Below are 114,121 nucleotides of genomic sequence, written 5' to 3' on the forward strand. Positions count from 1 at the left end.
GGGGGGACCCTGTGGGAGAGTAGGACACCGCCGGACACCCATTCACGGAATGGCCACCCACACGGGTGGCCATTCCGCGTTAACACGATGGATTGCCGACGCAGAACGGATCCAGGAGGATCGAAGAATGCCAGAGCAGGAGCCGCGCGACGATCGCCGCGCGCCGCGCGAACGATCCGCCGGGAAGTCTTCGTCGGCCGGTGCTGACCGCAAGCCTTATGCGAGCCGCGATGGAGATCGGAAGCCCTACGCCAAGCGCGACGGCGACCGGAAGCCATACGCGAGCCGCGACGGTGACCGCAAGCCGTACGCCAAGCGCGACGGCGACCGCAAGCCGTACGAGAAGCGCGACGGCGACCGTCCCTACGCGAAGCGCGACGGCGATCACAAGCCGTACGCGAAGCGCGACGGCGATCACAAGCCGTACGCGAAGCGCGACGGCGATCACAAGCCGTATGCCAAGCGCGACGGCGATCACAAGCCGTACGCCAAGCGCGACGGCGACCGTCCCTACGAGAAGCGCGACGGCGACCGTCCCTACGAGAAGCGCGACGGCGATCGTCCCTACGCGAAGCGCGACGGCGACCGTCCCTACGCGCAGCGTGACGGCGACCGCAAGCCGTACGCGAAGCGCGATGGCGACCGTCCCTACGTGAAGCGCGATGGCGACCGTCCCTACGCGAAGCGTGACGGCGACCGCAAGCCGTACGAGAAGCGTGACGGCGACCGTCCCTACGTGAAGCGTGACGGTGACCGTCCCTATGCGAAGCGTGACGGTGACCGCAAGCCGTACGAGAAGCGTGACGGCGACCGCAAGCCGTACGAGAAGCGTGACGGCGACCGTCCCTATGCGAAGCGTGACGGTGACCGTCCGTACGCGAAGCGCGACGGCGACCGCAAGCCCTACGAGAAGCGCGACGGCGACCGCAAGCCCTACGAGAAGCGCGACGGCGACCGCAAGCCTTACGAGAAGCGTGACGGCGACCGTCCCTACGTGAAGCGTGACGGCGACCACAAGCCGTACGAGCGCTCTGCGCGCCCGACGCGCGGGGGAGCGAACCGCCCCGACCGCGCCGTCCGCGAGGGCGAGATCCGTGCTGTACGCCCCCGACACGACGACCCGGTCATCCCCGAGGATGTCACCGGCCGCGACCTGCCGCCGGCTGCACGCAACGAGCTGAAGACCCTCAGCAAGGAGAACGCCGAGGAGGTCGCGCGTCATCTCGTGATGGCATCGGAGCTGATCGACGAGGACCCGGCGCTGGCACACCAGCACGCGCTGTCGGCATCCCGTCGCGCCGGCCGCATCGCCGTCGTCCGCGAGACGCTCGCCATCACCGCCTATGCGACCGGCGACTTCGCGCTCGCCCTGCGCGAACTGCGCACCTACCGGCGGATCTCGGGTCGCGACGACCAGATCGCCCTGATGGTCGACAGCGAGCGGGGCGTCGGACGCGCCGATCGCGCGCTCGAGGTCGGTCGCGCCGTCGACCGCTCCACGCTCGACACGCCGGTGCGCGTCGAACTGGCGATCGCGATGTCGGGTGCCCGTCTCGACCTCGGCGAGCCCGAGCGCGCGCTGCAGGAACTCGACATCCCCGAACTCGATCCCGATCGCGCGTTCGAGTGGAGCCCTGCGTTGTTCGCCGCCCGTGCCGCCGTGCTCGAGGAGCTCGGCCGCACGGACGAGGCCGCGCAGTGGCAGCGTCGCGCGGTGATCGCGGCAGACGCGATCGACGCGGCATCGGGTCTCGGCGACCTCGAGACCGTCTTCGTCGAGGAGGTCATCGAGGAGGACGTCGAGTCCGAGGCTGAGGACGAGGCTGAGACCGAGCAGGACACGTCCGAGGATCTCGGCGAGCCCGAGCCCGAGCCCGAGCCCGAGCCCGAGCCCGAGCCCGAGCCCGAGGCCGAGCCCGAGCCCGAGGCCGAGGCCGAGTCCGTCGACGAGCCCGAACCCGCTGCCGAGGAGCAGGAGGAGATCTCCGTCGCCGACGAGGTCGCCGAGATCCTCGTGGAGGCGGGGGTCGACGACGCGACCGGCGACGGCGAGGCCGACCGCTGATGGCGCTCTTCGGGCGGCGGGCAGCGACGCCCGCCCCGCTGGACGGCGTGGACGTCGTGCTGGCCGACCTGGATGGAGTCGTCTATGCGGGTGCCGGCGCCCTGCCGCACGCGGTGGACAGCCTCAACCGCGCCCGCGATGGCCGCTCTCTCGCGTACATCACGAACAACGCTGCGCGCACGGATGCCTCGGTCGCGGCGCATCTGAGCGAGCTCGGGCTCGCGACGACGCCGCGTGACGTCGTCACCAGCCCGCAGGCCGCGATGCGGCTGCTCGCGGAGAAGATCGCGCCCGGATCCACGGTCCTCGTCGTCGGAGGCGATGGCCTCGTCGTCGAGGTCGAGAAGGCCGGGTTCGTCGTGACCCGGAGCGCCGATGACGCGCCGTCGGCGGTCGTGCAGGGATTCGCTCCCGAGGTCGGCTGGACTCAGCTTGCTGAGGCGGCCTTCGCGCTCAAGACGCCCGAGGAAGACGGCGGCATTCCGTGGGTGGCCACCAACACGGACTGGACGATCCCGCAGTCTCGCGGCATCGCGCCCGGCAACGGCACGCTGGTCTCCGCCGTGCACACGGCAGTCGGCCGACTCGCGACCGTCGCCGGCAAGCCCGAAGTGCCGATCTTCGAGGAGGCCGTCGCGCGGTTCGAGGCGCAGCATCCGTTGTTCCTGGGCGACCGTCTCGATACCGACATCCTCGGCGCCAACCGTGCCGGCATCCCGTCTGCTCTGGTGCTCACGGGTGTGGATCGTCCGAAGCACGTCCTGGCGGCGCCCGAGAACTCGCGTCCGACCTACATCCTGGGGGACCTCCGCGAGCTCCACGAGCCCTACCCCGAGGTGCAGGTGAAAGACGGCGTCACGACCGTGCGAGACGCGCGCGTCGCGATCGACGGCGCCGACATCCGCATCCTGAGCGAGGGCGCCCCGGTCGACCTCGTGCGCGCGGGCGCGGCAGCGATCTGGTCGACCGGACGCGCGATCTTCGGCTTCCGCGTGCCCGAGCGCCTCTACGCGGATCCGTTCCACCGCCCCTGATCCTCGCCGCGGAAAGGCGGGGAGTGTCGGGCGACCCCCGTATTCTGGGGGACATGGATCGAGTCGATGCGCATGATGACGAGCACGGCGATCTGCTGTCGACCCTCGAGGTGATCGAGGCGCAGCCGCTGGCCACGCGTGCCGAGGCGTACGACGCGCTGCACGACGCGCTCGCCCGTCGCCTCGAGGCGACCCCCGGCACCTCGTCATGACGAGCCGCCTCGACGCCGCTCTCGCCGCCCGGGGCCTCGCGCGCTCCCGCACCCACGCCGCGACGCTCATCGCCGATGGGCTCGTGACGGTCGACGGCCGTCCCGTGGTGAAGTCCTCCACCCCCGTCGGCGACGAGAGCCTCATCGAGGTGGCGGTCTCCGACCATTACGTCAGCCGCGCGGCGCACAAGCTCATCGCCGGCCTCGACGCCTTCGAGGTCGACGTCCATGGCCGCGTCGCGCTCGACATGGGCGCATCCACCGGCGGCTTCACCCAGGTGTTGCGCGAGCGCGGCGCCGAGCCGGTGATCGCCGTCGATGTCGGTCACGGGCAGCTCGCAGCATCCGTCGCCGCCGATACCGGTGTGGTCGCGGTCGAAGGGTTCAACGTCCGCTACATGACCCCCGACTCGCTCGCCGAGGCGAGCGGCCTCTCCGAGGCACCCGCGGTGATCACGGGCGACCTGTCGTTCATCTCGCTCACCCATGTTCTTCCCGCGGCGCGGGCGGTCGCAGCATCCGATGCCGATCTCGTGCTCCTGATCAAGCCGCAGTTCGAGGTCGGGCGCACGGCGGTCAAGGGAGGCCTCGTGACCAACCCCGTGCTGCGCGCCGACGCGGTCGCGCGCGTGCTGTGGGCGGCGTGGGACGCGGGCCTCGGCACGTGCGGGTTCGTATCCTCCCCGATCGCGGGGACCCACGGCAATTCCGAGTTCATCGCACACCTCGCGCCGGGTCGGGGGAGCAATCCGACAGAATGGTTGAGCACTGTGAACCGACTGGCGGGGAGCCGATGAACGACGCCGACACCGAGGCCCAGCGCAGCATCCTCGTGGTGGCGCACGCCCACCGCGCCGACACCGTGGCTGCCGCGGAGCGGGTCGTCGCCGCGCTGCGCGCCGCCGGCGCCCGTCCCGTCCTCGCCCTCGACGACGGCGAAGACCTCGTGCAGGCGGGGCCTTCGCTGGCCGACGTCGCGGTGCTGGGCATCGATGTGCCGGTGACCGAGATCGAACTCGCGATCGTCCTCGGTGGCGACGGAACGATCCTGCGAGCTGCCGAACTCGTGCGCGACGGCAGTGCGCCGGTCCTCGGCATCAACATGGGCCACGTCGGCTTCCTCGCCGAGATCGAGCGCGACGACATGGATGAAGCCGTCCGCCGCGTCATCGCGCGCGAGTACGAGGTCGAGGACCGCATGGCGCTCCAGGTGCGGGTGAAAGACACCGCCGACTCCGTCATCTACGAGACGTGGGCGCTCAACGAAGCGACCGTCGAGAAGGCCAGCCGTGAGCGCCTGCTCGAGGTCGTCGTCGAGATCGACGGCCGTCCGCTGTCGACGTTCGGCTGTGACGGCATGGTCGTCTCGACGCCCACCGGGTCGACCGCCTACAACTTCTCCGCCGGCGGGCCGGTGATCTGGCCGACGGTCGAGGCGATCGCTGTGGTGCCGCTGTCGGCCCACGCTCTCTTCGCCAAGCCCCTGGTGGTCGGCCCTGAGCACTCCGTGGCCATCGAGGTGCTCGAGCGCACCAACGGCACCGGCATCCTGTGGTGTGACGGGCGCCGCTCGCACGACCTGCCGCCTGGCGCGCGCGTCGTGGTGCGGCGGTCCGATCGCCCGGTGCGCCTCGCGCGCCTGCACCCCGCCCAGTTCACCGATCGTCTGGTGCGCAAGTTCCGCCTCCCCGTCGAGGGCTGGCGCGGTCCGGCCGCGATCACGGGCGTCATGCCGACCCAGAGGCCGGCGAAGGATGCCGCGACCGCCGTCGACGTCGAGATCGACGTGGTCGGCAGCGAGGTGGCCCCGTGATCGAGGAGATGCGCCTGCGCGACCTCGGTGTGATCGCCGAGGCGACGCTGCCGATCGGTGCCGGCTTCACCGCGATCACCGGTGAGACCGGTGCCGGCAAGACGATGGTCGTGACGGGACTCGGGCTGTTGCTCGGCCAGCGCGCCGACTCCGGCGCCGTGCGCGCGGGAGCCGCACAGGCGACGGTGGACGGCGTGTGGATCGTCCCCGAGGACGGACCGGTGGCCGCGCGCGTACGCGAGGCCGGTGGCGATGTCGAGCCCATCGGCGGTGGTCGTGCCGAGCTGTACATCGGGCGGTCGATCTCGAGCGAGGGCCGTGGGCGGGCGTCCGTCGGCGGCCGCGCCGCACCGGCAGGAGTGCTCGCCGACCTCGCCGACGAGCTGGTGGTCGTGCACGGGCAGTCCGATCAGCTGCGACTGCGATCCGCGGCCGCACAGCGTGACGCGCTGGATCGGTTCGGCGGCGAGGCCGTCCACACCGCACGCGACGCGTACCGCCGCGCGTTCGAGCACTGGCGTGCGATCGACCGCGAGCTGTCGCAGCTCACCGACGACCGCGACGCGCGGGCCCGCGAGGCCGAAGCCCTGCGAAACCAGCTCGCCGAGATCGAGCAGGCGGCGCCCGAATCCGGCGAGGACGCCGAGCTGGCGACGCGCGCGGAGCGCCTGGCGAACGCCGAGGAGCTCCGGCTCGCCGCCGCGACCGCGCATGACGGGCTCTCGGGCGAGGGCGACGAACCCGATGCCGGGGCGCTGCTCGCCGAGGCGCGTCGCGCCCTCGAGCGCGTGCACGACCCCGTGCTGGCCGAGCTCGGCGGGCAGCTTGCCGACGTCGGCTACCGGGTCGCCGATATCGCCGCGGCCCTGGCGGGCTACCTCGCCGACCTCGACGAGTCGGGGCCGCATGAACTCGCCGCGGTCGAAGAGCGCCGCGCCGTGCTCGCCGGCCTCGTCCGCGCGCACGGCACGCTCGACGCCGCCATCGAGCTGCTCGACACCGGCTCTTCGCGCTTGGCTGAGCTCGACGACGATTCCGATCGCATCGACCGGCTGACGGCGGAACGGGATGCCGCGGCATCCGTCCTCGACGAGACCGCGGGTGTGCTCACTGAGGCGCGCACCGAGGCAGCCGCGCGGCTGGGCGCCGCCGTGAGCACCGAGCTGCGCGCGCTCGCGATGCCCGACGCGCGCCTCGAGGTCGCCGTCACGGCGGGCACCGAGTCCGCGTCGGGGCGCGACGACGTCGCCATCCTGCTGGCACCGCACCCGGGCGCCGAGCCGCGGGCCGTCTCGCGCGGCGCGAGCGGCGGTGAGCTCAGCCGCGTCATGCTCGCGATCGAGGTCGTCATCGCCACCGTCGACCCCGTCCCGACTTTCGTGTTCGACGAAGTCGATGCCGGCATCGGCGGAGCCGCCGCGATCGAGGTGGGCCGGCGCCTCGCGCGCCTGTCGGAGTCGTCGCAGGTGATCGCGGTCACCCACCTCGCGCAGGTCGCGGCGTTCGCCGCGAACCACCTCACGGTGGTGAAGGCGAACGACGGCTCGGTCACGGCATCCGATGTCCGTCGCCTGGACGGCGCCGACCGCGAGGCCGAGATGGCGCGTCTGCTGTCGGGCATGCCCGACTCGGACGCCGCCCTCACCCACGCACGCGAGCTGCTCAGCCTTCGCACCGAAGTCGACTGAGTCCGCGGCCTCCGCGTGTCCTCAGCTTCTGCGAAGCTCATCGAAACACTGCCTGATAGGATAAAAGCCCGTGATGCAGACTTCTGATTCTTTCCGCGGCGACACTTCGAACGACACCACCAAGCACATCTTCGTGACCGGTGGTGTCGTTTCCTCGTTGGGCAAGGGTCTCACCGCGGCCAGCCTCGGAAACCTCCTCACCGCGCGCGGTCTGCGTGTCGTGATGCAGAAGCTCGACCCGTATCTGAACGTCGACCCGGGCACGATGAACCCGTTCCAGCACGGCGAGGTCTTCGTGACCGACGACGGCGCCGAGACCGACCTCGACATCGGGCACTACGAGCGGTTCCTCGACATCGAGCTGAGCCAGGCGGCCAACGTGACCACCGGCCAGATCTACTCGCAGGTCATCGCGAAGGAGCGCCGGGGCGAGTACCTCGGCGACACCGTGCAGGTGATCCCGCACATCACCGACGAGATCAAGCGCCGCATGCGCCTCCAGGCCGACGAGACGCCCCAGCCCGACGTGATCATCACCGAGATCGGCGGCACGGTCGGCGACATCGAGTCGCAGCCGTTCATCGAGTCGGCGCGTCAGATCCGCCACGAGCTCGGCCGCAACAACGTCTTCTTCGTGCACGTGTCGCTCGTGCCCTTCATGGGCGCGTCGGGGGAGCAGAAGACCAAGCCCACCCAGCACTCCGTCGCGACGCTGCGCTCGATCGGCATCCAGCCCGATGCGCTGGTGCTGCGCAGCGACCGTCCCGTCACCGAGGCGAACAAGCGCAAGATCGCGCTCATGTGCGACGTCGACGAGGGCGCCGTCGTGAACGCGGTCGACGTGCCGAGCATCTACGACATCCCCTCGATGCTCAACGAGCAGGGCCTCGACGAGTACATCGTCCGCGCGCTCGGCCTGTCGAAGGCCGCCGACGTCGACTGGTCGCGCTGGCAGCGCGTGCTGAACGCCGTGCACAACCCCAAGCACGAGGTCACGATCGGCCTGGTGGGCAAGTACATCGACCTGCCGGACGCCTACCTCTCGGTCACCGAGGCGCTCAAGGCGGGCGGGTTCGCGCAGGAGACGCACGTCAACATCCGCTGGATCCCCTCCGACGAGTGCGAGACGCCCGAGGGCGCCGCCAAGGCGCTCGGTCCGCTCGACGGCATCGTGATCCCCGGCGGCTTCGGCATCCGCGGCATCGAGGGCAAGATCGGGGCGCTCAAGTTCGCGCGCGAGCAGGGCATCCCGACGCTCGGCATCTGCCTCGGTCTGCAGTGCATCGTCATCGAGTACGCCCGTCACGTCGCCGGGATCGAGGATGCCTCGTCGAGCGAGTTCGACCCCGACACGCAGCATCCCGTCATCGCGACGATGGAGGAGCAGGTCGACATCCTCGACCACGGCGACCTGGGCGGCACGATGCGTCTCGGCCTGTACCCGGCCGACCTCGCGGAGGGGTCGATCGCGGCCGAGGTGTACGGCGCGGAGCGTGCGTCGGAGCGCCACCGCCACCGCTACGAGGTGAACAACCGCTACCGTGACCAGATCGCCGAGGCCGGTCTCGTCTTCTCGGGCATCAATCCTGACCTGAACCTCGTCGAGTACGTCGAGCTGCCGCGCGATGTGCACCCGTACTACATCGCGACGCAGGCGCACCCCGAGCTGCGCTCGCGGCCGACGGACGCCAACCCGCTCTTCCGCGGTCTCGTCGGCGCGGCGCTCGAGCGGCACCGCTCGAGCGAGCTGTTCGAGGTCGAGAACGACTGACGTGGCGGAGGAACTCCTCGCCGACGAGCCGGTCGACGCCACCATCCTCGACAGCGATCTGGTCTACGAGGGCCGGGTGTGGGACGTGCGCAGCGACACCGTGGCGTATGGCGACGGGCAGATCGTGCGCCAGTACGTCGATCATCCCGGTGCGGCGGCGGTCGTGGCGGTGGACGACGAGGGGCGGGTGCTGCTGATCCAGCAGTACCGGCACCCGATCCGCCACCGCGACTGGGAGATCCCGGCCGGGCTGCTCGACATGGCCGGCGAGACGCCGCTCGAGACCGCCCGACGTGAGCTTGCCGAGGAGGTCGACCTCGTCGCATCGTCGTGGGAGCCGCTCGTGAGCATCTTCACCACGCCCGGCGGAAACGACGAGATCGTCCACCTGTTCCTCGCGCGCGGCCTCACCCCCGCGAGCGAGGTGCACGCGCGGGAGGACGAGGAGGCCGACATCCGCCTCGAGTGGCTGCCGCTCGCCGACGCCGTCGCAGGAGTCCTCGCGGGGCGGCTGCGCAACGGCATCCTCGCGGTGGGTCTGCTCGCCGCGGCCGAGCGTCTGCGCCAGGCCGACACCACGGGAGCCTGACGAACCCTCCGGAGTTCGCCGACGGGCCGGCCGGACGTGAGACCCTCGTGGCAGGAGGCGCCTGACATGCAGATCGATCGAGCGATGGACTCGTACCTGCGCCACGTCGCGATCGAGCGCGGCCTGTCGGAGAACACCGTTGCGGCGTACCGGCGCGACCTCGCCGGCTATGCCGACTGGCTGCGCGAACAGCACATCGACGACACCGCCGCGGTCACCTCGGTGACTCTGGCGAGCTTCATCGCCGACCGCGCCGCGACCCAGCCGCCGATGGCTGCATCGTCGCTGGCGCGGCTGCAGTCCTCGGTGCGCGGGCTCCACCGCTTCCTCGCCCGCGAGGGCATCGAGCCGGCCGACCCGTCCTCGAACCTGCGCCCGCCGAAGCAGCCACGACGGCTGCCCAAGGCGCTCACGATCGAGCAGGTGGAGAGCCTGCTGGATGCCTCGGGGCCCGCGCCGGCGACCGAGGCCGACGCGTCCGGGAGCGGGGGAGCAGCGGCGGGCGATCTGCTCGGCATGCGCGACCGTGCGCTGCTCGAGCTGCTGTACGCCACCGGTGCGCGCGTGTCGGAGATCGTGCAGCTCGACGTGGACGATGCGGCGCACGGCGACGTGCTGCGTGTGCGGGGCAAAGGATCGAAGGAGCGCATCGTGCCGGTCGGATCGTACGCGCGCGCCGCCGTCGACGCCTACCTCACGCGCGCGCGGCCCGAGCTCTCGCACCGTGGCCGGTCGACGCCGAAGCTCTTCCTCGGCGCGCGGGGGGCGCCGCTGTCGCGGCAGAGCGCCTGGCTGATCATCCAGTCGGCAGCCGAGCGCGCCCACCTCACCGCGCATGTGTCGCCCCACACCCTGCGGCACTCGTTCGCGACCCACCTCCTGCAGGGCGGCGCCGACGTGCGCGTCGTCCAGGAGCTGCTGGGCCACGCCTCCGTCGCGACCACCCAGATCTACACCTACGTGTCGGTCGACGCGCTGCGCGACGTGTACGCCACCTCGCATCCGCGCGCGCGGTGACGCCGCTGCGCCGCCTCAGCGAATCAGCGCGTGAACGGCGATTTTGCACGGCCGAAAGCCGTGCGGGCCTGACGCCCTGTGGCGGAGAATGGGCGCATGACCGACGTCGCCGCGCGTGCGGCATCCGGAGTACCTGAGGTCGAGGCATCAACGCACCCGACAGCGTGTCCGTCGACGGCGCTGGCGGTGTTCTGGATCGTCGCGGGGCTCGCCGGCTGGGTCGTCTCGTTCCTGCTCTACCTCGAGTACATCGGCCAGCTCGCGGGAACGGCGCCGCTCATCTCGTGCCAGGTGAGCCCGATCGTCACGTGCGGACCCAACCTGCTGTCGCCGGGTGGCAATCTGCTCGGCTTCAGCAACTCGATCATCGGGATCGTGCTGTTCCTCGGCCCCATCTACGCCGGGGTGAGTGCCCTGGCCGCGCCCGGCGGGCTGCGCCGGTGGTACTGGCGCGTCTACTCGCTGTTCCTGCTGGGCGCGGTGGCATTCGTCCACGTCCTCGCGTGGCGCAGCGTCTTCGAGTACGGCTCGCTGTGCCCGTGGTGCATGGTGGTGTGGGTCGTGACGATCCCGCTGTTCTGGTTCACGCTGGGGTGGACCCTCCGCGACGGCGTGTGGGGGCGGATGCCGCAGCTCGGCGCCGCACTCCTGACCTGGGCTCCGCTGATCACCGTGCTGGACTACGCGCTCATCGCGATCGCCGCGCAGGTGCGTCTCGACGTGCTCGGCTCGCTCTGACGGCGGTCGGAGCCGCGCCGTTGCTCGGCCCCGCCCGCCGCGCCGCAGGCGTTCCGGGGCGGGGCGTGACTAGAATCGGTGGACACGAAGCATGTAGGCGGGAGCATTGGTGGCGGGCAAGGCACAGGCGGCGACGAAGGCCGCCACGGGGGACACTCCGATCGGACCCACCGGTCGTCCCTATCAGGGCTTCCCCACCCCGCCGAAGCTCGACGGTCACGGCCCCGCCCGCATCATCGCGCTGTGCAACCAGAAGGGCGGCGTCGGCAAGACGACGACCACCATCAACCTCGCGGCCGCCCTCGCCGGCTACGGCCGCAAGGTGCTCGCGGTCGACTTCGACCCGCAGGGCGCGCTGTCGGCGGGTCTCGGCATCCAGACCCACGACATCCCGACGATCTACGACCTGCTGCTCGACGGAAAGCGCGACCCGCACGAGGTCATCGTGCACACGCGCGTCGACAACCTCGACGTGATCCCGGCGAACATCGACCTCTCGGCGGCCGAGGTGCACCTCGTCAACGAGGTCGCTCGCGAGCAGACCCTGTCGCGGGCGCTGCGCAAGCTCACGGGCGACTACGACGTGATCCTCATCGACTGCCAGCCGTCGCTGGGCCTCCTCACGGTCAACGCCCTCACAGCGAGCCACGGTGTCGTCATCCCGCTCGAGTGCGAGTTCTTCGCCCTCCGCGGCGTCGCGATGCTCATCGAGACGATCGACAAGGTGCGCGACCGCCTCAACCCCACCATCACGCTCGACGGCGTGCTCGCCACGATGTACGACGCGCGCACGCTCCACTCGCGCGAGGTGCTCGAGCGCGTGGTCGACGCCTTCGGCGACGACGTCCTCGAGACCGTGATCGGCCGCACCGTCAAGTTCCCGGATGCCTCCGTCTCGGGCATGCCGATCACCGAGTTCGCGCCGGAGCACGCCGCCGCGCAGGCCTACCTGCGGCTGGCGCGGGAGCTGGTCGCCCGTGGCGCCGTCGCCTGATCAGGATTCCGGGTTCCGGGTCGCGCTCACCAACTTCGACGGACCGTTCGACCTCCTGCTCACCCTGATCTCGAAGCACGAGCTCGACATCACCGAGGTGTCGCTGTCGCTCGTGACCAACGAGTTCATCGCGTACCTCCGCGAGCTGGGTCCGGGCGAAGAGCTGGACGAGGCATCCGAGTTCCTGGTCGTCGCCGCGACCCTGCTCGACATGAAGGTCGCGGGGCTGCTGCCGCAGGGCGAGCTCGTCGACGCCGAGTCGGTCGCGCTGCTCGAGGCGCGGGACCTGCTGTTCGCGCGACTGCTCCAGTACCGCGCGTTCAAAGAGGTGTCGTCCTGGTTCGAGCGGTGCCTGCGCCGTGAGGCGGTGCGCCACACGCGTTCCGTGCGCCTCGACGAGAAGTACCGCAACGCCGTTCCGGAACTCGTGTGGTCGCTCAGCGCCGACGACTTCGCCGCGCTCGCGCTGCTGGCGATGACGCCGAAGGAGATCCCGCGCATCGGGTTCGACCACCTGCACGCGCCGCTGGTGAGCATCCGCGAGCAGGCCGCCATCGTCGTGACCCTGCTGCGCGACACCGGATCCCTGACGTTCCGCGAGCTCATTGCCGGCGTCAGCCAACCGGGTGTGGTGGTCGCCCGATTCCTCTCGGTGCTGGAGCTGTATCGCCACGCCGCCCTGTCCTTCGAACAGCTCGAGCCGCTCGGCGAGCTGACCCTCCGTTGGAGCGCTCAGCGCTGGAGCGACGAGAACCTCGCCACCTTGGGAGCCGACTATGACCGATGATGCTTCGACCGAGGGACCGCCCGTCGTGACGGTGACCGATGTGGCGCGGCGGCTGGAGGCGATCCTGCTGATCGTCGAGGAACCGCAGAGTCTGGTGAGCCTCGCGGCCGCCGTCGGCGCACCGGTGCCCGCGGTGCGCCAGGCGATCGAGACCCTCGTCGACGACTACGACGGCAAGTCCGGTGGGCCGGTGCGCGGGTTCGAACTCCGCGAGGTCGGCGGCGGCTGGCGTCTCTATGTGCGCGAGGAGCTCGACGACCTCGTCAGCGAGTACGTCGGCGGGCAGGCGCCGTCGCGCCTCTCGCAGGCGGCGCTCGAGACCCTCGCGGTCATCGCCTACAAGCAGCCGGTGACCCGCAGCCAGGTCGCGTCCATCCGTGCCGTCAACGTCGACTCGGTCGTGCGCACGCTGCTGGCGCGCGGACTCATCACCGAGCTCTTCGCGGATGCCGAGACCGGCGCGATCAACTACGGCACGACGGATGCGCTGCTCGTGCACCTGGGTGTCAACTCGCTGGACGAACTGCCGCACATCTCGCCGCTGCTGGACGGTGCCGACGAGGTGTCGAGGGCGGACGAAGTCGGCGGCAACCTGGACGAAGGAGTGCGTCGATGACCGGCGGAGCGGAATCCACCGAAGGAGTGCGCCTGCAGAAGGCGCTCGCGAACGCGGGAGTCGCGTCGCGGCGCGTCGCCGAGCAGCTCATCGTCGAGGGGCGCGTGCGCGTGAACGGCGCCGTCGTGACAGAGCTGGGCTCACGCGTCGACCCCGAGAACGACCTGGTCGACGTCGACGGCACGGCTGTCCAGTTCGACCAGTCCAAGCGGTACGTGATGCTCAACAAGCCCACGGGCGTCGTGAGCTCGATGAAGGACGACCGCGGCCGCCCGGACCTCCGCAGCTTCACGAAGGACTGGGAGGAGCGCCTGTACAACGTGGGGCGATTGGATGCCGAGACCAGCGGCCTGCTCGTGCTCACCAACGACGGCGAGCTCGCGCACGTGCTGGCGCACCCGTCGTTCGGCGTCACCAAGGTCTACATCGCCAAGGTCGACGGGCGCGTGACCCCGCAGATCATCCAGCAGCTCCTGCGCGGCGTCGACCTGGAGGACGGCCCGATCGCCGCCGACAAGGCACGGCTGCTGTCGTCCTCGGCCGAGGGCGGTGGCTCGCTCGTCGAGCTCACGCTCCACTCGGGGCGCAACCGCATCGTGCGCCGCATGATGGCCGAGGTCGGGCATCCGGTCGTCGAGCTCGTGCGCCGGCAGTTCGGGCCGCTCCACCTGGGAACGCTGCCAGCCGGGCGCGCCCGGGAGTTGACTAAAGTGGAGCGGGGCGCTCTGCTGACTCTTTCGCGCCAAGCCGCAGGTCAACAGGAGGATTAAGTGACAGCGACCTCCCTTGCTCCGCGCGTGCAGGGCACGGTGCGCATCGTCGGCACCGGCCTCCTCGGCGCGAGCATCGGCCACGCGCTCAGCGCGCGCGGGATCGATGTCGCGCTGGACGACACGTCCCCCGCCCAGCTGCGCCTCGCGATCGACTACGGCGCCGGCCGCCGTGCGGCCGACGACGACGCGCCGTCGCTCGTCGTCGTCGCGGTGCCGCCCGATGTCACGGCCGACGTCATCCAGAGGGAACTCGAACGCCACCCGCACGCCGTCGTGACGGACGTCGCCAGCGTCAAGCTCGAGCCGCTGCGCACCCTGCGCGAGCGCGGTGTGGACCTCACGCACTACATCGGCTCGCACCCCCTGGCCGGACGCGAGCGCGGGGGAGCGATCTCCGCCCGCGCCGACATCTTCGTCGGTCGCCCGTGGGTGGTGTGCCGCGACGAGGAGACGCCGTCGGCCGATCTGGCCCTCGTCGAGGCCCTCGCGCTCGACCTCGGTGCGACGCCGATCGAGATGACGCCCGAGGACCACGACCGCGGCGTCGCGCTCGTCTCGCACGTGCCCCAGCTGGTCGCCAGTCTGCTGGCCGGGCGCTTCGTCGACGCGCCCGACGGCTCGTTGCGGCTCGCGGGTCAGGGCGTGCGCGACACGACCCGCATCGCGGCATCCGCTCCCGAGCTCTGGGTGCAGATCCTCGGCGCGAACGCGGCACCCGTCGTCGACGTGCTCGACCTGATCGCGGCCGACCTCACCGCCGTCGCCGACGCCCTGCGCGAGCCCGACGCCCCGGGTGCGCGCCGTGCCGTCGCGGACACGATCCGGCGCGGCAACGACGGTGTCGAGCGCCTGCCCGGCAAGCACGGCCAGAACCGCCGCTTCGAGCCGGTCGTCGTCATGGTCGACGACACCCCCGGACAGCTCGGACGCCTGTTCGGCGAACTGGGCGACCTCGACGTGAACGTGGAAGACCTGCGCCTGGAGCACTCGCCCGGCGCCCAGTTCGGCCTCGCCGAGATCAGCGTCGTCCCGAGCGCCGTGCGCCGGGCGATCGACGGTCTCGAGTCGCGCGGCTGGAAGATTGCGAGCACCACCAATGACTGACCCCGTGATGACCACGCCGGGGCCGGACCCCGTCGTCGTCGCGATCGACGGACCGGCCGGCAGCGGCAAATCCAGCGTCTCCAAGCAGGTCGCCCGACGTCTCGGCTACGGCTACCTCGACACCGGAGCGGCCTACCGTGCTCTGGCGTGGCACGCGCTCGAGCGCGGCGTCGACACGTCGGATGCGGCATCCGTCCTCGATGTCTCGGGTGACTTCGACTACGCGATCTCGCTCGATCCCGACGCCTACTGGGTGCGCGTGGGGCGGGCCGATGTGACCGACGCGATCCGCGAGCCTCGCGTGTCGGACGCCGTCAGCGGCGTCGCGCGCGTTCCCGCGGTGCGGCAGTCGGTGAACGCGCTGTTCCGTGCGCTCGTGGCCCGCTCCGGGCGCCCGGGTGTCGTCGTCGAAGGGCGCGACATCACGACGGTCGTCGCCCCCGACGCCCCCGTGCGCATCCTCCTCACGGCCGCACCGGAGATCCGCGCCGCCCGCCGCAGCGCGGAACTCGCGACGCAGGATGCCGCGACCGTCGCCGCCGCACTCCACCAGCGCGACGCGTCCGACTCGGCCGTCGTCGACTTCCTCACCGCCGCACCCGGCGTCGAGGTCGTCGACTCGACCCCCCTCGATTTCGACCAGACCGTGGACGCCGTGCTCGGCGTGATCCAGGCCGCGCTGAGCGCGCCGGCGGTCGACCCACTGCAGACAGGAGCCTGAGATGGCCGCTGATGACAATGCCGACTTCGACGAGTTCGAAGCCGGCGACGACAACCTCGCCGAGAACCTCGCGGACCTCGACGACGAGCTCGCCGAGCAACGGGCCGTCGCCCTGCGCGTCGGCCTCGACGACTACGACCTCGACGACGAGGACGCGGCGCTGCTCGCGGGCATCGTCCGGGGCGAGGACGGCATCGAGTTCCTGCCGGCGCTCCCGGTCGTCGCGATCGTGGGTCGCCCGAACGTCGGCAAGTCCGCGCTGGTGAACCGCATCCTCGGCCGGCGCGAGGCCGTCGTCGAGGACACCCCCGGTGTCACGCGCGACCGCGTCACGTACAAGGCCGAGTGGATGGACCGCCGCTTCACGCTCGTCGACACCGGCGGGTGGGAGCCCGACGCCCGTGGCATCGACCGCTCGGTCGCCGCGCAGGCCGAGGTCGCCATCGACCTGTCGGACATCGTGCTCTTCGTCGTCGACGCGATGGTCGGCGCCACCGCGACCGACGAGCACGTCGTGCGACTGCTCCGCAAGGCCAACAAACCCGTCTTCCTCGTCGCCAACAAGATCGACGACGCCCGCCAGGAGCCCGAGGCCGCGGCGCTCTGGAACCTCGGCCTCGACCAGCCGTGGCCGGTCTCTGCCATCCACGGCCGTGGCGTCGCGGACCTCCTCGACGAGGTCGTGAAGGTCATGCCCGACGTGTCGGCCGTGGCCAAGGCCGAGATCGGCGGCCCGCGCCGCGTCGCGATCCTCGGCCGCCCGAACGTCGGCAAGTCGTCGCTGCTCAACAAGGCCGCGGGCGAGGAGCGCGTCGTCGTCAACGAGCTCGCCGGCACCACGCGCGATCCGGTCGACGAGATCGTCGAGCTCGGCGGCAAGCTGTGGCGCTTCGTCGACACGGCCGGAATCCGCCGTCGTGTGCACCTGCAGCAGGGCGCCGACTTCTACGCCTCGCTGCGCACGTCGGCGGCGCTCGAGAAGGCCGAGGTCGCGATCGTCGTGATCGACGTGACCCAGCCGATCAGCGTGCAGGACCTCAACATCATCGACCTCGTCCTCGAGTCGGGCCGTGCGCTCGTGATCGCCTACAACAAGTGGGACCGTCTCAACGACGACGACATGGACGGCCAGGACCGCCGCCGCTACCTCGAGCGCGAGATCGAGCAGGACCTCGCGCACGTCCAGTGGGCGCCCCGCGTCAACATCTCGGCGCGCACCGGTCGCCACCTCGACAAGCTCGTTCCGGCGCTCGAGACGGCCCTCGAGTCGTGGGATCAGCGCATCCCGACGGGCAAGTTCAACGCGTTCCTCACCGAACTCATCGCCGAGCACCCGCACCCGCTGCGCGGGGGAAAGCAGCCGCGCATCCTGTTCGGCACGCAGGCCTCGACGCGCCCGCCGACTTTCGTGCTGTTCACGACAGGCTTCCTCGACCCGGGCTACCGCCGCTTCATCCAGCGGCGCCTGCGCGAGCTGTACGGCTTCGAGGGCTCGCCGATCGTGATCAACATGCGCGTGCGCGAGCGTCGCCAGCGCTGACGGACCTCGACATGGTGGATGCCTCGCCCCGAGGCATCCACCATTTCTTCATGCCTGCTCGCCGTGGCGGTAGAGTGCCGGGCGCACCATCGCGGTCGCATCGGGCTCGGCGAAGCCGAACTGGCGGTACAGGCCGTGCGCATCACCGGTGAACAGCGTCCAGCGCATGTCGGCGCCGGGACCGTCGTCGATCATGAGGCGGATCAGGCGCTTGCCGAGTCCGTGCCCGCGGTGCGCGTCGACGACGAAGACGTCGGCGAGGTAGGCGAAGCCGACGCCGTCCGAGACCGCGCGTGCGAAGCCCACCAGTTCGCCGGTCGGGCGGTGGTAGGCGGCGACCACCCGCCAGGCGTTGTCGAGCTGCGTCTCGACCTGCTCTCGCGTGCGCCAGCCTCCCCAGTACGCCTCGGTCGAAAGCCAGGCCCATACGGCGTCTCGCTGGACGCGGGTCGGGTCGTCGTCGAGTTCGTAATCCATGCACCTCATTGTGGCGAGTCTCCCGGTGACGGCGACGGGGCCGATTCGGCGTTCGCGGCCCGCTCGTGTGACAGGCTGGCTGGGTGACGATCGAGCCTCCCGCCCCCGGTGAGCCGCGCCGTCCGCACGGACCCCGCGACCCCGGGGACGCGTGGGTCGTGGCGCCGACGGGGGAGCGGTACTGGGGCCGGTTCGGGGCCGCAGGCCTCCTCGCGGTCGACGCGGAACGGGGCGTGCTGCTGCAGCACCGCGTCTCGTGGAGCCACTTCGGCGACACCTGGGCACTGCCCGGAGGCGCACAACACGAGGGCGAGTCGGCCTGCGACGGCGCGCTGCGCGAGGCCGCCGAGGAGGCCGGCGTGCCGGATGCCGCGGTGCAGCCCCGAGTACTCAGCGTCTTCGATCTCGGCTACTGGAGCTATACCACCGTCGTGGGCGACGTTGTGGTTCCCTTCGAGCCCACCATCAGCGACCCCGAGAGCCGCGAGCTCGCCTGGGTGCCCGTCGACGAGGTCATCGAGTATCCGCTGCACCCCGGCTTCGCGGCCTCGTGGGAGAAGCTGCGCGGCCTGCTCAGCGTTCGGCCGGCGGTCATCGTCGACATCGCGAACGTCATGGGCTCGGTGCCCGACGGCTGGTGGCGCGACCGCCCGGGCGCGGCTTCCCGCCTGATCGCGCGGATCGCCGACCTCGCCGCGCACGGCGTGCCGGCGTCCGCGCTGGAGCTGCCGGAGCAGACCTGGTACCCGGAGTGGACCGCGGTCGTCGAAGGTCAGGCGCGCGGGGTGGACGGCGCCACGGGCGTCGAGGTGGTGCGGGCCGAGGCATCCGGTGACGACGCCATCGTCGCGTCGGCGCAGCGAGCCGTCGCCGCGGGCCGTGTGGTGACGGTGGTCACGAGCGACCGTGGGCTCTCCGAGCGGGTGAGGGATGCCGGAGCCGCCGTCCGCGGCGTACGCTGGCTGCAGGACCTGCTCGACGCGTGACGCGAGCCACGCGCTCGCCGCGCCGCGGCACCTGCGGTATCGCGGCCGGTCGCGAGGATGCGGTATCTCCGCGGCTGCTCGGAGGCTCTCACATGACGTCAGGGCCGGGACGCCGGAGACGGAGCGCTTCGGACCCTGCGTGGATGCACCATCGGCCCGGCGCGGAGGGACGGGACGTGCCATGGGCGGTGCCGGTAGCAGGAAGCCGAAGCCGGGAGTCGTCGGCGAGTGCGCTCGCGCGGCACTCGCCGTGACCATGGTGCTCCTGCTGTCCGGATGTGCGGCGGACGGCGCCGACTCGGGACCGCAGCCGACCGCCGTGCCCTCCTCGCAGCCGACGACCGGTGGCGGCGATGAGGGAGACGGGGAGGGGGAGCCCGGCTCCGAACCCTCGGCGGAGCCCACGGAAGGCGGCGGCCAGGTCGAGCCCGGCCTGCCGACGGCGGGGCCGACGCCGGAGCCCGGAGCCCCGCCCGGACCCGACGAAGCGGTCGCGCGCTTCCAGGAACGATGCGAGGAGGGCGTCGAGGAGTGGCGCGAGGGGAAGGTGGACTACCCCAGCGAGCTCTCCGTGCCCGTGGAGGGCGCGGTGAACTACAACGCCGCCCTCGACGTCCGTTCCGAGCCGCTGCCGGCCGACGAGGTCGTCGACGTCGGCGACGGGGCCGCGGCCAGCGAGGAAGTTCTGGTGAAGTGCACGGTCGCGGCCAGACTGACCCCCGTCGGCGATGCGCTGAGCGTGGCGGAGGAGCCGACCGAGTCGGTCGGGGGATGGATCGTGCAGGAGTTCAGCCCGAAGGGAGTCGTCGAGTGGTCCTGGACGGTCACCGCTCTGGAGCCGGTCGACCAGCAGCTGCGCCTCGAGCTGCGACCCGCGATCGTCGTGGAAGACGCCGCGGGGGATCCGGGCTACGCCAGTCGCAACCTCGCGTCGTTCACAACCGATGTGACTGTCGAGGCCTCGCTGCTGCACCGCACCGCGTACTGGTTCGAGGTGAACTGGCCGCTCATCGTGATCATCGCGACCGCGATCGGCGCAGGGAGCCTCGCCGTCGTGACGTGGTGGCGCAAGATCCGGCCGCGACGCAAGGCCGGTGTGCGGACGACCGACGGGAGAGCGACATGATCTCCTCCAGCGACCTCGACGCCGGCCGCGCGGCCGTGGCAGACCGGCGCTGGGCGGATGCGCTCGAGTCGCTCGCGCGCGTCGACGCGCGCGACGGCCTCGCGGGATCCGATCTGCAGCTGCTCGCCATCGCCGCACTGCTGCGTGGTGAACCGCGCGCCTCCGACGACGCACTCGCCCGCGCCTACGCGGCGCATCTGAGCGACGAGGACACCGCTGGGGCCGCCCGCGCAGCGGGATGGCTCGCCCTCAACCTGATCGAACAGGGCGACTTCACGAACAGCGTGCTGTGGGCTGCTCGCGCGATGCGGATCGTCGGCGCGATGACCGCACCCGGTTCGCTCGCAGGCTTCGCACGTCTGGCGCCGGCCGTCGGTCAGCTCGGCAGCGGGAACGCGGCGGAGGCGGTACACGCGTTCGAGGAGATCCTCGAGCTCGCAGACCGTGAGGACGACCCCGAGCTCGCGGCCATCGCAGGGCTCGGCCTCGGCAAGTCGCTCATCGAGGCGGGGTCCACAGCGGAGGGCTTCGCGCACCTGGATCGCGCGATGGCCGCGGTCGCCGCAGGCGAGGTCGATCCGCTGCCGACGGGCGTGATCTCGTGCGCCGCAATCTCCGATGCTCTGCTGGCCTTCGACCTGGAACGCGCACGTGCCTGGATGGCGGTGCTCGACCGGTGGTGCAGCGAGCAGCCCCAGCTGGTCGCGTTCACTGGGCAATGCCGCGCGCTCGAAGCTGCGCTCCTCCTCGTGCGCGGGGCGTGGGCCGAGGCGGCCACCGCCGTGGAGCTCGCCCTGTCACGATTCCGCGCGGGCGACTACCGGGCGGTCTGGGGCGCGCCGTATCAGCTCGCCGAGCTGTCGCGCCTCCGCGGCGCATTCCATTCGGCCGAGGAGTCCTACCGGCGGGCGGGGGAATCAGGATGGGAACCGCAGCCCGGTGCGTCCTTGCTGAATCTCGCTCTCGGACGCACCGGGCGCGCTCAGGAGGAGATCCGCCGGAGCGCGGCGGGAGTGGACCCTGTCACCCGCCGGCATCTGCTGCCCGCGCTCATCGAGATCGAAGTCGCTGCCGGCGATTGCGGAGCCGCCCGACGCGCGCTCGAAGAGCTCCGCGATGCGCACCGCGTCATCCTCACGCCGATGCTCGACGCCACCGTGGCGACCGCCGACGCGCGGGTGCTGCTCAGCGAGGGGCGCGCCACGGACGCCGTGGACGCCGCGCGCAGAGCCGTGCGCGCGTGGGAGCAGGTGGGTGCGCCGTACGAAGCCGCGCGCAGCCGCGTGCTCTCGGGGCGCGCGCTCGAGACTCTGGGCCAGGCCACGGCCGCGCAGGCCGAGTTCGAGGCGGCCCGCGCGGCATTCCTGGCGCTCGGCGCAGAACCGGCCGTCGCCGAGCTCGCGCAGATGACGGGCGATCGCCGCACCGGTGTCCTCACACCGCGCGAGCTGGAGGTGCTGCGGCTGGTGTCGACCGGCCTGACGAATCGCGCCATCGGAACGAAGCTGTCCCTCAGCGAGAAGACCGTGGCACGTCACCTGGCCAACATCTTCGGCAAGCTGGACCTGTCGACGAGGGCCGCAGCGACGGCCTACGCCTACGAGAACGGCCTGGTGTGATCCCGTCGCAGCCGCCCGGGCCCGGTCGCCTGCACAGAATGACCCATGCGGGCGGTGGCCCGAAGATGGGCGGTTCGTCCGACGCGGCCTGCGGGGCGTGAGACCTACGGTGGGGCCATGGACGTCCCGCTCATCGCCGGCACGGTCGCGACCGTGGCATTCGCGGTCAGCAACCTGCCGATGCTCGGCAAGGCGCTGCGCACGCGCGATGTCTCGTCGTACAGCGTGTCGAGCCTCGGGATGATCAACGCGGCGAACGTCGTGTACTCGCTGTATGTGTTCAGCCTGCCGATCGGTCCGATCTGGGCGCTGCACACGTTCTACCTGGTCTCGTGCGCCATCATGCTGGTGCTGTGCGTCGGGCAGCGGCGTGCTGCCTCACGCCGGAACCGCCGCGAGGGTGCCGTCACTCCTCGCGGCCGCGGAGCCGGTCGATCTCGCGGCGCTCGCGCTTGGTCGGGCGTCCTGCGCCTCGGTCGCGCTGCGCCATGATCGGCGTGGGATCGCGCGGGGGAGTGCGGTCCTCCATCGCCGTCGCGACCAGCGGTGCGCCGACGCGCTTGGAGATCGGCTGACGCACGACGAGCATGCGGTCGAACCCGTCGATGCGAACCCGCACCTCGTCCCCGGGCTTCACCGCCTGCGCCGCCTTCGCCCGTTCTCCGCCCACGCGCACGTGCCCGGCCCGGCAGGCCGTCGTCGCGGCCGAGCGGGTCTTGTAGATCCGCACGGCCCAGAGCCAGGCGTCGACGCGCACCGACTTGCCGGCCCAGGCTGAGGCATCCGTCATCGTGTCGCCACCGGCGTCTCGACGGCGTTCCGTGCACGCACGCTCACCAGTACGCCCGCCGCGATGAGGCCCTGTCCGAGGCAGTAGGTGAGCATGACGAGCGGGCTCGTCCAGTCGGGCATGGCGTCGGGAGTGAACAGGCGGAACGCCAGCACCGAGTCCGACGTGAGGAAGAAGACTCCGCCCCACACGATGAGCGGATGGCAGCGCGACGCGGCGAAGGCGGTGCCGCCGAGCACCAGTCCGTAGATCGCCACCGCGATGGCGAGCCCGCCGAGGTGCGGCCACAGCACGGCGAGCAGCACCACCCACCACACGGCGTAGACGGCGGCCCAGAGCGGGGCGCGGCGCACGGCGAGCTTCCGCCAGAACAGCCAGATGTAGCAGAGGTGTGCGAGGCCGAAGAAGACCAGCATCATCGGCACCGTCGGCAGCCAGGGGACGAACGTGCCGGCGCCGTCGCCGAGCCACGAGAGCACGAGGGCGACGACGAGCAGCGTGTGGGTGGGCGTCCAGCGGGAGCCCCACGCACCCCACACGACCGCGAGGCCGAGAAGCGGCATCAGGGCGAGCTTGGTGGGCGCGGCGACGGCGTCGGAGCCGACTGCGAGCGCCGCGACGTGGGCGATCGACACCGCGATGTACGGCACGAACCCGATCCAGAGCCGACGCATGATCCTCCTCGAAACGCAGGGCAACCATAATCGTCGCATGACCGATGTGCTGGCTCGGATGGGCCTCGTCCGGATGTCCGCACGCGATACGGGTGCGGCGCACCGCGTGTCGACGCCGCTGGAGCTCTTGTTCGACCTCGTCTTCGTCGTCGCGGTGTCGCAGGCCTCGCAGAACCTGCACCATCTCATCAGCGAGGATCACGTGGGCCAGGGCGTGCTCGCCTACCTGATGGTGTTCTTCGCGATCTGGTGGGCGTGGATGAACTTCACATGGTTCGCCTCGGCGTTCGACACCGACGACTGGCTCTACCGCGTGCTCACGATCCTTCAGATGGGCGGCGTGCTCGTCCTCGCGGCCGGAGTGCACGACGCGATGGTGGAGTTCGATTTCCTCGTGGTGACGTGGGGCTACGTCATCATGCGGCTGGCCATGGTGGCGCAGTGGCTGCGGGCCGCAGCATCCGATCCCGAATCCCGCCGCACCGCGCTGCGCATGGCTCTCGGCGTGACGGTGGTGCAGGTGCTCTGGGTCGCGCGCATCTACCTGCTGGACGATGTCGCGCAGTTCTGGACGTTCTTCGTGCTCGTCGTGCTCGAGCTGCTGGTGCCGGTGTGGGGCGAGGCGTCGGGGCGCACCGCATGGCACCCGCACCACATCGCCGAGCGGTACGGGCTGTTCACGCTGCTGCTGCTCGGCGAGAGCCTCCTCGCCTCGGCGAATGCGATCATCGACGCGCTCGGCGAGGGGGAGCACGTCCCGGAGCTCGTCACGCTCGCGATCTCGGGCATCGTCGTCACCGCCGGCATCTGGTGGGTCTATTTCTCGCGCGAGCAGCAGCACCGGCTGGGAGACCGGAAGTCCGGCTTCCGCTTCGGGTACCTGCACTACGTGATCTTCGCGGCGGTCGGCGCCGTGTCGGCCGGTGTGGAGGTCGAGATCGACGAGATCACCGGCCACACCGAGATTCCGCACGCGATCGCGGGCCTCGCACTGACCCTGCCGATCGCGATCGTGGTGGCGGGGTCGTGGGTCGTGCTGCTGCGCGCGTCGCTGTCGCGGTGGGCATCGGCGGCCGTGCTCGCAGGCGCAGTGCTGATCGCGCTGGCCGGCCTGCTGCCGTCGGGGGAGTACGTCGTCGCCGCTGCGCTCCTGGTGGGCGTCGTCGTCGTGCTCGAGGTCGATCGGGTGCGTCGGGAGCCGACGCCGGTGCACTGACGTCTCGGGCTCACCCCGCGAGGTCGAGCGACACGATCGCGAGGTGCGGCTTCGGCCGTGCCACCTCGCGGAACCCGGCCTCTTCGAACGTCGACAGCACACCATGGAACAGGTCGTTGACGGGGATCTTCTTACCGGCATCGAGGTCGAGCGGATAAGCCTCGATCACCCGCGCTCCGCTCGTGCGCGCGTAGTCGATCGCCGCGTCGAGCAGCTTCGCGTTGAGGCCCTGGTTGCGGTGCTCCTTGCGCACGACGAAGCAGCTCACCGACCACACCGAGTCATCGTCCCAGGGTTCCTGCGTTGCATCCGTGAAGTTGCGCGTGCGGCCGATCCGCACCTGCGTCGTGCGCGGCCCGATCCGCACCCAGCCCGCCGGTTCGCCGTCGACGTACGCGATGAGGGCGGGAGGGGGACCCGCCTCGATCTCGTCGCGCAGCAGAGACTCGCGCTGCTCCTGCGACGTCTTCTGCCACTCGGCGTTCGTGATCATCCACCACTGGCACTGGCAGCCGTGCCCGTCACCTCCGCCGCTCAGGGCGCGCTGCGCGTCGTCGAAGCGATCTGCGGTGGCCGGCTCGATGGTGATGTTCGCCATGTCGCGACGCTAGTGCGCCCCACCGACACCGGCAAGCGATCGACGGATGCCACGCCCGGGCGTCCCTCGGTTCGCGAGGCGTCCGCGCAGCGGGTAGGATGGGGGAGTTGTCCGCGCGCAAGCGGGGGCTAACGGGATGTGGCGCAGCTTGGTAGCGCACTTGACTGGGGGTCAAGGGGTCGCAGGTTCAAATCCTGTCATCCCGACCAATCGAAAGAGGGTCGGCCGCAAGGTCGACCCTCTTTCGTCGTCTCCTACGAGCGGATCGAGTGTCGCCGCCTCGCGTACGCGACCATCCCTGCGCCCAGAAGGAGCAGGAACCCTGCAGCCGCGAGTGCGGCGGACGGATCCGCACCGGTCGGCGGCAGACCGCCGGTGGCCGGCGGAGTGGCCGGCGGCGTCGTCGCCGGAGGCGTCGTGACCGGTGCCGCCGCGACGACCACGACGATCGTCAGCGCCTCGCCGATACCGCCGTCCTTGTCGGTCGACGTCAGCGACGCCGTGTACGTTCCGGCCGCCGCGTAGGTGTGCGTGACCGGCGGATCCGCGGGACCGACCACCGTCAGGACCGGCGAGCCGTCGCCCCAGTCGACCATGTACGTGAAGTCCGCCGCCATGTCGGCGGACGACGGGTCGTCAGCTCCGACCTTGATGGTGAACGGTGTTCCGGCTGTCGCGGTCAGGGCGCCGGTCACGACGGTGTCGGGCGCCGTGTTGACGACCGCCAGGCTGGTGGTGGCGGTGCTCTGCTGCGAACCGAGCGTCACGCGGAGAGCGATGGTGTGGTTCGACGGGCCGTCGTCGATGCCCACCGCCTCGAGTTGATCCCAGGTCAGCGTGGGCGTCAGGCCGCTCGCGTCGCTGTAGTCGCCGTCCGCGTCGAGATCCCACTCGTATGTGGCTCCGGGGCTGGACCCCGTGCCGTCCAGGGCCACACTGTCTCCCTCGGCCACCGAGTACGGTCCGCCCGCTACCGCGACCGCGGGGGTCCGCACCTCCTGATCGACGCTCCCGCTGCTGGTGGCGTAGGCCGCCGTTGCGGAGTACGTCGCGGTGATGGGGTGCGTGCCGGCGGTCAAGGCGCTGGTGGTGAGCGTCGCGGTGCCGTTCGCGTCGAGCGCGACGGGGGCGCCGAGCGTGCTGCCGGCGTCGGTGAACGATACCGTTCCCCCGGTGACGGGCGACCCGCCGGCGGTCACCGTCGCGGTGAACGTCACGGCGCCACCGACGAGCGAGGGGTTGAGGCTGGACGTGAGGGAGGTGCTCGTCGAAGCGAGGCCGACCACCTGATCCACGCTGTCGTCGCTGGTGGCGAATGCCGCTGTTCCGGAGTATGTCGCGGTGATGCCATGGGTGCCCACACTGAGCGTGCTCGTGGTGAACGTCACCATCCCGTTGGCGTCCAGGGGAACGTTCGAGGCCAGCGGCGTCGCTCCGTCGGCGAACGAGACGGTTCCCCCGGTGACGGGCGATCCACCAGAGGTCACGGTCGCGGTGAACGTCACGGCGTCGCCGAAGGCGGACGGGTTCACACTCGAGGTGAGCGCCGTCGTGGTGGCGCTCACGGTCGCGACCGTGAGGCACCACCCGCCGCCGATCGATCCGGTGTCCCCGCTCGCGTCGTCCACGACCCACAGGCTCCAGACGCCGTTCGCGTTGCCGCCGTTGAACGACGCCAGGGTGGTCGACCCGCTGATGGCCGGAGCGGGCGCGGGGAACGCAGCATCCGTGCCCTCTGTGTCGAGGTCAGTCGGTCGGAACGTGCCGGAGACGAGCGGTGCAGGCACCGAACCGGCAGCGGCGTCGTCGAAGGTGATCGTCGCGCCGCTCACGGGTGCGATGCCGCCGGCGTCGCTCATCAGCAGGAGGTTCGTCGACGGCGTGGGGCCGGACAGCATGACGTCGAGGTCGATCGGCGCGGTGTGCGCGATCCCGTTGAGGGTCGCGGTGACCTTCGTGACCGGTCCGGCGAGCCCTGACACGGTGATGTTCGAGGGATAGGGGGTGGATGCTCCTGCCTGAGGAACCGTCAGCGTCCCCGGGTTGCAGAAGGTGTTCCCGGTGACGACGGTCGTGTTGTCGACCCGCTGCGACACCGAGCCGTTGCTCCCCAGGAATCCGGTGCTGCCCGTGTACGTCGCGAGGATCGCGTGGGTGCCTTCGGTGAGAGTGGTCGTCGTGAGCGAGGCCTGCCCCGAGGCGTTCAGAGCGACCGCAGGGCCGAGGGCGGCGTTGTCCGCCGTGAACGAGACGCTCCCTGTCGTCACGGGGCTGCCCCCGGCGGTGACCGTCGTGGTGAAGGTCACCGGGTCGCCGGTCTTCGACGGCGTGCCCGACGTGGTCACCGTGGTGGTCGTCGCCACCGCGGCCTGCTCGGTCGTGATGACGAGGCTCCATCCGCCTGACATCGTCCCCAGATCTCCCGAGGTGTCGTCGACGATGAACAGCTGCCAGGTGCCGTTGGGGGCGACGCCGGTGAATGCTCCCGCGAGAGTCGTCTGCGCGGATGGAGCGGGCGCGGGCGCAGGGAAGGCGTCTGCGCCGCCGTCGCTGCTCGGACGATATGAACCGGTCGGGACGCTGCCGCTCGGCACGACGCCGGCGGCGGAATCGTCGAAGGTGAGCGTCGCGTTGTTCGACGTCGTCAGCGTGTTCGGCGCGCCGACGTCCGACATCACGACCAGGTTCTGCCCGGTGGGCGCGACGACGAGCGCGTCCACGTCGTTGAGCGCGCCGTGCGTGAGTCCATGGAAGACCACCTGAACCTTCGTGACGAGCCCTGCCAGACCCGACACCGTGATGTTCGACGGATACGGGGTCGCGGGACCGGTCTGGTTCGCCGATCCCGCCTGGGGAATCTCGATCGACGTCGTGTTGCTGAAGGTCGTCGGTCCGTCCGCGTGCGCCAGGGACGGCGCGGCGACGCCGACGAACAGCGCAAGGGCGATGGAGACGGATGCTGCGACCCCGCGCCGCGGGAATGGTGAGCGTGAGGTCTCGCCTCGCCGTGACTCGGAACTGACCATGCTCTGCACCCCTTCGTCGGGATCCGGTGCGCTGGACCGCCGTGGGGCGAGGGTCACGGACACAGGGCTTGAGGGCACCCTATGACCGGCGTGGTCCGCTTGTACAGGTCCGTCGCCGCCTCGACGCAGCGGCGGCGAGGCGGTCAGCCCGCAGTCGTCAGCACGCGCGCGACGCTGTTCACCCGTGCATCGGGCGTCGACTCGTCGATGTTGACGACGACGGGCTGGTGCTCGAGCACCTCTTCGCGCTCGTACTGTGCATACGACATCACGATGACGACGTCGCCGGTGTGGACGAGGCGCGCGGCGGCGCCGTTGATCTGCATCACTCCGGTGCCGCGCTCGCCGGCGATCGTGTAGGTCTCGAATCGTGCGCCGTTGTTCACGTCGACGACGTGCACCTGCTCGTGCTCGACGATGTCGGCGACCTCCAGCAGATCGGCGTCGATCGTGATCGAGCCGACGTAGTTCAGGTCGCTGCCCGTGACGGTTGCGCGGTGGATCTTGGACTTGAGCAGGGTGCGACGCAAGGGAACTCCTGGGGATAGTGGATCGAGTCCAATAATAGGATCGGTTGCCGCCCGAATCGTGGTCCCGTGTCAGCCCCAGGTAGTCTGGACCCGATGGGGAACACTCGTGCCGAAGCGGCATATCTGCGGGCTCTCGCGGCGTTCCGAACCCCCACCCTCGACCTTCTCCACGGTCGCTACGCGCCCTTCGTGGTCGCGGCCCTCTCGATCGTGTTCACGGTCGATCGCCCGTCGGTCGAGATCTCCGATGCGCACGCCGAGGTCGCCGAGATCCTCGACGAACTCCGTGCCGCAGGCTACGACGAGGGCGATCGCACGCTCCCGGTCGGCACCGCCCGCGAGATCTGCCGCTACTGGGTGCGGGTCGGATGGCTCGTGCCGCAGATCGACGGTGACGCCGAGGTGTACCGCCTCACCGCGCACGCGGTGGGCGCGCTCGAGATCACGGGCCGCACGGCCGGCGGCCGGACGCGCGTGTCGAACTCGCGCGTGCGCACTCTGCTCGAGGCGGTCGAGCGCCTCTCCGATCATGCCGAGACGGATCCCGCCGTCCGGATGGCCCGCCTCATCCAGGAGCGCGATGCGCTCGACGCCGAGATCGCCCGCCTCGAGCTCGGCCAGTCCGAGCCGATCGACGACGAGCAGCTCCTCGAAGAGGCCGAGAACGTCCTGCACCTGGCCCGCGAGCTCCCGGCGGACTTCACACGCGTCGCGGAATCCATCAAGGCCATGCAGCGCGACGTCGTCGCCGACCTGCGTCGTGACGTCCGTCCGACCGGCGAGGTGCTGCGCGAGTACCTCCAGCGCGGCCAGCACGTCATGCAGTCGACCGCCGAGGGTCGCGCCTTCGCCGGCGCGTTGCGCCTGATCGGCGATCCGGAACGCATCGACAGCCTCACCGAGCAGCTGCACACGCTGCTCGCGCAGCCGTTCACGCGTCTCATGGACGGCGAGCAGCGCAAGGAGTTGGACGCCATCGGCCGCCGGGTCGAGCTCGGCGTCGAGGAGGTCCTCACCGCACAGCGCCGCGCCTCCCGCGTCATCACCGGTCAGGTCCGCACCCACGACCCGATCCGCGACCGCCAGGTCGACGATCTGCTCCGCGACGTCATGTCGGGTCTGCAGACGTGGACCCGCAGCTCGTCCTCCGATGCCCCGGTCGAGCCGCTCCGCAGCCTCCCGATGGCAGACCTCGGCCACCTGCGGCAGTCGGTGAGCGACATCCGTCCTCCCGGCGCGCCCGCTCCGCTCACCGCCGCAGACGAGGACGCCCAGTTCGCGGATGCTGACACCCGCGCGTGGGGAGGACCCCGGTACGCCGAGCTCGAGGCCTACGTCGCCGGCCTCGGCGACGAGTTCGATCTGGGCGACGCGTTCCAGGGGGCCGATGACGAGGCCCGGCGACCGGTGGACCTCGTGGGCCTTCTCGAGATCGCTCACCGCAACGGCATGAGCGAAGGCGGCGAAGTGTCCGTCGTCGAAGCCCTGCGCCCCGACGGGACGACGCGACGGTTCGCGTTCGGATCCGTGACCGCCCGCACCGCGAAGGAGCACGACCATGACTGAGACCGCCACACAGGCCGATCTCGAGGCCGGCGATCTCGATGCCACCGACATCGCCGTCGAGGACGCTGCCGCGAGCGATGCGTTCATCGCGCCCGCGGCGATGGAGGACGACCTCGACGAGCTCTTCCCCGGCGACCGCGGCGTGCTCGACCCTGCGGTGCGGCGCGTGTTCGTGCACGTCCTGCAGCGGCGGTTCCTCCTGGCGGACCGCAACCGCGAGGAGTGGACGGTGCTGCTCGACAACCAGCAGCTCCTCGAATCGCGCCTCAACGACCTCTTCGTCCGCCTGGTGGTCGACCACGACCGCGGCGTCGCGTACAAGCAGCAGGTGCGCTCCGACGAGCTCGAGATGCCCATCCTGCTCAGGGATGCCCCGTACACGCGCTCCGAGACGCTCGTCCTCGTGCACCTGCGCACGGTCTACCAGCGCGAGTCGGCGGCGGGGGAGCCGGCGGCCCGCGTCGACATCGAAGACGTCGAGCAGACGGTCATGAGCTACTTCGTCGATGCCGACGGCGACACCGCCCGCCGGCAGCGCTCGATCCGCAAGGCGATGGACCGGCTGGCGCGCGACGGCATCGTCGATGAGGAGACCACCGGCCGGTTCCGCATCAGCCCGCTCGTCGAGATCGTGCTGAGCGCCGAGAAGCTGCGCGAGCTGCGCGACTGGCTGCGCACGCAGTCTGATCCGGCGGGCGCGCAGGGCGCAGCATCCGTCGCCGCCGTCGATGTGTTCGACGAGACCGACGAAGACGACGAAGACGACCTCGAGGAGACCTCGCTGTGACGATGCTCGACACGCTGTTCGGGCTGATCCCGGCGGCATCGCGCGGGCAGCAGTGGCTCGCCGAGGACCTGCAGCTCGTCAACTGGGGTGGCTACGACGGCGCGCACCGCGTGCGGTTCTCACCCGAGGCGACCCTGCTGTGCGGCGGGTCGGGCTCGGGCAAGTCGACGCTCATGGACGCGTACATCGCGCTCATGATGCCTCACACGACGCCGTTCAACGGCGCGTCCAACGGGGGAGTGACGGGGCGTCCGCGCGGCGACGAGCAGCGCAACATCCTCTCCTACGGACGCGGCAAGCTCGACGAGTCGCGCACCGACGAGGGTACGAAGATGCGCGTGCTCCGCGGCGACGGCGAAGACACGTGGACCGCCGTCGCGATGACGTGGATCGACCACGACGGGTCCCGCTTCACTGCCGTGCGCGCGTGGTACATCCCGGCCGGCGCGCGTGTGCTCGAAGACACCGTGCGCGTCCGCGCGACGACGGACCGGGCGTTCGATCTCAGCTCGCTCCAGGAAGCCGCCGCGCTGCGCCTCTCCGACCTCTCCCTCCGCAACGCAGGGCTCGACCCGGTGGGCACCGATCGCGAGTTCTCGGCACGACTGCACGCCGTGCTCGGGATCGGCGCTGCGGGCGCGGGGGGCAAGGCGATGAGCCTGCTCGCCCGCATCCAGGCCGGCCAGCAGATCACGACGGTGGACGACCTGTACAAGCGTCTCGTGCTCGAAGAGCCCGAGACGATGACCACTGCCGACGCCGTCGTCGCGCACTTCGACGGCCTCGAGAGCACGCGCACGCGCATGCTGACGGCGCGCCAGCAGGTGAGCGCGCTCGAGCCTCTCCGTGAGCTGCGCGAGAAGATCGCGGTGGCGCTCGAGCGCGTGCGGCTGATCGACGAGGTCGGCGAGTTCTCCGACCCGGCATCGCTGGCGACGCTCTGGCGCGCCGATCGACGACTGGGCATGCTGCGCGAGGTCGAGACCGAGCTGCGCGACCGCAAGAATGCGGCCGACACCGCGCTTCGTGAAAAGCGGGCGCTGGCCGACGCCGCCGAGGCGGAGCGCGACGGTCTGGTCGAGGTGCTGCGACTCTCGGGCGGCGATCGCCTCGAGACCGCCCAGCGGGAGCTGCGCGAGGTCGAGCGGCGGCTGACCGCGACACAGAGTCGCCGCGCGGGCTTCGACGCAGACCTGCGGGCGATCGGCGAGGACGCGGCCACGCAGGCCGAGTTCGCCGAGCTGATCGACCGCGCCCGTGAGAGCCTCGCCGACCGCGATGCGAAGGGCGGCGTGCGGGCCGAGTACGCCGAGGCGATCTCGGCGGAGAAGTCTGCAGCACGCGAGATCGCCGAGCTGGAGGCAGAGGTGCGGCGGACGACAGGGCTGCAGGGCAACATCCCGCGGGCGCTGCACGAATCGCGCGAGCTCGTGGCGCGCGCGGCCGGCATCGAGGTCGAGGACCTGCCGTTCGTCGGCGAGCTCGTCGAGGTGCGCACGGAGTTCGAGCCGTGGCGCGAGGCCTTCAACCTCGCACTGGGCGGTTTCGCGACGACGCTCCTCATCGACGTGGATCACCTTGGGCGATTCCGCACGGCGATCGACTCCGTGCGCACGCCGGTGCGGCTGCGCTACGAGGGGGTCCACGCCGGACTCGACGAGGCGGACCTGCGCGACACGACCACGCTGCCCGGCCGCCTGGACTACCAGAGCACGCCGTTCACGGGGTGGCTGCGGGAGCGTCTCGCCGACCGCTTCGGCTTCGTGTGCGTCGATTCCGCCGCCGGCCTGTCGCAGCACCGCATGGCGCTCACGATCACCGGCCAGATGTCGCAGGGCAGTCGTGGTGCGCACGGCGGCCACGGCCGTGAGAACGTGCTCGGGTTCTCCAACGACCGGCGTCTCGCCGACCTCGCGCGGCAGCTCGACGACGCCCGTGCGCGGCTCGAGCGCGCGACGGAGGACCGCACGCGGGCGGATGCCGCGCTGGACGCCGTCGACGCTCGCTTCGCGGTGTACGCCAAGGTCCGCGATCTCACCTGGGAACAGGTCGACGTCGCCGCCGTCACGGCCGAGCGGGACCGTTGGCTCGCCGTGCAGGACGACGTGACGTCATCCAATCCCGAGATCGCCCGCGTGCAGGGGCAGATCGCCGCGGCCAAGGGCAAGGCGGCGCGCCTGCGCGAAGAGATCGCGCGCACCGTGGTCGAGCGCGAGCAGATCGAGTCGCAGTGGAGCGACGTCATCGATGACGTCGACGCGGACCAGACGGTGATCGATGCCGCAGAAGACGCGGGACGGATGCTGCGCCCCGAGCAGATCGCGTTCCTCGACGACCGTTTCCGCCTGACCGAGACGTCGCGGCCGGCGAGCGCATCGGACGCGCTGGCCGGTTTCGTCGCCGCGCTCACGACCGCCGCGCAGCGGCTCACCGAAGACCGCCGCGCTGCCGCCGACTCGCTCGAGCAGCAGCGCGACGGCGTGCGGCGGATCATGGTGAGCTTCCTCGAGCGCTGGCCGAACCCGAACCTGCTGCCCGACCCGGATGAGTCCGTCGGGGACTTCGAGCGCATCCTCGAGGCGCTCCGAACGAGCGGGCTGCACGAGCTCGAGGCCGAGTGGCGCGACAGCCTTCTGAAGCTGTCGGGCAACGACCTCACCAACCTCGACTCGACGCTGAGCCGCTCCATCCGCGAGATCCGCGACCGCATCGCGCCGATCAACGAGATCATGCAGGACCTGCCGTTCTACGACGACGATCACCGCCTGCAGATCACGACGCGCGAGAACCAGTCGGAGGCGCGGCGCCGCTTCCGCCGCGAACTGCGCGAGGTGCGGGCGCTCATCGAGGCGGCGTCGACCGACGAGGAGCGCGAGCAGGTGTACCGGCGGATGTCGAAGCTGATCGGTCACATGCGCCGCTCGGCCCCCGACTTCGGCGACCTGATCGACGTGCGCAACCACGTCCGCGTGAGCGCGGAGCGGGTCGACGCCGTCACGAAGCAGCACGTCGCCCTGTACGACCACATCGGCGAGAAGTCCGGCGGCGAGTCGCAGGAGCTGATCGCCTTCATCGTCGGTGCCGCCCTGCGCTATCAGCTCGGCGATGCCGGTGCGGTGCGTCCGCGCTATGCCCCGGTGTTCATGGACGAGGCGCTGATCAAGGCCGACGCGCACTTCACCAAGCGCGCGATCGGCGCGTGGCGCGGCCTCGGCTTCCAGCTCGTGATCGGTGCGCCGAACGACAAGTACAGCGCCATCGAGCCGCACGTCGACGTCGAGTACGACATCCTCAAGGACACCCGCGGCCGCTCGTGGGCGAAGCCCAAGGTCGGCCTGCGGGGCTGACCCTTACGCCCTCGAGCCGCCCGACTCCCACGCCTCTCGCGTGAGGAACGCGAGCTGCCCCGACTTGCCGGGCAGCTCGACCTGCGGTCCGAGCGCGAACCCGAAGAGACGAGCACGTGCGACGGCGCGGTCGTTGCCGACGTCGGGCTCGATCACGATGCGGTCCACGGCCGGCTGGGAGAAGAGGAAACCAGCGATCACGTGCGCCACGCGGGTGGTGAAGCCGCGCACGGGCGCGCCACGGTCGCCGAGAAGGAAGTGGATGCCGACATCCCCGGGCTCCGTGGCATACACCTCGCCGAGTGGGTCGTTCTCGGGCTCGTACGTCTGCAGCAGCACGATCGGGAGGCCCTCGCGCCGGATCAGGAAGGCGTGGTGGGTCGAGAGAGAGTCGACGTACGCGTAGAGGTCGCTCAGCTCCTGGGGCGTGAGGTCGCCGAGCCCCCAGAATCGGGCGGTCGGTGCCGTGACCCAGCGGTGGATGACCTCGAGATCGGCGACGGGATCGAGCACGGCGACCTCGACGCGGCCGAGCACCGGGTCGTCGGCCGTGTGCACGATGGCTCCGGAGGGTCCGCTCACGAGGCGCTGTGTGCTGAGGGTGGTCATACGGCTCCTGTCGGGGCATCGGGTCGGAGGCGGGACCAGTCGGTCACGACCCGCGCGGGTCGGACCTCGGCCCACGCGGACAGCTGATCCGCGAAGTGGGGTGAGGCGGGGTCGCCGGCGGCGCCGAACGGCACGCTCCACAGGCTGTTCTCCCGGTCGGCGAGATCCCACGCCCATCGTGCGACCGAGCCTCGCCACGATCGGTCGGTGACACCGGGGGTCGAGCCCGTGCACCGTACGGTGTCGCCGTCGCCCGACAGCGGCACGTCGAGGCCCGCTCCCGGATCGACCGTGCCGCGCACGTCGGCGAGCAGGTGCACCGGAAGCAGTCGATGCGTCGCGCCCCACTCGTCCGCGTCGGTGGCGTCATCGAGCGCCGCAGCCGCCAGGGGCTCGACGTCGTCGCGCAGCGCAGGGTGTGCGAGCAGCCTCGTCAATGCCGCGGCGACCTGGCCGGTGATGCCGAGCCACGGGTCGAACACCGCGCCGTAGCCGTGCGGCGTGTGCAATGCCGCCAGCGCGGGGTGTGCGGCGACGCGCCGCACGAGCGCGGCTCGCCATGCCGCGAACATGCCGCCCGAGACGGATGCTGCGTCCATCCGTCCGTCCCACTCCCACAGCGCATCGCGCACCGCTGCGGCAAGCGGCGGCAGTGGCCCCCGCGGCAGGAACTGCAGCAGCGCGATCGCCGAGCCGCTCGCCGTGTCGCTCCACACGGGCCCGAAGTCGTCGACGGACCCCGGCCGGAGTTCCTCGAGCAGGACCCGGATGCGGTCCGCGCGGTGGGACGACGAGTACGCCCACCCGAGGTCGATCTCCGGGCGGCCGGGGCGTTCGTTCGCATCCACCGCCACGTCGGTCACCTCGAGTGGGCGCGTGCCCGCTCGATCCGCCACCGCCTCCGCACGCAACGGCAGTCGACGCTCGGGGCGCGGGCGATCCGGCGTCACGCCCACCGTCGCGGCGAGCACCGTGCCGTCGCGGTCGGCGGCGAGCACGCGGTTCACCGGATCGACCCATCGTCCGAATGCGGTCACGACATCCCCGGCCGACCGCGCTCGCAGCAGGCCGAGCAGTGCGCCGGCGCCGAGGTCGGCGTTCGTCCGCGCGGGCATGCGCACGCTCCACCCGACGAGCTCGTCGCGGTCCGCCCGGAGCTCGGTCACGACCGTGCCCCGCTCCGTCTCGATCGCCTCGACGTCGACCGGATCGCCGCCTCGAACCCGGATCACCGAGCGCTCGACGTCGACGTCGCGCCAGCCGTCCGGGCCGAGCGCCTGCACGCCGCCCGGCACGCGGCGCAGTCGCTCGCGGAACAGGTCCACCCCGTGCGCCATCGCGTTCGTCACGCCCCACGCGGCGTCACCGGTGTGCCCGAAGTGCGGGGCCCCGGGCACGCCGGGGAACGCGAGGCCGACGACATCGAACTCGTCGCACGCGAGCCGCACCTGCTGGTACACGCCGGGCAGCTCGAAGATGCGGTGTGGGTCGCCGGCGAGCAGCGGCAGCCCGCTCGCCGTCCTCGAGCCGTGCAGCGCCCACGCGTTGCTCCCCGACGTCGGCAGGGTCTCGTCGCCGCCGTCGCCGTACCCCGCGAAGACGTCGACCCATGCGTCGCCGAGCGTCGCGGCGACGTGCTCGCGCCACAGCATCACGGGGAACGTCGAGAACAGCGCGTGCGCGACGTGCAGTACGCCGAGCGGGTCGTGGTCTTCCCAGGGTTCCAGGGGTCGCTCGTCGCCGAAGTGGGCGTCGAGCGCCGCGAACTCGGTCGCACCGGCTCCCATCGCCGACATCCCGCGCCGGACCCCCACCGCATAGCGGGTGACGAACGCGCGGGTCTCAGCATCCGTCCCCTCCAGCGCTCGGCGCGCGGTGTCGTCGAGCCGTGCCCGTCGCGCGAAGACATCCCACGCCACGCCGGCCGCGCCGATCAGCTCCGACAACCGCCCCGCCGCACGCAGCCGGTCGACCTCGATCTGCCAGCCACGGTCGCGCGCCGTCACCTCTCCCTGCGCCTCGGCGAGATCGCCCACGTCCGCCGCCCGGAGGTGAGGGATGCCGAGGCCGTCGCGATAGACCTCCGCCATGTCGTCAGACTCCCACAGGCTCCCGCAGCGCGACCGAGCCCACGCGCGAACGCGCGACCGGGTTCGACAGTGTGCCCGCGTACATCAGCGACGCGGACTGGTTCGCGAGATCCACCATCTGCAGCGTGTTGCGCAGCTGCAGGCGGTTGAGGCACGAGTGCGCGAACGCATCGGCGCGCAGATCCACGCGCGAGTCGATCCACGGATGCTGCGCCTCGTGCTCGTCGATGATCTCGGCGGCGATCCGCCAGAACGCGTTCTCGGGCAGCGTGCCGTCGGCGTGGAGGATGCCGGCGAGGTGCCGCAGCACGCCGTCGAACACGTCGGTGAAGATCGCGAGCGCCTTCTCCTCGTCGTCGACCGGCGAGACGATGCGGCGCACGTCCTCCGGCACGGTCCGGTCGGCGAGCAAGGCCACCTCTTCGCCGATGTCCTTCATGAACACGCCGGTGGGAACGTGGTCCTCCAGGATGAGGATGAGGTTCTCGCCGTGCGGCATGAAGGCGAGGTCGTGCGCGAGCAGGCAGTGCACGAGCGGACGCAGGTAAGCCCTCAGGTAGGCGCGCACCCATGTCGTCGCCTCGATGCCCGACTCCCGCACCAGCGCCGTCGCGTACGAGTGCCCCCGCGCGTCGCGATGCAGCAGCGACGCCATGGTCGCGAGCCGTTCGCCCGGCGCGATCAGCGGTACGGGGCTCTCGCGCCAGAGGGCGGCGAGCATCTTGCGGTGGGCCGACGGCGCCGGCGTGCGGTGGTACGCGTCGCCGGTGTACCCGATCGAGGCGCGCTCGCGCAGCACGCGGAAGCCCGAGTCACGAAGCGTCGCGTCGCCGGCCACGAGCTCGGCGACCCAGTCGTTGATGGCGGGCGTCACGCGCATGTAGGCGGGCGACAGTCCGCGCAGGAACCCCATGTTCTGCACCGCCAGCGCCGTCTTGACGTAGTGGCGCTCGGGGTGCGTCGCGTTGAACATCGTGCGCACCGACTGCTGCGCGCGGTACTCGTCGTCGCTCTCGCCGATCAGCACGAGATCGCGGCGCGCGATGTCGGGCGCGAACGTGATCGCGATGCGGTTCTCCCACTGCCACGGGTGCACCGGCAGCAGGTGGTAGTGGGCGCGGGTCTCGCCGAGCTCGGTCAGCCGATCCGCGAAGCGCGCGTGCTCGGCGGGGGAGAGCTCGCCGGAGAGGAGGGATGCCTCGTCCAGGCCGGCGCCGAGCGCCAGATGCGATGTCGAACGCCGCGCGGCGAGCCACACCAGGCGGAACGGCCGACCGGCTTCGGGGGAGTAGGCGGCGTGCGCCGAGACGCCGAAGCCGATGCGGCCGTTGTTCGCGACGAACCCGGGGTGCCCCTCGGTCATCGCGGACTCGATCGTCTGGAAGTCGGCCCCGAGCAGGTCGTCGGCCGACGGCCCGCCGTGCGCGACCTTGAACGCCGCGCTCGCCAGAGTGGACGCGATCTCTTCGAGGTAGATCGGCAGCAGTGCGTCGGACAGGCCGAGCACCGGCTGCAGCTCGAGGATGAGCGCCTGCGCGTCGAGGTCGGCGGGCTCGCCGGCCACGAGCCGGTGCAGGCTCGCCTCGTCGAGGACCCAGTGCTCGAGCTCGGTGCGGACCGCCGCGAACCGGTACTCGACGTCGGCGTCCGGCACGACGACCCGCCAGCCGTCCGGGATCGCCTCGGGCGCGAGAAGTCGCTCGTGGCTGAACTCGGCGATCGCCTTGGCGACCAGGTGGCGCTGGGCGTCGGCGAGGTGCGCGGGGGAGAGATGAGTGGCGGGGGCGGTCATGCGGGGATCCCTGTTCGTGCGAGTGCGGGCGCCGCGACGGCGGCGAGTTCGGAGCGGGCGTAGTCGTCGCGCGTGCAGACGGAGAGCACCGCGGTCTTGGTGTGGTCGCCGTCGTCGACCGAGACGAAGCGCAGCTCGGTGAAGCCGGCGCGGAGGTTCTTGCACCGGATGCGGTCGTTGCGGGCGTCGGGCTCGACGACGACGCGCTGCGCGCCGAGTTCGTCGAAGCACCACGTCATGACCGCGGCGAAGACCGCGTCGGTGAGGCCGTGGCGGGGCGCGCCTTCGGGCGGAGCGATGAGCACGTGCATGCCGAGATCGCCGGGGAGCGGATCATGGATGCCGCGCAGCAGCACCTGCGCCGGGTCGTACGTCTCGGCGAAGAAGGTGGGGACGCGGTCGACCAGGCCGAGCCAGGCCTGCTGATGCGGATCTGCCGTGACGTCCGAGAGGTAGTCGCGCACGGCGCCGACGTCGAGGTCGCCCATGCCCCAGAACGCGGCGTGCGGGTCGGCGAGCCACCGCTGCAGCGCCGGGGCGTCGCGCTGCGGGTCGGCGGGGACGATCGAGGTCGCGAGCGTCATCGGGCGGCCCCGACGGTCGCGGGCACGTCGGCCGGTACCCCGAAGTCCTGGAAGGCGATGCGCCGCTCGATCGGGTACACCTCGCGGCCGATGATCGACGAGAGGATCGACGAGTTGCGCCACGCGCCGAAGCCGAGGTCGGGCGCGGTGAGGCCGTGGGTGTGCTCCTCGCCGTTCTGCACGAACACGCGGCCGCCGTCGACGCTGTAGTCGCGCGCCACCGCGAGACGGCCGAGCATGTCGTGGTCGAGGCGGTGGGCGATCGGCTCCAGGAAGGGTGGCGTCTGCGCGGCGTAGCCGGTGGCGAGCACGAGCGACGCGGTCTCGCGTTCGTGCTCGCGATCCACCTGCGCGTGGCGCAGCTGCAGGCGGTACCGTGAGCCGTCCCATTCGGCGGACGTCACCTCGGTGTCGGTCATCAGCGTGGTCGGCACCGGGCCGTCGGCGCTCAACCGGTAGAGGGTGTCGTAGATGTCGTCGATCAGGTCGGCCGAGATGCCCTTGTAGAGACTCCGCTGTTCGCGCCCCAGGTGCTGACGGATGCCTATCGGCAGCGCGTGGAAGTGATCGGTGTACTCCGGCGACGTCATCTCGAGCGTGAGCTTGGTGTACTCCATCGGGAAGAACCGGGGCGAGCGGGTGATCCAGTCGAGCCGGTAGCCGCCGTCCCGCGTGCCCTCGAGCAGATCGCGGTAGATCTCCGCCGCGGACTGGCCGCTGCCGACCACCGTGATGGAACCCGACGCGCGCAGCGCGTCGCGCTGATCCAGGTACTGCGAGCTGTGGATCACGGGGCCCTCGAGCCCGCGAAGGGCCGCGGGGATGACGGGCTGCGTGCCGACTCCGAGCACGACGTGCCGCGCGCGCAGCTCGCGCTCCTCACCGGTATCGGTGCGCATCGCGCGCACGATGTAGGTGTCGTCGGCGGGGTCGTGCTCGACGGCGATCACCTCCTGGTTCCAGCGCAGATTCGGCAGCTGCGCGGCGGCCCATCGGCAGTACGCGTCGTACTCGGTGCGCAGGGCGTAGAAGCTCTCGCGGATGTAGAAGGGGTAGAGGCGGCCGGTCTGCTTGAGCCAGTTGACGAACGAGAACGGCGAGGTCGGGTCGGCCATCGTCACGAGGTCGGCGAGGAACGGCACCTGAATGGTGGCGCCCTCGATCATCATGCCGTGATGCCAGCGGAACCCGTCGGCGCGATCGAGGAAGACCGCGTCCAGCCCGGTCGGCTCGGCGAGGCACGCCAGCCCGAGGTTGAACGGGCCGATTCCGACTCCGACGATGTCGTGCACGTGCGCGCTCATGCGGACGCCTCCGCACCCGCGAGAGCCTCGTCGAACTCGGGCGCGATGCCGGCGAGGGTGGTGGCGGCATCCTTCACCATCGCGAGGATCTGACGGATGTCGTCGAGGGTGGTCTCGGGATTGAGCAGCGTCAGCTTGAGGCACGGTCGCCCGTCGATCACGGTCTTCGCGACGAGCGCCCGGCCCGACTCGAACAGCACGCGCCGGATGCCCGCCACGAGGGCATCCCGCGCCAGGTCGTCGACGCCCTCGGGGCGCACGCGGAACAACACGGTGCTGAGCTGCGTCCGGCCGACGAGCTCGAGCTGGGGATCCGCCGCGATCTCATCGCCTACCGCCGCCGCGAGGTCGATGACCGTGTCGAACATCTCGCCGATCCGGTCGGCGCCGAGCGCGCGAAGCGTGACCCAGAGCTTGAGCGCATCGAACCGGCGTGTGGTCTGCAGCGACACGTCGACCTGGTTCGGCTCGTCGTTCTCGAGTGGGTTGAGATAGTCCGCGTGCCACGCGCCCGCCGCGAGATCGCGGGGCTCCCGCACCAGGATCGCGCTCGACGACACCGGCTGGAAGAAGCTCTTGTGGAAGTCGACCGTCACCGACCGTGCGCGCTCGACGCCCGCGAGCAGGTGCCGTCGGCGCGGCGACACGAGCAGCCCGCAGCCGTAGGCCGCGTCCACGTGCAGCCACACGGCGTGCTCCTGGCAGACGTCCGCGATCGCGGCGACCGGGTCGATCACGCCGCGGTCGGTCGTACCGGCGGTCGCCACGACGGCCATCGGAAGGCGACCGGATGCTGCGGCCTCGCGCAGCGCGAGTGCCAGGGCCGCGGCATCCATCCGTCCCTCCCCGTCGCCGGGGACCTCGATGACCGCGTCGTCGGCGAGACCGAGCAGGAGTGCGGACTTGCCGACGCTGAAGTGGCTCGATGCCGTCGCGAAGACCACGAGCCGGGAGAGCGCGCGCGGGCGCGGCAGGGCAGTGGCGGCCAGCGCCGCCTCACGGGCGAGCAGCAGCGCGTGGAGGTTGGACTGCGTCCCGCCCGAGGTGAAGACACCGCCGCCGTGCGTGAAGCCGACGCGGTCAGCGACCCACCCGATCAGTCGCCGCTCCATGAGCGTCCCGACAGCGGACTGGTCGTACGTGTCGACCGACGTGTTGACCGCCGCGAGGACGGTCTCGGCAGCGACCGCGGGCAGCGCGACCGGGCAGTTGAGGTGGGCGGCGTAAGCGGGGTGGTGGAACCACACGGCGTGCTCGAGGAACAGCTGATCGATCTCACGGACGGCCTGCGAAGATCCCACGCCGTCGCCGTCGAGGGGCACGTCGTCGACGAGCCTCTGCAGATCGGCGCGGGAGGCGCCCGAGAAGGGCTGCGTCGTCGTCTCGAACCGGTCGGCGACCTGCGCCGAGGTCTGTGCGATGAGGTCGCGGTAAGCGTCGGCGGTGGGGCGCGTGAGCAGATCGAGCACGGGGGAGAGCTCCTTTGTTAGGGTTGCCTCGCCTAACTAAGTCGATCTCGGAGCGTGTGTCAATGTGCGGGCGTAACAGTTCCCCCGGTCTTCATGGACTGCAGCCAAGAACACGCGGGTGGCGTCAGGCCGCCGGTTGCGGAATCGTCACCACGCCCGCTGCCCCGTCGACGGTCACGTGGACCCCCGTGGTGATCGTCTCGGTCGCGCGCGGGACTCCGACGACCGCGGGGATGCCGTACTCCCGTGCGACGACGGCCCCGTGGCTGTTGGCGCCGCCCATCTCCATGACGAGCCCGCCCGCGGTGAGGAACAGCGGGGTCCAGCCTGGATCGGTCGAGGGGGCGACGAGGATCTCGCCGGGCTCGAGGCGCGCCCCGACCGGGTCGATGATGACGCGCGCGGGGGCGGTGACGGTCCCGGCCGACGCCGGAGTGCCACGCAGCGCCCCGGGCTGATCCGCGGCGGAGCCGGCGCCGACGGCCTCCGGTTCCGTGCCGTCGGACAGCAGCATGCGCGGCACGTGCCGCCGGCGGAGCTCGGCGTCGTACCGGTCTCTGCGCTCACGGACCGTCTCGCGCATGTCCGTTCCGGCCGCGGCACGCTTCGTCTCGTCGAAGTCGAGGAAGAACACGTCGGCAGGGGCCGCGATCCGGCCCGCGGCGGCGAGTTCGATGCCGATGGCGGCCAGCTCCGCTCGTGCCCGGCGCATCGCGATGATCATGAGGAACTTCGGCATCTCGCGCATGCCGACGAGCGCTCGAGCCCTCCGGAGGCAGAACCCGACGGCGGCGGCGCGAGCCCGGCTGCGCTCACGCGCGCGACCGACGAGGGTGTCGATCATCGCCTCGGCGTCGCGCGCACCGGCGGCGAAGTGCTGCGCGGGGGTCGCCGCATCCGTATCGAGGCGGAGGTATCCCGACAGCACGCCGAAGAGGTGCGCGGGGTCTTCAGCCCAGCGCGGCATGCCGAGGTCGATCTCGGCGACGGCGCGGTGGCCGTAGCGGGCGAGGAAGTTCGCCATCACGCGCTGCAGGACGGCCGGCAACGCGCCCGCGAGGTAGGCGTCCGCGAGGTCTTCGGCGTCGCGGGTGCGCAGCGCCGCAGCCGACTCGGCGTCGCGCCGCGCCCGCACCGCGACGTCCCACAGTTCGAGATCCATCTGGGTGGTGACGTTGTCGGGCACGCTGCGGAGCACGGTCTGCAGATCTCCCGGCTGCGTGGAGCCGCGCAGCAGTCGGCCGGCGAGCCCGAGCATGCCGAATCCGACGACGGCGCCGGGCAGGCTCCGGGGCGCCAGGGGCATCGCGCGGAAGAGCAGATCGACGACCCCGTCGACGCGGGTCGGGATGTCGCTGCCGGAGGGGAGGTCGCGCGCCCGCACCTCCGCGGCGAGCCGCTGCACCCGCCGCTGGGCGGCAGCAGGGCTGAAGAGCGCCTGTCCGACGAGCAACGGCAGCCGGATGCGCGCGGCGAGGTGCAGGAAGCCGCGCGCGAAGCGTCGCCGCGACCGTGGAAGCACCGTGAACCGCGGGTCGTCGAACAGCCCTCTCAGGACCACGGCGGACCGTGCTTCCATCACGTCGAGCGCCCGCGGGAAGATCTCTCGGCCGACCGCCGATCGCACGACGGGCGTCGCGTCGACGAAGATGCGGTCGCCGCCGATCGCGAAGGCGCCGGGTCCGTCGGAGATCCGGGCGGGACGGCGGCCGATGAGGTCGAGGAAGCCGGAGCCGATCACCCGGAAGGCGGCGACGCCCATCGGCGTGATCGGCCGATGGAGCCCCTGCGCGAGGCTGACGCAGAAGTAGACGCGGGTGTCGCCGGCGGGCAGCCGCGCGTCGCGCACGGGCACAGGGAACAGGGTGGTGACCGGCCGCGATTGGGTGAGCCAGGCGTGCCCGTCGCCGTCGATCGCCCACTCGATGTCCTGCGGGCTGCCGAACGCGCGTTCCACTCGGTCTCCGAGCGCGGCGAGCGCACGCACCTGCGCGTCGGCGACGCTCGCCGGCTGATCGGCCTCACCGCCGGGTCGCCGATCGAGGATCCGCCCGGTCGCCGTGTCGATGACGAAGTGGTCCGGGTCGACCGAACCCGACACGACCGCCTCGCCGAGACCGCGCGCCGCGTCGAGCACCGCCTGGCGGCGGCGGCCGGTCACCGGGTCGGCCGTGAACAGCACGCCCGCGGACTCGGCATCGACCATCCGCTGCACGACGACTGCCAGGGCGACTCCCGCGCCGTCGATGTCCTGCGCGGTGCGGTACGCGACCGCGCGGTCGGTCCACAGCGACGCCCAGCAGCGGTGGACCGCATCCAGCACGTCGTCGATGCCGGCCACGTTGAGGTAGGTGTCCTGCTGGCCGGCGAAGCTCGCACCCGGCAGGTCCTCCGCGGTCGCCGACGATCGTACGGCGACGGCACCGGCCCCCGGCTCCAGCCGGTCGTACGCCTCTCGCACCGCGTGGGCCACCTCGTAGGGGAACGGCGCCTCGAGCACGGCCGTACGCGCGGACGCGGCATCCGTGATCGTCCCGGACTCGACTGCCGAGCCGCGGACCGCGCGCCGGTAGGCCGCGGTGGTGACGCAGAAGCCCGGCGGCACGTCGAAGCCCGCGCGGATCAGCTCGCCGAGGTTCGCCGCCTTGCCGCCGACGGTCGCGAGGTCATCGGCCGACAGTTCCGCGAGGTCGACCACGAAGCCGCCGTGCGGTGCGGGGCTGGACGCGGCCATGGTGTCGTCCTATCGGCCAGGTCGGCCCACGCTCGTGGGCTCAGGTGCAGAATCGCACTCCCCGCACCCCGCCACAAGATCGACCGGGCTCGTCAGTCGGCCCAGGCCTCCTCGATGGCGATGTCGCGTCCGAGCACCCTCGCCGCCGCGCGGTGGCCGGAGAGCATCGCCGCGGGCACCGTCGCCGGGTCGTCGGTCCACGTCGCCTCGCCGGCGAGGTGGAGCACGCCGCCGATCGGCGTCGCGAGGTCGTCGTGGTCGGCCGTCGTCGACCCGACCGTCATGTAGGCGTACGACCCGTGCGACCACGGGTCGTCCTGCCAGTCCGTGATGTGCACGTAGGTCGGCGTCCCGACGCGCTCGCCGTACAGGCGCCGCAGCTGCACGAGGATGGACTCGACGATCTCGTCCTCGGTCCAGTCCCACGTCTCGACCGCCGCCGGGCCGGCCGCGAAGGTCAGCAGCGTCGGCGTGCCGTCGAGCGCGGTGAGGTCGTACCACGAGTGCCACCACCGGCTCTCGGGGCCCTGCTGGCGGATCGCGTAGACGCCGTCATCCCAGAACTTCGCCGGAAACCGCAGGAACACCTTCTCGAACGCATTCATCGTGAGCCTGCTCAGCGCGCCCGCGACGGGTTCCGGCAATGCGGGCTCGATCACGAAGTCGTCCGACTGCAGCACGCCCACCGGCACGGTGACGATCGCGGTGTCGGCGGAGAACAGCCCGTGGTCGGTCGTGACCAGCACGCCCTCCGCAGACCACTGCACGGCGGACACGACATGGATGAGACGGATGTCGAGTCCCTCGGCGAGCCGTCGCGGCAGGCGGTCGTACCCGTCGGGGAACACGACCTCGTCGCCGTCGATGGAGTCGTCGTCGAGCCCGTGCGCGGCGAGGTCCTCGATCCACGCGCCGTACTGCTCCTCCGAGCGGTGCTCGAGGTACTCGCGCACACGCTGCGTGCGCTCCGCGTCCCATCCCTGGGCGGCGAGCGCGGCGTCGGTCACATCCCGGTACGACGCATCGGGAGCCGAGGCGGAGACGACCTCCCGCAGTGTGGCGTCGACGGCGTGGATGTCGTCGATGTACGCCCGGGTGGCGGCATCCGTCAATCGCTTCCCGTCGGGTCCGTAGTACGCGATCGGGCGGCTGTCGGGCTGGTAGCCGCCGACGGTGAACTCGACGGTGCGCATGCCGAAAGCCTCCGCCGCCGCCGCGACGGGGGAGTCGGTGATGCCGTGGATCCACGAGGCGCCCATGTCGGTCACCGTGCCCGGGAAGTGGCGGTCGGTCGAGACGCGGCCGCCTACGCGGTCGCGGGCCTCGAGCACGACGACACGACGGCCGGCCTTTCTCAAGAGGCGTGCGGCGGTGAGACCTGCCACCCCCGCGCCCACCACGATCGTGTCGAAATGATCCATCTGCGATCCTCCCCGGCCGGCGCATCGCCGCGCCCTTCGACGCTAGCGGCATCCGGCAGATCGCAGATCCACGGGCGCCGCCGCGTCAGAGCTTGTAGCCGATGGCGCGCAGCAGATCCCGGCGATCCGCGACGTCCTGCTCGGTCTCGACGCCGACCGGCGGCTGACCGTCGATGACACCCGCGACGCCGCGCCCGGCGTCGGTCGCCGCGACGAGTATCTGCACCGGGTTGGCGGTCGCACAGAAAATGGAGCAGACCTCGGGCACGGCTTTCACCTGGTTGAGGACATTCACCGGGAAGCCGCCCTGCAGCATGATCACGAACGCGTGGCCCGCGCCGATCGCCAGCGCGGCATCGACGGCGAGCGCGACGAGGTCGTCGTCGTTGCCCGTGCGGCGCACCAGCCGCGCACCGGATGCCTCGCAGAACGCGACCCCGAACCGCAGCGTTCCGCCGACCCCGGCGAGTGCTTCGTGCAGGTCCTCGACGGTCTTGATGAAATGCGATTGGCCCACGATGACGTTCACGTCGTCCGGCTTGACCAGCGGGACGACCTCGATGTCGACGGTCATGGGAACCTCCTCCGACAGCGCCAGCCTAGACTCCCGGCCTTCTCGCCGCGCGGGGGTCTGCGCGCCCTATGCCGGCCGTGTGGTGAGCAGCAGCCGGCAGTGGTGCGCCGTCACGAAGGGCTCGAGGCGCTCGAGCTCCAGCGGACCCTCGGTGTGCAGCAGCACGTCCTGCACGAGGCGCGCGTGCACGCCGCACACCAGGGCGCGGTCCTCGTCGATCATGTCGTGGTACCGGCACGGCGCGAGGTCGAACGACAGCGTCTTCTCGTCCACGGCCGGATCGAGCCCGGCGTCGTCGAGGTGCTCGTACAGCACGTCGAGCTGTCGCGCGGCGTCGGCGGGAAGCTCCGGAGCCTCGCTGCGGGTCACGGCACGCAGCATCCGTCCCCTCGCCTCGGCGCCCTCGACGCGCGCGCTCGCCGCGTCGCTCGACGCCGACTCGCGCACGGGGTGGAACACCACCGGAGGGCGCCCGCGGACGCCGACCTGGATCGTCTCGCTGCGGATGAGCCCCTCGTCCTCCAGCACGCGCAGATGGTCGCGGACCGTGTTCAGCGGGATGCCGGACTCCGAGGCGAGCTCGCCGGCGCGGCGTCCGGGCACGCGCTGAATGGCCTGCAGCAGCTGCAGGCGGCGGGGCTGGGTGAGTCCGCGGAAGTCGTGCGCGCGGCGGGGCATGGTTCCAGGGTAAGAGGGCTGTCTCCGCCCGCGCTGAGAGGTCGACCGGATAAAACCGGTGGAACGCCCGCCGCGTGATGCAGGGACGGAGGAGAGTCGAGGCCGTCGCGTCCGGTCCGAGAAAGGAACCCCATGCAGCTCTCACCGGAGTCCGAAGCCATCGTCCGCGCCACCGCGGGTGTCGTCGCCGAGCATGCCGAGGAGATCACGAAGGTCTTCTACCCGGCGATGTTCGCCGCCCACCCGGAGCTCCTCCGCGTCTTCAACCGCGCGAACCAGGCGGTGGGGGAGCAGCCGAAGGCGCTCGCCGCGTCGGTCGTCGCCTTCGCGGTGCAGCTCATCGACCCGAACGCGCCCGACTTCACCCCCGTGATGCGCCGGATCGCCCACAAGCACGTCTCGCTCGGCATCCAGGCGCGCTCGTATCTCGTTGTCGGACACCACCTCCTGGCGGCCGTGGGGACGGTGCTCGGCGACGCCGTGACCCCCGAGGTGAAGTCCGCGTGGGACGAGGTCTACTGGCTGTTCGCGACGTCGCTGATCGCCGAGGAGGCGAAGCTCTACGCCGAGGGCGGCACCGACCCCGAGCAGCCGTGGCGCTCGTACCGGGTGGTCGAGCGGTTCGAGGAGTCCGACGACGTCTTCTCGCTCCTGCTCGCGCCGGTCGCGGGCGAAGTGCCCTCGCACCACACCGGGCAGTACGTCGCGATCGCGGTGGACCTGCCCGACGGCTCGCGCCAGCCGCGCCAGTACACGATCTCGTCAGGCCCGCGCGGCGACTCGCTCCGCGTGACGATCAAGCGCGTGCGCGGCGTCGGCGACACCCCCGACGGCCAGGTGTCGACGTGGCTGTTCGAGAACGCGAAGCCGGGCACGGTGCTCGACGTGTCGCAGCCGGCCGGCGACGTGGTGCTCGACGATTCCGAGCAGCCCCTCGTGCTGGTGTCGGCAGGCATCGGCATCACGCCGGTCGCCGCGATCCTCGAAGACCTCTCCCGTCGCCAGCCCCAGCGCACCGTGCGCCTCTTCCACGCCGACCGCGCGCACGACACGCATGCGCTCTACTCGTCGCTGCGCCGCCAGGTGCTCGCGATGGACGATGCGAAGGCGCAGAACTGGTACGAGACGGATGCTGCGACCGCCCCCACGCTCCACCCGGCGCGCGAGGGGTTCATGGACCTCGCCGACGTCGAACTGCCCGCCGGCGCGACGGTGTTCATGTGCGGCCCGCTGCCGTTCATGCGCACCTCCCGTGCGACGCTGATCGCGCGCGGCATCCCGAGCGAGCGCATCCACTATGAGGTCTTCGGCCCCGACCTGTGGGCGCAGAACCCCGAGGGCGCGGCGGCCTGAGCTGGGGGACGACGGCCGGTACCCGCGCGGGTGCCGGCCGTTGCCGTTGGCGCGCGCACAGAATCGGAGGTCTCGCCCGACACGCCGGGGACGGATGCTGCCAGCCGGCGTGTCGCGAGGGACCTCCGATTCTGTGCCCGTCGCCGGAGCGGCCTACCGCCCGCTCGACCTCGGTGGGACCATGAACCATGGCGACGGGGGCCGACGGGGACGGGGCCGACGGGGGCGAGGCCGCGAGCGACGCCGCGCTCGCGCGCCGGCTGCAGATCCTCGCGACCGAGCACTGGGGTCTGCTGGCCGCACGCAGCACCGCGCAGAGCGAGGTGCTCACGCGCATCACGATCTACCTCACGCTCGTCTCGGCGGGCCTCGTCACGATCGGCCTGCTCGGGCAGGCGACGCGGTTCGGGTCGTGGTTCCCCGCGGCGGCGCTCGGCATCCTCGGGTTCCTGTCGGTCGTCGGCCTGCTCACGCTCATGCGCGTGATGACGGTCGCCGAAGAGGACCTCATGTACGTGGTCGCGATGAACCGCATCCGCGGCGCCTACGCCGACGTCGATCCCACCGCCGCCCGCTATTTCCTCGCCTCACCCAGCGACGACCAACTCGGATCCATGGTGACCTACTCGTTCCTTCGCTACCGCGGCGGGCTGGAACAGGTGCTCGGCTCGTCGATGATCCTCAGCATCCTCGTCAACGGGTCGGTCGGGGGCATGTTCGTCGGCGGTCTCTGTGCGGCTCTCGGCACGCCCGTGATCGCGGCGGTCGTCGTCGGCGTCGTGGTCGGTCTCGCCATCGTCGCCTCCGCCGTCCTGTACGGCGGGTTCCGCTACCGGACGGTATGGACGACCTACAGGCCGCTCCGCCCGAGCGCGGGCCCGCCTCCGCACTGGGCGCGACGCTGATCTGCGCACCGCGGCAGGCGATGAAGGACAGCCGCGTCGTGTCGCGGATGTATCAGACGGGGGCCCAGACGCTCTGTCGTGTCGTTGAACCCGACATCGAGGAGCTGTCATGCGCATCACCTACCGCATCCTGTCATTCGCCATCTGCGCGCTCGTCGCGCTGCAGGCGGCGTCGCACGCCTGGGCCTCGGCCGGGCTCGGCCTGTACATCGCCGAAGGCGGCGTCGTCGACGCGTCCGCGCAGGAGGGCCCGCCGCCGTTCCCCGAGGTGATGGGCTTCATGATCCACGGCATGAACGGCATGTTCGTCATCCCGGCGCTCGCGCTGATCCTGCTGATCGTGTCGTTCTTCGCGAAGATCCGGCGGGGCGTCGCGTTCGCCGCCGTCGTGCTCGGGCTCGTCATCCTCCAGGTGACGCTCGGCCTGTTCGGTCACGGCATCCCGCTTCTCGGGTTCTTCCACGGCGTGAACGCGCTGCTGCTGTTCACGGCGGCGCTCCTGGCCGGACTCAACGCCTCGAAGCGCCGCGTCTCGGCACAGGCCGACGCGGTCGCCACGCCCGCTGCCGCCAGTGCTTCCGCCTAGGACCGCCTCAGCGAAGAGCCGGTGGGCGTGGTTCGCCCGCCGGCTCGGCGCTGTGCTGGGCCTGGTCGCGGTCGGGCTCGTCGGCTGGATGTGGTGGGCGAGCGTGCTCCCCGGCTCGTACTCGGCGCTCGACATGGGCGTGCCGGACTTCGGGGGCGGCGCCGGCTCCGAAGCCCACGCCGCGGCGCACGCCCATGCAGGCGCCGCCGACGGCACAGCGGCCGCGCCCGCAACCGGTGAGACGTCCGTGCCCGACCTGATCGCCGACCCCGATCGGCTCGCCGACGTTCACGTCGAACTGACCGCGCGGGCCGAGCGCGTGAGCCTCGACGGCGGAGAGCCGTTCGACGGCTTCACCCTCAACGGCAGCACGCCGGGCCCGACCATCCGGGCGACGGAGGGCCAGCTCGTCGAGGTGGTGCTGCGCAACGAGGACGTGCCCGCCGGTGTCACCGCGCACTGGCACGGGGTCGACGTCCCCAACGCGATGGACGGCGTCGCCGGCGTCACGCAGGACGCCGTCATGCCAGGGCAGAGCTTCACCTACCGCTTCGTCGCCGAGCAGGTCGGCACGTTCTGGTACCACGCGCACCAGGCGTCGCACCCGCAGGTGGTCGGCGGCCTCTTCGGTGCGCTGATCCTCGAACCGGCTCCGGAGACGGATGCCGCAACCGCCGCCGTGACCACTGCCGGCGTCGACCTGGTCGCGGCGATCCACACCTACCCGGGCGGGCAGCGCACGATCGGCGGCGCGCTCGGAGACTCCCACCACGACGCCGCTCCCGGCGACATCGTCCGCGTTCGGCTCGTGAACACCGACTCCACGCCCACGTCGGCGTGGGTGACCGGGTCGTCGTTCCGGGTGCTGGCGGTCGATGGGCACGACCTGGTCGGTCCCACGCCTGTCGACGATCACAGCGTGCAGATCACCGCAGGCGGCCGTGCCGACCTCGAGCTGCGCGTTCCCGACAGCGGCGCCGCCCGCGTGCAGGTGCCGGGGGCCTCGGTCACCATCGGCCCCGATGGCGTCGAGGCCGACGAGACGTCAGCGCCGAGGGAGCATCTCGACCTGCTGTCCTACGGCGAACCGGCAGACGTCGACTTCGACCCCGAAGCGCCGGATCGCCGCTTCGCCTACGACATCGGCCGCCTCCCCGGCTTTCTCGACGGTCGCCCCGGCTACTGGTGGACGATCAACGGCGGCATGGGGGCCGCGGTGCCGATGTACATGGTCGACGAGGGCGATGTCGTCGTCATGACGATCGCCAACAGCAGCGGCGAGGGGCATCCGATGCACCTGCACGGCCACCACCTCCTCGTCCTCTCCCGTGACGGCGTACCGTCGTCGGGCAGCCCGTGGTGGGTGGACTCCCTCGATGTCGCACACGGCGAGTCGTTCGAGGTCGCCTTCGTGGCCGACAACCCCGGCGTCTGGATGGACCACTGCCACAATCTCCCTCACGCCTCGGAGGGGCTCATGACCCACGTCGCGTATCACGGCGTCACGACGCCGTTCCGCCTCGGGCGAGACACCGGCAACGACCCGGAGTGAACGCCCGGCCCCGCCCCTCGCGTGAGAGTGTGGGCGCATGACCTCGCTCGACCCGCTCCCCCCGAACGGCCCGGCGCTCGTCATCCGGCAGGAGGAGCGAGCGGATGCTGCGACCGACCTCGAGCGCTCCGTCGAGCTCCTTCGCGCTGTCGCCGACGGGACCATCGCGCAGCATCGGGTGGTGCGGGTGTACACGCCCGTGCCGACGGTCGCGATGAGCCGGCGCGAGAGCCGGCTGCCGGGATTCGAGGTCGCGCGGACCGCCGCGAACGAGCGCGGCTTCGCCCCGGCCATCCGCCCGACGGGCGGGCGCGCCGTCGCGTACGACGAGAGCTGCATCGTTTTCGACGTGGTCGCGCGCGAGGCCGAAGGAGCGATAGATCAGGCGCGGTTCTTCCGCGAGATCGGTGACGCGCTCACCGCGGCCCTGCGCGGACTCGGCGTAGACGCCCGCGTCGGCGATGTGCCGGGCGAGTACTGCCCCGGCGAGTTCAGCGTCAACGCCCGAGGAGCGGTCAAGCTCATCGGCACCTCCCAGCGCGCCGTGCGGGGCGCACGGCTGCTGAGCGGGATGCTGCCGCTGGGGGCGGTCGATCGGTTCACCGACGTGCTCCTCGCGGTGAACGCGGCCCTCGAGCTCGACTGGGACCCGGCGACCTTCGGCACCCTGGCCACCGAGGTCCCGCGTATGCCGAGATCGACGGTCGAGGACGCCCTGATCACCGCGCTCGCCGGCGCCGCGTGAATCGCTGTTGCTCGCGGGTCCGGGCCGTTTCGACTCGCTCGTTCCTCGCTCGCTCAACGACCGGTGGAGAAGGCCACGTCAACGGCCAAACCACCCTTCCTTGCTTCGTCTCGCTCGTTCCTCGCTCGCTCAATGACCGGGTGCCATAACCCCCGGTCGTTGAGCGGAGGGCGCTCTGGCGCCCGCAGTCGAAACGCGCCGAGCATCCGGGATCATCGGCCCCTGCTCACCCCGTGATCGAGCCGAGGGGCTGCGGGATGCCGCCGCCCGCGGGACGGAGGGTGCGGGCGTAGTCCTCCTTGAGCACGGCGAGGTGGAACCACGCCTCGACGCCCGAGACGCCGGGGATCTCGCGGATCCGCTCGAGGCTCGCGTACAGCGCGCCGGCGGACGGTTCGACAAGAGTCGTCACCACGTCGAAGCGGCCGAGGGTGCGCGCGGCGAAGTCCACGCCGCGCCACGTGCGCAGCGCATCGGTCACGCGGTCGTCTGTGCCCGCGAGGTTGAGGCCGACGCCCATCGACAGCTGGCGGTGCACGAGCCCGCGCGCCTCGACGGCGCTGATCTTGATGACGCCGCCGTCGACGAGCCGCTGCACGCGTGTCGTCACCGCCGAGGGGGAGAGCCGCACGGCCTCGCCGAGCGCCCGGTAGCTCTTGCGGCCGTCGCGCTGCAGCTGCTCGATCAGCGCGGTGTCGATCGCGTCGATGGTGACGTCGCCGTGGTATTCCGAGACGAAGAACCCCTTGACCACGTCGGTGTAGATCAGCGTGTTGATGTCGGCGACGCCGGGCAGCGCCCGGATCTGGGCGAGCAGGTCGTGCAGCGCCGGCATCGACCCGAGTCGCACCTCCGTCACGAGGTCGTACGCGCCGCCGACGGCGGAGACGAGCACCGTCTCGCTGAGTCCGCGCAGATGCTGCGCCACGGGCTCGACGCCGCCCTGCGTGCGGATCGATACGTGCGCCAGCACATGCTGCCCGAGGAACACCGGGTCGACCGCGGCGACGACCCGCACGGTGCCGTCGGCCAGCATCGCGTGGAGCCGGGTCGAGACGGCGGCGCGGGACTGGCCGAGGCGACCGGCCAGCGTGTGGATGCTCGCGCGCCCGTCGACCTGCAGCTCGCGGATGAGTTCGGCGTCGAAATCCATCGCGATCGTCCAATTCGTCGATTTTCCCGGGAACGCACGTCGTCGCGTGCGGAATCCGAGTCTAGAGCCCTGTCCACAGGACGCGACAAGTGATTCTGTGCAACAGATCGAACAGAACGCCAGCAGATTCAAGCCAGGGCTGGAGTTCTGCCCTTGCCAGCGGCATCCGTTCGTCCTTAGCCTTCATCGCATCCCCGATACATCCGCAAAGGAGCGGTCATGACTTCCACCACCAGCAGGGCGCGGCGCGCAGGCATCGCCGCGTTCGTGGGAACCACCATCGAGTGGTACGACTTCTACGTCTACGCGACGGCCGCTGCGCTCGTGTTCGGGCCTCTCTTCTTCCCGAGCGGCGACCCGCTCGCCGAGACCGCCGCCGCCTTCGCGACGTTCGCCGTGGCCTTCCTCGTGCGCCCGCTCGGCGGCATCATCTTCGGTCACATCGGCGACAAGCTCGGCCGCCGCGTGTCGCTGGTCATCACGCTCCTCCTGATGGGCGTCTCGACGGTGCTGGTCGGCTGCCTCCCCACCTACGAGGCGATCGGCATCGTGGCCCCGATCCTCCTCATCCTGCTGCGTGCGCTGCAGGGCCTCGCGGTCGGCGGCGAGTGGGGCGGCGCCGTGCTCATGAGCGTCGAGCACGCTCCGGCCGGCAAGAAGACGTTCTACGGCGGCTTCACTCAGCTGGGCAACCCCGCCGGCGCGCTGCTGGCGTCGGGAATCTTCGCGATCATGTCGCGCTTCGGCGAGGACTTCATCATGAACGGCGGATGGCGCATCCCGTTCCTGCTGTCCATCGTGCTGGTGGGTGTCGGCTTCTGGGTGCGGTACCGCGTCGAGGAGTCGCCGGTGTTCGAGCAGAAGGTCGAGGGCCGCAAGCAGACCATGCCGCTCGCATTCGCACTGCGCGTCAACTGGAAGCCGATCCTGCTCGGCATCGGCCTGCTGCCGATCTCGACCGGCGGCTACTACCTGGCCACCACCTTCGCGACCTCGTACGCGACCGGCGAGCCGATCAGCATGAGCCCGCAGCTCATCCTCGACGCCATGACCATCGCCTCGTTCATCGAGTTCGTCGTGACGCTGCCGGTCGCGTGGCTCGGTGACAAGTGGGGCCGCAAGAACATCATGTACATCGGCCTGGTGACCTCGGTGCTGACGTTCGTGCCGTTCATGCTGGTGCTCCCCGGCAAGGTCGAGCCCGTCATCTTCCTGCTCGCGTCGCTCGTGCGCATCGCGATGAGCGCCACCTACGCGCCCATCGCCGCGATCCTCGCGCAGATGTTCCGCCCGCAGGCGCGCTACACGTCGATCGCCCTGTCGTACGGCGTCGGAGCGGCGATCTGGGCCGGCTTCTCGCCCTGGTTCGCGACCATGCTCATCGCGTGGACCGGCAGCGTCTGGTCGGTCATCTTCATGTTCATCGGAATGGCCCTGCTCGCCGGCCTCTGCACCTGGCTCGCGCCGCAGCACTCCGACGAGGCGCCCGTGACGGACTCGTTCACGCCGCGCACCGACACCACGGCTGCCCGCACCCTCTGAGCACGGCTCCGTCCGCACTCGAACTCGAACCGAGGACACCATGAGAAAGCTCGCTCCCTTCGACCGCCCCGCGCAGCGGGCCCCGCGCCTGGTGATCGCCGGTGCCATCCACACCGTCGACGCGCAGGGCCGCACCGCCACCGCGATGCTCACCGACCGCGGACGCATCGTCGCGATCGGCACGACAGCGCAGTGCCGGGATGCTGCGGCCGCCCTCCGCCTGGACCCCGAGGTCGTCGACCTCGGCGACGCCGTCGTCGTGCCGGGCTTCGTCGACGCGCACGCCCACCCGCTCATGTACGGCCAGCTCATGACATGGGTGGACTGCGGTCCCGAGAAGGCGGGCAGCATCCCCGAGATCGTGGCGCTGCTGAAGGCCGCGGCGGCCGAGCTCCCCGCGGGTCGACCGGTGCGCGGCTACGGCTACGAGCATCGCAACCTCGCCGAGCAGCGGCATCCGTCCCGATTCGAGCTCGACGAGGTCGCGACCGACCGCGAGGTGTACCTCATGAACGCGTCGGGGCACGGCGGTGTCGTGAATTCGTACACGTTCGAGCTGAACGACGTCGACCGTGACACTCCGAACCCCGAGGGCGGCGAGATCTTCCGCGACGCCGACGGCGAGCTGACCGGCGAGATCTCGGATGCCGCGTGCAACATGCTCACCGGGGTCCACGGGGTGAAGATCGGCCACCACGGCCCGAACTTCCACCTCGCCGACGAGCCGGAGGAGCACCTTCGGCAGCTGGATGTCGCGACCCAGCGCTTCCTCGCCGGGGGAGTCACCACGATCGGCGACGCGCAGGTGTCGCGGCGCGAGTTCGACATGTACCTGCGGCTCGCCGAGGCCGGGCGCCTGGAGCTCAGGGTCTCGATGTACCTGCTGTCGCACCTGCTCGACGACGCGCTCGAGATGGGCCTCGTCGGCCAGTTCGGCAACGCGCACCTGAGCTTCGCCGGCATCAAGCTCTACGCCGACGGCACGCTCGGCGGGTGGACGGCGTACTTCCCCGACGGCTACGTCGGCGACCCATGCCGCACCGGCCAGCTGTACCACGAGCCCGCCGAGTACACCGCGCTCATCCGCAAGGCGCATGCGGCCGGGCTGCAGACCGCGACCCACGCGCAGTCGCCGACGGCGATCGAGATGGTCGTCTCGGCGATCGAGGCGGCGCTGGCCGAGCACCCCGACGACGATGCCCGCCACCGCATCGAGCACTGCGGGCTGCCGACGCCGGAGCAGATCCGGCGCATGGCGGCAGCCGGCATCCGTCCCGTCAACCAGACCCAGCACTACTTCAACTGGGGCGAGGGCGTCGAGCAGGCGATCGGCACGCCGGGGGAGCGGTTCAACCCGCTCGGCGAGTTCGAGGCGGCGGGGGTGCCGTTCACGATCTCGTCCGACGCGCCGGTGGCCGAGCCCATCCCGCTCGAGGCGATCCAGACCGCCGTCACCCGTGTGACGCGCCGTGGCCACAAGCTCGGTCCCGACAGCCTCCGGGTGTCGGCGGATGCGGCGCTGCGCGCCCACACGTACGAGGGCGCGGTCTCGCTCGGCCGCGAAGACGACCTGGGCTCGCTCGAAGCCGGCAAGTACGCCGACTTCGCAGTGCTCGGAGCCGACCCGCTGACGGTCGACGCGACCGAGATCTCCGAGATCCCGGTGCTCGAGACCTGGGTCGGCGGAGAGCGCCGGTACGCGATGGCTCGTGTCGAGGCGCTGACGTGACCGCCGACGCCGCGGCGCGGTATGCCGACACGACCGGCCGCGCGGTGCTCGAGACCGTGCGCAACTACGGGGTGACCGCCGTGTTCGGCATCCCCGGCACGCACAATCTCGAGCTCTACCGCCCGCTCGAAGGCCTCGGCCTGCGCGCGGTGACCAACCGGCACGAGCAGGGCTCGGGCTACGGCGCCGACGGCTGGGCGCAGCAGACCGGGCTGCCCGGCGTCGTCATCACCACCTCGGGGCCGGGCCTGCAGAACGCGATGAGCGCGATCGGCACGGCGTTCTGCGAGTCGCGACCGCTGCTGGTGATCTCACCCGGCGTCGCGCTCGGCGCCGAGTTCCGCGACGTCGGCACCCTCCACGAGACGAAGGACGCGACCGCGATGGTCGGCGCGATCGCGGAGTGGTCGCGCCGCGTGACGAGCGCGACGGATGCCGTCGACGCGGTGCACGACGCGTTCGCGCTGTTCCGCACCGGGCGCCCCCGTCCGGTGCACATCGAGATCCCGCTGGACGTGCTCGAGGCGCCGGCCGACGTGCCGGCGGCGGCACGCGAAGCTCGTCCCGCTCCGGCGCCGGTTCGCGGTGACGCGGGTGCGGTGCGTGATGCCGTGAAGCTGCTGACGGATGCCGCGCGCCTGGTGATCGTCGCCGGCGGCGGCGCCACGCGCGCCGGCCGGGCGATCACGGCGCTCGCCGAGCGGCTCGGCGCCCCGGTGCTCATGACCCTCAACGGCAAGGCCACCGTCGACGAGCACCACCCGCTGTCGCTGGGCTCGAACCTGCGGCTCGAGGCCGCGCGCCGGGTCGCCGAGGACGCGGACGTGCTCCTCGTGCTCGGCTCGAAGCTCGGCGAGGCGGAGCTGTGGGCCCCGCGGCTCGAGGCGCGCGGCGCGGTGATCCGTGTCGACATCTCGGCCGCGCAGCTGCACAAGAACCTCGACGCGTCCGTCGGCATCGTGGGGGACTGCGCCGCCGTGGTGGAGGAGATCCTCGCCGCGCTTCCCGACGCGCCTCGCGCTCCCCGTGACGTGACCGCCGAACGGGAGGCGATCGCCGCCGAGACCGCGGCGATCCTCCCGGAGACCGTCGCGCTCGCCGAGGCGATCGCCGCAGCCCTCCCGCGCGACGCGATCGTCGCCGGCGACTCGTCGCAGATCGTGTACATGGCGCTCGCCAACGTGCTGCGTCAGGCATGCCCGCACTCGCTGCTCTACACGCCGACCTACGCGACGCTCGGCTACGGCCTTCCCGCCGCGATCGGCGCACGGGTCGCCCAGCCCGCCGAGGGCGGCCGGCCCGTCGTCGCCGTGGTCGGCGACGGCGCGCTGATGTTCTGCGTCAACGAGCTCGTGACCGCGGTCGAGCAGCGCCTCGACCTCACCGTCGTGTGCGTCGACAACGGCGGGTACGCCGAGATCAAGCAGAACGAGGTGGATCGCGGCATCCGTCCCGTCGGCGTGGATCTCGTCCAGCCCGACTGGGTCGCCCTCGCGAACGCGTTCGGCGCGACCGGCCGGCGCGCGTCGAGCCCCGATGACATCGCGCCCGCCATCACCGAGGCGATCGCCGCCGGAGGCGTGCAGCTCGTCCACATCCCGCAGGACGCCGGGGCGCAGCATCCGTCGACCGAATCGTCCACCCCGAGAGGTGAGTCATGACCGAACACCACGAGCCCGTCGGACCCGTCGACGCGTCCGTCTACCCTCGCTACGCGGGGATCGCCACCTTCGCGCGTCTGCCGCGCATCGAGGAGGTGCCGCGCGCCGACCTCGCGATCGTCGGAATCCCGTTCGACACCGGCGTCAGCTACCGTCCCGGCGCGCGGTTCGGCCCTTCGCATGTGCGCGAGTCGTCGCGGCTGCTGCGCCCGTACAACCCCGCGCAGGACGTGTCGCCATTCGCGGCCGCGCAGGTCGTCGACGCCGGCGACATCCCGGCGAACCCGTTCGACATCGGCGAGGCCGTCGCCGACATCGAGACCGCGGCCACGGCGCTCGGCGAGCGCGTCGACCGCATCGTCACCGTGGGCGGCGACCACACGATCGCCCTGCCGCTGCTGCGCGCCGTGAACAAGAAGCACGGGCCCGTCGCGGTGCTGCACTTCGACGCGCACCTCGACACGTGGGACACCTACTTCGGCGCCCCCATCACGCACGGCACGCCGTTCCGCCGCGCGAGCGAAGAGGGGCTCATCGACCTCACCGCGAGCTGCCACGTCGGCACGCGCGGACCGCTCTACTCGAAGCAGGATCTCGACGACGACGAGCGCCTCGGCTTCTCCATCGTGTCGAGCGTCGACATCGAGGAGCGCGGCATCGAGACCGCGATCGAGAGTGTGCGCCGCCGCGTGGGCGACCGGCCGCTGTACATCTCGATCGACATCGATGTGCTCGACCCCGCCCACGCACCCGGCACCGGAACCCCCGAGGCCGGCGGCATGACGAGCAGGGAACTGCTCAGGATGCTGCGTGCCCTGAGCGACCTGAACGTCGTGGGCGCGGACGTGGTCGAGGTGTCGCCCGCGTACGACCACGCACAGCTCACCGGGATCGCGGCGAGCCACGTCCTCTACGAGCTCGTCACCCTCATGGCAGCCCAGATCGAGGCCGCGCGGAGCTGAGTCCTAGCGTGCACGATGCCCGGTGACAAGCCCCTCCACAGGGCGTTCTGCCCGCCGCAGGCTGGGAGGACCCCAGAAGGAGGACGGTCATGAGCGACCACGCAGAGCACATGGACACCCCGGAGCAGAACGCCGGCGCCCAGGAGCCGATCGCGGCCACGCGCCGAGAGCAGCGCGAGCGCGAGGCGGCGAACCCCGACGCCGGCACTCGGGCCGACGCCCCGCAGAACGTCGTGCCGGATGCCGGCGCACCCGCGTCACACGACGCGGTGGAGCATGACGCGCCCGTCGAGCACAGCGCGACGACCGATCACGACGTGATCCGCCAGTGGGCGGAGGACCGCCACGCGACACCGGCGACCGTCGAAGGCACGGAACAGGACGGCGGCGTCGGCGAGCTCCGCCTCGACTTCGACTTCGGCAACGACCTCGAAGCCCTCAAGGAGGTCTCGTGGGACGACTGGTTCCGCGCCTTCGACGAGCGCGGATTGGAGTTCGTGTTCCAGGAGAGCACGCGCCCCGACGGGTCGGCCTCGAACGACTTCACCCTCGAGCCGGCGGGTCAGGCGCGCACCTGACGCCTCGTTGCCGGGCTGCGCCCGCGGGTGCGTGAGACTGAACGCATGGGTTTCACGCGCGCCGAACTGCAGACGTACCGCGGGCGCAGCATCCCGGATCTCATGCCCACGCACCCGAAGCTGGTGTTCGTGGGCATCAACCCGGGTCTCTGGACGGCCGCCACAGGTGTTCCGTTCGCGTACCCGGGCAATCGCTTCTACCCGGCCCTCCTCGCCGCGGGCATCATCGAACGGATGCCGCGCATCGGCGACGACGGCATGGCCGAGGAAGATCGGCGCATGCTGCTCGACGCGGGCATCGGCATCTCGAGCATCGTGCGTCGCGCCACCGCGCGTGCGGACGAGCTCTCGCGGACGGAGCTGAGCGAGGGCGCGGAGCGGCTGGCCCGCGATGTCGCCGGGTGGAAGCCGGCGGTGGTCGCGATCCTCGGCCTCACCGCCTACCGGCAGGGCTTCGCGCGGCCTCGGGCGGTGGCGGGCCGGCAACCCCACGAGCTCGGCGGTGGCGCGCTGTGGGTGGTGCCCAACCCGAGCGGCCTGAACGCCCACATGACGGTGGCGACGCTCGCCGACGCTTATGCGGAGCCCGCCCGAGCCGCCGGCGTGATCTCGTGACCCGCACTCGTCGGCTCGTCGCCGCGCTGCTTCTCTTTGCCACGGTCGTCGCCGGGCTGCTCGTGCACGGTGTGCTGCCCGATACGGTGGCGACCGACATCGCCGGCGACGCCCTCTACGCCGTCGCGGCGTACCTGGCGGTGGTGCTCATCGCCCCGCGCCTTCCCGCACTCGCCACGGGCGCGATCGCCGCCGCATGGTGCGTGGCGGTCGAGCTGTTCCAGCTCACCGGTCTCCCGCTCGCCTGGGGCGCGCAGTTCGCCCCCGCGATGCTGGTGCTCGGAACGGTCTTCGACGCCCGCGACCTCCTGGTCTACGTCGCGACGATCATTCTCGCGACCGCGGTCGATGCCGGGATCCGCAGAGTCCGGCGTGCGGCCGAGGCTCCTGGCAGCTGACCCCGCCTCAACAGGTCAACCGGGCCTCTACCGGACCAATTGCCGCGCGCTTCTCCTGTAGAACCCCGGTTGACCTGTGGGAGGAGGCAGCCGGGGTCAGCCGGCGGCGCGGGCGCGGGCCACCACGATCCCGCGCTGCGACGTCGGGAAGCGGTCGAGCATTGCGCGGAGCTCGGTGGCGTCGACGTCGGCGCCGAAAGCCTCGGCACCCGGCTCGAGCATGATCCCGGCCGCGAGGGGGCCTGCGAGCACCGGGTCGAAGCCGAGGTCGTCGACGAGCCGCATCACGACCTCGACATCCGACGTGGAGTCGCCCGCCACTGCGATCGCCTTCCGCCCCGACGACCCGACCGGGCGCCCCTCCTCGTCGAGGTCGCGGTAGCCCATGTGGTTGAACGCCTTCACGACCCGGGACTCGGGCAGGAACCGCTGCACCGTCTCGCTCGTCGTGGTGCGCAGGTCGCCGAAGTCGGCTCGCAGCCCGTCGACCTCCCACCAGTAGTTCATCGCGTCGATCACGAGCTTCCCTCGCAGAGCGTCGGCGGGCAGCGTGTGGTGCTGGGGGAGCGGCAGCGCGAGCACGATCGCATCGGCGTCGCGTGCGACGACGGATGCCTCGACCGCGACCGCGCCGGCAGCCGCGGCCCGGATCGTCCCGGCGATCCGCGCCGGGTCGCCCGACCCGGCGACGAGCACGCGGTAACCGGCGGCGATCGCGAGGCGGGCCAGCACCTGCCCCACCCGCCCGGCGCCGATGATGCCGAGCGTGCGGATGCGGGGCGGCGCGGCAGCATCCGTGATCCCCGTGCGCGTCAGCTCACCCACGCGAATCAGGCTAGCCCGGCTCGTGGGGTCCGCGCCGGCTCGACATCGTGGGCCGCGGCAACGACGGCGCCCTGTGGCACAGCTGGTTCGACAACGGCTGGTCTTGACGCATCCGGGTGTCGGCGTCAGGTTGCGGCATCCGCCCTCGCGACCGACCATGGGGGAATGGGGGATGCCGAGACCGACGGCCCGGCAGCGGTCGAGCCGGATATTGTCGCGCCGCGCAAGCGCCGACTCAACGTCTGGGTGATCGTCGCGCTCGCCGCGGCGCTCCTCGCCGGCGCACTGACTGTCGCCTGGCTTCTGCGTCCGCCCGCCACGGAGGCCGCGCCTACGCCGACCCCGACCGCCACCTCCACACCCACCCCGACTCGCACACCCACACCCACGCCGACCCCGACGCCCACCCCCACGGGGTTCGCCGCGAACACGGCGTCGTACGACGTGTCGACCCTGCCGCAGATCAGCGTCTTCGCCGTCATCCCGGCGTTGCCCGTCGATGACGCCGCGTTCACCGCCCCGCTGCCCGCGCACGCGGTCGCAAAGGGCATCGGCGCCCCGGTGTGGGCCGATCCCACCGCCGAGCCGGTGGCGTACCTCCCGCACGAGTTCCCGTACGACGGCACCTCGGTCCCCGTGGTCGAGGAACAGGAGAACTGGGTCAAGGTCCTGCTCACCGGACGCCAGGCCGTCCCTTCGCAGGGCAACCCGGCCCAGACGGCCGGGTGGATGCGCAAGGCCGACGTCGACCTCGCCCCGACCGACACGAGCGTCGTCGTGAGCATCTCGGGCCGCACGATCGACATCGTCCGCGCGGGCGTGCCCGAGCGCATCGCGTCGGACTTCGCGTGGGGCACCGACCGCACGCCGACCCCGCTCGGGCGCGCGTTCATCATGACGACCCGCGTGGTGCCCGAGTACGCGTACACGCGCGGCCACCCCATCGTGTACCTGTCAGTGCAGTCGCCGACCCTCGACGGCTTCGGGGGAGCGGATGTCGCGGTCACGGCCTTCCACTACCACGACGACCGCTCCGGACCGATTTCGAACGGATGCCTCCGCGTCGACCCGAACGCGATCACGAAGCTCTCCGAGCTCCCGCTCGGCACCCCGGTCATCGTCAACCCGTAACCCGCCCGCCGCGCCGCGGTGACGGGCCCGCTTCACACGAAGGAGCGGGACACGTCGATGATGCGCCGCAGGCACAGCTCGAGCGCCGCGCCGGTCGCGATCTCGGCGCGCGTCCCCGGCCGGGGCGTGCCGAGCGCACGCTGGTAGCCCGCCAGCGCTTCGCCCGCCGCGCGGAGCCGGGCCTGCGCGTCCGCATCGCCGAGCGGCGTCGCCACGAGGTCGGCGGTCCTCCTGATCGCGCCGGCGAGCTCGTCGCGCACCTCCTCTGCGAGCGACGCATCGTCGGCGGCCTGCAGCTCGAGCAGGAGATCGATGAGCTCCTGGGTGAGGAAGGCCGTACGGTCGAGCGCCCTCATGCGGCGCGAGTTCTCCTCGCGTTCGCCCCGGTGGCGGCGGCGACGCGGATTCGCCCGAGCGCTCTCGTCCGCTTCGTCGACCTCCGCGGTGACGGTCTCGCGTGTCTCGGCGAGGGTGCGCAGCGCCGACTCGAACCGGTCGGCGCGAATGCGATCCTCGGCCACGGCGTCCGCCGCGTCGTCCAGCACCCGGGTGACGGTGTCGCGCAGCGCCGAGAGCCGTTCGCCCGCCCTGCGCAGGTAGAGCGGCGGCACGACGATGAGGTTGACCGCGATGCCGACGATCACCCCGAATGCGGTCGTCCCGAGGTACGAGATCGAGAACTCCTCGGGGTCGGTGGCGCCCCCGATGAGGAGCACGAACAGTGCGGCCAGTGGGGCCCAGTCCCCGCCGTCGCCGAGCAGTCGCAGCCCGCCCAGCAGCACGCCGACGCCGATCACCGTGCCCAGCACCACGCCGCCCGGCACGCCGAGACGCAGCGCGACGACGCCCGAGAGCCCCAGCCCGATGCCGACGGCGAGGCCGATCAGCACCTGGAAGCCCACCCTTGCTGAGCGGGCGATCGTCGGGTACATGGTGACGAGCGCGCCGAGCGGCGCGTAGTACGAGTACTGGTCGTCGAGGTAGGGAATGAGCGGCGCGAGGTACCACGCCAGCACGGCCGCGAGCGATGTCTTGATCGCCAGCAGCAGCCTCGGCTGCTGGGCGAGGCGCGCGGTGTACGAGACGGCGCGCCGGAGCCGCGGTGCCTCCTCCGAGCTCATCGGCACCTCCCTCCATCCGCCAGCCACCATAGACCTCGCACGGTGCCGCGCCATCGGCCTTGCGCGACGCGCATATCGCGTGCGTCGCCCTCTTCGCGACCCATGGTGGGATGCTGGAATCCGACCCCGCCCCACCCCGGAGGATCCTCATGCAGCAGCGCGCACTCGGCCGCACCGGACGCTCGGTCTCGGCGATCGGCCTCGGCACCTGGCAGCTCGGCGCCGACTGGGGCGCGGTCACCGAGGAGGACGCGACCGCGGTGCTCGCAGCATCCGTCGACGAAGGCGTCACCCTCTTCGACACCGCCGATGTCTACGGCGACGGGCGGAGCGAGTCGATCATCGGCCGGTTCCTCGCCGCCCGGCCCGGCCACGGCATCACGGTCGCGACGAAGATGGGCCGGCGCCTCGCGCAGGAGCCCGAGAACTACTCGCCCGAGAACTTCCGCGCGTGGACAGACCGCTCCCGCGCGAACCTCGGCGTCGACACGCTCGACCTGGTGCAGCTGCACTGCCCGCCGACCGCGGTCATCGAGGACGACGCCACGTTCGACGCCCTCGACGCGCTCGTCGCCGGCGGTGCGATCGCGGCGTACGGCGTCTCGGTCGAGACGACGGCGCAGGCGCTCGCGGCGATCGCCCGCCCGAACGTGACGAACGTGCAGATCATCTTCAACCCGTTCCGCCTCAAGCCGCTCGACGAGGTGCTCCCGGCCGCCGAGGCCGCCGGCGTCGCGATCTTCGCGCGCGTGCCGCTCGCATCGGGCCTGCTGTCGGGCAGGTACACCGCGACCACGACGTTCGCCTCCGACGATCACCGCACGTACAACCGTCACGGCGAGGCGTTCGACCGTGGCGAGACGTTCTCGGGCGTCGACTTCGAGACGGGTGTCGCGGCAGCGGCCGAGCTTGCCGCCGCCCTGCCTGACGGGGTGTCGCTGCCCGCCGCGACCCTCGCGTGGATCGCGTCGCGGCCGGGCGTCACGAGCGTCATCCCCGGCGCGCGCAACGTGCGGCAGGCCGAGTCCAACGCCGCGGCGGCCGCCCTCCTCGAGGGTGGCTTCGACCTCGCCGCGTTCGACCGGGCCGTGCGCGACGTCTACGACCGTGACCTCCGCGCGGCGATCCACCCGCACTGGTGACCCGCAGCCCTTGAATCACGGATGCCTCGGCCCCGCGCAGCGCGCCGGGCCGAGGCATCCGTTTCCGGGGGGTCTTTACGGGGTGGGGTAGTCCACCACGAACTGCGGGGTTCCCGTGTTGGTGCCGTCGGCCTGGCCGCCGACGCCGTTCACGACGTGCTGGACCGTGCCGGCCGACAGGTTCACCGTCATGATGTGGTGCAGCTTCACGCCGGGCGTCTCAGGCACCTCGAACCCGTTGGTCGTGAGGATCGACGGGTTGTTCTGGTTGAACACGTACACGCCGGCGCCGTCGAGCTCATGGTTCTTGACGTGGTCGGCCACCTTGTAGCCGGGGTATCCGAGCGTGCCGTTCGGCTGCGTCCAGTCGGCCTGCGTGGGCGGGTCGTAGGGCAGCTCGTTCTGGTACAGGATGACGCGGCCGTTCTCGCCGTTCCAGAGCGTGTTGTACGTCTGGAAGTGCTCGACGAACAGACCCGTCGCGGTCACGTCGTCACCGTTCACGATGACGCCGTTGGTGCCGGTGTTGGTGTTCCACCGCTGGGTGTCGCCGTTCACGCCGTTGTTCGGGTCGAAGCCCTCGACGCCGTGGTCGCCGCGCCACACCCAGGTGTGGTCGATGAGCACGTCGTCGGCGTTGACCTCGAGCGCGGTCGTCGTCTTGCCGACGTGCGGGCCGCCGACGCGGAAATACACGTCGCTCAGCGTGATGGGGTTCTGCGCATCGAGCTTCTTGCCGCCGTTGGGGTTGCCGACGCGCAGCAGTACGGGCGACAGCTCGGTGCCCGCGTCGATCGTGACGCCCGCGACGACGATGCCGTCGGCGTCCTTCACCTCGAGCGGCACCGCGCCGTTCACCGCGGTGAGCGTCGCGTGACCGAGCCCGAGCACGACGGTGTTCGCGCGCTTGACCTGGATCGACTGGGCGACGTCGTAGATGCCCGGCGTGAGGATGAGGTGCTGCCCGCGTGCGAGTGCGTTGTTGATGTCCTTGACCGAGTCAGACGGGGTCGCGATGTAGAAATCGGTGATCGGGATGCTGCGCCCCGCGGTCTCACCCGCGCCCCAGCTGATCCCGCTCGTGTCGCGCTGTGCCGCGGGCACGCGCACGTTGAAGCGGCCGTCGTCGTCGACGTACAGGTACGGCTTCTCGCGGCTGACCGGTGTCTCGTCGACCGTCGTGTACGGCGGGTTCGGGAAGCCGGCGTCGTCGGGCGCGCCGACGACTCCCGAGAACACCTGGTTCCAGACGGCGTTCGACCACCCGGCGACCTCGCTGTTGCGGATCAGCCACTGCTGCTGCGAGCCGTTGATCACGAACGGCAGCCGCGAATCGGCGATGAAGCCGCCACTGGCGTACTGCGGCCCGGCGGTGCAGTAGTCCATGAGCGACAGGTTGCCGCCCGAGATGTCGAGGCGCCGCATCGAGACGGCCTGCGAGACCGCCCAGAACTCGGCGCTGGCGCGGCATCCGTCCTGACCGGCCTTGTCGATGTCGATCGACAGGTTCGAGATCGTGCGCCAGAAGTTCACGAGCGCGAGGCAGTTGCCCGTGCCGCCGTCGGCGAGGCAGCGGTTGTAGACCTCGACGGCGCCGTGGACGGTGACGTCCTCGGGCGAGGCGCCGAGCCCGGCGACCTCGGTGTAGTAGCCGACCTTCACCTGCAGCGGGTCGGCGGTCGAGCCGTACTGGCCGGGCAGGAAGTACACCGCCTGACGGGTGGTGCTCATCTCGGCGTCGACCTGCTGCGCGTGCAGCGCGTCGAGGTCGGCCTGGATCTGGTCGACGGGAGTGTCGGGGGAGTAGATCGTGACGTTCGGGCCGAAGTCCGGGTGGAACGGGTCGACCGCGCGCGGCGGCGCCGCCACGGCCGGGGTGGCCAGCAGCGCGCTCGCGACGAGGGCGGTGCCGGTCGCCAGTGCGCCGACGCGTGCGACGCGGGCACGTCGGCCCGATCGTGCGTCCGGCGCCGCGAGGCGTGAAACGGGGGCGGGCATGGGGAGTCCTCTCCGTTGAGGTAGAGCCGGCGGGATGCCGATTACTTACCGGACTGTAACCAACCGTGGGAGCGGTCTCAAGGGGCAGTTTTCGGCGAGCGCTTGCTGAGTCGTTTCAGAAGTCGAGGCGCATCACGAGGCGTCGCTTCGTGGGATGCGTGACCTCGCGGAACCCCGCGGCCAGGAAGGGCCCGACCGGCCCGACGCTGAGTTCGTCCCAGATGACCTTCTTGCCGCCGGTCAGCATCGGATACCCCTCGACCGCCGCCGCGCCGCGTGCGCGGGCGTGCTCGGCCGCGGCCGCGATGAGCGGGTACGTCAGTCCTTCGCCTCGGTGGCCCTTGCGCACGACGACGCACGCGATCGCCCAGACCGACTCGTCGTCGGGGTCTTCGTCGCGCCCCTGCCACGGTACGGGCGAGCCGCGGACCCGCCCGAAGACTCCTCGCCGGTCGACCGCGCACCAGGCGACGGGCTCGTCGCCGTCGTAGGCGACGATGCCGATCGTCTCGGTCGCGCGCGGGTCGTCGCAGTGCGCCTCGGCGCGCAGGATCGCGGCACGTTCCGACTCGGGCATGCGCCACCAGTCGTGGTCGCCGAGCCGCTGGCGCTGGCATTGGCACCGCCCCGCGGCGCCCGTGAGAATGGCCTGCAGGTCGTCCCACGAGGCCTCGTTCGCCGGAACGAAGCGCAGTCCGTTCATGTGGGCAGGGTATCGCCGTCGTCCGACAGCCCGGGAGTATCGTGTGGCTTGTGACCCTCGCCCCTCGTGTCGCCGTGGTCATTCCGTGCCGGAATGACGCGGGTTATCTCGACGCGTGCCTGGCCGCACTGGCCGCGCAGACGCATCGGCCCGACGTCGTGATCGTCGTCGACAACGCCAGCACGGATGCCTCCGCCGCCGTCGCCCACGCGTACGACGCCGTGCTGGCATATGAGCCGTCGATCGGCATCTGGCCGGCCGTGTCCCGCGGCTACGACGCGGCGCTCGAACACGCCGACATCATCGCCCGGCTGGACGCGGACTCGAGGCCGCACCCGGATTGGATCGCGCGGCTCGTGCGCGCCTTCGTCGCGGACCCCACCCTGGGAGTGCTGACCGGCGGCGCCGAGTTCTACGGCGGAACACCGATCCAGAACTACCTGGGCGAGCGCTGGTACATCGGCGGCGGCCATTACTGGATCAAGAAGTGGCTCGGCATCCCGCTCGTGTTCGGATCGAACTTCGCGATGCGCACGCGCGTGTGGGAGCGCGTGCGCGACCAGGTCGACCGCGGCAACGCGCGCATCCACGACGACCTCGACCTGACGATCCGGCTGCGCTCGTCCGACGGCGTCCGCTACGACCCGCAGCTGCGCATGCCCGTGTCGGCACGTCCGGTGCAGACCGTGTCCGGTCTGTCGCGACGGGTGTTCCGCGTCGCGTCGACCTTCGCCGTGAGCTGGCCCGAAGGTGCCCGGTGGCACCGCTCCGAGCCGTCGCGGGTGGCGTCCTCCTCGGGCGAATGGGTGCCCGACGGCGACGACTGGGCGCCCGAGTACGGGCGCTGACGGGTCAGCTGCCGAGAGCCGGGGCCGTCAGGTAAACGTAAGCCGCGAGCACAAGGACGTTCACGCCGACCGTGCCCCAGAACGCACGCCGGAACGACCGCTTGCGGGTCTTGTGGCGGAACACCTGCTGCGCCACGAGCGCGCCCGGCCAGCCGCCGATGAGCCCGAGGATGAGGAGCGTCTGCTCCGAGATGCGGTTCGCCTGGCGGCGTGCGGCCGCCTTGTCGATGCCGTAGGCCGCGAACGCGACGACGCTCGCGGCGCCGTACAGCGCCGGCACCCACCACGCGAGCTGGAACACGAAGTACGCACCCGCGAAGGCGCCGGCGAAGACGATCAGCGTGATCCAGCTGAGCGCTGCGGGGAGCGGCTTCGAGAGGTCGCGCCCCGGGCGCTCCGGCGTGGCAAGGGGAGCGCCTGGTCGCGGGTTGGGCATGCGCTCGATCCTATGGGGGAGGGTCGGCGTACGGTGTCAGCATGCATGAGCTCACCGAAGAGGCGCTGGTCGCAGCATCCGTCGATGTCGCATGGCGGGAATTCACGGTCGCGGGTCGCCTCGCGGAATGGTTCTGGCCGCCGCGCTTCGAGACGACCGCGGTCGTCGAGCTGCGCGAGCTCGGCCGCTGGGAGGTGCGGTCGGTCCCCGTCGACATGGCGGTCGAGGGCACGGTGCTCACGTTCGAGGCGCCGCGCGCGCTGCGGCTCGGGTGGAAGTGGGCGGGGGAGGAGCACATCACCGACGTCGAGGTCGAGCTGCAGTCCGCGGCGGATGCTGCGACCCGCGTGATCGTCAGGCACTCCGGCTTCGCGACCGCCGAGGAGCGCGACAACCACATCGACGGGTGGTCGAGCTGCCTGCAGCGACTGGTGGATCGCCACGGCGGAGCGCCGGGCGAGCACCTCTGAGGAGGTCTCAGTCGCCGCACGACCCCTCGCGGTCGCCGCGCGCGGCGGCGATCAGCACGGCATCGAGCTCCGGCCCCGTGCAGTCGTGGCCGGCCTCGGGAATCTCAACGAGGCGCGCGTCGGGAAGCGCGTCGACCAGGTCACGCGCGGCCTCGCGCGGACTGCGCGCATCCTGCGCTCCACGCACGATCAGCGTGGGCGTGCGGATCGACGGGAGTGCGGGGCGCAGGTCCTGCGACATCACGTCGAGCAGCGCCGTCGTCGTCGCCGGCCGCCAGTCGTCGAGGAGTGCTCGCGCGCGAGCGCGTCGGGAGGGATCGGTGCCCGGGGCGAAGACCGAGTCGAGGAAGCCGTCGGCCCACTCGCCGACAGGATGCTCGACGGTGAACCGCGCCGCCTCGAGTCGCTGCGCGAGCGCGTCGGCGTCGAGCGATCCACCCCACCCCGCGTAGGCGCCGACGAGCACGAGGCTGCCGACCGCGTCCGGGTGATCGCGCGCGAGCAGCAGCGCCAGCACCGATCCCATCGAGAAGCCGGCGACGCACGGTGAGGTCAGTCCGAGCGCGGTGAGGAACGAGGCGGCGGCGTCGGCCCAGTCGCGGTCGGTCCACCCGGCGGGCACGCCGTCCGACTCGCCGCAGCCGGGAGCGTCCCACGCGATCAGGTCGATGTGAGGGCTGAGGCGATCGAACTCGTCGTTCCAGATCCTCGAGTCCTCGAGGGCTCCGTGCAGCAGCACGAGTGGCGCGCCGCTGCCCTCTCGCCGGTACGCGATGCGGATCCCACCGGCCACGATGGCGGCCATGCCCGCAGTGTACGCTCGTCGCGTCGGACCCGCTCGCTACCCTCGTGTTCGTGATCATCGAGTTCGACGGGGATGTGTTCCGCTGGGAGGCGCGCGAGGATTCGGCGTGGTTCTTCACGTCGGTGCCGCCCGAGCTGAGCGAGGAGATCCGCGAGATCCCGCGCCCCTACCGCGGATTCGGATCGGTGCGCGTGCGGGCGAACATCGGCGGCAGCGAGTGGACGACGTCGATCTTCCCCTCGTCGGACGGCTCGTACGTGCTGCCGCTGAAGAAGGCCGTGCGCGATGCCGAAGGACTGGTCGACGGCGGACCGGTGACCGTGCGCCTCGAGGTGCTCGACGGCTGAGGCGGCTACTCCGCCGGTGCGAGCATGCGTCGCTGAATCCGCCGGTCGAGATCGTCGAGCTCGCCGATGACGTCGTTCGCCGCCCACACGCGGTCGCGCTTTCGTCCGGTGATCTCGGTGATCACGCCCGCGTCGGTGAGCCGGTCGAGTGCGGCGTAGGCGGTCGCCGGGGTGCTTCCGAGCGCCGTGATCGCGTCTTCGCCCGACATCACGGGGTCGTCGAGGAGTGCGGTGAGGAGTCGATCGGTGGCGGAGCCATCGGTCGCGTCGACGAGCGACCGCCACTCGGCCGGGAGTTCGCGCAGTGCGTCGCTCGACGTTCGCGACTCGGTGGCCGCCGCGACGGCCGCACGCACCATGATCGCGATGATGGTGGTGGGGTCGCCCTCGCGGTACGCCGTGAGCGAAGAGAAGTAGTCGTCTCGCACCGCGAGCAGGCCGCTCGCGAGCGGCATGACGGCGGTCTTTGTGACCCCGCGCCGGCGCAGGATCGCGCTCACGAGCGCCCGCCCGACGCGGCCGTTGCCGTCGGTGAACGGGTGGATGGATTCGAACTGGGCGTGCGCGATCGCCACCTGCGCGAACACGGGAACGTCGTCGCGGTCCGCCCACTCGATGAGGTCGTCGAGCAGCGGTGCCACGAGGTCAGGAGGAGGCGGCACGTACAGCGCGTTGCGCGGACTGTGGTCGCTGCCACCGATCCAGTTCTGCACGTCGCGCAGCCGGCCGGCGTAGTGCGCCTCGGCGGAGTCGTCGGCCATAAGGGTGCGATGCGCGGCGAGCAGATCCTCGACGGTGATCGTCCCCGCATCGCCGGCTCGGTCGACGAGGCGGTGGAGCGCGGCGGAGGCCGCGACCATGCTGGTCGCGCTGCTGTTCGCTCGGCTTCCCGCGAGCGCGCGTGCGTAGTCGGCGGCGGTCGCCGAGATGCGCTCGATCTTGGAGGAGGCCACCGACTCGGTGCGGAGCATGAAGCGCCCGAGCGCGCGCGACTGCGCTCGTGCCTCGGCGTCGGTCGTCGCCACCTCGACGAGCGCTCGTTCCGCGGCGGCGGTCAGTTCGGGGCCCGGCGTGTAGGTCAGGTGCGCGATGCGCGGAGGAATCGACACGGCGACGGAGCGCAGCATCCGATCTTCCCGGCTGCCGCCACGGATCGACTGCCGCCAGTCCCGCATCTCGGTGGTGTGGGCGGGCCAGACCGAAGCGTTGGGAAGTGAAACAGGGGCGCTCACTGTTTCAGTTTAGCGGTTGAGATTGAAATAAGGCACGGCTTTGCTATGGTGCTCCGGGTCACGCGGCTCCGGTATGTTTGCGCTCGAGAATCATTCTGCTGGGGAGCATGATGTCGGACGGGTCTCAGGGGGGACCGCCGCCCGGTTGGTACGAGGACGCTTCGCGTGCTGACCGCCTGCGGTGGTGGAACGGCGCTGCGTGGACGGAGGACTACCGTCCGGTGGCGACCGATGCTGCCGCCACGGTGTCGATGGACGTCGTGGGTGGCGCTGGGCCGGTGTCGGCAGCGCCGCTGAGTCGCGCACAGTTGCGTGCGCGACGGACGGCGGATTCGGATACTGCGGGTTCGGCGGCTGCGGCAGGCGAAGGGTCGGGGGTGCCCGACGCGGCGGTGGGGTCGCCCGCGCCGCCGTCGATCGCCGAGGAGCCGCATGCCGCGGCCGTGTGGCCGGCTCCGTCGTCGCTGGGCGAGGAGTCGCTCGTGCCTTCGCAGGCGGAGGTTGTGGTCGAGGCATCCGTTCCTGACGTCGTCTCGCACGAAGAACCCTATGCCGCCGCGGTGTGGCCGGCTCCTTCGTCACTGGCCGAGCCCGCGGAGCCGCGGGACGACGCATTGGTCGATGCGCCGTCGGCTGTGCCGGAACCCGACGTCCCGGCGCCCGCGCCGAATCCGCAGGTCGCGCCGGGTTCTCGTACGCCGGCGACGCGGGGGGTGTCGACCAACGGTTCCCGGGCTGCGAAGGGCGAGACCATTCCCGACCAGATCGCGCCTCGGCGCCCGGCGCCCGTCGACGATCGTCTGCCCAGGCCGATCGTGTACCAGCCGGTGTCGAGTTCGTACGTGGGGGAGATGCGTCCGCCGCTTCCCGAGGCTGCGCCGGCGAACGTTCCGGCGCGCGCGTCGATCGTGCTGATGGCGGTGGCTGCGCTCGGGGGTCTGGCGGTCGTGTTCTGGCTCGGTGGCTGGAACGAGTCGGTCGCCGGCCTGGTCAGTCTGGTCAGTGTGGCGTTCGCAGCCGGCGCGTTCTTCCTCGCGATCGGCGGGCTGATCGTCGCGACGCAACGCCGGACGAGCAGGCTTCTGTCGGGCATCGCGATCGTGGTGTCGATCGGGTTGGCGGCGTGGCTGGCGATCGTCGCGACGCAGCAGGCGCTCGCGATCCTGAACTGAGCGGGCAGGCGGAACTCAGAAGGGTGGCGGATCGACCGGCACAGTCAGCGAGGTCGGCGAGACCCACCATTTCGCGCCGGTGGTTTCGTCGCGGTAGAGCACCCATTTGCTCTTGGTCTTGATCACGTGATGTCGTTCGCATAACGGACTGAGGTTCGTGTCGGCGGTCTTCCCGCCGTACTGCCAGTCGATCCGATGGTCGATGTCGCAATCGCGGGCGGATCTCGTGCATCCGGGGCCGGTGCAGACCTGGTCGCGAACCCCGAGCCACCGACTCAGCGCCTTCGGAACCCGGTACGTGGTGCGGTCGACGTCGAGGACGGTGCCGGTGACCGGGTGGGTGAGGATGCGGACCCAGCTGGACGCCTCGCCTGCGAGTCGCCGCGCGGTCTCCGTGTCGATCGGGCCGTAGCCGTCGAGCGTGGCGGGCTCGTTGTCGTGTCCGAGGAGCGTCATGACGGGCACAGTGATCGCGACGGAGGCGCGGGATCGCCAGGTGCCGGATCCCGCGGCCTGGGCGGCACCGGCTGCGCCCGCGGCGAGCACGTCGAGCACGATGTCGGCCCGGAGCTGGGCCAGCGTGCGCTCCTCACCGTCGTGCGCACGCAGATGCCGCGCGTGCGCGTCCGCGTGCCGATACGTGGCCAGTACCTTGTCGGCCGGGCCGAAGACGATGAGCGAAGCCATCCCGTCGGCCTCGGCCTGGAACCACACGTTCCGATCGTCCATCGCCCGCGTGTGCCGCTCGTCGATGTGCTCGGGGTGCACTCGTTCGCGCACGACTCGAGCGCGCGTGCGGAACTTTCCGGGAGTGAGAGTCGTCGCGGATCCCCGGAGCAGCTCGTCGAACTTCGCCCAGGCCCCTCTGTCGCGGGCCGGGAGTGTGCCGGCCTGCTGCGCCGCGGCCGTCGCGTTCTGAGTAGGAACCCGTCCGGCCCGGAACGCTTCCCAGATGTTCGGGCACCGCTCGCGCAGGGTGTCAGCGTGCGCGGCGCGCGTGCTCACCATCATTGCGGACATGCCCAACCGCACAGCGAGGTCCAGCGTCGCGGCGCGCACGGCGATGTTCCGCCGCTCCGCACGGACCGCCGCTGCCGAACGCCCCTGCGGATCGAGCCACGCTGGATCGAGAGTCGGATCAGGCCCGACCCACGGATCGGGGCAGGCCGCAGCATCCCGCAGGATGTCCGCGATGCCGGCGTACTCGTCGGCAACCAGCATGCGCGCTCGGGCGCTGATGCCCTCGAGTTTGTTGACGGCGGCCTCGTGCGCGGCGCCACTCGCTTCGAGCTGCGCGAGCTCGATAGGCGGAACCACCTCGCCTGGGTCGAGCACGTCCCATGGGTCGAGGAAGAGCTCGGGATCACCATTGATCCGCGAGTCGAGGTCGACCTCCATAGGAGAAATATTCATGCATAGAGACTACGGATAGCCTCCGACATTCGATCAAAATGTCTAAAGGGTGAGCTTGCTCGAGCGGGCCGGGTAGACGGCGACTCCCCGCCCGAGGATGCGTCCAGACACGGGGTGCAGTGCGAACTGGGTGAGCAAGGCATCCCACAGTCCCTGCAGGTCGGCGACGGGCTCGCCGGTCTCGAAGAGACGCGTCACGAGGAACGAGGTGATGTCGGCGAGCTGGATGATCTCGCGGTCCCAGGTGCTGAGGTCGGTGTCGACCCAGAGCGGCTTGTCGAGCACGAGGTCGTACCTGGGCGCCTGGGTGAGGTGCGCCGACAGCATCGCGCGGATCTCAGCCGCTCCAGAAGAACAACTCGTGCCCTAACGCGGATTGGGTGTTCAGGGCTGAGCCTTTCCTGAGGCAACCCAGCATGCGTGTGCATTGACTTCTGTGGGCTGTATCTCGGATGCTTCTATGCGGGAGGGGATTCACGCACAGCGCGTGTGTCTCAAACCCAGCTCTAACGGAGTCTGGGACGTGTTACTGGGGTGTTTGAGACCGGCGCGCTTTGGCGCGCGTCGGTCGGTTAGAGCTGACCTTTCAACTCACACTGGGGAGAGACGCGCCATGCGTGCAACTATCAAGAACTACATCGAGGCTGCGAACCGCCGCCGCGAAGAAGAGGGCGAAGAAGGGTTCTCCCTCATCGAGCTCATCATCGTCGTCGTGATCCTTGGCATCCTTGTTGCCATCGCGATCCCGGTCTTCGCGAACATCCAGGCGGGTGCACAGGAGAACGCGCTGAAGGCGGCTGCTGCGAACGGAGCAACGGCTGTGGCCGCGGCGATCGCCGACAGCGACACCGCGACCACAGGTACGACAGCGGTGGCCAAGATCAACGCAGGTAGCGATGAGATCGGTCTCATCACTGCGGCGACCGACCCCACCACGGTTGACGGCGTATGCGTCACAGCTCAGTCGGGAGAGTACGACAAGCAGGTTTCGGCGGGACCCGGGTGCACCGCGACGGGGGCGTACGACATCTCGGCGTTCGCGGGGGCGACTCCAGGGAACTAGGTCACTGTCGGGGGTGGGAGCCGAGCATTCTCAGGCTCCCGCCCCCGTCGTGGGGTACCGGCGTCGGGTTCCGCGCGATCGTGCGAATCCACGTGTCATCATTGGGTGGGGTTCTGTGCCACTTGGGGAGGTGGGCGGATGAGGGGTCGTGGCGCCGATGCTGCGGGATTCAGCCTTGTCGAAGTAGTCATCGCGATGTTCATCTTCGGACTCATTGCGATTGCGCTGCTGCCGCCGTTGATCAACGGCCTTCGGTTCTCCTCGGAGCAGGCGCTCACGGCTACGGCAACGCGCCAGTTGAACGCATTGATTGAACAGGCCCGTGAACGACCCAAGTGCGCGGATATCAACCTTCTCGCGCCCGCGACCTTCGAGCGGTTCACCGTCGGCGACGGCGGCTACGTCTGTACGCCCGGCTCGGTCAACACGCTCACGTTGACAGCTCGGGACGCTGCGGGAGAGGTCCTCGCAACGGCGACTGCGAAAGTTTTGGTCGACTCGTGAACATGACGGAACTCACCGACTCCCACGGCACGAGCGACCGCGAAGCCGGTATGGGCCTCATCGAACTGGTCATTGCGGCAATCATCTCGTTGATTGTTCTTGGCGGGATCGCCACCATCCTGGTGAACTCCTGGCTGACTCAGAGCGATGTTCTCTCGACGAGTGAAGCCACCAATCGCGGCCAGCTCGTAAGTTCGACCCTTGAGAAGGCGATGCGCAACGCGGTCTACTTCGAGATCCACGGTGGCGGGTCGGAGGTCTGGGTCCGCACCACCTTCGATAAGGACCTGAACGGCGACGGCGTGGTAGATGACGAGCTCCATTGTCAGGCGTTCCATATCGCGAACGGGGTCGCCGAGATGAAGTCCGACAATCTCGACGTGGCAAGCGCAGCGTGGAGTACCTGGCTAGACGTCACGGACTACGGCGCCTTCGTCGTTAACGTGCAGGCGCCATCAGTCGGCGCTTTCCGCCAGACGCCGACGACGGGCGCGGGAACGACACTCTTCTACAGCTTCTCCGTCGCGACAGACTCGGCCCCCGTCAAGTTCGCCGGAGAAGTGTCGATCAGAGCAGGGGAAGCGGGGGATGGCGGATGCTGGTGATCAACAGGCGAACACCTCGTGGCGCTGCGGAGGACGAGGGAGCAGTGCTCATTACCGTCGTCGTCGTGATGCTGGTCGGCTTCGTCATTGCCGTCGCGGTCGCTGCCTCGGTGATGTTCACCATCGACGCCAATGTCGGCAATAAGGACCGTACGCAGGCGTTCATCGCTGCCGAGTCGGGCCGTGATGTCGCGCTCGGTTCCATCCGCGAGAAGATCGGTGCGAGCGGGCTCAATTGCTCGCCGAGCGGCATGCCCGCGCCTCCTCCGATGTCGGGCACGGGCACAGCCCCGAACTACCAGTACACGGTCTACACGACGAACGACGTCGTTCGCCCGTCGGCGGACCACCCGAGCGCATGGGCGAGCGTGTGCCCGACAACCGCCACCAAGTGGGTGAAGATCGAGTCCACGGGTTGGCAGGTGCCGACCGCCAAGACCACCATCGACGCGATCTACCCGTGGTATCACGGCCCGTCAACCACCCCATCGGGCACCGTCGCGTTCTTCGAAGGCGAGTTCACCGCGACGAAATCCACGTACACGGGTGATCTTGTCATCCGCGACGGCGACTACGAGTGCAACAACGGTGCCTCCGGAGGTGTGCAGGGGGATCTTTGGGTGCTCCGCGGGAAGTTGACGATCACTGACACCTGCATCGTCACCGGGAGTGTGTACGTGCGCGACCAAATCAGCGTCGCGAACAAGCAGCTCCGCGTCGGCGGGGATCTCGTCTCGGTGCAGGGGATGATCAAGCTCAACGCCAACGGCGCCGAGATCGGCGGGGACGTCTACGGTGCGGGCAACATCGACACCAAGACCGGCTCGGGCGTCGTCAAGGGGGCGTTCAAGACTCCCGGCAGTATGGTCGATCACAATCCGACGAGCTGGACCAACGGCGCGACCCCACCCGCACCGGTTCCGATCGATGACAACGCCCCCGCCCCGGTCATCTCGCCGACGCTCGAGCAGGTATATGCGGCAACCAGCTGGATCGAGTTGACCAGCACCACCACCTGGAGCTCAATCGCAATGCCTGTCTACGCCCCGATTCCCGGAACAGTGTGCTCAACCACACAGCTCCAGGATGTATTGCGCGCGACCGGCACCCGTGCGGTGATCGACATGACAGGGTGTCCTGCCGGCGGAAGCGGGATCAAGGTCGACCCGGGCAACGTCACGGTGGCCCGGGATGCCGTGATCTTGGTTCCCGCGAACCAGAAGATGGACCTCGAGTTGACGAAGACGATCTCCCGCCCAGTCGGCACTACTCTCGCGGGAGGGCCGCAGTTGCTGATCGTGCACCTCGACCCCAATGGTAGCGACGGCCGACCGCCCGCCTGCGGTAGCAGTGATCTCGACAAATTCACGGCCGGTGGAACAAATAGTGTTCGTACGCTCATCTACAGCGCGTGCGGAATAGGCAGCACGATGTCGCTCACCATGTCCGGCCAGCTCTACATGGGAAGCGACGGGCTGCACCTCAACGGCGGCACGTTCACGTGCGTCCCGATGTCGTGGGCGCCGACCCTTCCCACGATCAGCTGCGGCATCAAGGGACCGGGCGGAATCTTCGACCCCACGAACACGGTGACGAGGCTGGACGACCTCGCGTATCAGACAGAGAAGTAGCGCATGACGGGTCTCATCATCATCGCCGGACTCCTCGGCCTCCTGATTGGGTCGTTCCTCAACGTCGCGGCCTACCGGGTCCCGGCGAAGATCTCGCTGTTGCGCGAGAGCCGCTGCCCCCGCTGCGACGCGGCGATCAAGCCATGGCACAACGTACCGGTGATTGGATGGATCGCCCTCGGCGGCAAGTGCGCGAACTGCAAGGCGCCGATCTCACCGCGCTATCCGATCGTCGAGGCCATCACCGGACTCGCCTTCGCACTCGTCACGTGGTGGGGCGTCGCCGTGTATGACGGGCTACTGAGCCCGAGTGCAACGCTGCAGCAGTATCTCCTGCTTCCGACGGCGGACGGAACCGCGCGGCCCGCCGATGTCTGGGCGCACGCGCTCGTCGTCGTCGCGTTCCTCTACTTCGCGGCGATCTCGATCGTGCTCACCCTCATCGATCTAGACACCCACCGCCTGCCGAACAGCATCGTTCTGCCGAGCTACCTCGTGGCCGGCATCCTGTTCACCGTCGCCGCCTGGCTGACGGGCGAGTGGGGGCTGCTGCTCGGTGCCGGTGTCGGCATGGCGGTGCTGTATCTCTTCTACTTCCTGCTCCGCGCCGCACGGCCCGGCGGGATGGGCGGCGGAGACGTGAAGCTCGCCGGCGTGATAGGCATCTACCTCGGCTGGCTCGGATGGGGCGCGCTCGCTGTGGGGGCGTTCGCGGCCTTCTTGTACGGGGGAGTGTTCGGCATCGCGCTCATGCTGTTGCGTCGAGCCGGGCGCAAGACCGCCATTCCGTTCGGACCCTGGATGATCCTCGGGGCCTGGACAGGTGTTTTCGCCGGCGAAGCCGTCGGCAAGTGGTACGTGGATCTCTTCGTCGGCGCCTGACGCCGACGGTCTTTGGGGAAGGGGAAATCATGGGGAAGACGATTGTCGGGCTGGAGGTGACCGAAGAGAGCGTCCGCGCAGCGGAGATCTCACTCGGCCGCAAGCCCCAGCTCGTCGCGTACGGCGAAGTGCCGCTGCCGCCCGAGGCAGCGCGCGACTCGGAGGTGCTCGACTCGGGTGCCGTCGCGGTCGCGCTCCGGCAGCTGTGGACCGGCGCGAAGTTCAGAAGCAAGGACGCCGTGCTCGGCGTCGCCAGCCGCCGCATCCTGGTGCGCGAATACACGACTCAGGCGATGCGGCCTGATCTGCTGCGCGAGGCCCTGCCGTATCAGGTGCAGGACCTCCTGCCCGTGCCGGCGAGTCAGGCGGTGCTCGACTTCTTCCCGCTGTCGCAGGACGGCGACCAGGTCTCCGGCCTGCTCGTCGCGGCGGTGTCGGAGAACATCGAGCAGATCATCTCGACTCTCGCGAAGGTCAAGGTGCGCGCTCAGGCGGTCGACCTCGCGGCGTTCGGCCTCGCACGCGTCACCGCGCCGCTCGCGTCGCCGGAGGAGACGGTGGCGACGGTCAGCATCGGCGATCACACCACCCAGGTCGTCATCTCGCGCGGCGGCGTTCCCCTGTTCGTGCGCCTGCTGCCGATCGATGTCGCCACAGCAGCCACGCGGCGGCACAACGCCGAGGCCATCGAACCGGAGCTCGAACTCGCCGCCGTGGCGGCGGGGAACGGGGCCGGGACGGGCCTCACGGTGCCCAGCCGCACGCGCGGCTCGATCCGCGCGGCGACGCCTCCCGGTGTCTCCGACCTGGCGGCCCGTCTGCGCAGCACCCTCGCGTTCTTCGGCAGCCGTGCCGCCTCAGCTCCACTCTCGCGGGTCTTCGTCACCGGCGCCGGGGCTGCCGTCGAGGGCATCCTGCCGGCGCTCGGGGCCGCGATCGATACGCCGATGACCATCGTGTCGGTCGGCGACGTCATCTCGATGTCGACCCCGCCGCCTGCCGGTGAGGTCGCGCTCAACCTCGTCGGCACGGTCGGCATCGCACTCGGGGAGGCCGGAAAATGACCGCCATCCCGGTTCCCTTCTCGGGAGCGCCGCGCGTCAACCTCATGCCGCGCACCGAGGTCGCGCGGCGCGAGCGCGACCAGCTCGTGCGCCTCTGGGTGTGGATCGTGCTCGGTGCGATCGTCGTCGCGGTGCTCATCATCGCCGGGGCGTTCGCGTTCAAGTTCTTCGCCGATCAGCGACTCGTGGCCGAACAGGCTCGCACGAACGCCCTCCTCACCGAGATCGCCTCGCTGTCTGAGGTAAGCCAGGCGCTCGCGACCGAGTCGGAGCTCACCGACTTCCGCACCGACGCGATGGCCACCGATCTCGCCTGGACTCCCGTGATCGGCAAGATCACCGGCATCCTTCCCTCCGACACCACCCTCACCGGCGTCGACCTCGCCGTCGGCGGCGTGCCGGTGGGCGACGACCCGGCGCTCGAACAAGGGCTCGTCGGCACGGTCACCTTCGACAGCCCGACGCCGATCGACATCGTCCCGCTCATCCGCTCGCTCCGCGGTGTGGGGGGAGTGCTGTACGCCGATGGGCAGTCGGTCACCTCGAGCCAGGTCTCGGACGGCAGGTACTCGTACTTGCTCACGGTCGAATTCGACCAGACCGTCTACTCGAACGAGTACGCGGCGGAAGAAGGGGGCGAGTGATGCCCAAGCACATCGTCACCGCGATCGGACTCATCGTCTCGCTCGGCGTCATCGCGCTCGGAGTCTTCCTCGTCGCCATGCCGCTGTACTTCCAGGCGGTCTCCGTCGACGGCCAGACCGCGACCGTCGCGAGCACCAACGCGCTGTACCAGGCGCAGGTCGACGAGCTCACGGAGCAGCAGGAGAACCTCGGAGAGATCGAGGAGAACGTCGCCGGGCTCCGCGCGCAGATTCCGGCCACCGGCCAGCTCGACGACGTCTTCGAGGTCGTCGCACGTGCGGCCGAGGCATCCGGTGTCCAGATCACCTCGGTGACCGCAGGAGAGCAGGTCGCGTACGCCACCCGCACCGGCGCCACCGAAGGCGACGCTGCGGCCGTCCCGGCACCCGCGCCCGAGGCGACGGAGGGCGCGACCGACGCCACCACCGGGACGCCGACGGATGCCGCGGCCCCGGCCCCCGACGCCGCAGCCGGCGCCGGGCGTCAGCAGGTCGACTTCGTGATCAGCGCCACGGCGGGCGACATGGAGCAGGCGACGGCCTTCCTCGACGCGCTGCGCGCGGGTCCGCGCCTGCTCAACAGCGTCACCGCCACCATGACTCAGAGCGGCGAGGGCACAGTCGACATCCAGGTGTCGGCGCTGACCTTCGTCGACGCGGAAGGGTGAGGATCATGGAAGACCTCGACTTCGAGAAGCTCCTCGCGTACGGCGCCCGCCACCGAGCGTCGGACGTGCACATCACGGCCGACGCGCCGCCGCTGCTCCGGGTCGACGGCGACCTGGTTCCGGTGGAGGCCTACCCGGGCCCGCTGTCGACGGAGTGGGTGGAGCGCACCGCCTTCGACCTCATGACCGAGGGGCAGCGCCGCGAGTTCCTGGAGCACGGCGAGGTCGACCTCGCCCACGCGACGCCGGGCATCGGTCGCTTCCGCACGAACGTGTACCGCCAGCTCGGCTCGATCGCCATCGCCCTGCGGTACATCCCCGACCGCGTGTACTCGCTGGAGGAACTCGGCGCCCCGGCGATCGCCCGCGACCTTGCCTTGAGGCCCCGCGGACTCGTGCTGCTCACGGGCCCCACCGGTTCGGGCAAGTCAACGACGCTCACGGCGATGGTCGACATCGTCAACCAGCTCGTTCCGGCGCACATCGTCACGATCGAGGACCCGATCGAGTTCCATCACCAGTCGAAGCGCTCGCTCGTCCACCAGCGCGAGGTCGGGCGCGACACGAACTCGTTCGCCGAGGCATTGCGCCGCGTGCTCCGTCAGGACCCCGACGTGATCCTCATCGGCGAGCTCCGCGACCCGGAGTCGATCTCGACCGCCCTCTCGGCGGCGGAGACCGGCCACCTCGTGCTCTCGACGCTGCACACGCAGGGCGCCGCGAAGAGCATCAACCGCATCATCGACGTGTTCCCGGCCGACCAGCAGCACCAGATCCGCTCGCAGCTGGGCGATACCCTCCAGGGCATCATCAGCCAGACACTGCTGCCGCTCGCGCAGGTCAACGGACGCACGATCGCGACCGAGGTGCTCATCAACACGCCGGCCGTCGCGAACATGATCCGCGAGGGCCAGGTCGCGCAGATCTACTCGGCGATGCAGGCCGGCTCCGAGCTCGGCATGCACACGCTCGATCAGGATCTCCGGCGCCTCGTGGCCGAAGGTACGATCGCGCGCAACGTCGCGATGGACTTCGCGGTCGATCCGAAGAGCCTCGACGGCGTGTACGTGAAGCCGCGCGACCTCGACGCGGAGGAGTGGGCGCACCACGCCGGAGAGTGGCGGCAGGGAGAGCTCGCGGCTCCCGCAGCGAACGCGACGCAGGGCACCGGTATCGGCATGGGATCGCGCTTCGGCACGCCCACCGTCGGCGGCCGGGTCGACCCGACCGCGCGCGATGTCGAGTGGGGCGGCGTCGACGATCTCGAAGCGTGGGCCGCCGCGAACGGGGAGGGCTGACATGGCCGTCGTACAGGAGTTCGTCTACCGGGCCGTCGACCCGCGCGCCGGATCGGTCGTGAAGGGCACGATCGAGGCCGCCAGCGAGTCTGCCGTCACGGGAAAGCTAAAGGCTCAGGGGCTGACGCCCCTTGAAGTCACGCTCAAGTCGAACACCGGCCTCAACCGCGACATCAAGCTGCCCGGCGCGACCAAGACCGTGTCGGCGCGCACGCTCGCGGTGTTCTCGCGCCAGATGGCGGGGCTCATCAACGCCGGCCTGCCGCTCATGCGGACGCTGGCGATCCTGATCGAGCAGACCGACGACAAGAAGTTGCAGCCCGCATTGGTGCAGGTGCAGGCCGACGTCGAGTCGGGGTCGTCGTTCTCGGCGGCGCTGGCGCGGCACCCGCAGACGTTCCCACCGTTGATGCTGTCGATCGTCAAGGTGGGTGAGGCCGGCGGCTTCCTCGGAAGCGCCCTCAATTCAATCGCCGACAACTATCAGCGCGACGCGGAACTGCAGAACAAGATTCGGGCTGCGGTGACTTACCCGGCGATCGTGCTCGTGATCGCGATCATCGGCGTGCTGGTGATGGTGACGTTCGTCGTGCCGATCTTCGAGGGCATGTTCAAGGGCCTCGGCTCGTCACTGCCCTTGCCCACGCAGATCCTGGTGACGATCTCGAACAACATGTGGTGGATGCTGCCGGCTCTCGCGCTGGTCGTGATCGTTGCACTGATCTGGTGGCGGGCCAACCGGCACACAGAGCAGTACCGCCGTTTCGTCGATCCGATCAAGTTGAAGATGCCCGTGTTCGGCAAGCTCACCACGAAGATCGCCGTGGCCCGCTTCGCGCGAAACCTCTCGATGATGCTGAACGCCGGTGTGCCGATCATCCAGGCGCTCTCGATCGTCGGCCAGGCGTCGAACAACTGGAAGATCGAGCAGGCCGTGCGCGACGTGCAGGAGTCGATCCGCCAGGGCCGCTCATTCGCCGCACCGCTCGCGAAGGCCGAGGTCTTCCCGGCGATGGTGCCGCAGATGGTGTCGGTCGGCGAGGAGTCGGGCACGCTCGTCGACATGCTCGCGTCGATCGCCGACTTCTACGAGGACGAAGTCGAGACCGCGACGGCGCAACTATCGTCGACGATCGAGCCGATCCTCATCGTGGGTCTCGGCATCGTCATCGGCGGCATGGTGATCTCGCTGTACCTGCCGATCTTCACGTTGTACGGAGAGCTTGGAAAGCAAGCATAGAAGCTGGGGAACTCAACGGCCGGTGCGCAGGGCGCCGGTCGTTGAGTTTGCGCCGGGTTCAGGGCGTTTCGACTCGCTTCGCTCGCTCAACGACCGGGGGATGGGCGGGGGATGGGCGGGGCGTTTCGACTCGCTTCGCTCGCTCAACGACCGGGGGACGGAGCCCCGGGAATCAGGGCAGCGCGCGCGAAGCGCGCTCCACCTCACACTGTGACCCGAAGCACTTCCTCAATCGTCGTCAGCCCCTGCGCCACCTTCGACCACCCGTCCTCGCGCAGCGAGATCATCCCCTGCGCGATCGCCACCTGACGGATCTCCGACCCCGTCGATCGCGTCACGACCAGCGACTCGATCTCGTCGCTCAGCGTCATCACCTCGTGCAGCGCGACGCGCCCGCGGTATCCGGTGTTGCTGCAGGCGGGGCATCCCACCGCCTTGTACAGCTCGGGCACATCCGCCGGGTCATGCGGGAAGCCCAGGGCGCTCAGCACCTCCGAACTCTCCACCAGCGGCTCACGGCACCGCATGCACAGCCGCCGCGCCAGCCGCTGCGCGATCACCGCTGACAGCGCCGTCGCCACCAGGAACGGCTCGCACCCGATCTCGGAAAGCCGGGTCAACGCAGAGGGAGCGTCGTTCGTGTGCAGCGTCGACAGCACCAGGTGCCCCGTCAACGCCGCCTCGATGGAGATGTTCGCCGTCTCGAAGTCGCGGATCTCACCGACCAGCACCACATCCGGGTCCGACCGCAGAATAGACCGCAAAGCAGTGGCGAACGTGAGCCCGGCGCGGTTGTTCACCTGCACCTGGTTGATGCCGGCGATGCGGTACTCGACCGGGTCCTCGACGGTGATGACGTTGATCTTCGGGTTCGCGATCGATCGCAGCGCCGTGTAGAGGCTCGTCGACTTGCCCGACCCCGTCGGCCCGGTCGCGAGGATCATGCCGTGCGGCTTCGTGATCGCCTCGCGGAACCGCTTCTCGTTGGTGGGCGAGAACAGCAGGTCGCGCATCCCCATGGTCTGGCCGGTGTTGTCGAGGATTCGCATGACGATCTTCTCGCCCCACACGGTGGGAAGGGTCGCCACGCGGAGGTCGACGGTGCGGTTCTCGTGCGTGACCGAGAGGCGGCCGTCCTGCGGCTTGCGCTTCTCGGCGATGTCGATCGACGACATGATCTTCAGGCGCGAGATGATGCCGTCCTGAATGGCGCGGTCGGCCTTCTGCATCTCGTGCAGCACGCCGTCGATGCGGAACCGCACGGTCAGCTGCTTCTCGCCCGGCTCGACGTGGATGTCGCTCGCACGGTCGTTGATGGCCTGCGCGATCAGCAGGTTCACGAACCGGACGATGGGGGCGGTGTCGTCCTGCTCCTCGAGGCTCTCGGTGAACGCGGCCTGGTTGGCCTCGCTCGACTCCTCGATCGTCATCGACAGCTCGCTGAGCTCTTCGTCGGAGCGCAGGAACCGCTCGAACATGTTCAGCAGCGCGTCTTCGGCGACGACGACGGGCTCGACGAAGAGGTCCGTGATCGAGGCGACGTCGTCGAGTGCGACGATGTCGGTCGGGTCGAGCACGCCCACGGTCAGACGTTCGCCGCGGCGGTCGACGGGGATGAGGCCGTACTTGCGGCAGAGGTTGCCGGGCACGAGAGCGACCACGTTGGGGTCGAGCGGCATCTCGGCGAGGTCGACGTAACGGTGGCCCGTGTGCAGGGCGATCGCCTCGGCGACCTGGCCCTCGGTGACCAGCTTCGAGCTCACCAGCAAGCGCTGCAGCTCCGGACCTTCGCCCACCTGAGCGAGGGCGGCCGACATGTCGGCAGCCCTGACTGCTCCTGTGAGCACCAGCGTCTGTGCAAGACCTCTCACGGCAACACCCCTATCCCCAACCACATACTATGTGGCGCGCGTCAACCCTGGGCTGCTCGCCCGCGCGTGCTCGATAAGGTCGTGCCATGGCGGACCTGATCGCGAAGCTGACGGCCTGGGCACTCTCCCTCCGACCGGTGCGCGTCTGGTTCCACTACCTCGAACGACGCGGTCCCATGCTCTCCGACAGCATCACGTACCGCTCGCTGTTCTCGGTGTTCGCGGGAGTCCTCCTCGGCTTCTCGTTCGCCTCCGTGTGGCTCGCCGACAACCCCGCGGCGTGGCAATCGCTGATCGATGCGGTGGATGCTGCGATCCCGGGCCTGCTCGGAACCGGAGACGACGGCCTCATCGACGTCAGCACCATCGAAGCGCCCGCGGGCCTCACCATCGCCGGCATCATCGCGCTCGTCGGTCTCGTTGGCGCGGCGATCGGCGCCATCGGGTCGCTGCGCGTGGCACTGCGCACGCTCGCCGACAAGGTGCACGACGACGTCTTCTGGATCTGGGTGATCCTCCGCAACTTCCTCCTCGCCGTCGCGATCGGCGGCGGCTTCGTGCTGTCGGCCGGCGCGACGTTCATCGGCACCACGTTCGTCGGGGCGGTGCTCGACTTGCTCGGGATCACGCACACCGGAGTCGCCGACTTCGCCACGCGCTCGGTCTCGATCGTCGTCGTGTTCCTGCTCGACATGGCGATCGTCGCGGTCGCGTTCGTGTCGCTCAGTGGCGTCAAGACGCACCCCGGGTCGCTGTGGTCGGGCGCCGTCATCGGCGCGATCGGGCTGACGGTGCTGCAGCAGCTCTCGTCCCTCTTCGTCGCCGGCGCCGGTTCGAACCCACTGCTCGCCTCGTTCGCCTCGCTCATCGCTCTGCTGCTGTGGCTGAACCTCTCGGCGCAGGTCATCCTCCTCGCATCGACCTGGATCATCGTGAGCGAACGTCAGCGGGTCGACCGCGTGCGTGAGCGGTTCGGTTCTCCGACGTTCGCCTTGCGGCGCGTGCGTCAGGCGGAGGATGCTGTGCGCGTGGCCACCGAAGAGCTCGAGCACGCGCGCGCCGACGCGGAGCGCGAGAAGCTCGCTGCACAGAAGCACCAGTCGACATGAGCGAGCGCGTTCCCACCTTCACCGCCGAACAGGTGCGTGCGGCGGAACGCCCCCTGCTCGACGCCGGAGTCCCGCTCATGCACCGCGCCGCCGCGGCCCTCGCCGACGTCATACGGGCAGAGCTCGCGACGCCCGACACCGTCGTCACGCTGACCGGGGTGCTCGAACCCGTGATCCGGGAGACGCCCGTCGCCCTGCGGCCGCGGGTGCTCGTACTGGTGGGCTCCGGCGACAACGGCGGCGACGCGCTCTACGCCGCCGCACACCTCTCCCGCATCGCCGACGTCGACGCGCTGCTCGTCTCGGAGCGCTTCCACGTCACCGCCCTCGCCGCCGCTGTCGCCGCCGGAGTCCGTCGCGTCGACCTCCCCGAAGTCGACGACGCCGTGCGCCATTACGCCCTCGTGGTCGACGGCATCCTCGGCATCGGCGCCGCGAGCGATCCGGCCCTGCGCGGCAGAGCCCGCGGTGCGGTCACCGCGATCCGCGACGACCTCCGGCGAGGAGGACGGATGCCGCGCGTCATCGCCGTCGACATCCCCAGCGGCCTCCACCCCGACACGGGCGTCGCCGACGACGCTGTGCTCGCGGCATCCGTCACCGTCACGTTCGGCGCGGTGAAGGCCGGACTCGTCACCGGGCGCGAGCCCAATCTCGTAGGCGACATCGTCCTGGTCGACATCGGTCTCGGCCCGGCGCTGGAATCGGTCGAGCCGGCGGGCGAGGCATCCGTCTTGCGAATCGTGACTGCGCCGACCGACTGACCGCAGCGTGCGCGCCGCGACTACTCGTCGCTCTGCTCGTCCTCGCCGTTCTTGCCGGGGAAGTCGGGGTCGTCCTTGTGGTGGCCCCAGGCCTTGCCCTTCCCGTTGCCCCGGTCGTCCTGCTTGTCGTCGCCGTCGCCGTCGCCCTTGTTCCCGGGGAAGTCCGGCGAATCCTTGTCGTGCCCCCGCGCGTTGCCGTTGTTGCCCGGGAATGCGGGGTCGTCCTTGTGGTGGCCCCACGCCTTCCCGTTGCCCTGCCCGCCCGGCGCATCAGCCGGCGCGACGACGCTCGTCGCGGGGAGCACCCGTGCCAACGGCACGCCCGACGCGACGCTCGGCACGATGATCGCGGCCGCGGCGACGACGGCGATCACGGCACCCGTGATGAGCAGCTTCTTCGAACCCATGACGCACCTCGATCTCCCCAGGCGGAGGCAGCCGGTGCGGGGAGCGTATCACCGCGCGCGGGCGGTGCGAAGGGGTCAGCGCGCGTAGCGCTCGACGAAGGTGCGCAGCATTCGGCTCGGGTGCGAGACCGCCGCGGTGCGGACAGCCGCCAGCGTGAGCTCGAGCTCGTGGGCGGCGAAGTAGCCGTAGTCGGCGTAGGCGTGGATGCGCGTCGTGATGCCCTCGACGTCGAGCTCGGGGTGGAACTGCGTCGCGTAGACGTTCTCGCCGACGCGGAACATCTGCACCGGGCACGTCGGCGACGACGCCAGCAGCGTCGCCGACGCGGGCAGCTGCGAGATCGCCTCCTTGTGTCCAACGAACGCGCCGAAGGTCTCAGGGATCCCGGCGAGGAGGGGATCGGATGCCCCGTCCTCGGTCACCGTCACGGGCACGACGCTGATCGGCTCGGAGTAGGTGCGGTCGATCACGGCGCCCTGGTGCGCGCCGAGCGTGCCGACGCCGTAGCAGGCGCCGAGGAAGGGGAAGTCCCGCGCGACGACCTCGTCGAGGAGGATGCCGAACTCCTGCTCGACCCGTCGCTGCGTCGGCGACTTCGTCTCGAGCGGGTCGGACGCGTTGAACGGCCCGCCGCCCACGAAGATCCCCGACACCTCATCGAGGTCGATCCGTGGCATCGGCTCGGCCTCGAGCCGCACCCGGATGAGCTCGTCGGAGGAGAGGCCGGTGTACCGCAGGAAGAGCGCATACTCCTCGTCGGCCGGCGCGTCCTCGGCCCGGGTCGCGAGGAGGACGAACGGCTTCACCGCACCAGCCTACGTGTGCGGAGCGTGCAGGCGTTTCGTCTGCGGGCGCCAGAGCGCCCTTCGCTCAACGACCGGGAGCACGGATGCCCCGACCCCGCGCAGTGCGCCGGGCCGAGGCATCCGTCGATCCTTACTTGCTGAACTGGTGCGTCCAGGTCGACACGGCACCCGCGGCGACGGCGAAGCCGGCCTTCGGGACCGCGGTCACCTGCACCTTCGAACCCGCAGGAACCTTGACCAGCGGCTTCTCGGCCTTCACGCCGTTGACGTAGTAGTCGAACGACGGGTCGGGCGTGACGACCACGTGGTCGGAGTTCGAACCCTTCGGGTCGGTGAACTTCGGTGCGCCGGGCGTCGCCGCAGCCGTGAGCACGGGCACGTTCGCGAAGTCCATGTCGCTCGCGAAGTAGTAGCTCGTGTACGACGGCTGGTTGTAGGTGGTGTTCTGGCGGGCCACCTCGGCGCGGTACTGCACGTCGTGCATGAGCGTCGGCAGCTTGTGCGTGGTCACCTCGGTGCTCGTGTAGATGCGCAGCACGCTCGAGTCGACGGTGCGCACGAGCAGCTCCTCGCGCCAGTCGCCGAACACGTCGGCCACGAGCGACGGGTTGCCCTTGGTGCCGTTGTTCGTGCGCGTGCCGGTGGCGGTGAGCACGGTGCCGCGGGTCCAGTCCTTGATGGTCGGCGTGACCTCGAGGGCGCCGTCGACGATCTGCGTCGTCATGTCGGCGGCCCAGCGGATCGACTGGTTGGTTCCGGGGGTGGATGCTGCGAGCGGCGCGTTCGTCGCACTCAGCAGGCCCGATCCCTCGGTGCCGTTGGGCATGCTCGCCCACACCTCGAGGCCCGGCACGTCGGCGCGCACGTCGCCGATCATGCTGCGGCCCGTGTCTCGGCCCGAGTAGGCGCCGAAGAGCACCTCGCCGGTCGCGGCATCGCGCATCGCCGAACCGTACGGTGCGAACGTGGCGCCCTCGTGCGCCGTCCAGATCTCGAGACCGGGGCGGTTCGGGTCGATGTCGGTGACGTGCATCGCGTCGCCGTGGCCGAGACGCACGTTCTCGCCCGGCGCCGCGCTGCCCGCGGGCAGCGTGTCGAACGAGCTGTACAGCAGCCCGCCGTCGTCGTCGATCGTGGCTGAGCCGTAGACGATCTCGTGCTTGCCGTCGCCGTCCACGTCGGCCGCGCTCAGCGAGTGGAAGCCCTGCGTCGTGATCGAGCCGTACACCGGGTCGGTGCCGTCACGACCGTGCGGGCCGTCGTTGAACGGGTTCGTCATCGGCACGTGGCCGCTGTCGATCGCCCAGCGCGTGGTCAGGTGCTCGCCGTCCCAGTCGTAGGCGTGGATCGTCGTGCGCGTGTAGTAGCCGCGAGCGAAGACCGCGGAGGGGTGCGTGCCGTCGAGGTAGGCCACGCCCGCCAGGAAGCGGTCGACGCGGTTGCCCGGCTCGATGCGGGCCATCGCGTAGTCGCCCCACAGCAGGCCGTCGTCGTCGCGGCCGGGCTCGTAGCGCACGGTCTCGAGCTCTTCGCCGGTGGCCGAGTCGAAGACCGTGAGGTACTCCGGGCCGTCGACGATGAAGCCCTCGAACGTCGTGAGGTCGTTGCGTGCGCTGCGGCTCGGTGCGTAGGTGGTGATGAAGTAGTCGACGAGCTCGGTCGCCGACGCGGTCGACAGCGGGTACTCGTGCGTCACCGGGATGCCGAACGCCTCCTCGAGGGTCGCCGGCCAGTTGCCCGCCACGACCTCGGGGTGCTCCGACCAGCCCTCGAACATCTCGATGAGGTGCTGGCGGTAGTCCGCGGCGCTCATGCGGTAGTCGTCGGCCGCGGTGTAGCCGGCCGCGAGATCTTCGGCGAGCATCGTGATGCCGGCCTCGGCCGCGACCGAGCCGTCGGCGTTGTACCGGATCGACTTCGTGCCGGGCGCCGTCTTCAGCATCGTCTCGGCGCGGCCGTCGCCGTCGAAGTCGTAGACCATGAACTGCGTGTAGTGCGCGCCCGCGCGGATGTTCGCACCCAGGTCGATGCGGTTCAGCAGCGTGCCGTCGAGCTCGTACGTGTCGACGTAGACGGTGCCCGTGTAGCCCTTCTGCGACACGTCCTTCGAGTTCGAGGGATCCCACTTCACGACGAACTCGTACGCGCCGTCGCCGTCGACGTCGGCCACCGACGCGTCGTTCGCCGAGTACGTGAACGCCTCGCCGGCCGGAGTCACGCCGCCCGCCGGCTTCTGCAGCGGCAGGTCGTAGAACCCGTCGCCCCACACCGAGACGGGGGCGGACTGCTCGCCGGTCACGTCGTTCCACGCGGGAGCGACCGTGTAGACGGATGCTGCGGACCCGTCCGCGTCGGCATAGTTCGTGCTGTCGTCGACCGTGGCGATGCGCTCGCCGTCGCGGAACACCGCGAACGACGGGCCGCTCACGCCGGTCTCGGTCGCGGGACCGGCTTCGGTGCCGAGCAGGCGCCAGCTGAGGAACACGCCCTCGCTCGTCGACACGGCCACCAGGCCGCGGTCGAGGGCTTCGAGCTGGGCACCGGCGGGGGAGGCTTGCTCTGCCAGCGCGGGCTGCGCCAGTGCGAGCGTGAGTGCGCACGCGGCCGAGCCGGCCACGAGCACGCGGACAGAGGTGCTGCGGAGATTCATCGTCGAATCGCTCTCCTGAGGTTGCGGCCCGCTGGGGTCGGGCCCGTGTGGGGAAACGCAGGAATACGTTTTCCCGCACGACCCTAGTCAGCGACTTCGCATGGGTCAACCACCCCACCGCGCACATTGGAACGATTTAATGTGCGCCACCGCGAGCACAGAATCGGAGGTCCGGCACGACACGCCGGGTGGCAGCATCCGTCTCGGGCGTGTCGTATGGAACCTCCGATTCTGTGCATCCTGGCCACCCCCGGGTCGGAACACAGCGTCGGAGGTCTTGCTCGCCGCGCCCGATGGCAGCATCTGTCTCCCGGCGTGTCGGGTGAAGGCTCCGATCTTGTGCACCGCGCCGAGAGCTTCCTCCCCAATCGGCTCGCGCGCGCCGGCTGCCCACAGTTCCGCCCAGGGGAAGGGGGAGCGGATGCTGCGGCCGCGAGTCTGGCCGGATGTGCACCGACTCTCCGCCCCCCGTCACGACGTATCGAGAACTGAGGGCATCGGGGTTCTCAAGGTCGAAGATCGCCGCAGCGCTCGCCGATGGCTCACTGATCTCGCCCCGGCGAGGCGTGTACGAGCGCCTCGGTGCGTGCCACGACGTCAGGACAGCGGCGGCCCATGGAGGCTGGATCGCGTGCGTGAGCGCCGCGAAGCACCATGGGCTCTGGGTCGCGGAGCACGGTGACGGGTTGCACGTCGGGCTCCGCGGTCACGGGCGCGCCTACTCGCACCCGGAATGCTCGTGTGTCGCGCACTGGAGCGACCCGGACGACGCCGAACGCAGTGCTTTCGGTGTGCCGACGGTCCGGGTCGTCCTGCGGCAGATCCTGCGGTGCCAAGGGCTCGAGGGGTTCTTTGTGGCATTGGAGTCGGCTCTGCGGCGGCGCATGCTGTCGAATGCCGACCTCGACTGGCTGCGGAAGGGCACGAACGCCGGCGCGAGGGCGGCGATCGCCTTCGCTCGCAGCGATGCCGACAGCGGGCTCGAGTCGTTGCTGCGGTGGCGGCTTCGGCGCCGCGGGCTTCGGGTGCGGACACAGCAGTCGATCACCTCGGTCGGCCGGGTGGACTTCGTGATCGGCGAGCGCCTCATCGTCGAGGTCGACGGCGCGCCCAACCATGACAGCGAGTCGCACAGACATAAGGACCTCGTGCGCGATGCGAACGCAGCGGCGTGGGGCTTCGTCACCCTCCGCTTCGACTATGCCCTGGTCGTCCACGACTGGGACACCGTCGAACTCGCCATCCTCGGCCTCGTCGACCGCGGGCTGCACCTCGCCTGAGTGTGCACAGAATCGGATGTTGTCGCCGACACGCCGGGTGGCAGCATCCGTTCCCTGGCGTGTCGGCCAGGACTCCGATTCTGTGTGCGGGGTGCATGGAGTCGGTCCGGAACACAGAATCGGAGACTTTCGGCGACACGCCGGCTACCGGCGCCCGGCCCCGGCGTGTCGCGCAGAACCTCCGATTCTGTGCACGCCCACAACACCAGGAACGACGGATGCCTCGGCCCGGCGCAGTGCGCCGGAGGCATGTGCGAAGCCCTACGAGGCGTAGGTGACGAGGCCGAGCTCCACCGGCGACACGAGCTGGGGGTGCGCGGGGCGCACGCGGACGGTATAGCCGAACGTGCCCGTGACACCGAGCGGGAGCGTGCCGCTGAACACCGTCGCGCCGTCGGCCGCGGACGCGCCGGGGGAGAGGCGGTACACCGAGTGGTCGCGCGACAACGCGTCGTCCTCGTTCGTCGCGCCGTAGAGCAGCTCGACCGCGACGTCGTCGGGCGAGAGGCCGTCGAGGCGCACGTCGGCGCGCACCTCGAGGGTGTCACCGGCCTGCGCCTGCTGCGGGATGCCCGAGCTGTCGACGCTCGCGATCGACACGCGCCCCCACGCCTCGCGCACACGGCTGACGAACGCGGCGACCGCACGCGCCTCGAGGAACTCGTTCGCGCGCAGCGCGACGTCGTGCGCGGCCGCCGGCACGTACAGGCGCTGGACGTAGTCGCGCACCATGCGGTCGCTCGTCGCCTTCTTGCCGAGCTCGGTCATGGTGTGGCGCACCATGTCGAGCCAGCGCAGCGGGATGCCGCCCTCGCGCTCGTAGAAGCGCGGCACCAGCTGGTGCTCGATGAGGTCGTAGAGGGCGGCCGCCTCGTCGTCGTCGCGCTCCTCGTCGTTCGACGCGGTGTCGGCGGTGGGGATCGCCCAGCCGTTCTCGCCGTCGTACCACTCGTCCCACCACCCGTCGAGGATCGAGAGGTTCAGCGCGCCGTTGAGCGCCGCCTTCATGCCGCTCGTGCCGCACGCTTCGAGCGGGCGCAGCGGGTTGTTGAGCCAGACGTCGCAGCCGGGGTAGAGGTCCTTCGCGAGCGTGATGTCGTAGTCCGGCAGGAACACGATGCGCCCGCGCACCTTCGGGTCGCGGCTGAAGCGCACGAGCTGCTGGATCAGGATCTTGCCCGAGTCGTCGGCCGGGTGCGACTTGCCGCCGATCACGATCTGCACCGGGCGTTCGGGGTCGGTCAGCAGCCGCGTGAGGCGCTCCGGGTCGCGCAGCATGAGCGTCAGGCGCTTGTACGTCGGCACGCGGCGCGCGAAGCCGATCGTGAGCACCTCCGGGTCGAGGAGGTCCTCCACCCAGGCCGGCGTCACGGCTGAGCCGCTGGAGACGGATGCTGCCACCCGCCGCCGCGCCTCGGCGACGAGCTCGCCCTTCATCTGCTGGCGCACGCCCCACAGCTCGGCGTCGCTGACGACGTCGCGGTCGGTCCAGTCGTGCGTGTCGGTGTGCGCATCGCCCCACGCCCGCTCGCTCACGGCCTTGAGCGCGGGGTGCACCCAGGTCGGAGCGTGCACGCCGTTGGTGATCGAGGTGATCGGCACCTCGTCGGTGTCGACGCCCGGCCACAGCATGCCGAACATGCCACGGCTCACCTCGCCGTGCAGCACCGAGACGCCGTTGGCGTGCTGGCCGAGGTGCAGGCCGAGCACCGCCATGTTGAAGACGCCCTGGTCGCCGCCCTCCCACGTCTCGAGGCCCAGCGAGATCGCGCGGCCGGCGTCGAGGCCCTGGAACAGGCCGCTCGAGAGGAAGTCGGCGATGAGGTCGCGGGGGAAGCGGTCGATGCCGGCGGGAACCGGCGTGTGGGTCGTGAAGACCGTGCCGGCGCGCACCTGCGCGAGGGCCTCGTCGAAGCTCAGACCGTCGTGCGTGATGAGCTCCGACATGCGCTCGAGTCCCTGGAACCCGGCGTGGCCCTCGTTGGTGTGGTAGACGTCGGGGGTCGGGCGTCCCGTCAGGTCGCTGAACGCACGCACCGCGCGCACGCCGCCGACGCCGAGCAGCAGCTCCTGCAGCAGGCGGTGCTCGCCACCGCCGCCGTAGAGGCGGTCGGTGACGCGGCGCATCTCGTCGGTGTTCGAGGGCGTCTCGGAGTCGAGCAGCAGCAGCGGGATGCGGCCGATGTCGGCGACCCAGACGCGGGCGTGCAGGCGGCGGTCGCCCGGCAGATCGAGCGCGATCTCGACGGGCGCTCCCTCGCGGTTGCGCAGGAGCGTCAGCCCGAGGCCGTACGGGTCGAGCAGTGGATAGCTCTCGCGCTGCCAGCCGTCGTCTCCGATCGACTGGCGGAAGTAGCCGGCGCGGTAGAAGAGGCCGACGCCGGTCAGCGGCACGCCCAGGTCGGACGCGCTCTTGAGGTGGTCGCCGGCGAGGATGCCGAGGCCGCCGGAGTACTGCGGCAGCGAGCCGTCGACGCCGAACTCGGGGGAGAAGTACGCGATGTGCACGGGCTTGTCGCCCTCGAGCTGCTGGAACCAGCGGTCGCCCTCGAGGTATGCGGTGAGGCGCTCGTCCTCCTCGCGAACGCGCGCGACGAACTCTTCGTCCCGGGCGAGCTCGTCGAGGCGCTCCTGGCCCAGTGCGCCGAGCATCCGTGCCGGGTTCGCGCCGATCTCGTCCCACAGGACGGGATCCATCGAGGCGAACAGCGCGTGCGTCGCGCGACTCCACGACCAGCGCCAGTTGGAGGCGAGGCGGTCGAGCGGGGCGAGGGATGCGGCGAGGACGGGACGGACGGTGAACGTTCGGATGGCCTTCACGCTCGCGATTCTAGGGGCAAAAGCTGGAAGCGCTTGCACGGAAGTCGTTGGGTCTACGCTGGCGCTATGGCAATCGCACGACTGCACGGCGGACCCCTCGACGGACAGATCATTCCGCTCGACCCGACCGTCTCCGACTCGTACATCGTCCCCTACGGCGAGGGGCAGCTGGTCTACCGCCGCGAAGGCGACGAGACCCACACGGGCGACCAGGACGGGCCGACCGAGACCCGCTTCGTGTACGTCGAGGCGACCGAAGACATCGACCCGAACCCGGACGGTCGTGACGACTGACCGCATTCCCGACGTGACCGGCGGCGACGCCGGAGCGAACGGTCCGTCGCTCAGCGTCGAGGTCGAGCTCAAGTTCGATGTCGACGAGTCCACGCCGTTGCCCGACTGGTCGGCGCTTCCCGGTGTGGCGAGAGTCGGCGAGCCCGAGCTGCGTCACCTCGACGCCACCTACCTCGACAGCGACGACCTCGCGCTCGCCCATTCCGGCTACGCGGTCCGCCACCGCACCGGCGGACCCGACGAGGGCTGGCACATCAAGGGCCCGCGCGGGGCCGACGGCGGGCGGGTCGAACTGCACTGGCCGATCAGCCCGGTGGATGAGATCCCGGATGCTGTCGCCGACGCGGTCTCGAAGATCGCGAGCGCGTCGGACTTCGCGCCGATCGCGCGCATCCGCAACAGCCGCAACGCCTTCGCGCTGCAGGACGAGCGCGGTTGCCTCGTGGCGGAGTTCGTCGACGACCACGTGACAGCCACCGACGAGCGCTCCGGCACGCAACGGTCCTGGCGCGAGTGGGAGTTCGAACTCGGACCCGCCGCCCCCGCCTCGGACGAGGCGCGCGCGGCGCTGCTCTCAGCGGCCGAAGCCGCGGTGCATGCCGCAGGCGGCCGGGCCGCGGCATCCGATTCCAAACTCGCCCGCACTCTCGGCGCCTGAGGCTGCTCGAAAGTCCGAGGCGACGTTCCTATAGTTCGTCAAGTGCGGTGAGGTCGGCTTTGAGGGCGCCGTAGAGCTCGCGGGTGATGAGGCGTTTCATGGCTCGGATGGCGTCCTTCTTAGACAGGCCCTCCCGCTGCCGTCGTGTCAGGTAATCGATTGCGGGCTGGTGGCTGCGGAGTCGGCCGATCGCGATCAGGTGGACGACTTTGTTCGCTTGCCGGTCACCGCCGGTGTGCAGCCGCATCCGGTTCGTCTTGCCCGACGAGGCCGGGATCGGGGCGACGCCGATCAGTCGGGCGAACTTGGCGTCGCTGCTGATCCGGTCCGGAGCCTGCCCGAACGTGACCAGTAGCTGCGCGGCGGCGTGGATGCCGACCTGTGGGAGGGCGAGTAGTCGTGGGGCGGTGGCGGTGACCTGCTCGGTCAGTGCTGCGTCGAGGTCGCGGATCTCGGCGTCCAGGACGCGGATCCGGGTCGCCACCGACCGCAGCGCGAGCTTCGCGGCCTGGGTCGGGGTGTGCAGTCGGGTTCGGTCGGCGCGCATCGCGAGCGCCGCCGCGGCGGTGCTGCGTCCGGTCGTTCCGACCCGCCGGCGCACGTCGGAAGGCACGATCACGGCGAGGTCTTGCAGCTGCGTCAACGCCGCAGCACGTGCTTTCACCGCGGAATGGCGGGCTGTTTGCAGCAGCCGGATCGCTTCGATCACCCCGTCACGGTTCTTCGGGATCACCCGGGCGCGCCGGGTGCGGACCGCGTGCGCGGCCATCACGGCGTCGATCGGGTCGGACTTACCGGCGGTGGCACGCACGGTCCGATCGGGAGTGTTCACATCGATCACGGCGAACCCTGCCCCGGTCAACACCCGGGTCACCCCCGCCCCATACGTCCCGGTCTGCTCCACCCCGACCCGCGCGATCGGCCACCTGACAGCCACGCGAGAACCGACCGGTCAGCGTCAGCGGGGAACTCCTGATCCGCCAGTACCGCACCATCGGCGTCGACGACCGCCACGTGATGGGTGGCCTTGTGGGTATCGATGCCGGCGAACATGGGTTGCCGGTTCGGCGTACTCACGGTCATGCTGGACATTGCGATCTGTCTCCTTCACCACGTTGTGGAGGATGACTTCACCGAGCCGGGCGGACACTACGGTGATGAGCCAGCACGATCGCAGCAGGTTCCTATCAAGTCACAGCCCCGCCCGGCTCGGCCCCCTCGAACCAGGACAGACCCGCCACCGACGCCGACACGTCACGCTCAAAGACAACCCCCGACAGGGGCAGGGGCGTCAGTTTCGACTCAAGTCAGAACGCCAGCGACAGACCCACCAACATCTTCACCGTTTCGACTTCGCGCGCCAGAGCGCGCTTCGCTCAACGACCGGTGCCTTTACCCCCGGTGCCTTTACTCCCGGTCGTTGAGCGAGCTTGCGAGTCGAAACGCAGAGACGAAACGCCCCGGACCTTCCGAGAAGGTCCGGGGCGTTCCGCGTCAGCTGATCAGAGGTTGATCATGTGGCCGGCGAGGCCGTGGAAGGCCTCCTGCACGGCCTCCGACAGCGTCGGGTGCGTGTGGACGTTGCGCGCCGCCTCGAGAGCGGTGAGGTCCCACTTCTGCGCGAGCGTGAGCTCGGGCAAAAGCTCCGAGACGTCCGGGCCGATGAGGTGGCCGCCGAGCAGCTCGAGGTGCTCGCCGTCGGCGATGAGCTTGACGAAGCCGATGGGCTCGCCCAGGCCGTTCGCCTTGCCGTTCGCCGAGAAGGGGAACTTCGCCACCTTCACGTCGTAGCCGGCGTCGCGGGCCTGCTGCTCGGTGAGGCCGAACGAGGCCACCTGCGGCGAGCAGAACGTCGCGCGCGGCATCATGCGGTAGTCGCCGAGCGTCATGGTCTCGGCCTTGCCGATGGTCTCGGCGGCGACGACGCCCTGCGCCTCGGCCACGTGCGCGAGCTGCAGCTTCGCGGTGACGTCGCCGATCGCGTAGATGTGCGGCACGTTGGTGCGCATGTGGTCGTCGATGTCGATGGCACCGCGGTCGGTCAGCTTCACGCCGGTGTTCTCGAGACCGAAGCCCTCGACGTTGGCGGCGAAGCCGATCGACATCATGACCTTGTCGGCGTCGATCGAGCCCTGGGTGCCGTCCTTGGCGGTGTAGGTCACGGTGACCTTGTCGCCCTGGTCGGTGACCGTCTCGACCTTGGTCGAGGTGAGGATGTCGACGCCGTAGTTCTTGTACTGGCGGGCGATCTCCTTCGAGACGTCCGCGTCCTCGTTCGGCAGGGCACGGTCGAGGAACTCGATGATCGTGACCTTGACGCCGTAGTTCACCATCACGAAGGCGAACTCCATGCCGATGGCGCCGGCGCCGACGATGACGATCGACTGGGGCAGGTCGCGGGCGAGGATCTGCTCCTCGTACGTCACGACGTTGCCGCCGAGCTGCACGCCCGGGAGCAGACGCACCTTCGAGCCGGTCGAGATGATCGCGTTGTCGAAGGTGACGCGCTCGGTCGTGCCGTCGGCCTTCTTGACGTCGATCGTGTTCGCGTCGACGAACGACCCGCGACCCTCGTACTCGTCGACCTTGTTCTTCTTCATCAGGTAGTGGATGCCCTTGACGTGGGTCTCCGCCACCTTGCGGCTGCGGTCCCACGCGACTCCGAAGTCGAAGTGGACGTCACCCGAGATGCCGAACAGATCGGCCTTGTGGTGGAACTGGTGCGCGAGGTTGGCGTTCTTGAGGAGAGCCTTCGAGGGGATGCAGCCGACGTTGAGGCACACACCGCCCCAGTACTTCTCTTCGATGATGGCGACCTTGAGGCCGAGCTGCGAAGCGCGGACGGCTGCGACGTAGCCGCCGGGCCCCGCGCCGAGGATGGCGACGTCGTAATGAGGCATGGTCTCAAGCCTATCGGTCGGTGGGGGGCACGGAGTCGGGCTGCGAGGTGCCGTCGGCCGGGCCGGCAGCGCCGTGCGCGAGAGCCTTCTCGCGGCGGGAGCGGGAGACCAGGAGGTAGACGACCGCGGCGATGAGCGCGAGGGCCAGCACGCCCGCGATGATCCACGGCAGCGCGGTCGCTCCCTCGCTTGCCACGGGCTCGCTCGTGACGGTCGGCGTGGGCTCAGCCGACTGAGTCGGCACCGCGGTCGCGGTGGGCGTCGGGGTCGCCGTCTCGGTGGGCGTCGGCGCGCCCGCGACCGTGAACGAGAACTGGCCCGAGATGGGGTGCCCGTCGCTCGAGACGACCTTCCACAGCACCGTGACGGCACCGGATGCCTCGCCCGCGAGCGGCTGCGTCAGCACGTTGTCCTGCACGGTCGGTGTGCCGTCGACGAGCGACGCGCCCGAGGCATCCGTCACCTCCACGACCGAGGCGCCCTCGTCGTCGGCGATCTCGGCGCTGAACGTGAGCGTCAGCTGCGCCGGGAGCGTGTCGAGCGTGCTGCCCTGCGCCGGGTCGCTGCCGAGCAGCTCGTCGTGCGCGTGGGCGGGGGATGCCATCGCGAGGACGACGCCGAAGGCGACGAGCAGTGCGGCGAGGAATGCCCAGACCCGGGCTGGAAGCGGCTTGTGAAGAGTTTGTGACATCACCCGATCGAGCCTATCCGGCTCTTTGCTGCGGACCCCGCGAGGTCTAGCCTGGCCAATGGCGGGCCCCCTGCCCGTCGTCCCCACACGCGGAAGGATGCGGCAGATGGATCAGATGATGATGGGCGCCATGTCGAAGGACATGATGTCGATGCCCGGCATGCAGGCGATGGACATGTCGGTCATGCAGGCGTGTATGGACGCCTGCTCGGCCTGCGAGCAGGCATGCACGGTGTGCTCCACGCAGATGATGTCGTGCGCCCCCGCGTGCATGAACTGCGCCGACATGTGCAACACGATGATGCGCGCCATGATGCGGATGCAGGGCATGAACCCGGCGACCATGATGTCGATGCTCGACGCCTGCATGGCGATGTGCCAGATGACGATGGACGAGTGCATGGAGCACGCGGACCACAGCGAGGTCTGCAAGATGTGCGCTCAGGCCTGCAAGGCGTGCATGGACGCCTGCATGGCCATGAAGGACATGATGATGGCGATGAGCTGACGCTCGTCGCCATCGCTCGTTGAGCGAACCTGCGAGACGAAACGCGCGGTGCGGGCCGTCCGACTCAGCCGCGGAGGACGTTGAACCGCGCGCCGCCGACGGCGAGCACGTGGTAGCGCTCGTGGAGCGCGACCGGCGTGCCGGGCGTCGCGGCCGCGGCAGCGCCGGTGCCGTTCCAGAGGGCGACGGGGGTCCAGTCGGCGAGCGTGCGGACGATCACGAAGCCCGAGCGCTCGTCGGAGGCCTCCACGATCGCGTCCGCCCAGTCCGACGGCGTCGCCGAAGCGAGGCGCGCCTGGATCAGGTGCAGCGCGTGACCGGGGGCGTAGGACGAGCAGGTGTCACCGTGGTCGCACATGCACGCCGCAGCCTCACGCACCTCGAGGGGCGGGATGTGGCTGTGCGGGCTCGACACGGTGATCTCCTTCTGGTTAACGGATCTTTGCCGGTCCTGCCAGGGTAGAAGGGCCGCCATGTGGGCCGCACGTCGAGTGACACGGGGCGAAACATTGCGGGAACGGCGAACGTCCTCTTCCGAGCCGGGGGCGATCGGATAGGCTGGCCGGACGAAGGAGGAAACCGTGGAGCACGACCGCCGACCCGATCAGGGCGACATCCGCCGGGCCGCAGGGTCCGACGCGCACGAGTCCGACCGCGCGGCCGACACGACGCAGACGTTCGGCCACGATTCCGACCTGTCGTTCGTGCCGTTCGGCAGCGAGCTCGGCGAGGCCGAGCTCGACGCGATCGACGCCCTTCCGTCCGGCGCCGCGCTGCTGCTCGTCCGTTCCGGACCCACCGCAGGCGCCCGCTACCTGCTCGACGCCGACGTCACATCCGTGGGGCGGCATCCCGAGGCCGACATCTTCTTCGACGACGTCACCGTCTCGCGCCGCCACGCCGAGATCAACCGCACCGGGACCGCCTTCGAGCTCGTCGACCAGCGTTCACTGAACGGTACCTACGTGAACGGCGAGCGGGTCGACAGGGCCGCGCTCACCAACGGGGCCGAGGTGCGCATCGGCAAGTTCCGCCTCAACTTCTTCGTCTCACCGGCTGACCTCTCCAGGGCGACGGAGGCCTGATGCCCGCGGCTTCCGCCCGTGACAGGGCGTCGTCCGCGGGTCTTCTCAGCATCGGTCAGGTCCTCGCGCGTCTGTCGCCCGAGTTCCCGGCACTGACCTCCAGCAAGCTGCGCTTCCTCGAGGTCCAGGGGATCATCACACCGCTGCGCACGGAGTCGGGCTACCGCAAGTTCTCGCAGGACGACCTCGAGCGCCTGCGCCTCGCGCTCACCCTGCAGCGTGACCACTACCTGCCGCTGTCAGTCATCCGCGACTACCTCGAAGATGTCGACGCCGGTCGCGATCCCGCGACACCGACCGCCGTGCCGCCGCCGTCGATCGTGCCTGCGCCGCGCCGCTACCGCCGCGACGAGCTGCTGTCGGCGGCCGGCGCCGCGCCCCAGCTGCTCAACGACGCCATCAGCACCGGCATCCTCGCGGGCGCCGAGTCGTACACCGAGCAGTCGGTGACGCTGCTGCGCGCCCTCGTGGCGCTGGACCGCCACGGCATCGAGCCGCGCCACGTCCGCGCCCTGCGGCAGAGCGCCGAACGCGATGTCGCACTCGTCGAGTCGGCTCTCGCGCCGCTGCTGCGCCGGACGGATGCCTCGTCCCGCGGCCGCGCCGGCGAGCTGGCGCCGGAACTGACCCGGCGCCTCGACGACGTGCGGGCCATCTTCGTGCGGGCGGCGCTCGACCGCATGCTGTCCTGAGGTGCCGAGTACGTCGCGCTTCACGCACCGGTCGTCGAGCGAGCTCGCGAGTGAAACGCGCGAAGTGCGCGACACGCCGACCCCTGAACGCCGGATGTCGTTGCCGCGAGGGGGAGGCTGATCTAGCGTGGAACTATTCGATCCGGAGGGGGGAACGAGCATGATCGGAGACGTTGCTCCAGGCGAGCCGTTCAGTGCAGAACTCCTCTTCACGGACGGTCTTCCCGCGATGGACGACGAGGTCGGCTACCGTGGCGCGGCCGCGGCCAAGGCCGCCGGAATCACCTATCGCCAGCTCGATTACTGGGCCCGCACCGAGCTCGTCCAGCCGACGGTGCGCGGTGCCAGCGGGTCCGGCTCGCAGCGACTGTACGGCTTCCGCGACATCCTCGTGCTGAAGCTCGTCAAGCGCCTGCTCGACACCGGCATCTCGCTGCAGCAGATCCGCACGGCCGTCGACCAGCTCCGCGCCGCCGGCATCCGCGACCTGGCCGGCACGACGCTCATGAGCGACGGGGCATCCGTCTATCTCTGCACGTCGAACGACGAGGTCATCGACCTCGTCAGCCGTGGTCAGGGAGTCTTCGGCATCGCCGTCGGGAAGGTGCTGCGCGAGGTCGAGTCGGAGCTCCTCGAATTCGAAGTCGAGAAGCTCGACCCGACGGACGAGCTCGCGGTGCGTCGCGCCGCCCGCTCCGCCTAGAGCGCAGCGCGCCGCACCGCTCCGTCCGGGTCAGCCCAGCGCGGACTCCATCCGTTCCCGCACGCCCGCCGTCGCGGTGAGGGCCTGATCGAGGTCGGCGATGAGGTCGGCCGGATCCTCCAGGCCGATCGAGAGGCGCACGAGCGCGTCCGAGGGCTTGGCGTCGGCGGTGACGGGCCGGTGGGTGAGCGCAGCCGGGTGCTGGATGAGCGAGTCGACGCTGCCGAGCGACACCGCGTGCGTGAAGAGCTGGACGGATGCTGTCAGCGCCGCCGCGGCGTCGAAACCGTCGGCGAGCTCGATCGCGATCATCGCGCCAGGACCCGACTGCTGGGTGCCGATGAGACCCCGGGGATCGCTGTCTGCGAACCCGGGGAAGTGCACGCGCGCGACCTCCGGGCGTGAGAGCAGCCAGTCCGCGACCACGCACGCGCTGTCCTGCTGGGCGCGCATGCGCACGGGGAGGGTCGCCAGGCCGCGGTGCAGCAGGTACGCCGCGAGCGGGTGCATGATCGCGCCGGTGATGGCGCGGGTGCGCCGCAGCGCCGCGGCGAGTCGCGCGTCGCACGCGACGACGCCGCCCACGACGTCGCCGTGACCGCCCAGGTACTTCGTCGCGCTGTGCAGCGAGAGCGACGCGCCGAGGTCGAGCGGGTGCTGCAGCACGGGGGTCGCGAAGGTGTTGTCGACGAGTACCGGCACGTCGCCGGCGGCAGCGGCCACCCGGCGGATGTCGACGAGTTCGAGCGTCGGGTTCGCCGGGCTCTCGAGCACGACGAGCGCGGTGTCGTCGCGCAGGGCGGCGGCGACATCGTCGGGGGAGCAGAACGTGGTCTCGACGCCGAGCAGGCCCGACGCGAGCAGGTGGTCGGTGCCGCCGTACAGCGGACGCACGGCCACGACGTGACGCCTCTGGGATTCGTGTGTGAGGGCGAGCAGCACGGCGGTGACCGCGGCCATTCCGGACGAGAACGCCACCGCCTCCTCGGCGTGCTCGAGACGCGCCAGAGCCTCCTCGAATCGCGCGACGGTCGGGTTCCACAGTCGCGCGTAGACGTTCGACCCCCCCTCGAAGGGGTGGCCTCCGGTCGCGAGGACCTCGTAGGACATGCCGCCGAGCTCGATGCCGGGCAGGGGATTGGTCGACGAGAGGTCGAGGGGGAGAGCGTGCACGCCCAGGCTCGCGAGATCGTCGCGGCCGGCGTGCACGGCAAGGCTGTCAGGGTGCAGCGTCATCGATGCCATGGCGATATGGTCAGCGATATCGCGACGATTGGCAAATCGAGCTCACCCGGACGTGCACAATTTACGCAATCTGCTCATCGAGTGAGCAGAGTGGTCACCCGCACGGATGCTGCGGGGCGCAGCATCCGTCCGATCAGGAGCGGGAGTCCTCGGAGACCGGGATGCGACCGGTGCGCATGATGCGGTCGAGCAGGGAGTCGAAGTCGGCGGCGAGCTCCTGGGCGGAGTCTCCGGGCCAGATGTGCAGCGGCTTCGCGGCGCCCTGCGCCTGCTGGAGCGAGGTGCGCTCGGGCAGCTGCGGGCTCAGCACGAGCGGGCCGAACATGTCGCGGAGCTCCTTGATGCGGAACTGGTGCTCGATCGACTGCGGGCGCACGCGGTTGACCACGATGCCCAGCGGCTGCAGGCGGGGGGAGAGGCCGCGGCGGATCTCTTCGATCGCACGCAGGGCGCGGTCGGCCGCGGCGACGGAGAAGAGTCCCGGCTCGGTCACGACGATGACGCGGTCGGAGGCCGCCCACGCGGTGCGGGTGAGGGCGTTGAGCGACGGCGCGCAGTCGATGAGCACGAGGTCGTAGTCCGCCTCGATGGTGGCGAGCGCCTCTTCGAGCTTCCAGACGTCGCGGACGCTCGGGTGAGGACCGTCGAAGTTGATGGCCGACGGGCTGCCGATCATGACGTCGATCGTGCCCGGGTGCACCTTCGCCCAGCCGCTGGAGGTGATGGCCTGACGGACCGTCTTCTCCTTGGGATTGGCGAGGACATCTGCGACATTCAGGCGGCCGGCCACCTGGATGTCCATGCCCGTCGAGACGTCGGACTGCGGGTCGAGGTCGACGACGAGCGTGCGGACACCGCGGGCGAAAGCCGCCGACGCGAGTCCGAGAGTCACGGTCGTCTTGCCGACGCCACCCTTGAGCGAGCTGACGGATAGGACGTGCACAAGCCACCACGTTACCGTCCCCTAGGCTGAGAGCACACTCAGCCCGATTTTCGGGCCCCGCCTGCGCCGCCGCACACGGAGGTCTCATGTTCCGCAAGATCCTGGTCGCGAACCGAGGCGAGATCGCCATCCGAGCATTCCGCGCCGCATACGAGCTGGGGGCGCGCACCGTCGCAGTGTTCCCCTTCGAGGACCGCGGCTCGCTGCACCGCCAGAAGGCCGACGAGTCGTACGAGATCGGTGAGAAGGGCCATCCGGTCCGCGCCTATCTCGATGTCGACGAGATCGTCCGCGTCGCGCTCGCGGCCGGTGCCGACGCCATCTACCCCGGGTACGGCTTCCTCTCCGAGAACCCCGAGCTCGCCGAGAAGGCCGCCGCGAACGGCATCGCCTTCATCGGACCGCCCTCGAAGGTGCTCGAGATGGCCGGCAACAAGGTCACCGCGAAGCAGCACGCGATCGCCGCGGGCGTGCCCGTGCTGCGCTCCACCGACGCGTCCGACGATGTCGACGCACTCCTCGCCCAGGCCGACGACATCGGGTTCCCGATCTTCGTGAAGGCCGTCGCGGGCGGCGGCGGGCGAGGGATGCGGCGGGTCGAGCGCAAGGAAGAACTCGCGCCCGCGCTGGCAGAGGCCATGCGCGAGGCCGGCAGCGCCTTCGGCGACGCCCGTGTCTTCCTCGAGCAGGCGGTGCAGCGACCCCGTCACGTCGAGGTGCAGATCCTCGCCGACAAGACGGGCGAGACCGTGCATCTGTTCGAGCGTGACTGCTCGGTGCAGCGTCGCCACCAGAAGGTGATCGAGATCGCTCCGGCGCCGAACCTCGATCCCGCCATCCGCGACGCCCTCCACGGCTACGCCGTCGCGTTCGCGCGGTCGATCGGGTACGAGAACGCCGGCACCGTCGAGTTCCTCCTCGAGACCGCCGGGCCCCGCACCGGCGAGGTCGTCTTCATCGAGATGAACCCGCGCATCCAGGTCGAGCACACCGTGACCGAGGAGGTGACCGACGTCGACCTCGTGCAGTCGCAGATGCGCATCGCCGCGGGGCAGACGATCGCAGAGCTCGGCCTGACGCAGGACCGCATCCAGCTGCGCGGTGCGGCGCTGCAGTGCCGCATCACGACCGAGGACCCGTCGCAGGGCTTCCGCCCCGACACCGGCCGCATCACGACGTACCGCTCGCCCGGTGGTGCCGGCATCCGTCTCGACGGCGGCACGACCGCTGCCGGCTCGCAGATCAGCCCGCACTTCGACTCGATGCTCGCGAAGCTCACGTGCCGCGGCCGCGACTTCCCGGCAGCGGTCGCGCGCGCCCGCCGCGCCCTGGCCGAGTTCCGCATCCGCGGCGTCTCCACGAACATCCCGTTCCTGCGGGCGGTGCTCGACGACCCCGCCTTCGTCGCGGGCGACGTCAGCACCTCGTTCATCGACGAGCGGCCCGAGCTGCTCACGAGCAACCCGTCGCGCGACCGTGCGACGAAGCTGCTCAACTGGCTCGGCGACGTCACCGTCAACCGCCCCTACGGCGAGAAGCCCGTGTCGGTGTCGCCCGGCAGCAAGCTGCCCGCCATCGACCTCTCGTCGCCGCCGCCCGCCGGCACGCTCGACCGCCTGCGCGAGCTCGGCCCCGAGGGCTTCGCCCGTGCACTGCGCGAACAGAGCGGTCTCGCCGTCACCGAGACGACGTTCCGCGACGCTCACCAGTCGCTGCTCGCGACCCGGGTGCGCACGCGCGACCTCGTCCGCGTCGGCCCGCATGTCGCGCGCATGACGCCGCAGCTGCTGTCGGTCGAGGCATGGGGCGGCGCGACCTACGACGTCGCGCTGCGCTTCCTCGCCGAGGACCCGTGGGAGCGCCTCGAGGCGCTACGCACGGCGATGCCGAACATCCCGATCCAGATGCTGCTGCGCGGCCGCAACACCGTGGGCTACACGCCACGCCCCGTCGAGGTGACCGACGCCTTCGTGCGCGAGGCCGCCGCGACGGGCGTCGACATCTTCCGCATCTTCGACGCCCTGAACGACGTGTCGCAGATGCGTCCGGCGATCGACGCCGTGCGCTCGACGGGCACCGCGGTCGCCGAGGTGGCGCTCTGCTACACGTCCGATCTGCTCGACCCGGCCGAGAAGCTGTACACGCTCGACTACTACCTGCGCCTCGCCGAGCAGATCGTCGAGTCGGGCGCGCACATCCTCGCCATCAAGGACATGGCCGGCCTGGTGCGTCCGGCGGCCGCGGCCAAGCTCGTCACGGCTCTGCGCGAGAACTTCGACCTTCCGGTGCACCTGCACACGCATGACACCGCGGGCGGTCAACTCGCGACGCTGCTCGCGGCGAGTGCCGCGGGAGTGGACGCGGTGGATGCTGCAGCCGCTCCGATGTCGGGAACCACGAGCCAGCCGTCGCTCTCTGCGCTGGTCGCCGCGCTCGCCCACACCGACCGCGACACCGGCCTCAGCCTGCAGGCGGTCAGCGACCTCGAGCCGTACTGGGAGGGCGTCCGCCACCTGTACCGCCCGTTCGAGTCCGGCCTCGCGTCGCCGACCGGTCGCGTCTACCACCACGAGATCCCGGGTGGTCAGCTGTCGAACCTGCGCCAGCAGGCGATCGCCCTCGGCCTCGCCGACGACTTCGAGCTCATCGAGGACATGTACGCCGCAGCCGACCGCATCCTGGGTCGCATCCCCAAGGTGACGCCGTCGTCGAAGGTCGTCGGCGACCTCGCGCTCGCGCTCGTCGCCGTGCGCGCCGATCCCGCCGACTTCGAGGAGAATCCGCAGAACTACGACATCCCCGACTCGGTCGTCGGCTTCATGGCTGGCGAACTGGGCGACCTTCCTGGTGGTTGGCCTGAGCCCTTCCGCACGAAGGTGCTCGCGGGCCGCACGATCTCGATCGACGTCCCGCCGCTCACCGCGGAGGAGCAGGAGGGCCTTGCCGGCGACGCCGCGACGCGCCGACGCACGCTCAACCGCCTGCTGTTCCCCGGTCCTGCGCGCGACTTCGAGAGGAACCGTGAGGCGTACGGCGACCTGACCGCGCTCGGCACCCCCGACTACCTCTACGGGCTGAAGCCGGGGGAGGAGCACGTCGCCGAGATCGACCCGGGCGTGCAGCTGTACGTCGGTCTCGAGGCGATCGGCGAAGCCGATCCCAAGGGCATGCGCACGGTCATGACGACCCTCAACGGCCAGCTGCGCCCTGTGTTCGTGCGCGACCGCAGCATCAAGGTCGAGGCGCGCCAGGCCGAGAGGGCCGACACCTCGAAGCCGGGCCAGGTCGCAGCGCCGTTCTCGGGCGTCGTCACCCTCAAGGCGAAGGCCGGCGACACCGTCACGGCGGGCCAGCCGGTCGCGTCGATCGAGGCCATGAAGATGGAGGCGGCGATCACCGCACCCGTCGACGGCGTCGTCGAGCGCCTCGTGATCGCCGAGACCGCGCAGGTCGACGCCGGCGACCTTTTGGTCGTCATCCGTCCGGCCCAGTAACCTGGAGGGCGGCATCCGCCCGAAACGCCGTCTTTTCAGGAGAGCTCCGCAGTGACGCCCGATCGCATCGAACACACGCCCGACGAGCCCGAGAACGGCGTGCTGTCCGAGACCGGAAGCATCGACACGACCGGTCTCGGCATCTTGGGTGGTGCGACGGCGCAGGTGAACGTCGAGCTGCCGTCCGAATCCGACGACGACCGGGAGGACGACGGCGTCATCGATGACGAGGTGCCCTTCGTGATCGAGATCCCGGCCGACGCCGATCTTCCGGTCATCGAGGCCGCTCCCGTCGAGGAGTTCTCGACCGAGACGACCGAGGCCGAGATCGTCGAGAACGCCGCCGACCTCGAGGAGTGGACCGTCGAGGGCGACGGCTTCGCCCCGGCGCCGCCCGCCGAGGACATCGCCGATGCGGAGATCGTCGAGCTGATCGAGGCCGAGATCGACGTCGAGGACGCCGACGTGGTCGACGAGGCCGAGCCCGAGCCTGTGGTCGAGCCTGAGCCCGTGGTCGAGGAACCGACGGCCGACGTCGAGGAGTTCGAGCCGGTCTCCGAGGAGCAGGTCTCCGAGGAGCCCGAGGCCGACGACGAGGAGTCCGTGGCCGACGGCGGCGAGCCTGAGGCCGCCGCCGAGGAGCCCGAAGCCGTCGCTGACGAGCCCGAGGCGGAACCCGTGCCGGCCGAGTCTGCACCCGCGGAGCCGGCCGTCGACGAGTTCGCGATCGCCGATTTCGACGCCGTCGACTTCGAAGACGCCGATTTCGACGGCGAGTTCGATCCGGCCGAGTTCGATCTCGAGCTCGCCGACGACGGCGTGGAGGCCGCCCTGGCGGAGAACGCCGCATCGGGAGACGATGTCAACAGGGCCGACGACCCCGTGGAGGAGCCCATGAGCGCCAAGACCCCGGCCGACGACGACAAGGCAGCCGCGACCCCGGCGCCGGCAGCGCCCAAGCCGGCGCCCGCCCGGCCATCGGTCCCGGCCCCGGCCGCTGCCGCCGCCGCGAAGACGGCCACCGGCCCGACGCCCGCCACCCGCCGTGAGGCCAACCACACCGGCGCCCAGCCGGTCGTGGAGCGCACGGCCGTCGAGCGCGCGGGGTTCCCCCGTGGCGACGTCGCCCTGACCTCGAAGCGTCTCGGCGAATTCGAGGCCGGCCGCGAGACCGCGGACCTGCTCACCGCCGATCGCCTGCTCGACCCGCACCAGGTGATCCGCCCCGAGCCCGAGGGGGCGTGGCAGCACTTCTTGTACTCGATCTCGGGAAAGCGCATCAACCTCGGCGACAGCAAGCGTGCGAAGGCCCGAAAGGACCTCGACCGCCGGATCGCGGCCCCGCTCACCGGCGGCGCCCGGTTCGTCCCGGTGCTGTCGCGCAAGGGCGGCGTCGGCAAGACGACCGTGACCACCCTGCTCGGCCAGGCGCTGGCCGACGCCCGCGACGACCGCGTGATCGCCATCGACGCGAACCCCGACCGTGGCACGCTCGCGGAGCGCATCACCCGTGACAGCGGCAAGACCGTGCGCGATCTCGTGCGCATGAGCCCCGAGGTGGTCGGCTTCAACGACCTGTCGGGCATCGTCGCGCGCGACGAGACGCGCCTCGACGTCGTCGCGTCCGACACGGACCCGCGCGTGTCGGAGGCGTTCAACGACACCGACTACCGGGATGTCGCGGCTCTCGCGGCCCACTACTACTCGGTGGTGCTCACCGACACCGGAACGGGCATCGTCCACTCCGTCATGGGCGCCACGCTCGACCTCGCCGACCAGATCGTCATCGTCGCCGGCCTGAGCGTCGACGAGGCCCGTCTCGCCTCCGAGACGCTGACGTGGCTCGAGACCAACGGCTACGCCGACAAGGTGCGCAGCGCCGTGGTCGTGCTGAACAACGCGCGGCCGGGGCATCCGCTCGTCCAGCTCGACGAGCTGGAATCGCACTTCCGCACGCGCGTGCGCGCGGTCGTGCGTGTGCCGTACGACCCGCACATCGCGGCCGGCAGCGCCATCGTGTTCCGCGAGCTGCAGCCCGCGACGCGCGAGGCCGCACGTCAGCTCGCCGCGACCGTGGTCGAGGGCCTCCGTTCGCTCGCATCGGCGGCCTGAGGCATCCGATGGCAGTCCGTCCCATCCGTGTCTTCGGCGACCCCGTCCTGAAGTCCGTCAGCACCCCGATCGGCGAGATCGACGACGGCGTGCGCGCCCTCGTGCGCGACCTGGTCGACACCGTCGAGCTGCCCGGCCGCGCCGGCGTGGCGGCGCCCCAGATCGGTGTCGGGCTGCGCGCTTTCAGCTACAACATCGACGGCGACATCGGCTACGTGCTCAACCCGGTGCTCGTCGAGGTGTCCGGAGAGCCCGAGGCCATCGGCGAGGGCTGCCTGTCGGTGCCCGGCCTCTGGCACGACGCTGTCCGCTACCCGCGGGCGAAGGTCGTCGGCATCGACCTCGACGGCAACGAGATCGTGCTCGAGGGTGAGGGCCTGCTCGCCCAGGCGCTCCAGCACGAGACCGACCACCTCGACGGCACGCTCTACCTCGATCGGCTCACGAAGGAGCAGCGTCGCGTCGCGATGCGCGAGATCCGCGAGTCCGACTGGTTCTGAGACACAGAAGAGGAGCGGATGCCGGGCTCCCCGGCATCCGCTCCTCTTGTGTCTTCTGAGCTCAGCTGAGCGAGACGTTGGTGGTGTTCACCGGCACCGAGTAGAGCTCTTCGATGTCGGTCTTGAAGTCCTCGAGGATCACGTTGCGCTTGATGCTCATCTTCGGCGTGAGGTGTCCGCTCGACTCGGTCCACTCCGTGGGCAGGATCGTGAACTTGCGGATCGACTCGGCGCGCGAGACGTTCTTGTTCGCGATGTCGATCGCGCGCTGCACCTCGGCGCGCACCGCGTCGTTCTTGGCCGCGTCGGCGAGCGACATGTCGCCCGGCAGGCTGTTGTTCGCCAGCCACGTCGGCAGCATCTCAGGGTCGAGCGTCACGAGGGCCGCGATGAACGGCTTCTGGTCGCCGACGACCACGACCTGCCCGACGATCGGGTTGGCGCGGATCGGGTCCTCCAGAGCCGCGGGCGCCACGTTCTTGCCACCTGCGGTGACGAGGATCTCCTTCTTGCGACCGGTGATCGTGAGGAAGCCCTCGTCGTCGAACGCGCCGATGTCGCCGGTCTTGAACCAGTCGCCGTCGAACGTGGCGGCCGTCGCCTCGGGATTGCGCCAGTACTCCTTGAACACGTTGATGCCGCGCACCTGGATCTCGCCGTCCTCGGCGAGACGGACGCCCACGCCCGGGATCACGGGCCCGACGGTGCCGATCTTGGACTTGCGCGCCTGGTTGACCGTCGCCGGTGCGGTGGTCTCGGTGAGGCCGTAGCCCTCGAGGATCGTGACGCCGAGGCTGTGGAAGAAGTGGCCGAGGCGGTGGCCCAGGGGAGCGGACCCCGACACGGCGTACGCCACGCGCCCACCCATCGCGGTGCGCAGCTTCGAGTAGACCAGGCGGTCGAAGAGCGCGAACTTGATCTTGGTGAGGAAGGGGATCTTCTTGCCCTCCTGCAGGAGACGGGAGTGCTCGATCGCGGTGTGGGCGGCGGCGCGGAAGATCTTGCCCTTGCCGCCGGCCTCGGCCTTCTGCTCGGCCGAGTTGTAGACCTTCTCGAACACGCGCGGCACGGCCAGGAGGAACGTCGGCTTGAACGAGCCGAGGGCGGGCAGCAGCTGCTTCGTGTCGGGCTGGTGGCCCGTCTTCACGCCCGCCTGGATGTCGAGGATCGAGATGAACCGCGCGAACACGTGGGCCGTCGTGATGAACAGCAGCGTCGAGGCACCCGGCGTCTCGAAGACCTCACGGTTGGAGCGGGCCGCGTTGCGCGTGAGCTCGACGAAGTTGCTGTGGGTCAGCACGCAGCCCTTGGGACGCCCGGTCGAGCCCGACGTGTAGATGAGGGTGGCGATGTCGGCGCCGTTGGCGAGGTTGCGGCGCCGCTCGATCTCGTCGTCCGAGACGCCGGCACCCTCGGCGACGAGCTTGTCGAGGTCTCCGCTGTGCATCTCCCACGCGGAGCGGATGAGCGGCAGCTCGGCTCGGGCCTCGGCGAAGCGGGCGGCGTGATCGGGCAGCTCGGTGATGATCGCCACGGCGCCCGAGTCGGTGAGGTTCCACGCGATCTGCGCGCTCGAGCTGGTCTCGTAGATCGGCACCATGACGGCGCCGGCATAGAACAGCGCGAAGTCGACGAGCGTCCACTCATAGGTGGTGCGGGCGATGAAGCCCACTTTGTCGCCGGGCTCGATGCCGCCGGCGACGAAGCCCTTGGCCAGCGCGATGACCTGCTTCTGGAACTCGGCCGCGGTGATGTCACGCCAGCCCTCGCCCTCTGGCACGGCGAACAGTGCGAGGTTCGGCGTCGCCTTGACGCGCTCGACCAGGAGGTCGGTGATGTTCGCCTGCGGATCGGCAGGGACGATAGCGGGGACTTCGAATTGGACCACGGCAGCTCCTTCGGTACCGGACGACTGAATCTCGGGTGGATCTCATCCGAGTCTAATCAGGTGTCACATCAGACTCGCCGGCGGGTGTGGAGAGCACCGCCTGGATAGACTTCAAGGCGCTGTCGCGCGTGCGGCGGATGGAGAGGGAGAACGTGCTCAAGGTCGGCATCGACATCGGCGGAACCAAGATCGCGGGCGGGGTCGTCGACTCCGACGGCAC

The 114,121-nt window shown here is 70.4% G+C and carries 104 protein-coding genes, 1 tRNA gene and 1 pseudogene (1 of these 106 cut by a window edge); 68 read left to right on the forward strand and 38 right to left on the reverse strand.

Annotated elements, in window-relative coordinates:
* The first annotated feature begins 127 nt into the window (after positions 1-127).
* The 17 genes from ASF40_RS21420 to der all read left to right on the forward strand — a co-directional run bounded on the left by ASF40_RS21420 (position 128) and on the right by der (position 17,462).
* Positions 128-2,065: a hypothetical protein gene (locus ASF40_RS21420; protein ID WP_056366996.1), complete on the forward strand. Its 1,938-nt coding sequence runs from the start codon at positions 128-130 to the stop codon at positions 2,063-2,065.
* Positions 2,065-3,099: an HAD-IIA family hydrolase gene (locus tag ASF40_RS04165; RefSeq protein ID WP_056366997.1), complete on the forward strand. Its 1,035-nt coding sequence runs from the start codon at positions 2,065-2,067 to the stop codon at positions 3,097-3,099. The genes ASF40_RS21420 and ASF40_RS04165 overlap by 1 nt, the downstream gene beginning before the upstream one ends.
* Positions 3,100-3,152: 53 nt before the next feature.
* Positions 3,153-3,311 carry a hypothetical protein gene (locus ASF40_RS21330; RefSeq protein WP_200919428.1) on the forward strand — a complete coding sequence of 53 codons (159 nt, stop codon included), beginning with the start codon at positions 3,153-3,155 and terminating at the stop codon, positions 3,309-3,311.
* Positions 3,308-4,108: a TlyA family RNA methyltransferase gene (locus ASF40_RS04170; protein WP_056366998.1), complete on the forward strand. Its 801-nt coding sequence runs from the start codon at positions 3,308-3,310 to the stop codon at positions 4,106-4,108. Before ASF40_RS21330 ends, ASF40_RS04170 begins: the two co-directional genes overlap by 4 nt.
* The gene (locus ASF40_RS04175; protein WP_056366999.1) at positions 4,105-5,124 is read left to right on the forward strand and encodes an NAD kinase; all 1,020 of its coding nucleotides are present in this window, start codon (positions 4,105-4,107) and stop codon (positions 5,122-5,124) included. Before ASF40_RS04170 ends, ASF40_RS04175 begins: the two co-directional genes overlap by 4 nt.
* On the forward strand, positions 5,121-6,812 hold the full coding sequence (gene recN / locus ASF40_RS04180) for a DNA repair protein RecN (protein ID WP_056367000.1): 1,692 nt from the start codon (positions 5,121-5,123) through the stop codon (positions 6,810-6,812). The genes ASF40_RS04175 and recN overlap by 4 nt, the downstream gene beginning before the upstream one ends.
* Before the next feature lie 73 nt (positions 6,813-6,885).
* Positions 6,886-8,583, forward strand: a complete 1,698-nt coding sequence (locus ASF40_RS04185; RefSeq protein WP_056367001.1) for a CTP synthase — start codon at positions 6,886-6,888, stop codon at positions 8,581-8,583.
* A gap of 1 nt (position 8,584) precedes the next feature.
* Entirely contained in the window at positions 8,585-9,172 is a 588-nt protein-coding gene (locus tag ASF40_RS04190; RefSeq protein WP_056367002.1) for an NUDIX domain-containing protein, read from the forward strand.
* Between the two features lie 66 nt (positions 9,173-9,238).
* Entirely contained in the window at positions 9,239-10,189 is a 951-nt protein-coding gene (xerD, locus tag ASF40_RS04195) for a site-specific tyrosine recombinase XerD (RefSeq protein ID WP_056367003.1), read from the forward strand.
* Between the two features lie 96 nt (positions 10,190-10,285).
* A complete protein-coding gene (locus tag ASF40_RS04200; RefSeq protein WP_082496871.1) occupies positions 10,286-10,927 on the forward strand; it encodes a vitamin K epoxide reductase family protein in 642 nt (213 codons plus the stop codon).
* A gap of 109 nt (positions 10,928-11,036) precedes the next feature.
* A complete protein-coding gene (locus tag ASF40_RS04205; protein ID WP_045299144.1) occupies positions 11,037-11,921 on the forward strand; it encodes a ParA family protein in 885 nt (294 codons plus the stop codon).
* Complete coding sequence (locus ASF40_RS04210) at positions 11,905-12,708, forward strand: segregation and condensation protein A (protein ID WP_056367004.1); 804 nt, start codon at positions 11,905-11,907, stop codon at positions 12,706-12,708. Before ASF40_RS04205 ends, ASF40_RS04210 begins: the two co-directional genes overlap by 17 nt.
* Positions 12,698-13,324, forward strand: coding sequence for an SMC-Scp complex subunit ScpB (scpB, locus tag ASF40_RS04215; protein ID WP_056367005.1), 627 nt, complete (start codon positions 12,698-12,700; stop codon positions 13,322-13,324). Before ASF40_RS04210 ends, scpB begins: the two co-directional genes overlap by 11 nt.
* Positions 13,321-14,094: a pseudouridine synthase gene (locus tag ASF40_RS04220; protein WP_056367006.1), complete on the forward strand. Its 774-nt coding sequence runs from the start codon at positions 13,321-13,323 to the stop codon at positions 14,092-14,094. Before scpB ends, ASF40_RS04220 begins: the two co-directional genes overlap by 4 nt.
* Entirely contained in the window at positions 14,095-15,201 is a 1,107-nt protein-coding gene (locus ASF40_RS04225) for a prephenate dehydrogenase (RefSeq protein WP_056367007.1), read from the forward strand. It begins immediately after the preceding gene.
* Positions 15,194-15,922, forward strand: a complete 729-nt coding sequence (gene cmk / locus ASF40_RS04230; RefSeq protein ID WP_082496872.1) for a (d)CMP kinase — start codon at positions 15,194-15,196, stop codon at positions 15,920-15,922. The genes ASF40_RS04225 and cmk overlap by 8 nt, the downstream gene beginning before the upstream one ends.
* Before the next feature lies 1 nt (position 15,923).
* A complete protein-coding gene (der, locus tag ASF40_RS04235) occupies positions 15,924-17,462 on the forward strand; it encodes a ribosome biogenesis GTPase Der (RefSeq protein WP_056367009.1) in 1,539 nt (512 codons plus the stop codon).
* Between the two features lie 48 nt (positions 17,463-17,510).
* On the opposite strand, the gene ASF40_RS04240 is transcribed toward der, so the two are convergent.
* Positions 17,511-17,939: a GNAT family N-acetyltransferase gene (locus ASF40_RS04240; RefSeq protein WP_056367010.1), complete on the reverse strand. Its 429-nt coding sequence runs from the start codon at positions 17,937-17,939 to the stop codon at positions 17,511-17,513.
* Positions 17,940-18,022: 83 nt separating this feature from the next.
* On the opposite strand from ASF40_RS04240, the gene ASF40_RS04245 reads away from it, so the two are divergent.
* From ASF40_RS04245 to ASF40_RS04260, 4 genes are all read left to right on the forward strand, one after another.
* On the forward strand, positions 18,023-18,925 hold the full coding sequence (locus ASF40_RS04245) for an NUDIX domain-containing protein (RefSeq protein WP_056367011.1): 903 nt from the start codon (positions 18,023-18,025) through the stop codon (positions 18,923-18,925).
* Between the two features lie 181 nt (positions 18,926-19,106).
* Positions 19,107-20,051, forward strand: coding sequence for a hypothetical protein (locus tag ASF40_RS21050; protein WP_056367012.1), 945 nt, complete (start codon positions 19,107-19,109; stop codon positions 20,049-20,051).
* Positions 20,048-21,670 (forward strand): LuxR family transcriptional regulator, encoded by a 1,623-nt coding sequence (locus ASF40_RS04255; protein ID WP_056367013.1) that lies wholly within the window; start codon positions 20,048-20,050, stop codon positions 21,668-21,670. The genes ASF40_RS21050 and ASF40_RS04255 overlap by 4 nt, the downstream gene beginning before the upstream one ends.
* 117 nt (positions 21,671-21,787) lie before the next feature.
* Positions 21,788-22,162, forward strand: coding sequence for a hypothetical protein (locus ASF40_RS04260; protein WP_056367014.1), 375 nt, complete (start codon positions 21,788-21,790; stop codon positions 22,160-22,162).
* Here ASF40_RS04260 and ASF40_RS04265 read toward each other — a convergent pair.
* Positions 22,077-22,460 carry an RNA-binding S4 domain-containing protein gene (locus ASF40_RS04265; protein WP_056367015.1) on the reverse strand — a complete coding sequence of 128 codons (384 nt, stop codon included), beginning with the start codon at positions 22,458-22,460 and terminating at the stop codon, positions 22,077-22,079. The two genes, ASF40_RS04260 and ASF40_RS04265, sit on opposite strands and share 86 nt — an antisense overlap.
* Positions 22,457-23,134, reverse strand: a complete 678-nt coding sequence (locus ASF40_RS04270; RefSeq protein ID WP_056367016.1) for a lysoplasmalogenase — start codon at positions 23,132-23,134, stop codon at positions 22,457-22,459. The genes ASF40_RS04265 and ASF40_RS04270 overlap by 4 nt, the downstream gene beginning before the upstream one ends.
* A 37-nt stretch (positions 23,135-23,171) precedes the next feature.
* Here ASF40_RS04270 and ASF40_RS04275 point away from each other — a divergent pair, with 37 nt between their 5' ends.
* Positions 23,172-24,350 (forward strand): low temperature requirement protein A, encoded by a 1,179-nt coding sequence (locus ASF40_RS04275; protein ID WP_200919430.1) that lies wholly within the window; start codon positions 23,172-23,174, stop codon positions 24,348-24,350.
* Positions 24,351-24,360: 10 nt separating this feature from the next.
* Here the strand turns inward: ASF40_RS04275 and ASF40_RS04280 are convergent, their stop codons facing one another.
* A complete protein-coding gene (locus ASF40_RS04280; protein ID WP_056367017.1) occupies positions 24,361-24,948 on the reverse strand; it encodes a GNAT family N-acetyltransferase in 588 nt (195 codons plus the stop codon).
* A gap of 132 nt (positions 24,949-25,080) precedes the next feature.
* On the opposite strand from ASF40_RS04280, the gene ASF40_RS04285 reads away from it, so the two are divergent.
* Positions 25,081-25,157 (forward strand) — tRNA-Pro (locus ASF40_RS04285).
* A gap of 45 nt (positions 25,158-25,202) precedes the next feature.
* Here the strand turns inward: ASF40_RS04285 and ASF40_RS04290 are convergent.
* Complete coding sequence (locus tag ASF40_RS04290; protein ID WP_056367018.1) at positions 25,203-27,974, reverse strand: Ig-like domain repeat protein; 2,772 nt, start codon at positions 27,972-27,974, stop codon at positions 25,203-25,205.
* A 143-nt stretch (positions 27,975-28,117) separates the two neighbouring features.
* Positions 28,118-28,504 carry an aspartate 1-decarboxylase gene (gene panD, locus ASF40_RS04295; protein ID WP_056367019.1) on the reverse strand — a complete coding sequence of 129 codons (387 nt, stop codon included), beginning with the start codon at positions 28,502-28,504 and terminating at the stop codon, positions 28,118-28,120.
* Between the two features lie 93 nt (positions 28,505-28,597).
* Here panD and ASF40_RS04300 point away from each other — a divergent pair, with 93 nt between their 5' ends.
* Genes ASF40_RS04300 through ASF40_RS04310 form a run of 3 tightly spaced genes read left to right on the forward strand, consistent with a single transcriptional unit; the run spans position 28,598 to position 34,204 of the window.
* Positions 28,598-30,070, forward strand: a complete 1,473-nt coding sequence (locus ASF40_RS04300) for a DUF3375 domain-containing protein (RefSeq protein WP_056367020.1) — start codon at positions 28,598-28,600, stop codon at positions 30,068-30,070.
* Positions 30,063-30,857, forward strand: coding sequence for a DUF4194 domain-containing protein (locus ASF40_RS04305; protein ID WP_056367021.1), 795 nt, complete (start codon positions 30,063-30,065; stop codon positions 30,855-30,857). The genes ASF40_RS04300 and ASF40_RS04305 overlap by 8 nt, the downstream gene beginning before the upstream one ends.
* Positions 30,854-34,204 (forward strand): ATP-binding protein, encoded by a 3,351-nt coding sequence (locus ASF40_RS04310; RefSeq protein WP_056367022.1) that lies wholly within the window; start codon positions 30,854-30,856, stop codon positions 34,202-34,204. The genes ASF40_RS04305 and ASF40_RS04310 overlap by 4 nt, the downstream gene beginning before the upstream one ends.
* Positions 34,205-34,207: 3 nt before the next feature.
* On the opposite strand, the gene ASF40_RS04315 is transcribed toward ASF40_RS04310, so the two are convergent.
* The 10 genes from ASF40_RS04315 to ASF40_RS04360 form a co-directional block, all read right to left on the reverse strand.
* Complete coding sequence (locus ASF40_RS04315) at positions 34,208-34,813, reverse strand: GNAT family N-acetyltransferase (protein WP_056367023.1); 606 nt, start codon at positions 34,811-34,813, stop codon at positions 34,208-34,210.
* On the reverse strand, positions 34,810-36,903 hold the full coding sequence (locus tag ASF40_RS04320) for a penicillin acylase family protein (RefSeq protein ID WP_056367024.1): 2,094 nt from the start codon (positions 36,901-36,903) through the stop codon (positions 34,810-34,812). The genes ASF40_RS04315 and ASF40_RS04320 overlap by 4 nt, the downstream gene beginning before the upstream one ends.
* 4 nt (positions 36,904-36,907) lie before the next feature.
* Positions 36,908-38,695, reverse strand: coding sequence for an IucA/IucC family protein (locus ASF40_RS04325; RefSeq protein WP_056367025.1), 1,788 nt, complete (start codon positions 38,693-38,695; stop codon positions 36,908-36,910).
* Positions 38,692-39,279, reverse strand: a complete 588-nt coding sequence (locus ASF40_RS04330) for a GNAT family N-acetyltransferase (protein ID WP_056367026.1) — start codon at positions 39,277-39,279, stop codon at positions 38,692-38,694. The genes ASF40_RS04325 and ASF40_RS04330 overlap by 4 nt, the downstream gene beginning before the upstream one ends.
* Positions 39,276-40,583 carry a lysine N(6)-hydroxylase/L-ornithine N(5)-oxygenase family protein gene (locus tag ASF40_RS04335; protein ID WP_056367027.1) on the reverse strand — a complete coding sequence of 436 codons (1,308 nt, stop codon included), beginning with the start codon at positions 40,581-40,583 and terminating at the stop codon, positions 39,276-39,278. Before ASF40_RS04335 ends, ASF40_RS04330 begins: the two co-directional genes overlap by 4 nt.
* Positions 40,580-42,052, reverse strand: coding sequence for a pyridoxal phosphate-dependent decarboxylase family protein (locus ASF40_RS04340; protein ID WP_056367028.1), 1,473 nt, complete (start codon positions 42,050-42,052; stop codon positions 40,580-40,582). Before ASF40_RS04340 ends, ASF40_RS04335 begins: the two co-directional genes overlap by 4 nt.
* Positions 42,053-42,176: 124 nt before the next feature.
* Complete coding sequence (locus ASF40_RS04345; protein WP_056367029.1) at positions 42,177-44,786, reverse strand: PEP/pyruvate-binding domain-containing protein; 2,610 nt, start codon at positions 44,784-44,786, stop codon at positions 42,177-42,179.
* A gap of 92 nt (positions 44,787-44,878) precedes the next feature.
* Positions 44,879-46,207: a flavin monoamine oxidase family protein gene (locus ASF40_RS04350; RefSeq protein ID WP_056367030.1), complete on the reverse strand. Its 1,329-nt coding sequence runs from the start codon at positions 46,205-46,207 to the stop codon at positions 44,879-44,881.
* A gap of 85 nt (positions 46,208-46,292) precedes the next feature.
* On the reverse strand, positions 46,293-46,781 hold the full coding sequence (locus ASF40_RS04355) for an adenosine-specific kinase (RefSeq protein ID WP_056367031.1): 489 nt from the start codon (positions 46,779-46,781) through the stop codon (positions 46,293-46,295).
* 66 nt (positions 46,782-46,847) lie between these two features.
* Positions 46,848-47,459 (reverse strand): helix-turn-helix domain-containing protein, encoded by a 612-nt coding sequence (locus ASF40_RS04360; RefSeq protein ID WP_056367032.1) that lies wholly within the window; start codon positions 47,457-47,459, stop codon positions 46,848-46,850.
* A gap of 132 nt (positions 47,460-47,591) precedes the next feature.
* Here ASF40_RS04360 and ASF40_RS04365 point away from each other — a divergent pair, with 132 nt between their 5' ends.
* The 5 genes from ASF40_RS04365 (at position 47,592) to ASF40_RS04385 (ending at position 52,600) form a co-directional block, all read left to right on the forward strand.
* Positions 47,592-48,812 (forward strand): globin domain-containing protein, encoded by a 1,221-nt coding sequence (locus ASF40_RS04365; protein ID WP_056367033.1) that lies wholly within the window; start codon positions 47,592-47,594, stop codon positions 48,810-48,812.
* A gap of 188 nt (positions 48,813-49,000) precedes the next feature.
* Positions 49,001-49,717, forward strand: a complete 717-nt coding sequence (locus tag ASF40_RS04370) for a hypothetical protein (RefSeq protein ID WP_056367034.1) — start codon at positions 49,001-49,003, stop codon at positions 49,715-49,717.
* Positions 49,718-49,826: 109 nt separating this feature from the next.
* On the forward strand, positions 49,827-50,303 hold the full coding sequence (locus ASF40_RS04375) for a hypothetical protein (RefSeq protein WP_056367035.1): 477 nt from the start codon (positions 49,827-49,829) through the stop codon (positions 50,301-50,303).
* 52 nt (positions 50,304-50,355) lie between these two features.
* On the forward strand, positions 50,356-51,855 hold the full coding sequence (locus ASF40_RS04380; protein ID WP_056367036.1) for a multicopper oxidase family protein: 1,500 nt from the start codon (positions 50,356-50,358) through the stop codon (positions 51,853-51,855).
* A 37-nt stretch (positions 51,856-51,892) separates the two neighbouring features.
* Positions 51,893-52,600 (forward strand): lipoate--protein ligase family protein, encoded by a 708-nt coding sequence (locus ASF40_RS04385; protein ID WP_056367037.1) that lies wholly within the window; start codon positions 51,893-51,895, stop codon positions 52,598-52,600.
* Between the two features lie 226 nt (positions 52,601-52,826).
* Here ASF40_RS04385 and ASF40_RS04390 read toward each other — a convergent pair whose 3' ends face one another.
* Positions 52,827-53,753 carry an Lrp/AsnC family transcriptional regulator gene (locus ASF40_RS04390; protein ID WP_056367038.1) on the reverse strand — a complete coding sequence of 309 codons (927 nt, stop codon included), beginning with the start codon at positions 53,751-53,753 and terminating at the stop codon, positions 52,827-52,829.
* Between the two features lie 219 nt (positions 53,754-53,972).
* Here ASF40_RS04390 and ASF40_RS04395 point away from each other — a divergent pair, with 219 nt between their 5' ends.
* From ASF40_RS04395 to ASF40_RS04425, 7 genes are all read left to right on the forward strand, one after another.
* Complete coding sequence (locus ASF40_RS04395; RefSeq protein ID WP_056367039.1) at positions 53,973-55,295, forward strand: MFS transporter; 1,323 nt, start codon at positions 53,973-53,975, stop codon at positions 55,293-55,295.
* Positions 55,296-55,335: 40 nt separating this feature from the next.
* Positions 55,336-57,024 carry an amidohydrolase gene (locus tag ASF40_RS04400; protein WP_056367040.1) on the forward strand — a complete coding sequence of 563 codons (1,689 nt, stop codon included), beginning with the start codon at positions 55,336-55,338 and terminating at the stop codon, positions 57,022-57,024.
* Positions 57,021-58,685: a thiamine pyrophosphate-binding protein gene (locus ASF40_RS04405; protein WP_056367041.1), complete on the forward strand. Its 1,665-nt coding sequence runs from the start codon at positions 57,021-57,023 to the stop codon at positions 58,683-58,685. The genes ASF40_RS04400 and ASF40_RS04405 overlap by 4 nt, the downstream gene beginning before the upstream one ends.
* Complete coding sequence (gene speB, locus ASF40_RS04410) at positions 58,682-59,647, forward strand: agmatinase (RefSeq protein ID WP_056367042.1); 966 nt, start codon at positions 58,682-58,684, stop codon at positions 59,645-59,647. The genes ASF40_RS04405 and speB overlap by 4 nt, the downstream gene beginning before the upstream one ends.
* Positions 59,648-59,736: 89 nt before the next feature.
* A complete protein-coding gene (locus ASF40_RS21335; protein ID WP_200919431.1) occupies positions 59,737-60,225 on the forward strand; it encodes a hypothetical protein in 489 nt (162 codons plus the stop codon).
* A 45-nt stretch (positions 60,226-60,270) separates the two neighbouring features.
* Positions 60,271-60,840: a mismatch-specific DNA-glycosylase gene (locus ASF40_RS04420; RefSeq protein WP_056367043.1), complete on the forward strand. Its 570-nt coding sequence runs from the start codon at positions 60,271-60,273 to the stop codon at positions 60,838-60,840.
* The gene (locus ASF40_RS04425; RefSeq protein ID WP_056367044.1) at positions 60,837-61,238 is read left to right on the forward strand and encodes a DUF2809 domain-containing protein; all 402 of its coding nucleotides are present in this window, start codon (positions 60,837-60,839) and stop codon (positions 61,236-61,238) included. Before ASF40_RS04420 ends, ASF40_RS04425 begins: the two co-directional genes overlap by 4 nt.
* Positions 61,239-61,334: 96 nt before the next feature.
* Here ASF40_RS04425 and ASF40_RS04430 read toward each other — a convergent pair whose 3' ends face one another.
* The gene (locus tag ASF40_RS04430) at positions 61,335-62,063 is read right to left on the reverse strand and encodes an NADPH-dependent F420 reductase (protein ID WP_235560134.1); all 729 of its coding nucleotides are present in this window, start codon (positions 62,061-62,063) and stop codon (positions 61,335-61,337) included.
* A gap of 165 nt (positions 62,064-62,228) precedes the next feature.
* Between ASF40_RS04430 and ASF40_RS04435 the strand changes: the two genes are divergently transcribed.
* Positions 62,229-63,194: a L,D-transpeptidase gene (locus ASF40_RS04435; RefSeq protein WP_082496874.1), complete on the forward strand. Its 966-nt coding sequence runs from the start codon at positions 62,229-62,231 to the stop codon at positions 63,192-63,194.
* Positions 63,195-63,226: 32 nt separating this feature from the next.
* Here the strand turns inward: ASF40_RS04435 and ASF40_RS04440 are convergent, their stop codons facing one another.
* On the reverse strand, positions 63,227-64,315 hold the full coding sequence (locus tag ASF40_RS04440) for an FUSC family protein (RefSeq protein WP_056367045.1): 1,089 nt from the start codon (positions 64,313-64,315) through the stop codon (positions 63,227-63,229).
* Positions 64,316-64,464: 149 nt separating this feature from the next.
* Between ASF40_RS04440 and ASF40_RS04445 the strand changes: the two genes are divergently transcribed.
* Entirely contained in the window at positions 64,465-65,457 is a 993-nt protein-coding gene (locus ASF40_RS04445; protein WP_056367046.1) for an aldo/keto reductase, read from the forward strand.
* Positions 65,458-65,532: 75 nt separating this feature from the next.
* Here the strand turns inward: ASF40_RS04445 and ASF40_RS04450 are convergent, their stop codons facing one another.
* Positions 65,533-67,455, reverse strand: a complete 1,923-nt coding sequence (locus ASF40_RS04450) for a glycoside hydrolase family 55 protein (protein WP_235560135.1) — start codon at positions 67,453-67,455, stop codon at positions 65,533-65,535.
* Between the two features lie 115 nt (positions 67,456-67,570).
* Positions 67,571-68,158 (reverse strand): GNAT family N-acetyltransferase, encoded by a 588-nt coding sequence (locus ASF40_RS04455; protein WP_056367047.1) that lies wholly within the window; start codon positions 68,156-68,158, stop codon positions 67,571-67,573.
* Positions 68,159-68,208: 50 nt separating this feature from the next.
* On the opposite strand from ASF40_RS04455, the gene ASF40_RS04460 reads away from it, so the two are divergent.
* On the forward strand, positions 68,209-69,006 hold the full coding sequence (locus ASF40_RS04460; protein ID WP_056367048.1) for a glycosyltransferase family 2 protein: 798 nt from the start codon (positions 68,209-68,211) through the stop codon (positions 69,004-69,006).
* Positions 69,007-69,010: 4 nt separating this feature from the next.
* Here the strand turns inward: ASF40_RS04460 and ASF40_RS04465 are convergent, their stop codons facing one another.
* Complete coding sequence (locus tag ASF40_RS04465; protein WP_082496875.1) at positions 69,011-69,442, reverse strand: DUF1294 domain-containing protein; 432 nt, start codon at positions 69,440-69,442, stop codon at positions 69,011-69,013.
* Between the two features lie 41 nt (positions 69,443-69,483).
* Between ASF40_RS04465 and ASF40_RS04470 the strand changes: the two genes are divergently transcribed.
* A complete protein-coding gene (locus tag ASF40_RS04470) occupies positions 69,484-69,912 on the forward strand; it encodes an SRPBCC family protein (RefSeq protein WP_056367049.1) in 429 nt (142 codons plus the stop codon).
* 7 nt (positions 69,913-69,919) lie between these two features.
* Here the strand turns inward: ASF40_RS04470 and ASF40_RS04475 are convergent, their stop codons facing one another.
* Positions 69,920-70,717, reverse strand: coding sequence for an alpha/beta fold hydrolase (locus tag ASF40_RS04475; protein WP_056367050.1), 798 nt, complete (start codon positions 70,715-70,717; stop codon positions 69,920-69,922).
* A gap of 50 nt (positions 70,718-70,767) precedes the next feature.
* Between ASF40_RS04475 and ASF40_RS04480 the strand changes: the two genes are divergently transcribed.
* Complete coding sequence (locus ASF40_RS04480) at positions 70,768-71,064, forward strand: DUF1905 domain-containing protein (protein WP_056368193.1); 297 nt, start codon at positions 70,768-70,770, stop codon at positions 71,062-71,064.
* Between the two features lie 5 nt (positions 71,065-71,069).
* On the opposite strand, the gene ASF40_RS04485 is transcribed toward ASF40_RS04480, so the two are convergent.
* Positions 71,070-72,296: a Fic family protein gene (locus ASF40_RS04485; RefSeq protein WP_235560136.1), complete on the reverse strand. Its 1,227-nt coding sequence runs from the start codon at positions 72,294-72,296 to the stop codon at positions 71,070-71,072.
* 110 nt (positions 72,297-72,406) lie between these two features.
* Here ASF40_RS04485 and ASF40_RS21705 point away from each other — a divergent pair.
* Together ASF40_RS21705 and ASF40_RS04490 are read left to right on the forward strand one after the other, a co-directional pair.
* Positions 72,407-72,523 (forward strand): annotated as a pseudogene (locus ASF40_RS21705) (DUF2510 domain-containing protein); the annotation flags it as partial.
* A gap of 150 nt (positions 72,524-72,673) precedes the next feature.
* Positions 72,674-73,468 (forward strand): hypothetical protein, encoded by a 795-nt coding sequence (locus ASF40_RS04490; RefSeq protein ID WP_056367052.1) that lies wholly within the window; start codon positions 72,674-72,676, stop codon positions 73,466-73,468.
* A 15-nt stretch (positions 73,469-73,483) separates the two neighbouring features.
* Here ASF40_RS04490 and ASF40_RS04495 read toward each other — a convergent pair whose 3' ends face one another.
* Both ASF40_RS04495 and ASF40_RS04500 read right to left on the reverse strand, forming a co-directional pair.
* Positions 73,484-74,881, reverse strand: coding sequence for an HNH endonuclease signature motif containing protein (locus tag ASF40_RS04495; protein WP_082496878.1), 1,398 nt, complete (start codon positions 74,879-74,881; stop codon positions 73,484-73,486).
* A gap of 42 nt (positions 74,882-74,923) precedes the next feature.
* Positions 74,924-75,208 (reverse strand): hypothetical protein, encoded by a 285-nt coding sequence (locus tag ASF40_RS04500; protein WP_056367054.1) that lies wholly within the window; start codon positions 75,206-75,208, stop codon positions 74,924-74,926.
* Positions 75,209-75,494: 286 nt separating this feature from the next.
* Here ASF40_RS04500 and ASF40_RS04505 point away from each other — a divergent pair, with 286 nt between their 5' ends.
* From ASF40_RS04505 to ASF40_RS04550, 10 genes are all read left to right on the forward strand, one after another.
* Complete coding sequence (locus ASF40_RS04505; protein ID WP_056367055.1) at positions 75,495-75,944, forward strand: pilus assembly FimT family protein; 450 nt, start codon at positions 75,495-75,497, stop codon at positions 75,942-75,944.
* Between the two features lie 138 nt (positions 75,945-76,082).
* Entirely contained in the window at positions 76,083-76,448 is a 366-nt protein-coding gene (locus ASF40_RS04510) for a type IV pilus modification PilV family protein (protein ID WP_082496880.1), read from the forward strand.
* A gap of 2 nt (positions 76,449-76,450) precedes the next feature.
* Positions 76,451-77,053, forward strand: coding sequence for a PilW family protein (locus ASF40_RS04515; protein WP_056367057.1), 603 nt, complete (start codon positions 76,451-76,453; stop codon positions 77,051-77,053).
* Positions 77,044-78,684, forward strand: coding sequence for a hypothetical protein (locus tag ASF40_RS04520; RefSeq protein WP_157549420.1), 1,641 nt, complete (start codon positions 77,044-77,046; stop codon positions 78,682-78,684). The genes ASF40_RS04515 and ASF40_RS04520 overlap by 10 nt, the downstream gene beginning before the upstream one ends.
* 3 nt (positions 78,685-78,687) lie before the next feature.
* A complete protein-coding gene (locus ASF40_RS04525; RefSeq protein ID WP_056367059.1) occupies positions 78,688-79,566 on the forward strand; it encodes a prepilin peptidase in 879 nt (292 codons plus the stop codon).
* A 29-nt stretch (positions 79,567-79,595) separates the two neighbouring features.
* Positions 79,596-80,630 carry a type IV pilus biogenesis protein PilM gene (gene pilM, locus ASF40_RS04530; protein ID WP_082496881.1) on the forward strand — a complete coding sequence of 345 codons (1,035 nt, stop codon included), beginning with the start codon at positions 79,596-79,598 and terminating at the stop codon, positions 80,628-80,630.
* Complete coding sequence (locus ASF40_RS04535) at positions 80,627-81,274, forward strand: hypothetical protein (protein WP_056367061.1); 648 nt, start codon at positions 80,627-80,629, stop codon at positions 81,272-81,274. Before pilM ends, ASF40_RS04535 begins: the two co-directional genes overlap by 4 nt.
* Positions 81,274-81,942 (forward strand): hypothetical protein, encoded by a 669-nt coding sequence (locus tag ASF40_RS04540; RefSeq protein WP_056367062.1) that lies wholly within the window; start codon positions 81,274-81,276, stop codon positions 81,940-81,942. The genes ASF40_RS04535 and ASF40_RS04540 overlap by 1 nt, the downstream gene beginning before the upstream one ends.
* 5 nt (positions 81,943-81,947) lie before the next feature.
* Positions 81,948-83,240, forward strand: coding sequence for a type IV pilus twitching motility protein PilT (locus ASF40_RS04545; protein WP_056367063.1), 1,293 nt, complete (start codon positions 81,948-81,950; stop codon positions 83,238-83,240).
* Position 83,241: 1 nt separating this feature from the next.
* Positions 83,242-84,480, forward strand: a complete 1,239-nt coding sequence (locus tag ASF40_RS04550) for a type II secretion system F family protein (protein ID WP_056367064.1) — start codon at positions 83,242-83,244, stop codon at positions 84,478-84,480.
* 203 nt (positions 84,481-84,683) lie between these two features.
* Here the strand turns inward: ASF40_RS04550 and ASF40_RS04555 are convergent, their stop codons facing one another.
* Positions 84,684-86,351 (reverse strand): GspE/PulE family protein, encoded by a 1,668-nt coding sequence (locus tag ASF40_RS04555; protein ID WP_056367065.1) that lies wholly within the window; start codon positions 86,349-86,351, stop codon positions 84,684-84,686.
* Positions 86,352-86,437: 86 nt separating this feature from the next.
* Between ASF40_RS04555 and ASF40_RS04560 the strand changes: the two genes are divergently transcribed.
* Together ASF40_RS04560 and ASF40_RS04565 are read left to right on the forward strand one after the other, a co-directional pair.
* The gene (locus tag ASF40_RS04560; protein WP_056367066.1) at positions 86,438-87,460 is read left to right on the forward strand and encodes a YihY/virulence factor BrkB family protein; all 1,023 of its coding nucleotides are present in this window, start codon (positions 86,438-86,440) and stop codon (positions 87,458-87,460) included.
* Positions 87,457-88,224, forward strand: a complete 768-nt coding sequence (locus tag ASF40_RS04565; protein ID WP_056367067.1) for an NAD(P)H-hydrate epimerase — start codon at positions 87,457-87,459, stop codon at positions 88,222-88,224. The genes ASF40_RS04560 and ASF40_RS04565 overlap by 4 nt, the downstream gene beginning before the upstream one ends.
* Before the next feature lie 20 nt (positions 88,225-88,244).
* On the opposite strand, the gene ASF40_RS04570 is transcribed toward ASF40_RS04565, so the two are convergent.
* The 3 genes from ASF40_RS04570 to ASF40_RS04580 all read right to left on the reverse strand — a co-directional run bounded on the left by ASF40_RS04570 (position 88,245) and on the right by ASF40_RS04580 (position 92,088).
* Positions 88,245-88,631: a hypothetical protein gene (locus ASF40_RS04570; RefSeq protein ID WP_056367068.1), complete on the reverse strand. Its 387-nt coding sequence runs from the start codon at positions 88,629-88,631 to the stop codon at positions 88,245-88,247.
* A 75-nt stretch (positions 88,632-88,706) separates the two neighbouring features.
* Positions 88,707-89,438 carry a glutamine amidotransferase gene (locus ASF40_RS04575; protein WP_056367069.1) on the reverse strand — a complete coding sequence of 244 codons (732 nt, stop codon included), beginning with the start codon at positions 89,436-89,438 and terminating at the stop codon, positions 88,707-88,709.
* Positions 89,439-89,568: 130 nt separating this feature from the next.
* Entirely contained in the window at positions 89,569-92,088 is a 2,520-nt protein-coding gene (locus tag ASF40_RS04580; RefSeq protein WP_056367070.1) for a rhamnogalacturonan lyase, read from the reverse strand.
* A gap of 635 nt (positions 92,089-92,723) precedes the next feature.
* Here ASF40_RS04580 and ASF40_RS04585 point away from each other — a divergent pair.
* Positions 92,724-93,368 carry an endonuclease domain-containing protein gene (locus ASF40_RS04585; RefSeq protein ID WP_235560137.1) on the forward strand — a complete coding sequence of 215 codons (645 nt, stop codon included), beginning with the start codon at positions 92,724-92,726 and terminating at the stop codon, positions 93,366-93,368.
* Between the two features lie 261 nt (positions 93,369-93,629).
* Here the strand turns inward: ASF40_RS04585 and glgP are convergent, their stop codons facing one another.
* Positions 93,630-96,188 carry an alpha-glucan family phosphorylase gene (gene glgP / locus ASF40_RS04590; RefSeq protein WP_056367072.1) on the reverse strand — a complete coding sequence of 853 codons (2,559 nt, stop codon included), beginning with the start codon at positions 96,186-96,188 and terminating at the stop codon, positions 93,630-93,632.
* A 66-nt stretch (positions 96,189-96,254) separates the two neighbouring features.
* Here glgP and ASF40_RS04595 point away from each other — a divergent pair, with 66 nt between their 5' ends.
* Both ASF40_RS04595 and ASF40_RS04600 read left to right on the forward strand, forming a co-directional pair.
* Positions 96,255-96,482, forward strand: coding sequence for a hypothetical protein (locus tag ASF40_RS04595; protein WP_045299024.1), 228 nt, complete (start codon positions 96,255-96,257; stop codon positions 96,480-96,482).
* The gene (locus ASF40_RS04600; RefSeq protein WP_235560138.1) at positions 96,472-97,140 is read left to right on the forward strand and encodes a CYTH domain-containing protein; all 669 of its coding nucleotides are present in this window, start codon (positions 96,472-96,474) and stop codon (positions 97,138-97,140) included. Before ASF40_RS04595 ends, ASF40_RS04600 begins: the two co-directional genes overlap by 11 nt.
* A 28-nt stretch (positions 97,141-97,168) precedes the next feature.
* Here the strand turns inward: ASF40_RS04600 and ASF40_RS04605 are convergent, their stop codons facing one another.
* The 3 genes from ASF40_RS04605 to ASF40_RS04615 form a co-directional block, all read right to left on the reverse strand.
* A complete protein-coding gene (locus tag ASF40_RS04605) occupies positions 97,169-98,077 on the reverse strand; it encodes a transposase (protein WP_327037393.1) in 909 nt (302 codons plus the stop codon).
* Positions 98,078-98,642: 565 nt separating this feature from the next.
* Entirely contained in the window at positions 98,643-100,040 is a 1,398-nt protein-coding gene (gene lpdA / locus ASF40_RS04610; protein ID WP_056367073.1) for a dihydrolipoyl dehydrogenase, read from the reverse strand.
* A gap of 10 nt (positions 100,041-100,050) precedes the next feature.
* Positions 100,051-100,731 carry a copper resistance CopC family protein gene (locus tag ASF40_RS04615; RefSeq protein ID WP_056367074.1) on the reverse strand — a complete coding sequence of 227 codons (681 nt, stop codon included), beginning with the start codon at positions 100,729-100,731 and terminating at the stop codon, positions 100,051-100,053.
* Between the two features lie 106 nt (positions 100,732-100,837).
* Here ASF40_RS04615 and ASF40_RS04620 point away from each other — a divergent pair, with 106 nt between their 5' ends.
* A complete protein-coding gene (locus ASF40_RS04620; RefSeq protein WP_056367075.1) occupies positions 100,838-101,239 on the forward strand; it encodes a hypothetical protein in 402 nt (133 codons plus the stop codon).
* Between the two features lie 64 nt (positions 101,240-101,303).
* On the opposite strand, the gene ASF40_RS04625 is transcribed toward ASF40_RS04620, so the two are convergent.
* On the reverse strand, positions 101,304-101,654 hold the full coding sequence (locus tag ASF40_RS04625) for a hypothetical protein (RefSeq protein WP_056367076.1): 351 nt from the start codon (positions 101,652-101,654) through the stop codon (positions 101,304-101,306).
* 166 nt (positions 101,655-101,820) lie between these two features.
* Between ASF40_RS04625 and ASF40_RS04630 the strand changes: the two genes are divergently transcribed.
* From ASF40_RS04630 to ASF40_RS04640, 3 genes are all read left to right on the forward strand, one after another.
* On the forward strand, positions 101,821-102,324 hold the full coding sequence (locus ASF40_RS04630) for an FHA domain-containing protein (protein WP_056367077.1): 504 nt from the start codon (positions 101,821-101,823) through the stop codon (positions 102,322-102,324).
* Positions 102,324-103,016, forward strand: a complete 693-nt coding sequence (gene ftsR / locus ASF40_RS04635) for a transcriptional regulator FtsR (RefSeq protein WP_056367078.1) — start codon at positions 102,324-102,326, stop codon at positions 103,014-103,016. Before ASF40_RS04630 ends, ftsR begins: the two co-directional genes overlap by 1 nt.
* Positions 103,017-103,176: 160 nt before the next feature.
* Positions 103,177-103,719 carry a MerR family transcriptional regulator gene (locus tag ASF40_RS04640; protein ID WP_056367079.1) on the forward strand — a complete coding sequence of 181 codons (543 nt, stop codon included), beginning with the start codon at positions 103,177-103,179 and terminating at the stop codon, positions 103,717-103,719.
* Between the two features lie 30 nt (positions 103,720-103,749).
* Here ASF40_RS04640 and ASF40_RS04645 read toward each other — a convergent pair whose 3' ends face one another.
* Both ASF40_RS04645 and ASF40_RS04650 read right to left on the reverse strand, forming a co-directional pair.
* On the reverse strand, positions 103,750-104,964 hold the full coding sequence (locus ASF40_RS04645) for a trans-sulfuration enzyme family protein (RefSeq protein ID WP_056367080.1): 1,215 nt from the start codon (positions 104,962-104,964) through the stop codon (positions 103,750-103,752).
* A 133-nt stretch (positions 104,965-105,097) separates the two neighbouring features.
* Complete coding sequence (locus ASF40_RS04650) at positions 105,098-105,907, reverse strand: ParA family protein (RefSeq protein WP_056367081.1); 810 nt, start codon at positions 105,905-105,907, stop codon at positions 105,098-105,100.
* 86 nt (positions 105,908-105,993) lie between these two features.
* Between ASF40_RS04650 and ASF40_RS04655 the strand changes: the two genes are divergently transcribed.
* From ASF40_RS04655 to def, 3 genes are read left to right on the forward strand one after another with little or no spacing between them, the layout of a single operon-like run.
* Positions 105,994-109,401, forward strand: a complete 3,408-nt coding sequence (locus tag ASF40_RS04655; protein ID WP_056367082.1) for a pyruvate carboxylase — start codon at positions 105,994-105,996, stop codon at positions 109,399-109,401.
* Positions 109,402-109,452: 51 nt separating this feature from the next.
* Positions 109,453-111,513, forward strand: a complete 2,061-nt coding sequence (locus ASF40_RS04660; RefSeq protein WP_056367083.1) for a MinD/ParA family ATP-binding protein — start codon at positions 109,453-109,455, stop codon at positions 111,511-111,513.
* 8 nt (positions 111,514-111,521) lie between these two features.
* Positions 111,522-112,013, forward strand: a complete 492-nt coding sequence (gene def / locus ASF40_RS04665) for a peptide deformylase (RefSeq protein WP_056367084.1) — start codon at positions 111,522-111,524, stop codon at positions 112,011-112,013.
* Positions 112,014-112,074: 61 nt separating this feature from the next.
* Here the strand turns inward: def and ASF40_RS04670 are convergent, their stop codons facing one another.
* Entirely contained in the window at positions 112,075-113,901 is a 1,827-nt protein-coding gene (locus tag ASF40_RS04670; RefSeq protein WP_056367085.1) for an AMP-dependent synthetase/ligase, read from the reverse strand.
* A gap of 152 nt (positions 113,902-114,053) precedes the next feature.
* Between ASF40_RS04670 and ASF40_RS04675 the strand changes: the two genes are divergently transcribed.
* On the forward strand, positions 114,054-114,121 hold the start of the coding sequence (locus ASF40_RS04675) for an ROK family glucokinase (RefSeq protein ID WP_056368197.1). 868 nt of this gene lie beyond the right edge of the window; the window shows 68 of its 936 coding nt (coding positions 1-68); the start codon lies at positions 114,054-114,056; its stop codon lies beyond the right edge, outside the window.

It is taken from the genome of Microbacterium sp. Leaf288, assembly GCF_001422925.1.
In the GTDB taxonomy this organism is placed as follows: Bacteria; Actinomycetota; Actinomycetes; order Actinomycetales; family Microbacteriaceae; genus Microbacterium.

Excerpts from the sequence above, each read along its gene's own strand:
- ASF40_RS21420 (WP_056366996.1), top strand. The coding sequence starts at position 128 with ATGCCAGAGCAGGAGCCGCGCGACGATCGCCGCGCGCCGCGCGAACGA.
- ASF40_RS04165 (WP_056366997.1), top strand. The coding sequence starts at position 2,065 with ATGGCGCTCTTCGGGCGGCGGGCAGCGACGCCCGCCCCGCTGGACGGC.
- ASF40_RS21330 (WP_200919428.1), top strand. The coding sequence starts at position 3,153 with ATGGATCGAGTCGATGCGCATGATGACGAGCACGGCGATCTGCTGTCG.
- ASF40_RS04170 (WP_056366998.1), top strand. The coding sequence starts at position 3,308 with ATGACGAGCCGCCTCGACGCCGCTCTCGCCGCCCGGGGCCTCGCGCGC.
- ASF40_RS04175 (WP_056366999.1), top strand. The coding sequence starts at position 4,105 with ATGAACGACGCCGACACCGAGGCCCAGCGCAGCATCCTCGTGGTGGCG.
- ASF40_RS04185 (WP_056367001.1), top strand. The coding sequence starts at position 6,886 with ATGCAGACTTCTGATTCTTTCCGCGGCGACACTTCGAACGACACCACC.
- xerD (WP_056367003.1), top strand. The coding sequence starts at position 9,239 with ATGCAGATCGATCGAGCGATGGACTCGTACCTGCGCCACGTCGCGATC.
- ASF40_RS04200 (WP_082496871.1), top strand. The coding sequence starts at position 10,286 with ATGACCGACGTCGCCGCGCGTGCGGCATCCGGAGTACCTGAGGTCGAG.
- scpB (WP_056367005.1), top strand. The coding sequence starts at position 12,698 with ATGACCGATGATGCTTCGACCGAGGGACCGCCCGTCGTGACGGTGACC.
- ASF40_RS04220 (WP_056367006.1), top strand. The coding sequence starts at position 13,321 with ATGACCGGCGGAGCGGAATCCACCGAAGGAGTGCGCCTGCAGAAGGCG.
- cmk (WP_082496872.1), top strand. The coding sequence starts at position 15,194 with ATGACTGACCCCGTGATGACCACGCCGGGGCCGGACCCCGTCGTCGTC.
- der (WP_056367009.1), top strand. The coding sequence starts at position 15,924 with ATGGCCGCTGATGACAATGCCGACTTCGACGAGTTCGAAGCCGGCGAC.
- ASF40_RS04240 (WP_056367010.1), bottom strand. The coding sequence starts at position 17,939 with ATGGATTACGAACTCGACGACGACCCGACCCGCGTCCAGCGAGACGCC.
- ASF40_RS21050 (WP_056367012.1), top strand. The coding sequence starts at position 19,107 with ATGGGCGGTGCCGGTAGCAGGAAGCCGAAGCCGGGAGTCGTCGGCGAG.
- ASF40_RS04255 (WP_056367013.1), top strand. The coding sequence starts at position 20,048 with ATGATCTCCTCCAGCGACCTCGACGCCGGCCGCGCGGCCGTGGCAGAC.
- ASF40_RS04260 (WP_056367014.1), top strand. The coding sequence starts at position 21,788 with ATGGACGTCCCGCTCATCGCCGGCACGGTCGCGACCGTGGCATTCGCG.
- ASF40_RS04265 (WP_056367015.1), bottom strand. The coding sequence starts at position 22,460 with ATGACGGATGCCTCAGCCTGGGCCGGCAAGTCGGTGCGCGTCGACGCC.
- ASF40_RS04270 (WP_056367016.1), bottom strand. The coding sequence starts at position 23,134 with ATGCGTCGGCTCTGGATCGGGTTCGTGCCGTACATCGCGGTGTCGATC.
- ASF40_RS04275 (WP_200919430.1), top strand. The coding sequence starts at position 23,172 with ATGACCGATGTGCTGGCTCGGATGGGCCTCGTCCGGATGTCCGCACGC.
- ASF40_RS04280 (WP_056367017.1), bottom strand. The coding sequence starts at position 24,948 with ATGGCGAACATCACCATCGAGCCGGCCACCGCAGATCGCTTCGACGAC.
- ASF40_RS04290 (WP_056367018.1), bottom strand. The coding sequence starts at position 27,974 with ATGGTCAGTTCCGAGTCACGGCGAGGCGAGACCTCACGCTCACCATTC.
- ASF40_RS04300 (WP_056367020.1), top strand. The coding sequence starts at position 28,598 with ATGGGGAACACTCGTGCCGAAGCGGCATATCTGCGGGCTCTCGCGGCG.
- ASF40_RS04305 (WP_056367021.1), top strand. The coding sequence starts at position 30,063 with ATGACTGAGACCGCCACACAGGCCGATCTCGAGGCCGGCGATCTCGAT.
- ASF40_RS04315 (WP_056367023.1), bottom strand. The coding sequence starts at position 34,813 with ATGACCACCCTCAGCACACAGCGCCTCGTGAGCGGACCCTCCGGAGCC.
- ASF40_RS04320 (WP_056367024.1), bottom strand. The coding sequence starts at position 36,903 with ATGGCGGAGGTCTATCGCGACGGCCTCGGCATCCCTCACCTCCGGGCG.
- ASF40_RS04325 (WP_056367025.1), bottom strand. The coding sequence starts at position 38,695 with ATGACCGCCCCCGCCACTCATCTCTCCCCCGCGCACCTCGCCGACGCC.
- ASF40_RS04330 (WP_056367026.1), bottom strand. The coding sequence starts at position 39,279 with ATGACGCTCGCGACCTCGATCGTCCCCGCCGACCCGCAGCGCGACGCC.
- ASF40_RS04335 (WP_056367027.1), bottom strand. The coding sequence starts at position 40,583 with ATGAGCGCGCACGTGCACGACATCGTCGGAGTCGGAATCGGCCCGTTC.
- ASF40_RS04345 (WP_056367029.1), bottom strand. The coding sequence starts at position 44,786 with ATGGCCGCGTCCAGCCCCGCACCGCACGGCGGCTTCGTGGTCGACCTC.
- ASF40_RS04350 (WP_056367030.1), bottom strand. The coding sequence starts at position 46,207 with ATGGATCATTTCGACACGATCGTGGTGGGCGCGGGGGTGGCAGGTCTC.
- ASF40_RS04355 (WP_056367031.1), bottom strand. The coding sequence starts at position 46,781 with ATGACCGTCGACATCGAGGTCGTCCCGCTGGTCAAGCCGGACGACGTG.
- ASF40_RS04360 (WP_056367032.1), bottom strand. The coding sequence starts at position 47,459 with ATGCCCCGCCGCGCGCACGACTTCCGCGGACTCACCCAGCCCCGCCGC.
- ASF40_RS04365 (WP_056367033.1), top strand. The coding sequence starts at position 47,592 with ATGCAGCTCTCACCGGAGTCCGAAGCCATCGTCCGCGCCACCGCGGGT.
- ASF40_RS04370 (WP_056367034.1), top strand. The coding sequence starts at position 49,001 with ATGGCGACGGGGGCCGACGGGGACGGGGCCGACGGGGGCGAGGCCGCG.
- ASF40_RS04375 (WP_056367035.1), top strand. The coding sequence starts at position 49,827 with ATGCGCATCACCTACCGCATCCTGTCATTCGCCATCTGCGCGCTCGTC.
- ASF40_RS04385 (WP_056367037.1), top strand. The coding sequence starts at position 51,893 with ATGACCTCGCTCGACCCGCTCCCCCCGAACGGCCCGGCGCTCGTCATC.
- ASF40_RS04390 (WP_056367038.1), bottom strand. The coding sequence starts at position 53,753 with ATGGATTTCGACGCCGAACTCATCCGCGAGCTGCAGGTCGACGGGCGC.
- ASF40_RS04395 (WP_056367039.1), top strand. The coding sequence starts at position 53,973 with ATGACTTCCACCACCAGCAGGGCGCGGCGCGCAGGCATCGCCGCGTTC.
- ASF40_RS04400 (WP_056367040.1), top strand. The coding sequence starts at position 55,336 with ATGAGAAAGCTCGCTCCCTTCGACCGCCCCGCGCAGCGGGCCCCGCGC.
- speB (WP_056367042.1), top strand. The coding sequence starts at position 58,682 with ATGACCGAACACCACGAGCCCGTCGGACCCGTCGACGCGTCCGTCTAC.
- ASF40_RS21335 (WP_200919431.1), top strand. The coding sequence starts at position 59,737 with ATGAGCGACCACGCAGAGCACATGGACACCCCGGAGCAGAACGCCGGC.
- ASF40_RS04420 (WP_056367043.1), top strand. The coding sequence starts at position 60,271 with ATGGGTTTCACGCGCGCCGAACTGCAGACGTACCGCGGGCGCAGCATC.
- ASF40_RS04435 (WP_082496874.1), top strand. The coding sequence starts at position 62,229 with ATGGGGGATGCCGAGACCGACGGCCCGGCAGCGGTCGAGCCGGATATT.
- ASF40_RS04440 (WP_056367045.1), bottom strand. The coding sequence starts at position 64,315 with ATGAGCTCGGAGGAGGCACCGCGGCTCCGGCGCGCCGTCTCGTACACC.
- ASF40_RS04445 (WP_056367046.1), top strand. The coding sequence starts at position 64,465 with ATGCAGCAGCGCGCACTCGGCCGCACCGGACGCTCGGTCTCGGCGATC.
- ASF40_RS04450 (WP_235560135.1), bottom strand. The coding sequence starts at position 67,455 with ATGCCCGCCCCCGTTTCACGCCTCGCGGCGCCGGACGCACGATCGGGC.
- ASF40_RS04455 (WP_056367047.1), bottom strand. The coding sequence starts at position 68,158 with ATGAACGGACTGCGCTTCGTTCCGGCGAACGAGGCCTCGTGGGACGAC.
- ASF40_RS04465 (WP_082496875.1), bottom strand. The coding sequence starts at position 69,442 with ATGCCCAACCCGCGACCAGGCGCTCCCCTTGCCACGCCGGAGCGCCCG.
- ASF40_RS04470 (WP_056367049.1), top strand. The coding sequence starts at position 69,484 with ATGCATGAGCTCACCGAAGAGGCGCTGGTCGCAGCATCCGTCGATGTC.
- ASF40_RS04475 (WP_056367050.1), bottom strand. The coding sequence starts at position 70,717 with ATGGCCGCCATCGTGGCCGGTGGGATCCGCATCGCGTACCGGCGAGAG.
- ASF40_RS04495 (WP_082496878.1), bottom strand. The coding sequence starts at position 74,881 with ATGAATATTTCTCCTATGGAGGTCGACCTCGACTCGCGGATCAATGGT.
- ASF40_RS04500 (WP_056367054.1), bottom strand. The coding sequence starts at position 75,208 with ATGCTGTCGGCGCACCTCACCCAGGCGCCCAGGTACGACCTCGTGCTC.
- ASF40_RS04505 (WP_056367055.1), top strand. The coding sequence starts at position 75,495 with ATGCGTGCAACTATCAAGAACTACATCGAGGCTGCGAACCGCCGCCGC.
- ASF40_RS04510 (WP_082496880.1), top strand. The coding sequence starts at position 76,083 with ATGAGGGGTCGTGGCGCCGATGCTGCGGGATTCAGCCTTGTCGAAGTA.
- ASF40_RS04515 (WP_056367057.1), top strand. The coding sequence starts at position 76,451 with ATGACGGAACTCACCGACTCCCACGGCACGAGCGACCGCGAAGCCGGT.
- ASF40_RS04520 (WP_157549420.1), top strand. The coding sequence starts at position 77,044 with ATGCTGGTGATCAACAGGCGAACACCTCGTGGCGCTGCGGAGGACGAG.
- ASF40_RS04525 (WP_056367059.1), top strand. The coding sequence starts at position 78,688 with ATGACGGGTCTCATCATCATCGCCGGACTCCTCGGCCTCCTGATTGGG.
- pilM (WP_082496881.1), top strand. The coding sequence starts at position 79,596 with ATGGGGAAGACGATTGTCGGGCTGGAGGTGACCGAAGAGAGCGTCCGC.
- ASF40_RS04535 (WP_056367061.1), top strand. The coding sequence starts at position 80,627 with ATGACCGCCATCCCGGTTCCCTTCTCGGGAGCGCCGCGCGTCAACCTC.
- ASF40_RS04540 (WP_056367062.1), top strand. The coding sequence starts at position 81,274 with ATGCCCAAGCACATCGTCACCGCGATCGGACTCATCGTCTCGCTCGGC.
- ASF40_RS04545 (WP_056367063.1), top strand. The coding sequence starts at position 81,948 with ATGGAAGACCTCGACTTCGAGAAGCTCCTCGCGTACGGCGCCCGCCAC.
- ASF40_RS04550 (WP_056367064.1), top strand. The coding sequence starts at position 83,242 with ATGGCCGTCGTACAGGAGTTCGTCTACCGGGCCGTCGACCCGCGCGCC.
- ASF40_RS04560 (WP_056367066.1), top strand. The coding sequence starts at position 86,438 with ATGGCGGACCTGATCGCGAAGCTGACGGCCTGGGCACTCTCCCTCCGA.
- ASF40_RS04565 (WP_056367067.1), top strand. The coding sequence starts at position 87,457 with ATGAGCGAGCGCGTTCCCACCTTCACCGCCGAACAGGTGCGTGCGGCG.
- ASF40_RS04570 (WP_056367068.1), bottom strand. The coding sequence starts at position 88,631 with ATGGGTTCGAAGAAGCTGCTCATCACGGGTGCCGTGATCGCCGTCGTC.
- ASF40_RS04580 (WP_056367070.1), bottom strand. The coding sequence starts at position 92,088 with ATGAATCTCCGCAGCACCTCTGTCCGCGTGCTCGTGGCCGGCTCGGCC.
- ASF40_RS04595 (WP_045299024.1), top strand. The coding sequence starts at position 96,255 with ATGGCAATCGCACGACTGCACGGCGGACCCCTCGACGGACAGATCATT.
- lpdA (WP_056367073.1), bottom strand. The coding sequence starts at position 100,040 with ATGCCTCATTACGACGTCGCCATCCTCGGCGCGGGGCCCGGCGGCTAC.
- ASF40_RS04615 (WP_056367074.1), bottom strand. The coding sequence starts at position 100,731 with ATGTCACAAACTCTTCACAAGCCGCTTCCAGCCCGGGTCTGGGCATTC.
- ASF40_RS04620 (WP_056367075.1), top strand. The coding sequence starts at position 100,838 with ATGGATCAGATGATGATGGGCGCCATGTCGAAGGACATGATGTCGATG.
- ftsR (WP_056367078.1), top strand. The coding sequence starts at position 102,324 with ATGCCCGCGGCTTCCGCCCGTGACAGGGCGTCGTCCGCGGGTCTTCTC.
- ASF40_RS04640 (WP_056367079.1), top strand. The coding sequence starts at position 103,177 with ATGATCGGAGACGTTGCTCCAGGCGAGCCGTTCAGTGCAGAACTCCTC.
- ASF40_RS04645 (WP_056367080.1), bottom strand. The coding sequence starts at position 104,964 with ATGGCATCGATGACGCTGCACCCTGACAGCCTTGCCGTGCACGCCGGC.
- ASF40_RS04655 (WP_056367082.1), top strand. The coding sequence starts at position 105,994 with ATGTTCCGCAAGATCCTGGTCGCGAACCGAGGCGAGATCGCCATCCGA.
- def (WP_056367084.1), top strand. The coding sequence starts at position 111,522 with ATGGCAGTCCGTCCCATCCGTGTCTTCGGCGACCCCGTCCTGAAGTCC.